Raw genomic sequence first — 115,343 nt, 5'->3', positions numbered from 1 at the left:
GAAGATAGAGTTATTTTAGGGCTTTCTGGCGGTGTTGATTCATCTGTTGTTGCTGCTATTTTAAATAAAGCTATTGGAAAGCAACTTACTTGTATATTTGTTGATACTGGGTTACTTCGCTTAAATGAAGGTGATCAAGTAATGAAAATCTTCTCAGATAATAGAGATATGAACGTTATTAGAGTTAATGCTAAAGATAGATTTTTAGATCAACTTGAAGGTGTTTCAGACCCTGAACAGAAAAGAAAAATTATAGGTAGACTTTTTATTGAAATATTTGATGAAGAAGCTGCAAAAATAGAAAATGCTAAATGGTTAGCTCAAGGTACAATTTATAGTGATGTAATAGAATCAGCGGGTAATAATAAAAGTAAAGCCCATGTTATAAAATCACATCATAATGTTGGCGGTTTACCAGAGAATATGAAGCTTCAGCTTTTAGAACCTTTAAGAGAGCTATTTAAAGATGAAGTAAGAAAACTTGGTTTAGGATTAGGTCTACCTCATGATATGTTATATAGACATCCTTTTCCTGGACCAGGGCTTGGTGTTAGAATTCTTGGTGAAGTTAAAAGAGAGTATGTTGAGATTTTACAAAAAGCAGACTCAATCTTTATAGAAGAGCTTTATAATCAGGGTTTATATCATGATATATCTCAGGCATTTGGAGTATTTCTTCCTATTAAATCTGTTGGAGTTGTTGGGGACCAAAGAAGATATGAATATGTTATTGCTCTAAGAGCTGTAGTTAGTATTGACTTCATGACAGCTACTTGGGCAAACTTGCCTTATGACTTCTTATCATTAGTTTCAAATAGAATAGTTAATGAAGTCAAAAAAGTCTCACGTGTTGTATACGATGTAACAGGTAAGCCACCAGGAACCATAGAGTGGGAATGATTTTATCTGTATACACATTTTAGTCTGGTATAAATATGCAAAATAAATATAGAATTTTAGACAAACTAAATACACCAGAAGACCTTAAGCTTGTTCCAGAAACTGAGCTTGTACCTTTATCTAAAGAGCTAAGGGAATTTTTAGTTGAGAAGTTAGATGTCAGTGGTGGTCACTTTGCTAGCAGTTTAGGAGCTTTAGAGCTTACAGTAGCTTTACACTATGTTTATAGTGCTCCTAAAGATAGTATTGTCTGGGATGTTGGTCATCAAACATATATTCATAAAATACTAACTGGAAGAAAAGATAAGCTAGTTACTATTAAAAAAGATGGTGGAATATCTGGTTTTCCTAAAAGGGCTGAAAGTGAGTATGATGCTTTTGGAGTCGGACATTCAAGTACATCAATAAGTGCAGCACTTGGTATGGCTGTAGCTAATAGAATTACAAAAAATGGAGCTAAGTCAGTAGCTGTAATTGGTGATGGTGCTATAACTGGTGGTATGGCTTTTGAAGCTTTAAATCATGCTGGTGGGATCAAAGAAGATTTATTAGTAGTTTTAAATGATAATGAAATGTCTATTTCTGATAATGTCGGTGGCTTAACTACTCATTTTAGTAAAATAATTTCAGGTGGTTTTTATAACTCATTAAGAGAAAAAGGTAAGGAGGTATTAAAAAATATTCCTCCAATGTTTGATCTTGTAAAAAAAATTGAAACACAAACTAAAGGTATGTTTGTACCAGCTAATTTTTTTGAAGATCTTGGCTTTTATTATGTTGGTCCTGTTGATGGTCATGATGTAAATGAATTAGTTAAGACATTAAAAATTTTAAAGGATCATAAAGGCCCTAAGCTTTTGCATATTATAACTAGGAAAGGTAAAGGTTATATAAAAGCAGAGAATGATCCAATTAAATTTCATCATGTAGCTCCAAGTTTTCACACAGGCGTTGAAAAAAGTAAAAGTTTAAATATTCCTAAACCAACTTATTCTAATATATTTGGTCAATGGATATGTGATAAAGCAGCTAAAGATAAGAGATTAGTTGGTATAACTCCAGCAATGAAAGAAGGATCAGACCTTATAAGATTTGCTGAAGAATATCCTAATAGATATTTTGATGTAGCAATAGCAGAACAGCATGCAGTAACCTTTGCCGGTGGGCTTGCTTGTCAAGGTATGAAACCAGTAGTGGCAATATATTCTACATTTCTTCAAAGAGCATATGATCAAGTTATACATGATATAAGTATTCAGAATCTAGATGTTTTGTATGCAGTAGATAGAGCTGGATTAGTTGGTGCAGATGGATCAACACATGATGGCAGCTTTGATCTTAGTTTTATGAGATGTATTCCAAACAATATTATTATGACACCAAGTAATGAGAATGAGTGTTATCATATGTTAGAATTTGGCTATGATTATAATGGCCCAGCTATGGTTCGTTACCCAAGAGGAACAGGACCAGGTGTTACTATTACTGATTCTTTAAATTTAGAACTAGGTAAAGCTAAGTTGCTTAGAAAAGGTAGTAGTAAAATTGCTATTTTAAATTTTGGAACCTTGCTGTCATTAGCTGAAGAAGTAGCTAAAAAATATGATATTACTATAGTTGATATGCGCTTTGTAAAACCTTTAGATGAAAATCTACTTGTAGATATAGCTAAAACACATAATGTTATTTTTACTTTAGAGGAAAATGCTATAAAAGGTGGCGCAGGTTCTGCAGTTAATGAGTTTTTAATTAATAATAACCTTCATAGAAATCTTTATATTAAAAACTTTGGGTTAGAAGATAGATTTTTAACACATGGAACAAAAAAAATATTATTAGAAGATAGTAATATTTCTTCTGAAATTCTTATAAATGAAATAGAGAAAATTTTACCTAAAAAATAAAAGTTATCTTCAATAATATAATTCTTAGGAAAAAATCAGTTTTAATGTTACTCTTTGGATAATTATAAATATCTTAAGTAAGAAGTTATGGCTTGGTTTTTTCTTATTATTGCTGGAGTATTTGAAGTTGTATGGGCAGTAGCACTTAAATATTCTAATGGATTTACAAATATAATAGCATCTATAATTGTAGTTATAGGTATGATAGCGAGCATTTATCTTTTAGCATTATCTATGAGGACTATACCAATATCATTAGCTTATCCTATTTGGACAGCAGTAGGAGCATTAGGTACAGCAATCTTCGGAATGATGTTTGCAGGAGATACCATTTCAACTTTAAAGATAGTTTGCTTATTTTTAATAATAGCAGGAGTTATAGGGTTAAAAATTAGTTCGTGATTCTATAGATTAGTTCATCATTACTTTAGAAATACTAGCTACACCATCTTTTTGATGAGACAGATGAACTTCTAATCCTAATTTTCTTTTAATATAACTAAGAGCAAAGTATCCACGAATGAATGGGTTTCCATTTTCATCTTCTTCATATATTAATATTTGATGGCGATTATCTTTTAAAAGAGTTTTAATAATATGACCTATTTTTGCATCCTCTAACATATCGTAGTGGATCATTCTAACTTTAGTTATATCAAGCTTTATCTCTTCAGCTGTTAAATCTTTTATATTTGTTCCTGAATCTTGAGCTAGCTTTTGTAGAGCTACGCCTTCTAGATAATGAAGGTCAATAATGCCTGTAACACGATCTTCTGAATTTATAACTAGGATTACATCTTTATTAGCTAGTTTCATTTTTTTCTTTATATCAGATGCTACTGTATCTGAACTAGTTACTAAAGCTGCTGTAGTTTTATAATCTCTAAATACCTCAATAGCAGGGCTATCAAGGTATAAAAGTTTAGAAGCATCTTCATTTAAGTATTTAAATTTTTTAGTATCTGAAAATTTAATTGTTTCGATTGTTTTGAAATCTTTTAGATCCATTGAGTTTCTCCCAATTATGCTAAGAAATAAAATTATTTTATCTAGGATAGATTTTAGACAAAAAAGTTACCTTTTTCAAAGCTTATTAGATACTATAGGAAATATATATTTAAATAATTTTACTTTAGGAGTTTTATGAAAAATTATTTAATTACAGGTGGTTCAAAAGGAATAGGTAAAGCAGTTATAGAGCTTTTATTAAAATCAAAAGAAAACTTTATTATTAACCTTGATATAGTTGCTCCAGATATTGAAAATGATAATTTAAAATTTATTAAAACTAATTTAGAAGAAAAAGCTTCTATAATTCGTGCAATTGATCAAATAAAAACTATTCAGTTTAATGGCTTATTTTTAAATGCAGCTATATATAAAAGTGGAAGTTTATTTACCTCAAACTTAGATGATGTGCAGAAAGTTATTAATGTGAATGTAATGGCTAATATCTATTTATTAAAATATCTTCGTCCTAATTTAGAGCACGGTTGCTCAATAGTATTTAATGGTGCAGAACAAAGCTTTATCGCAAAAATGAATAACTTTGCTTATGGACTATCTAAAGGAGCTATAGCACAGATGACTAAATCATTAGCTTTAGATTTAGCTAAATATGATATCCGAGTGAATGCTGTTTGTCCTGGCCCTGTTGATACTGAGCTATATCATAATGCTATAAAGAACTATGCTGATAAGCTAAATATAAGTATTGAAAAAGCTAATGAATTAGAGGTTAATGAAACTTCTGTGAAAAGAGTAGCGAAACCTGAAGAAATAGCTAGTTTAGTTGAGTTTTTACTTGGTGATAAAAGTTCTTTTATGACAGGAAGTCTATTACCAATAGATGGTGGCTATACTGCTAAATAGTGTGATATTATTAACTTTGAAATTAGATATAAATAAACAAAAATGATAGAAACAGATAGAATAATTTCTGCTAATGCTCCAAATCATAAAGAAGAAAGTATTGTTGATAGAGCAATTCGACCTAAAACATTACAAGAATATGAGGGTCAACCAGTTGTTCGAGAGCAGATGGAAATCTTTATTCAAGCTGCAAAAAATAGAAAAGATGCTCTAGATCATACTTTAATTTTTGGACCACCAGGATTAGGTAAAACTACATTATCAAATATAATAGCTAATGAAATGGGAGTTGAATTAAAACAAACTAGTGGACCCGTTTTAGAAAAAGCAGGAGATTTAGCTGCTTTATTAACTAATCTTGAAGAAAATGATGTTTTATTTATAGATGAAATCCACCGTTTAAGCCCTGTTATAGAAGAAATATTATATCCAGCAATGGAAGATTACCAATTAGATATAATGATAGGGGAAGGGCCCTCAGCTAGATCTATTAAGATTGATCTACCTCCATTTACATTAGTTGGAGCTACAACAAGAGCTGGACTTTTAACATCGCCTCTTCGAGATAGATTTGGTATTGTTCAGCGATTAGAATTCTATTCTATAGAAGATTTAACTAAGATAGTATACCGTTCAGCTAAGCTTTTAGAATTGGTTATAACTATGGATGGTGCTAAAGAAATAGCAAAAAGATCTAGAGGTACTCCTAGGATTGCTAATAGGCTTTTAAGAAGGGTTAGAGATTATGCTCAAGTTAAAGGTAATGGTGAAATAACTTTTGAAATAGCTGATAAAGCATTGAGCATGTTAAAAGTAGATCCTATTGGTTTTGATCATATGGACCATAAATATTTATTGACCTTAATAGAGAAGTTTTCTGGCGGCCCTGTAGGTTTAGATACGATAGCGGCGGCATTAAGTGAAGAAAAAGGTACTATAGAAGATGTAATAGAACCTTATTTAATACAGCAAGGTTATATCATGAGAACAGCTAGAGGTAGAGTAGCTACTCTAGCTGCTTATAATCATTTTAAATTAAAAATCCCTAAAAGCTTGAGTTCAGATCAGCAAGATTTATTGATTTAGAAATAATTTTAGAAACAAGGTGTTCCTTGATGAAACTTAAGTAGCCATTTATTTCTTTTCAGGATCCATATTGAGTTTCTATTAGCACGTAATTTTTCTTTTCCTACTTCACTTATATAAGTTACTTGTTTCACGCTATGACTAATATTATGTACTTTGAAGTTTTCTAATGGGATTTTAGCTAAAATTTCTTGATACTCATGAGATAATACTTCGCTTCTTGAATAAATCTTACCAGATCTCCCAAATTCAAAAAAATCAGGATCAAGAATATTATTCATGTATGTATGATCAAATCTCGTTGTTTCTATCCATAGAGACTCTTCAAGCTCTTTTAACTCTTTAAATATTTCCATTTAGTTTTATATTTCTACCAATTAATTTTCTTTTTAGGTACCCACTTATCTAATAGAGCTTTGTATTTTTTCTCTAATACTTCTTTTGGAGGTAGTTCAGGTAATTTTGAATATAAGTCAGCTTTTTGAAAAGCCTTAAGAAGAGGTAGTAATAACCAATCTTTTTCATTTGCAAGCTCTTGGTAAGCTAGACCGCCTGTTTGAGGTGTATGCCATGGATAGAATGAATGATATCTTAAAAGATATAGACCTTCATAAGGAATATCACTACCTTGTTCAAAAACTTTATATATATATTCATCATGTCCAAAGCTCATTTCAACAGCATCAAAACCACAATTGTTTGGATAACTTCCATAATGTGTTTCATTAGTGTTTTTATATGTTTCATAGTCACTAGCTATTTTATAAAAGCCTTTATCAAAAAACACATTTGCACTGGCGAATGGGCAAGCTACAGGATACGTATCACCGACAGTTGACCATTGTGGTAATGCTCCATATTCTGGTAAAGTCATAATTTTTCCTAAATCATGAATAAAGCCTACTAAAGGAAACCAAGACCAGTCTTTTATATGTGAATATAACTCTTTTAAAGTTTCTTTTTCTGTATAAAAATTTTTCCATTTTTTAGGTAAACTTTGCCACTCATGATCACGAAATAATGATTTAATTAATGCATTGTCACGTATTTCAGTAGTATTTTCTAAAAATTTATTTTGAACAGCTTCTGCTGTTTGATATGCATGCTCAATTTGAGGTAAATCATTATCAGGATCACTTTCATCATGAACATTTTCTAGTAATTTAAATACTTCATAAACATCCATTTTCCCTAGAGATAATTTGAAGTATTTATCTTTCATTCTTTTTACATAATCAAGAGACTGATTTGTGTGCATTTCTCTATAAGTTCTCTCTACACGATCTTGAAATTTACTATCAGTATAGTTACGAAATTCACCAAAGCTATTATTTTCCAAGTTAGACATTTTCTTCTCCTCGATGAAAGTTAAATTCTATTATTTATTATACTCTTTAATACCTAAATACCTAGTAGGAATTTGGCGATTTAAGTTTGCTTCTATGACCTCTAAAGAAACTCCTTTTGTTTCAGGAATAAAGAAATAAGTCACAATAAAGGCTAAAGTCGCGACACAGGCATATAAACCAAATGTGAAGGTTACACCTAGGCTAGTTAATATAGTTAAAAATGTAGCAGCTACAATAAAATTTGCTAGCCACTGTATAGAGGCTACAAAACTCATAGCAGTACCTCTAACATTTAGTGGAAATATCTCTGAAATTATTAACCAGAATAATGATCCAACACTAATACAATAACCAACAACATATATAAGTAAACAAGTTAAAGCAGAATATGCAACTAATGTAGAAGAAGAGTTTTTAAGTAGATAGATCATACTAAATAAACTAATAGCTGCCATCGCTGAACCGATTAATAAGAATCTTCTTCTTCCTAATTTATCAATAAACATTATTGTAATAATAGTCGCAATAAAATTAACAATCCCTAAAACTAGAGTCATTAACATACGTGTTTCATTTCCATTAAATCCAATACTTTCCATAATATGAGGCCCATAATACATAACGGTATTAATTCCAAAAAATTGCTGAAAAATACCTAGAGCTAAACCAATATATAAAACAGGTCTAACTTTTTTATCAAAAATTTGTAAAAAACCAACTTTGCTAGGCTTCGCTAAGTTTTCCTGGATTGCTTTTAGTTCTAGTTTTACTACACTATTACAATCTCTTAATTTAGTTAAAGTTTCTTTAGCCTCTTCCTTTCTACCTTTAGATACTAACCATTTAGGAGAGTAAGGCATAAAGCACATTCCAATAAATAATAAAATTGCTGGAACGAGACCAGTTGCTATCATTAATCTCCAATCACCACTTGACGTAAGTAAATAATTAACGACAAATGCAATAACTTGCCCACCTGTTAAGAAAGCTCCATTCCATAATACTAAGCTACCTCTTTTAGAAGCAGGGGCTACTTCAGCAATAAATAGAGGTACAGCATAAGATGCTATTCCAATAGCAGAGCCTAACATAAATCTACCAACCACTAAACAAGCAATATTAGGTGCAAAAGTAGCAACAAGTGTTCCAACTATGAATAACAAGCTAGTTGCAATCATTACTCGTTTACGACCAAACCTATCTGTGAAGTAGCCACTTAGAAGAGCTCCAAAAAAGGCGCCAAGTACACAAAAGCTAACTACAATTTCAATCTGCCAATTAGAAGCAGTAAACTCATTTTGAATAAATGGGGTAGCTCCAGCTATTATTGAGGTATCAAAACCAAAAAGTAATCCACCTATAGCAGCTATAGCTACAATCATAGCAACATATAATGTTGTTGATCTATTTGTATCATCCATTAGTTAAGTTCTCCTGCTTTTATAGCTTATAAATTAAATATTTTTTTAGATTGTGTATATGTTAGATCATAAGCAACCTCTAATGCATCTGCTTTTGATAACCTTCCAATTTGCACCATTTCAGCAAGGTATGCAGCATCTACACGTCTTGCTATGTCATGTCTAACAGGTATAGAAAGTAAAGCACGAGTATCATCAATAAAACCTGAGCAGTTATAAAAACCAGCTGTTTCTGTGACGGCATGTCTAAATCTTTTCATACCTTCAGCAGAATCATTAAACCACCAAGGAGGCCCTAGGAAAACACTAGGATAATGTCCTGCTAAAGGAGCAAGTTCTCTAGTATAAGTAGTTTCATCCATTGTAAATAAAACTATTCTAAAGTTTCTATTATTTCCTACTTTATCTAATAAAGGATGAAGGCCATTAACATAATCACACTTAACAGGAATATCGCAGCCTTTATCATTACCAAATTTTCTTTGAATACGGCTATTGTGATTTCTAAATACACCAGCATGTAATTGCATTACAAGGCCATCATCTGTTGCCATCTTAGCCATTTCAGTTAGCATCTGACCACAGAAAACTCTTTTCTCTTTTGAAGAAGCTGTATTTGTTAGTACTTTCTTAAATAAATCTTTACACTCTGATTTCTCTAAATCGTAAGCTCTTGGTACAGTAACTCCATGATCAGAGGCTGTAGCGCCATTAGCTATAAAAAATTCTCTACGCTCTTTAAGTACTTTCAGAAATTTTTCATAAGAGTTTATTTCTGTATCTAGTTGTTTTGCTAAAGACTTAATATGTTTATGAACTGGATGAAGCTCAGGATTAGTAACTGTGTCTGGTCTAAAAGTAGGAACAACCTTACATTTGAAGTCAGAGTTAGCAATATTTCTATGATGTTCTAAAGTATCTCCTACATTATCTGTAGTAGCAATAACTTCAATATTAAACCTTTTACAGATTTCTCTAGGTAGAAATTCTTTTTTCTTTAAACAGTTATCAATATGATCATATAGCTCATCTGCTGTTTCTGGAGTAAAAGCTTTATTATATCCAAATACATTTTTAAGTTGAGCATCAAACCATAGTCCAACTTGTGTTCCTCTAAATATATACCAGTTTTCTGCTACTTTATGCCAAATCTTCTTTGGATCAGTTTCGACTTCTTTTCCATCTTTTCTAGATATACCAAAATCTTCTAATCTCAGTCCTTGAGAGTAAAACATTCTAAAAATATAATGATCAGGTTTAATTAAAAGTTCTACTGGGTTTTCAAAAGGCTTATTCTCATCAAACCACGCAGGATCTGTATGTCCATGAGGACTTACAATTGGTAAATCTTTAATATGATTATAGATCTCTAGAGCAATATCTCTAGTTGATTTATCAATAGGCATTAGTACATTATCACTAAACATGGTTCTCTCCTTTTTTGTGATTGACTATATTTTTGTTACTATTTTGTTTTAGTGGAATTGTTAATAATTCTTTAATAATTTGACCATTTTTATCTACTTCTCCTAAAGATATTGCTACTATTTTTGCTTTAATAGGCTTTGCTCTAAATTCAGCTATAGCATTTGACATATCTTTAATAAAGTTTTGTTTTTGTTGCTCATCATCAAGACTTATAGCCATTATACTAAAGTGTGGTGTAAATTCAGAGAAGGTATTAGGACTACCATATTTTGTAAATGATTCGTTTTTTTGAGGATAGTATTTTACCCATTTTGGTATAGAGTATTCACTATTTCTATATTGGGATAATGAAGAAACTATAGTATCTGAAAATAACTTTAATTCATTACTATTCTCTACATCTAACATTATAAAGCCACTATTATTTACATTTATATTTGTTAGCTCAATATTAAACTCTGAAATATTTTGAGTAATATTTTCAATATTCTCTTCTATGAATGGAATTTTTTCTGGTGAGAATCCTGTTAAGTATAAAGTGATGTGAGCAGGGTGGTTTACAATAAAAGGAGTTATATTATATTTTTTTAATAACCCTTTACTATCTAAAAACTCATTAAAATCTTTAATATATAAAGTTACTTCTTTAGATGGTATAAGGTGGATGTCATATTCTTTAAATGAAGACGAGAAAGATACTGATATAAAAGATACTGTAATTAATAATATTACTATGACCTTTTTAAACATATATATTGAGAAGTCTTAAAAAAGTCTTTGTTAACTTGATTATAATATTTCTTTTTAAGAAAAGGAATCATATTAAAGAGGAACTTCCGATAGCTATTATATTTTTTTGAGCAAGATATTCATCTTGGTTTGAGGAGTTGATCCCACCAGTTGCACAGAATACTACTTCTGGAAATACAGCTTGGTAATTTTTTAGAAGTTTAATTCCTCCCATAGCTTCTGCTGGGAAAAATTTTAAAATTTTAAAGCCAAAACTTAATATAGTCATAATTTCAAAAGGAGTTACTCCACCTGGAAGGTAAGGAAGTTTTTTCTTTTTTGCAAATTTTAACATTTTAACAGTAGCGCCAGGAGAAACTAAAAAGTCTACTTTTAGTTTAGAGCACTCTTTTAATTGCTCTAGAGTACGAATTGTTCCTATGCCTATAATAAAATTATCATTATTTTTAATAACTTCTTTTATTACCTCTAAAGCATTGGGAGTTCTAAGCGTAAATTCAACTATTTTAATATTTTTATTACGTAGTTTTTCTAAAGTAGATGTTGCCTCTTCTAGCGTGTTAACAGCAACTACAGGTATTAGAGGATTGTCTTCTAAAATCTTTTTTAATGACATTTATAATTCCTTAAGAATTTTAAGATATTTATCTGTATGTTCTCTAGCAATAATTGCTCCATGGTGTTGTATTATTTCAGCAGCAAATTTTTGAGCAAAACTGACACAATCTGTAAGGTTATAATCTTTATTAAAAGCTGCTAAGAAGGCAGCATTAAAACTATCTCCAGCAGCAGTAGTATCAACTGGTATATCAACTCTTTGAGGTATGATCTCTTCAACTTTACCTTGGTTATATATTACAGTTGGGTTTGCACCATGTTTTATAATAATAGTAGGTATATTAAAATTATTATATCTATCTAAAGTCTGTTGGCTATTAATATCATCAAACAGCATTTGCTCATCGTCAAAAGTTGTAATAACCATGGTTACTAAAGGTAATATTTTTTCTAAATACTTTTTAGTTTGACTAATGTTTTTCCAACATTTAGGACGATAATTTAAGTCAAAAATAATTTGTTTATCTGGAGAACTCGCTTTAAAGGCATTAATCCAGTCACAAAAGATATTCAACTGTGCTTCATCCCATCTAGATAAAGATATTCCAGAGAAATATATATATTGATAAGTTTTTGTATATTGGTTTAATTCTTGACTAGATATGTTATGGAAAAGCTCTTTGATTGGTGCTTGTTCACGCCAATAATAAAAGCTTCTTTCTCCTAAATTATCTGTCTTAATAGCATATAGACCTGGAACTTTATCAGCTAATCTTATGATAGTGGAAGTATCTATATTTTCATTTTTCCAAGAATTTATCATTTGAGAGGAGAAAGTATCATTCCCTAAGACGGTTAAGAAAGATGTGTTTCCACCTAGACGAGCATAATATAAAGCAGTGTTCAAAACATCACCGCCAAAACTTAACTTCACTTGCTGACCTAGTTGCATTTGTCCACTAAGTTCAAGCATACATTCGCCAATAGCTAGTAACTTATTATCTATTTTCATTCTCTAACTCTTGTTTTACTGCATAAGCAACGCCACGGATTTCAGCTAGTCCTTTCATTCTACCTATACATGAGTATCCTGGATTAGTTTTTTTATCCAAATCACTAAGCATTTGTTGTCCATGATCAGGTCTCATATAAATAGGATGAGAAGATTTTTCTATTTTTAGGATTTCTTTAACTAAAGCATACATATTTGTATTTCCACATAAATGTTCTGCTTCATAGAAACTACGACTATCTTTATCTAAAGCCACATTTCTTAAGTGAGTGAAATATATTCTTCTACCAATTTTTTTAGCCATAAGAGGTAGGTCATTATCCCATCTTGAACCTAATGAGCCTGCACAGAAAGTAATACCATTAGCCATTGATGGTACATTTTCAAATAACCAATCATAATCTTCAATAGTACTAATGATTCTTGGTAAACCAAATAGCTCAAAAGGAGGATCATCTGGATGTATTGCTAATTTAGCTCCAACTTCTTCAGCTACAGGAATAACTTTCTCTAGGAAATATATAAGATTCTCACGTAATTTTGCCTTATCAATCCCCTTATATTCATCTAGAGCTGCTTGGAATTGCTTTAAGGTAAAGCTTTCTTCAGCGCCTGGAAGACCAGCTATTATATTATTAATAAGTATTTCTTTTTTATCATTAGACATAATTTTAAAGTACGTAGTAGCTTTTTTAACTATATCTTCTCTGTATGAGCTCTCAGCTCCTGGTCTTTTTAAAATATGAATGTCAAAAGCAGCAAAAGCTATTTCATCAAAAGATAAAGTTTTTGCACCTGTAAGAGTTTTCATAGCTAGATCAGTACGAGTCCAGTCAAGCACAGGCATAAAATTATAAATAATAAGATTAATTCCACATTTAGCAAGGTTTCTAATACTTTCACAGTAGTTAGCTATATACTCATCACGAGTTGCTTTACCTCTTTTGATATCCTCATGAACGGGAATACTTTCTACGACAGACCATGTAAGGTGTGTTTTACCTTGTTTTGGAGAGTTTTCTACTTCAGACTGTCTTTTCTTAATTTCTGCTACAGGCCAAACTTCACCATTAGGTATATGATGTAAAGCAGTTACTATATCAGTAACACCTGTTTGCATAATATCTTCTATACATACAGGATCATTTGGTCCAAACCATCTCCAAGATTCAATCATTTCTTTTACCTCTATATATTTTTTATTACTTCAAGCACACCTTTTGAACGAATGGCTTCTATATATTTACTAATTATTTGTTTTAACTCAAAATTATCAGCAAACTCTTTTGAGAAAATTTCCTCAAGAGCCAAAAATCTATCTACTAATATTTTAGCATCATTTGTTTCATTCCAGATAGCTTTGTAATTAGCTTGTAATGGATCACTAATTTCAAGGGAATGATTATTCTGATCCTTACCAGAACAGAATAATATCCAACCAGCTAATCCTATAGCTAGGATATTATAATTTTTCTTTTCTTTAATAAGAGATTTTAAAGAACCAAGCCATCGTTGAGGGATTTTCTTAGAACCATCCATAGCTATTTGTTCTGTGCGGTGCTTCAAATATGGATTAGCAAAACGAGTTAGTAATTTATCAGCATAGGTATTAGTTGAAACACTAGCTGGCAAACCTTTAACTAATGGAGCTGCTATTTCTAACATATATTTTTTAATAAAGTTATAAAACTCTTTTGTCGAGATAACTTTATCTACAGTTTTAAGCCCAGCATAAGCTCCTAGATAAGCTATTAAACTATGACTACCATTAAGCATAGTAAGCTTTAATTTTTCAAAAGGTTCTATATCACTTACAAACTCAACACTAACCTCTTCAAGAGCAGGGCGACCATTTGCAAAATTATCCTCTATTACCCATTGAGCAAATTCTTCAGTTGCTACTAGAGAGCTATCATATTGTCCAATAGCATTTTCTATATTTTTAATAGTTTCATCTGTCACAGCTGGAACTATTCTATCAACCATAGCAGAAGGAAAAGTACAATTTTCATCTATCCATTTAGCTAAGTTTTTATCTATTTTATTTGCAAATTCAATAACAGCTGCTTTAAGTATTTTTCCATTGTTTGGCATATTGTCACAACTGAGTAAAGTTAATGCTTCTTTATGGGTTTCATATCTTTTTTTAAGAGAGACTACAGTTATGCCAATAGCTGTTCTTGGAGCACTGATGTTATTTAAATCTGCAATAATATCAGGGTGAGATATGTTTAATTTCTGAGTAGATAGATCTACATAGTATCCTTTTTCTGTAACTGTATAAGTAACTATACGAATACTATGGTTAGAGATAGTATTTATTAGCTCTTGAGTTTGCCCATTACCTGCAAAATAAACATCTTTCAATGCTCCAATAATTCTATAGTTATATCCAGATTCATCATTAGTTGAAAGAGTATATAAGCAATCATTATTCTTTAGATCATCAATTAGTTTAGAATTGCTTCTAATAGTTCCACTTATATAGCCCCAGTTAAAAGCATCAGTGTTATTAGAGTTTAATAGTTTATCTATGTAATAAATTTGATGAGCTCTATGGAAAGCGCCTATTCCAATATGTAAAATTCCTGCGTTTAACTTATTTCTGTCATAATTAGGAAGTTGGCAGTTTTTTAATGTCTGTAGATTTAACATTATTTTAAATCTCCTGCATATTAATAATATTTATGTTAGTAACTTTGAACTCATCATCTCCTTGATAATCCCATTTTATATTCAAGTCTGACTTAGAGTTATCTAGTGTAATATTAACAAAACCAAATTTACCTTTTAAATAATTATTTGTTTTTCCATCATCCATATAAATAGAATGAGTACTTGTAATGGTTTTTAGAGGAGGAAATATTTTATAACTAATATCTATGTCGAATTTATTAAAGCCAGCTCTAGCTATATTTACAGGAATTACTGTATTTTCTCTGACAAATATAGGAATACTAGTTTCATCAACATCAAGACATATTGTTTGACCACCTTGATATATTTCACCAGTATAATAATCATACCAGCTAGAACCTTTTGGTAAATAAATTTGACGCTTTGTCTGTCCTTGCTCAAGTATATTAGCTATAAGCATTCTACCCAGTAAAAATTCTTGATTATCTTTAAATGTATTTGCATCATTTTCAAAATCATAGAAAGTAGGTTTTATAATAGGTTTTGCCTGACTATGAGCTTCATAACAAAGTTGATAAATATAAGGTAAAACCTCATTTCTCAATGAAAAAGCTTTTTGAATATTGTCAAATACACTTGGATACATCCAAGGAGTGTTTACAGTTTTATCTTCATTCCACGAATGTATTGTAAATCTTGGATAAAAAATACCATGCTGAATCCATCTTAGAAGCATTTCTGGAGTTGGAGCAGGACCTGAAAAGCCTCCTATATCATGTCCAAAATTATATATTCCTGATAATGACAATCCTTTAGCCATTTCTAAATTAAAAGGTAAAGTTTTCCAGTCAGTATTATTATCACCAGTCCAAGTTTGAGCATATCTTTGTAAGCCTGCACAACCTGATCTAGTTATTAAATAAGGTCTTTCATTAGGAGCAAAGTTAATTTGAGCCTCGTAACTAGCTTTAGTCATTAATAAACCTTGTACAGGTTTTACATGTTTAATTTCAATTTCTTCACCAAAGCCATTACAAACTGCTAAACCATTATAAACTTCATATTCATTATTATCATTCCATGTAGAGCTGATACCTTTCTTTAGAAGTTGTTCAGTAACGTTACTTTGCCACCAGTTTATAGTCTGAGGGTTTGTAAAATCTAGATAATATCCAAGTTCATCCCAATATTGTACAAGCTCTGGTTTATTATATTCTTTGTTATTTATATAACCATTAAAAGCTTCTATTTCACTACGTTTTGGGTGATCTTGTAATAAACATGGTTTTATATTTGCACATAGCTTTATGCCATTGTCTTGGTATTTTTTTGTGAATTTTTCAACATCAGGAAACTTAGTATAATTCCAGTTAAAAACATATCTTTTATTACCAATAGATGTATATCCTGAACTTAATTGAAATGAACCACATTGAATATCATATTTCTTACAATCATTAATAAAATTATTCATTTGCTCTTGAGCATCTGGCAAATCAGTATATGTCATTGTTGAACCAGAATAGTATAGGCTCCAATATGGAGGTAGGGCAGTTTTACCAGTTATTTGACTAAATGTCTCAGTAATATCAGAGATTTTTTCTCCAGATATAAAGTAATAATCTAAATCACCAGCTTTCGCATCATAATGAATATATGGGCCATGATAGTTATCTATTTCTTTACCGAAGTTGAAAACACTATCACTTAAATTATCATAAAAAATACCAAAATTAGTTTTACTAATAGGATTGTGGCTAATAAAAAAAGGAATATGCTTATATAGAGGATCAGATGTTTCAGCATCATAGCCCATAGGATCAGTAGATCTCATTATAAATCTACGTTTATCTCTATTTAAAGCCCCAGATTTTTCACCTAATCCAAAAAACATAGCTTTAGGTTCTTTAGCAAGAGCGTGGTATGCACCTCTATCCGACCAGTAATCAAAATTATACGCTTGTGTATGTAAATCTTGGGCTACCTTTAACCATTTATTATTTCTTTTCTCAAACCAAGTTATATGGAAACCATCAAGTTTAATTTCAGCTAGCAAATTTTCTGTATATATAGAAATAATACCTTCTTCATCATCATTAACCGTAAAGTTAGGACATGTCCATTGAGAGATATCTAGCTTATCGATTCCTTCAAATGAGATTTCAGAGTTTTTGGCAAAACTCCAAGTTTTAGGAGTTATGGTATTTAAACCTTTTGTTATTAAAATACGAAATATATTTTCTTCTAAAATTAAAACTCTAGCGTAAATATTTTTTTCTTCTAATTTAAAAGTGACTGTCGTATCAGAGATTTCTTCTAGCTTAAATTTTCGAATATCTAACATATATTTGTGTCCGTTAATTAATTTCTAAATTATTTTGGAACAACTGAGTTATTGCCCCATGTTTTTTGATGTTCCCATCCTGTAAGTTCTTCAACTATTTTAATAGCATGAGGAGGAGCATCGCTTAAATTACCTCCTGCACGAAGTCTTTCTAATTCTTCTATTAATATTGAGTGTTTTTTTGTGTTTAATCTAAATCTTGTAGAGGCAATAGCTCCTATAATACAAAAGAATATAGTTCCACCTATAAAGCATATATTTATTCCGACTAGAGCTGTTTCAGATTGAGCTGTTGCACTAGGAACAAATTCAAACAAAGACAAAGTGAAGCCTACTATAGCAAATGCTAATGCTTGTACTAATTTACGAGAAACGGTCATTGTACTAGCAAATGTGCCTTCTCTACGGTTTTTAGTTAAAGCTTCATCTACATCAGCCATAAAATTATATAAATTCCAAGGAGTGAAGTAACAACCAGCTCGAGCAAAACCAAGTATGAAGATCATAAATATAAATAGAATTAAAGATAACACGCCACTTATTAAAGGTAAGATACCAAAGATAATCATACTTATAATTAATATTACGATAGCTACACGGTAGCTCATAACACTCCCGATTCTTATACAAAGATATGCAAATATTGGTACAGATAAAACCTGAATAATGGAGAAAGATGTATAAACCCAAGAAGCAGAGCTTACATCATAATCTAACATGAATTTAAAATAGTAAGCAAAGCTAGCACCAAAAACATCTAGGGCAACAAATGCTCCTATATACATTAGTAAATTTAATCTAAAAGCACGAACTTTAAGTGTTGAAAGCATATTTATAAATATGCGCATCATTTCTTTTAAAAAACCAACTTTAACTCTTTTTTCAATTTCAACATCTCTTTCCCAAGTCCAGTTATAGACAAAGAACCAAGGTAGCATAAATAATATTGCACAAATACTTCCCATTACTACAAAAGATACTTTTTCATCAGAGAAAAAATATAAAATAGCAGCAGGTAAAACCCCAGCAACAATATTAGAGCTTTGGGAGAATATCATTCTCACGCCAGTCATTTTTGAACGTATTCCATAATTATCAGTCATTTCTGCAGCTAACGTTTCATATGGAACTTGGATCATAGTAAATATAAAATTAAATGCTACATAAGTTACTAAGTAGTACCAAAAAGGAAAATTAGGTAGCCAGAGTAATGCGAAAACTAGAACAAGAGGTGCACCAATAACAAAGAAAAATCTTCTTCTACCAAGAGGGCCTCTCCAGTTATCAGAGATGTAACCCATTATTGGGTCTGCAAATAAATCTAAACCTCGACCTATTGCAACAATCATGCCAGCTTCAGCTGCTGATAAACCTGCGACTTGAGTATAAAAGTACATTAACCATAAACCAAGGATTGTGAATGCACCGCCACCAAAAAAATCACCAGAACCATAGGCGATCATATTAGATAACTTTACTTGTTTTTTTTCCATAAAATAATAAGTTTATAGCCTCTAGATTTACTATAAATTATTTCTAACTTATTTGGAATTAAAATAAATAAAATTTATAAATGGTAGGATTAAACAATTTTAAAAAAAATAGAAATATTATATTCTTGAAAAATGTGGATTTCATTTTAGGAATATGAATGGTTGCTTTAAGAAAGCAAAACTCTTTCTTTTTACTTTGTTTCTTTGAGTTTTTTGAAAGATTTGGGTATTACGGATTTAGCTATACAGCTATATTATTTTTCATGAGTAAGTATGGTTTTGATTTTACAGAAAAAGATGCTGTATTACTATTTGGAGGTTTTGCCTCATTAACGTATGTTTTTAATGCTATTGGTGGATATGTTGCTGACAAAGTCTTTGGTATTAAAAAGACTATGTTTTTGGGAGCAATTTTTTTATTGATTGGATATTTTAGTCTAGCATTAAGTCCTTATTTTATAAGTATAGATAATTATGTATATGTAAGTTTAGCCTGCATTATAGTTGGTTCTTCTTTATTCAAACCAGCGCCTACAAATTTAATATCTAGAATATATACAGATAAAGGAAAGTTAGATTCTGTTTATACATATTTCTATATGTCTATAAATATGGGGTCATTATCTGCATCCCTCTTGATTCCTATTTTAGCTACAAAATATGGTTATACGGCTGCTTATGGAGTTTGTTCAGTTGGTTTTGCAATTGGTATTTTGAATAGTTTAATAAGTTATTCAAGTATAAAAGATATTGATAATGAAGTGGGGTTAAAAGGCGTAAGTAAATTGAAAACAGCGTCTATAATATCAGTTTTTATTCTTGCAATTGTTGGACTTAGCTTTATTTTGCAAACTAATAATACTATTAATTATATTTTATGGTTTGGAGCAGGAGTTATTTTTGGAGTATTTGCATTTCAAATTTATGTAGAAAAGGACCCTAAATCAAGAAAGAAAATAGTAGCAGCTATTATTTTATTGGTTTATGCTGTGCTTTTTTTTGTTATTTATCAACAAAAAGCAACATCATTCTTTTTGTTCAATGTCCATCACGTTAATCTAAATTTATTTGGATATATTATTAATCCTCAGACAATACCAGGAGTTTTAAATACAGCTGGTATTATCATATTATCTCCAATATTAGCATTTGTTTATACTAGGTTAGGAGATAAGGATTTAAAGTTACCATTCAAATTTGCACTAGGTATATTATTTTGCGGCTTTGCATATGGAAGCATGTTTTTAGCTTGTCTATTAAATGACCCAACTGCAAAAGTTAGTATACTTTGGGAAGTGCTAGCAATAACTATATTTTTCTCTTCTGGAGAGTTATTGATATCAGCATTAGGACTTTCATTAATGGCAAAATTATTACCGGAAAGAATTACTGGTTTTGCAATGGGGACATGGTTTATTACCTCAGCTATAGGTATCAAGATAGGAACTACAGTAGCACAAGTTGTTACAAGTGGTATTCAATATGATGAATCAAAAGGTTTTGATATTCAGATGACTATAGATAGTTTTCATAAATATCAGGAACTATTTGGTTATGTTTCTTTAGTAGCTATAGTCTTTGCAATAGTCGCTTTTTTAATAGGCAAAAAATTAAATAGAATGATTCAGGATTAGTAAAAAATATTTTTGCAAAGTATATAAATAAAGCTCATTCTAGAACTAAAAGCTTTGTCACATAGACCTTTTGTATTATTTATCATAAAGGAGTTAAAGAATAGATATATAGTTAAGCAATATTTAATAAGTAATTGCTAGATAATTAACTTTGTTACAAAAATTAAGTATCATATAAATATATTTGTATTTTTATGTTTTTATGAAAAAAATTATATTCTTAGGATCTTGTATACTTTTTATTAGTGGTTGTGCTTCTACTAAAGTAAATATAGTGAAATCACCAGAGAAGATAGATTCTATTTGTGTTGTCAATAATAAAGAAGTTACTATTCCTAATTTTCAAGAAACAATCCTGGATCAGTTACAAAAACGAGATATAAAAGCATATGTTGTCCCTTCTTTTGATAAAAAGAATAAATGCCAAGCATCTCTTAAATATTCAGCATCTGAGTCTTGGGGACTTACGACAAATATAGACTATACTGAGCTTGTATTATATAGAACGGCAAATGATGAACATCTTGGGTTAGTAAGATGGAAAATGCCAGATAGTATTACTTTAAAGAACTATAATAATGATATAGATAATGTAATACCAACAATGCTTAATGAATTATTACCTCTTAATAATCAGATGGAAACAGATCTCGACGTTAGTGATTCTGAAGAATATGAGCAGGATACTAAACAATATAAAACTGGTTTTGATCTTTTGCCTTATGCTTTTCGAAGACCTAGTGTAGCACCAGAAAAAGGGTTCGGTAATTCAGCTTTCTTGAAAAATTTTTTTAATATATAAAATTAACTTTGCTCTTTATATTGATTAAATAAACCTTCTGTATTCATATTTTGTTTATTTGTTGAGTTTTCTTTTGTGTTATTAGCATCATCTTGCTGAGTATTAGCGTTTTGGATATTTGATTTCATTAGATCTAGGTTTATTGCATAAAGAGGGTTAAATGATAAATATACTAAGATGATTAATGTGAAACTTATACACTTTTTCATTATAAGAACATTTGCAGTATTTTTAAAATTAAAACTATTATCTCTTTAAATAGATGATATATCAAATTAGTTATTCAGCTTTTGGTGTATAGCATTAATTGTAAAAAATATTCAGCTAGTTATACTTTAACGATCGGCTTGATGAGGTGGAGAGAGCTATTTATGATTTTTGTATCTTATGTTTTGATTTTTATTCAGTTATTTATAAGAATATATTTTGTTTATAAACTTTCTAAGTTTAAGTTGTCAGCTTGGTATATATATTTATTAAACCCTTTGATAGATATTTTATATATGCTGATAGCATCTGCATTAAAAGATATACCATATGACTATGTTACTTTAATGTTGCTAAACTCTTTACCTGATATATTTATGGCATGTTTTGGATATATTATGTTTAAAAAGCATTTGGATGATTATCCTAAGAAACTGGTTTTATTTAGCAATAATGGCGTATGGTTAATATTAACATTAGTAGTGTTTGCTACGTTGTATATCTTATATTCGTTATTTCTTCACTTTGTTCCAGTATATGATGTTAGCTGGGATTTTGATATATATCTGTTATTTTGGATGGTCGCTTTATATTCAGGATTAGTTATGGTTGCCAGAGGTTATTTCTTAGGGTTATTAGTTTTAGGTGTTTATACTATTTGCTCAACTTTTGCGATATTCTATTATAATGAGGCAGACTTATTAGAACTTTCAATAAAGAATCTTAGTACTTTAACAGGAATTTGTAATTTATTAGCCTATATACTATGTTGTTTCATTTTTATAAATTCATATGTGAAATATTTAAAACTTAAACCTTAGTAAAATCTAATTTTATAAATATATTCAAAATATATGTATACATAGTGATTTATTGTGTTACAATCATTCAGTCGCAAGTGAGTTTTTGCGTAAATTATAAATTTATCAAGAATAGTTTTAGTTTTGTCTCTTATTATTTTAGTTATCTTTAATTTTTTATAATACTTTTACTTACTTAGTCATTAACTAAATAACAATAAACAAGAGAGAAAAACATGAGTGAAAAACTTAAAGGAAAAGTAAAATTTTTCAATGATTCAAAAGGCTTCGGATTTATTACTCCAGAAAATGGTAGCAAAGATGTATTTGTACACGTATCAGCTTTATGGAGTGCTGGTGGAACGCTAAGCGAAGGTCAAAATGTAGCTTATAAAACTCAAGCTGGAGACAAAGGTCCTCAAGCTATAAATATAGAAGTTTTATAATAAATATCTTTCCCCCTAAATTCTAAAATTTTTTTAATCAAAAACTATCTATCAAAAATTTACTAAATAAGAAATGAAAATGGATTATTAATTGTAAGTTTTTATATGCACTATTTTCAGAATAAATTCTTAAACTATCAAAATGAATTTTATATAAGTAAATTGTATGCTTAAATGATCTTATAAATTATTAATTTTTATAAAGGATTTATAAGTGAAGAAAGTATTAAAAGCAGGGTTATTGCTTTCAAGCGTATTAGTAAGCTCAGCGATCGCATGCACAGCTATAACTATAAAAGGTAATGATGGTGATGTAGTTGCAGGAAGAACAATGGAATGGGGTTTTGATTGGGATTGGAGCTTGACCTACATGCCAGCGGGAACGACTCATACTTTAACTGCACCAAAAGATTTAGACTTACCAAAAGAAAATTATTCTTCTAAATATTCTGTATTAGGTACTGGTATAGCTATATCTAAAGATGATTTCTTTATTGCAGATGGACAAAATAGTGAAGGGCTTAGTCTTAGTGCTAACTATTTACCTGGATTTACTCAATATCAGGAAGTTGAGAAAACTGATAAAAATTATGCATCTATCTTAGAAATAACAACTTATATTTTAAGTCAGTATGATAATGTTGATGATGTTAAAAAAGGACTAGAAAAATATAAAGTTTGGAATGATAGCTCTACAGATGTAAATGGAGTAGTACCAGAAGTTCATTTCTTAATATCTGATAAGAATGGTAATGCAATGGTTGTGGAATATGTAAAAGGAGAAGTTCACTTTTATAATCCAGAATTAGATGTGAAGGTTATGACAAACTCACCAACTTATGACTGGCACTTAATAAACTTAAGAAATTATTTAAATTTATCAAATAAAACAGTTTCTAATATAAAGTTATACGATGAAAATGGCTTAATTCCTCAAGGGGCTAAATATAAAACTATAGATGGTCTTGGACAAGGTAATGGATTGTTAGGTTTACCAGGTGATTATTCTCCATCATCTAGATTTATTAGAACCGCAGTATTAGGCTACTATTCTGATAATGAAAATATTGAAGGTGAAAGTACTCTAAATAAAGTCGCTCATGTTTTACATAATGCAGATATTCTTAAAGGAGTTGTTGCAGAAGAAGTTGATGGTAAAACATATTATGATCATACAGCATTTACAGCGATAAAAGATTTAACAAATAATACTCTTTATGTGAATGTGTATGATAATCCACTTAATTCTGTTTCTATAGATTTAAACTCTCTGGATAAGCAACACGCTAAGGAATTCACTAAGAATATTAAAGATTTACCATACCCTAAGTCTGATATAACAAGCTCATTAGTATAATTCATCTTTTCTAAAATATATTTCTCTACTTCTGTTTTGATAGAAATAATAATCTAAATAAAAGTGTAATTTGTTAAACTAATAAGTTAGATGATATTTTAAGTTTCAAATATGGCGTTATATACCTATCCATCAAATAAGTTAGAGTATCTAGTTAAGGTTTTATCAAAACTTTTTGATTATGAAAAGAAAGATATTTTTGCTCCGACACAACTAATAGTTGGTAGCCGTGGTATGCAGCATTGGTTAAGTATGCAACTAGCAGAATGTCGAAGTATAGCTATGAACTTAAACTATGATATGGTCAATGGATATATACTAGATATTTGCTATAAGTTAACAGGCAAACAAGATTATAAAAAATCTTATAGTAAAGATATTTTGACTTGGAGAATATATAAGCTTATTGATGAGATTGATTCTGAAAAACTAGGAAAATACTGTTTAGGAAGTAATCTAAAGAGATATCAATTATCAGCTAAAATTGCTGAAGTTTTTTCAAAATATATTTCTTATCGCACAGATTGGTTAGAGCTATGGGAGAAAGGACAGACCATAACTTCTGATTTACAAGATGATGAAGATTGGCAGATGCAATTATGGCAAAGCCTAGTCAAAGAGATTCCAGATACTCCATATAATGTGCAGAAAGAAGCTGTTAAAAAACTTAGCGCTAATACTCTAAAAAAGCATGACATACCTTCAAATATCTATATATTTGGGGTAAATACAATCTCGCCAAAAAACTTAAGCTTTTTATATCAGCTAGCTAATTTTATTGATATACATATTTTATATATAAATCCATGTAGTGAGTATTGGTATGATTTGAAAAAGACAAAAATATCTACATGGTTAAATCAGGATGATTACGAACTTCAACCACTTTTAGCAAACTTAGGTCAGCAAGGTAAAGAATTTTTCAATGAACTTTTAAATAATGAGAAGAAGCAAGAATTCAGCGTATTTGATAATTCTCAGTTAGATTTTGCAAAATTAGAACACCATGGACAAAGTCAGCTGGTAAGTGTTCAGAGAAATTTATTAGAGCTTAATTGTGAAAATTATTCAGAAGGTAAAGATAATACTATTTCAGTAAATTCTTGTCATAGCCCACTTAGGGAAGTACAAGTTTTGCATGATAGGCTTCTAGATATGATAAAGGCAGATAGTGCTATTAAGCCTAGAGATATATTGGTAATGTGTCCAAATATTGAGGATTATGCACCATATATTGATAGTGTTTTTTCTAGGTATGGTGATGATAAGAAATTACCTTGCTCAATTGCAGATAGAACTCTTTTAGATTCAGAAGCCTTAGCAGCTAGCTTTATAGATTTACTCCAGCTTCCAGAAAGCAATTTTGAGGTAAATAAAATCTTAGATTATTTAGAAGTACCAGCTATTCAGCAAAAGTTTAAGATATCTAATGAAGATTTAGAAGCTATCCGCTACTGGCTAAAAGAGGCTTGTATACATCATAGTAATGATGGAAAAACATTTTCTTGGTCATGGGGGTTGAGAAGACTTATATTGGGTTTTAGCTTTTCAGATAGTGGTGAGATAATAAATGATAGTTTACTAACAGTACCGATAATAGAAGGTAGTGAAATTAGCAAGCTTGGTGGTTTGTACGAGCTTTTAGAGCTATTGGCTGAATATTCTGAACAGTTGCAAGAATCACGAACTTTTGATGAATGGCATAGTTTTTTATTGGAGATGTTTACAAGTGTTTTTGAGATTACTAATGATGAAGAGTATATTGCTAAAAAAATAAAAGATCTGATCGCTAAAACTGTAGAGACTACTAAAACTATAATAAGTGATGAGAAGATTGATTTATATACAATCAGATACTGCCTAATATCACAGTTGTCTGAACCAATAATTAATAACCACTTTCTAAATGGCAAGGTGACTTTTTGCTCAATGACGCCAATGAGGAATGTACCATTTAAAGTTGTAGCGATGCTTGGTTTAAACAATGGTAGTTTTCCAAGAAGAGATATAGCTATTAGTTTTGATCTTATGGCTAAGCTAGGTAGAAGAGTAGGTGATAGAACTAAGAGAGATGATGATAGATATTTATTTTTGGAGTCGATATTATCGGCAAGGCAAAATTTGTATCTAAGTTATATTGGCAAGAGTGTGAAAACAAATGTCGATCAAGAAGCGAGCTTGATTCTCAAAGAATTTATTAGTTATTTAGGTGATAACTATAACTGGAAAAAAGATAATGTAAAAGAATATCCACTACATGCTTTTAGTCCAGAATGTTACTCAGACAAGTATAGAAGTTATGATGAGGCTTGGCTTAGATTGATAGAAAAACAGCCACAAGCATTTTATGAAAATACTGGTAAAGCTAATGTGAATTTCCCGGAGCATTTAACAATTAGTAAATTGGTAAATATTTTTGATAATCCTTTGAGAGCTTACGCTAATTATGGATTAGAATTAAAGTTAGAAGATAATTTTGAAGAGCTAGAAGATAGTGAACCGTTTGATATTGATGGTTTAGAAGAGCATAGTTTAAAACAGCAACTCTTCGAGAGTATTAGCCAAGGTCAAAATACTGATATTATCCAGAAATTGAATAAGCTAAGTGGGAAATTACCAGAGTCAGTGCTGACTGATGATGAGCTAAATACACAAGTTCAAAATATGCAAATACTTGTTGAGTCAGCGAATATCTCAAATTATGAAAAAAGGTACTTTGAAGCAAAACTAGAAAGTTGTGAACTAAGCACAAATTGTTATGTTAAAGAGAATCAGATAATGTTTATTACAACTTCTAATAATTTTGGTGTAAAACATAGGTTTGAGGCTTATTTAAGAGCATTGTTAGTAGCTTATGTAGAGCAACAAGATATTAGAGCAATTTATCATTTTTTAAAAGATGATAAACCAAGTGAATTTGTACTAGAGAAAATAGAATACTCAACTGCTAAAGAATTATTAGAGCATTATGTAAACCAAGCAAAAGAGCTAATCACTAAACCAAAATTAGTACATTTAGCTTTAGCAGAAGCTTTATTTGTAGATGGTGAAGCTTATGGTAAAAAGTACAAAAAATCCGATAAACAAAAGCAAGTTGCTTGGGATAATGCTATTTCAGATGAGAATAACTATAAAGCTCTAGATCAAGATAAGTATTTTAAGCTTTTTTATAGTGAGTTTCCTAGCATGAGTGATTTTGAGGGTGAGGAAACTTATAAAGGTTTTTTTGAGGTTTTGAATACCTATGAGAAATAATACGCTGAGATTATACAAAAACATCTATATAAGCTTTGAAATAGCAATAGCTGCTTGTTTATGTTTCTTACTTGGGTTTTATGTGTCAGGATGGATACATAAAGGGCAATCTATTATAGGTGGGTTTTGGTGTTTGATTACAGTTTCAACAATATTGCAATCAAGTATTAAAGATTCATATTCATCAGCATATCAAATCTTTATAGGTTCGATTATAGGTGGTGTGACAGCATTTATTTTTACCTCGGTTTTTGGATACTACTATTATGTTATGATTTTGGCAGTAGCAATAAGTGTATTTATCACAGCTAGTTTAGGGCTTGAGAATGCTATAAAGATGAGTAGTGCAAATGCTGGAGTAATTGTAGCTTTAGGTTTATATCAGCCGAACTATTCTCCATTTTTAAATACAGGTTTGCGATTGATTGAAACTTTTAGTGGGACAGTAATAGCATTGTTCTTTATATTCATTAGTAGAATATTTAAGGTAAGGTCTGATGATTAACAAATATAGTTTAATATTAAAGTTATAGATAAATGAAAAATCTAGATACAAAAACAATACCTTTAAATGGTCGACACATAATCGAAGCAAGTGCTGGTACTGGTAAGACTTATAATATTACAGAGCTATATGTTAGGCTTTTGCTTGAGAAGAAACTATTACCAAGTCAAATATTGGTAATGACATTTACTAAAGATGCAACACAAGAAATTATTGGTAGAGTCGAGTCTAAGTTAAGAGATGTAATCAGGAATCACAAATCGGGCAAAGAAGTTTTATCAGAAGAAAATTATAAATATCTTAAAAGAGCATTATTAGAGATTGATGAGGCTGCAATTTTTACTATTCATGGTTTCTGTAAGAAGGTTTTAAGTGAGCAAGCTTTTACTAGTGGTATAGAGATGGATGTCTCAATGGAAGTTGATACATCTGATATTTTGCAAAAAGTGGTAGAGGATTTTTTTAGGAATAATATAAATAATAATCAAGAGAATTATGAGTATCTAAAAGCCTTTAAATTGCATACCCCAGAGAAGTTTTTAGGCAGAAATGGTTTATGGAATGTTGTTAAGTCTAACTATGAGATTTTAACTAGTAAAGAAGTTTTTAAAAATGATATTGAGCATTATAAAAGAGAAATTAAAGTAAATATAACTAATGGCTTAAATACTGAAATAGACGAATATATCGATCAAAAAGGTTTTAGGCAAAGTTTTGAAAGAGTCTTAATGTGGCTAGATTCTAATGATATTGCTATTCCTAAAGATGCTTACTTGATTACTAAAGGTAATTTAAAAGCAATATATAAAGATCTTATATCAATTTCTTTAAAAAAAATGATTAGCTTAGCAGAGGATTATACAGAGTTTAAGCAAACTCAATTTATCCAACAATCATGTTCACAAATTCGTAAAAACTTTATCAAAGCTAAAGAACAGAAAGGCGTTTTAGATTTTAATGATCTGATTACAAAGCTATGTCAAAGTGTACAGACCTCTACTGACATAGTGAAAACTCTACAAACACAATATCCTGTAGCTCTTATAGATGAGTTTCAAGATACAGATGCTGAGCAATATCAAATACTAGATACAATTTATCCGACATCTAAAGAAGAGCTAATGTTGCTAATGATAGGTGATCCTAAGCAAGCTATCTATGGCTTCAGAGGTGGTGATATATTTACATACCTAAAAGCGAAGGCTAGTTGTCCAGCAGAAAATCACTGGAGTATGGATACTAACTGGCGCTCAACTAGCCAAATGATAAAAGCTTATAATAGGCTTTTTTATAAAGATGATTATGAGATTGATGGTGCTGTTGGTAAGGATATTTTTAGTGAGGGTATTGATTATCAAACTGTTAAGGCATCGCCAAATGCAGATAGTAAAAATAAAGTTTTTGATGATAATTTTCAGCCAATAAATTACTTCTATTATGATGTGGCAGAAGATGATAATAAAAATGATATTGATACCAAATTATCGGCTTGGACTGCTAATGAAATTGTTAGACTACTAAGTTCTAAAAAAGTAACAGAGAGTGATATTGCAATACTTGTTGAGAATGGTAAACAAGCAAAGGTTATACAACAGGCATTACAACAAAAAAATCTAAGTTCAGTTTATCTAAGTCAAAGAGATAATGTTTATAAAAGCCAAGAGGCTCAAGAAATCCTATTTTTAATGGAAGGAATAAATGAGCTTGAGAATAAGTATTTATTAAAGAAAGCTCTATCAACAAGCCTGTTAGGTGGAAGTGCTGAAAAGTTTTTAGCTTATTTTGATGAAGAAAAAATAGAGGAGTGGGGTAGACAAATTGACTATGCAAAAGGGCTAAGAGATAAATGGCATAAATATGGTTTTATGTCTTTCATTATGCAGATTTTACATGAGAGTTTTATTCAGCGAACAGAAAATAAACAAAGAGTAATTACAAATGTTTTACATTTAGCAGAGCTTATAAAAGTAGCTGAAAATAAATATAAACATCCCAATCAGCTTATCAAATGGTATCGCCAACAGATAAAAAGTGATACTGATTTAGAGGGTGAGTTAAGATTGGAAAGTAATGATAATTTGATAAAAATAATCACAATCCACGGATCGAAGGGGCTTGAGTATCCTATTGTATTTATACCATTTGCAAGTTATGTAAGTAGTAAGAAGTTTCTGCTAGATAAAGTAAATAAATACTATGATAAAGAATTAGCTCAAACAGTTTATAAGATTGGTAAAGATGATTCTATAAAAGACATTGTTGATAATGAAGCTGTAGAAGAGCTTATGAGACTTTTCTATGTGGCAGTTACTCGTGCTGAACATAGATGCTATATTGGAGTGGCTAAATACCAATCTAAAAAGGGCGCTGCTAAAATTCCAAGTGATGACTCATATAATAGTCCATTGGCACAATTCGTGAATTATAAAAAAGATGAAGACTGGCTAGAGAAGGTTCAAAAAATCACAAACAATCCAGCTAACCAAAGTTTGCTTTTAGAGATAAATAATTTTCAAAGCATAGAAATACAACATACTAGCTATAATGTGGCAAATCAAGAGCTAAAAGCTAGTCAAATACACAAGCTAGAAAATGATAATTGGGAAATGTTATCTTTTTCTAAAATATCTAAGTCAAAGCCTCAAAATATAATATTAGAAAAAGAAAATGATGAGTCAGAGGATGATAAAGCTCAAGAAATACAGCAAAAGTTAGAATTTAGATTTACAGCTACCAAAGGAGCAGACATTGGTAATATTTTGCATAATGTTTTGGAACATACAGATTTTAGCACAGGTGAAATAGATGATACTCTTTTACAAGAGCAAATGAATAGATATAAGGTAGTTGCTGCAGAAGATTTTAATAATCTAAAAAGCTGGTTGGAAGAGTGTTTAACTGCACCAATTAGTGAAATAGAGCAACAATCCTCTTTAGTGCAAAAAGAAAGTAATTTTCAAGGCGAACTTTTTGATGATAATAAGAGTGTTTTACATACGTCTAGCTTTTGCTTAAAAGACATTCTAAATTCAAAAACATTGAAAGAAGCAGAATTCTACTTCCCAGTTACAAATAAGAAGCTTTATAAAACCAATATTATAAAAGCTTTAGGAGAGTATAGAGGGAGAGAAATAGATTACGATAAGCTTAGTAATCAGAAAGTTTTTGGTATGTTGCATGGTTTTATAGATTTAATATTTGAATATAACGGTAAATATTATGTTGCAGATTATAAGTCTAATTATTTGGGAGATTCTTTAGAGGATTATTCTCAAGAAAAAATGAGGCAGAAAAATCAGGATAGCTTCTACGATTTGCAATACCTTATCTATAGTGTGGCACTGCACAGATACCTTTCAAGTAATCTACCAAGCTACAGTTTTGATAAGCATTTTGGTGGAGTTTATTATTTTTATCTTAGAGGCTTTAAGGATGGTTTTGGTGTTTATAAAACTAAGATAGAGAGAAGTACTTTAGAAAAAATGGATAGTATTTTTACAGGAGCTAATGATGTATAGAAATTTATTAGAATGTAAAAATAATTTAGCAGATATTGAGCCAATAGATTTTTTCTTTGCAAAAGAGACATCTCATTTTTTTAAGTTAACCGATCAAAATAGTAAGAGCTTATTATTTCATTTACTAGTTGCATTGATGTCATCTTATAGAGAGGGGCGTAGTTGTTTAGATATTAGAAGTATCGCTAATAAAAACCTATGGCAACAGCTTGAAGATGATAACTTAGAAAAGATCGAGGGTTACAGCTTTCCAGATGAAAGTGAAATAGAAAATCTACTTAAAACATTAGATTTCAAAAATAGTCCAATTCACTATGCTTTTGGTTGTTTATATATTAAAAGAATATGGCAATTTGAAAATGAAATAGCAGCTTTTCTAAAAGAAAAAATAAAAGCAAATTTAGACTATGTTGATATAGATAAGTTTACCGAAACCTTGAATAAACTATTTCCTAGAGAAAATGAGTCTAAGAATTACCAAGACTGGCAGGAAATAGCAGTTATAAATAGCTTGGTTCGTGAGTTTAGTATAATATCAGGCGGTCCAGGAACTGGTAAAACTACAACAGTCACTAAGTTGCTTCTAGCTTTTCAGATGTTAAATGGCGCAGATCAAAAGATAGCATTATTAGCTCCAACAGGTAAAGCAGCTCAGAGACTTACAGAATCTATTCTAAATACAAAATTAAAGTTAAAAGAGAATTTGAGTTTAGAGGAAGACTTATATAATTCAATCCCAGAGGAAGCTAGCACGATACATAGATTTTTAGGAATTGTGCCCAACTCAAAACGACTAAAGTATAGCGCTGATTTTAGGGCGTCTTTTGATGTGGTTGTAATTGATGAGGCATCTATGTTGGATATTAATATTTTCATAAAGCTTATAAGAGTATTAAAAGATAATACAAAACTTATTCTTATAGGTGATATCAACCAGCTACCTTCAGTTGAAGTGGGAAGTATACTAAGTAATCTAACTGAAGGAGTATCAAACAATATATTTTCAAATAAGGTTGCAAAATTAATACAGCAAATATGCAATGAAGAGGTTAAGTTTGGAAATAGCTTCGATTATGTTACAAAGCTAGAGAAAAACTATCGTTCTAATAAAGCTATAAATAATTTAGCAAATAAAGTTCTAGCTGGAGATACTTCTCAAGAATTAGATGAAAGTATAAGTTTTTATAATTTAAGTAGGCTTGATGAATATCTAAATAGTTTTGTGAAAGCTTACTATAAAGAGCTTTACAAAAAAGAGACACCAGAAGAAGCATTAGAATATCTAAAGAGATTTAGAATATTAGTCGCAAATAGAGAACTGAATGTGGGTACGATAAATCTTAATGATAAGATAGCAAAGATCTTGGGCAAAAATAATAAAGATATTTATCATGGTAAGCCAATAATGATAGTTGAGAATAGTTATTCTCAGAATTTATTTAATGGCGATGTAGGTGTGATTTGGAATAATATGGCTTATTTTGAAAATAAGGATGTTAGCTTTATGATAAATACTTTACCAAAGTTTGAAACTGTCTATGCTATGACAATACATAAAACTCAAGGTTCAGAATTTGAAAGAGTTTGTATTATTTTACCAAATGAATCTAATAAGGTGCTTTCACGAGAATTACTATATACAGGGATTACTAGAGCAAAAGACAAGTTAGATATTATTTCTAATAAGGATTTGTGGACAATAGTAATAAATAAAAAGAATAATAAACGGTATAATTTTACGCAAATATTAAAGGCCGAAGTTTGTCAGAAATAAAGATCTTTTATGAAAAGTTATGCCACTTTGTAAATCTTTGCAATAGAGTTGCGATTTTAGTATAGTGATATATATTTAATAAGTAAATTTATATATGGAAGTTAATAAAAACTGGCTTATAAAAAGGTTAAATCAATCAGATAAGAACTTAGAGATTAGTTACGATTGCGCACGTAATACATATATAAAAAGTGAAAAAAAAAGAATTACACTAACTGATAATAAAGAATATCTAGAGTTTATTTCTTGCTCTTACCTCGGATTACATAATAATAAAAGGCTAACTAATGCAATTAAGAAAAGTAAATCCATAGACTCTCAAGGATTTCTATTTTCAAGCTCTAGAACAAGATGTATATCTAAAGAGGAAAAAAAAGTATTAAAAAAGTTTTCAAATATTTTTTATCCATATCATCCAGTATTATTCCAAAATTTACATACAGCACATTTAGGAATTATTCCTTTATTATTTTCTAAGTCATTTCCAAAAATTACAGCAAAAACTAAATTAACTTGTTTAATAGATAAATACTCACATCAATCTTTAAAAATCCTTATAGGAATTATAAAACAGTTTTGCGAAGTTGAGCTTATAGATGCATTAGATACAGATAAATTATCATTAATCTTAGAAAAGAAATATAAGGAAAATGAAACTCCTTTTATAATTATGGACAGTGTTGGTTCTATGGGTAAAATCTATCCTATAAAAGAAATAATAAATTTAATCAATAAGTTTAAAGGTTACGTTTATTTTGATGATGCACACAGTATGTCGATATTAGGAAATCATGGAAGTGGGTATGTTTTACAAGAGCTTAATTATAAAATGAATAAAAGGGTATTTATATCTACGTCACTAACTAAGGGATTTGGAGGACAGGGTGGGGTTGTGCTAATGCCTTATCAAGAACAAGTTGATTTTATTATAACATATTGTACTACTTATACATTTTCAGGGCCTTTATCAATTCCCACACTGGAGATACTTAATAAAGCTTGTGATATCCATTTATCTAAAAAAATACAAAAATTACAGCAAAAATTAAAGTCAAATTTAGCTTTTTTTGATAAAAAAATAGATAATTTCGTTTTCAATAAATATTCTAATAGTTTTTTACCTTTCCGTATTATATTTGTTGGAAATGAGGATAAAGCTATAAAATATTATAAATTATTAAAAGCAGAAGGAATACTTGTAACATGTGCAGTATATCCGGTTGTTGAAAAATCTAAAGCAATATTAAGAATCACTTTTTCAGCTAGCCATAAATTTAGTGATATAAATTTGTTAATATCTAAGTTAAAAGAAATTATAAGGACATAATATGCAAAAGTATTTAGATTCTCCAATATTCAATTCTATCAGGAATATAAGTAGTAATGATGTTTATGTTTTCGTAAAAGACTTAAATTCAAAATATATATTTTTAAGTAATAATCTTTGTGATTTAAGTAAATTAAAACACAACGAGGCTGTTGGTAAGAAAGATGATGAGTTTGAGTGGGGTAAAGCACAAGCTGAGGCATTTAAAAGCGATGATCTATATGTTTTAAATACAGGAAGATCTCACTTATCTGAGTATCTTCTTCCATTTCATCAATTATTATGGATAAAAACTGAAAAAATTCCAATTTTTGATGAAAAAAATAAAATTATTGGTATTTTAGGAATAGCTCAAGATATTACGTATAAAAAAGTCTTATATGGAAAAAGCCAACAGATTAACTTAGTGAATCATGGAATTCAAACTATTATGATAAAAATACTGAGAAGATTTATAAATAGTTTTCTTGTTAACGGAAGAAATTCTTATTTTAAAGAATATATATCTGCTGTTATATCAAAAAATATGAACTTTAATATTCCAGTTAATCTTGAAAATAAATTAAAAGAGGACTTATCTACATTCATTAATAATGGAACTTTGCTAATTACTAGTTCAGGAATAACTGAAATCTATTATTACAATTATTTAGTAATTTTTTTAAGTTTTGCTGAATTGTATCAAAATACAACCCTTGATGAAAAAATTTTTTTAAATATTGATGAAAATATAGTCAAATTAGTTATTAATAGACCAGGTAAAAGAGAAAAAATAATTTGTAATGAATATTCTGATAAGAAGTTGATATTAAATACCTTTACAAAAGATATAATGAATATTTTTAAATTAAATATAGACATTTTCACTGTTAATAATTTGTTATCAACAATTATAATAAAACTAGAGCCTGAAGGAATATTAGGTTGTGATATTTGAGTTATTTGTGAAATTCCTAGAGAACATTTAATTAGACATTGAGTTAGAGAAAATCTAAAATAAAATTAACTAAGGCAGCTCCTTAATAATTATAAAAGCCTAATTATGAAATAATTTCGAACTGAGGTTAAATAGAACTCACTCCTTACATATGATACAATTTTTGTTATATAAACTTAGTGTAGAATTTAAATAGATTAATGGTATATCTTAACGATTTGGGTATTATTAATGCTTTAGGAGATGATAAAAACTCAGTTATTGAAGCATTACATAAAAATCAAACAGGAGTTACTGAATCTAAAAATCTCATTTCAGGACGTAAAACTCTTGTCGGAAGTGTGAAATCAAATCTACCTCTGATACCTTCTAACTTATCTGAATATGATTGTCGAAATAATAGAATGTTATTACATGCTTGTTTACAAATTCAATCAACTATAGAGCAAATAATTACTAAATACGGTCAAAATAGAGTAGGAATTGTTTTAGGAACAAGTACTTCAGGAATAGATAATGGAGAGAAAGCTTTTATTTATAATGAAGAGAATGGGCACTTTCCAGAAGAATATAGTTACAAACAACAAGAGACTGGTGGTATAAGTAATTTTTTAAAAGCATATTTAGGTTTAAACAGTATTGCTTATACAATTTCAACAGCTTGTTCATCAAGTGGTAAAGCATTCGCTAGTGCAAAAAGATTAATAGAGCAGGGTATGTGTGATGCAGTAATTGTTGGGGGATGTGATACTTTATGTCAGCTGACCCTAAATGGTTTTGATTGCTTAGAATCTGTATCTGAAAATGTATGTAAGCCATTTAATGTTAATAGAGACGGAATAAATATTGGCGAAGGTGCAGCATTATTTATACTATCAAAAGAACCTAGTGAAATTAGTTTGATGGGAGTTGGAGAATCCTCTGATGGCTATCATATTACAGCACCAGATCCAACTGGTAAGGGTGCGCGATTAGCTATGGTACAAGCTTTAGAAATGGCTGGGCTTTTTTCTAAAGATATTGGTTATTTAAATTTACATGGAACCGCAACTATTAAAAATGATGAAATGGAAAGAGAAGCTGTTTTAAATATTTTTAATGACAATTTACCTTGTTCTTCAACAAAGAATTTAACAGGGCATACTTTAGGTGCTGCAGGGGCTACGGAATTGGGATTATGTTGGCTTTTGTTGTCTAGTAAATATAATCCTACTAGAATATTGCCAAAACAATATAATACAGCAGAAAATTTAATTTCTGATATAGGAATTATTACTACTGAAATTACCTGGATTTCTCCATACTTTATGAGTAACTCTTTTGCTTTTGGAGGTAGTAATGTTAGCGTTATAATTGGGAGTAGCAAGTATGTATGATTTAGATATATTAATCCCTCAAAAACCTCCAATGAGAATGATTGATAAATGTTTAGATTTTAATAACAATATTATTCATTGTCAGGCCAAAATCACATCTGATCACTTATTTTTTTGTGATAAAAGAAAAAGTGTCCCTCACTGGATAGCTGTTGAAATTATGGCTCAAACTTCAGCAACTTTTGCAAAGTTAGATGCTTTAGAAAAACAATCTTCTATAAATAAAGAACCTCAAGTTGCATTTTTAATGAGTATTAGACAATATAAAACTGAGGTTTTAGAATACCTTGAAAATGAATCATTAGATATTTATTCTGAATCTCTATTAATTGAGGATGGAGTTGGAGTCTTTAAAGCTAAGATAGAAGTTAATGGTAAAGTTACAGCAAGTATAACTATTAGTGCATATCAGCCACGAGATAACGCTGAAGTAGCAAAAATATTAACAAGGGATTAGATATGAAAAAGGTTTTAGTTACAGGTGCTAGTAAGGGTATAGGAAAAGCAATAGCTTTAAGGCTTGCGAATAGTAATACTCATATAACTTTACATTATAACAATGATTATCATGGAGCTTTAGATACTCAAGAGCAGATAAAGTCTTTAGGTGGACAGTCGGATATACTTCAATTTGATATATTAAATACTGAACAATGTGAAAATATATTAGAATCATATATTTCTCAGAATGGTGCTTTTTATGGCGTAGTAAATAATGCAGGTATATGTAAAGATGTTGCATTTCCTGCAATGGAAGAGAATGATTGGAAAAATGTTGTACATACTAATTTAGATGGATTTTATAATGTTCTAAAGCCTTGTGTAATGCCGATGGTTCAGCTACGTAAAGGAGGCAGAATCATAACTATTGCCTCTGTTTCAGGAATTATTGGAAATCGAGGACAAGTTAACTATAGTGCAGCTAAAGCTGGAGTTATTGGAGCAACTAAAGCTTTAGCTTTAGAATTAGCTAAACGTAAAATTACAGTCAACTGTATTGCTCCAGGTTTAATAGAAACAGATATGACTGAAGATTTAGAACACTACAATGAAATAATAAAACATATACCTATGAAAAGAGCAGGAAAAGTTGATGAGGTTGCAAGCTTAGTAGAATACCTAATGTCTGATTCAGCAGCGTATATCACTCGTCAAGTTATTTCAGTTAATGGAGGACTTATATAGTGCGTAGAGTGGTTGTTACAGGTATGGCTGGGGTAACTGCATTAGGAAATACAGCAGATGATATTTTTACAGCTATACAACAAGGTAAAACGGCTACTAGAAATATTGCTCAATGGCATAATATTAAAGGGTTAAATACTCAGCTTGGAGCACCTATTGAGGATTTTCAAATTCCAGAACATTATAAAAGAAAGCAAACTCGAGGAATGGGTAGAGTAGCTAAATTTGCTACTGTAGCAACAGAGAATGCCTTGAAAGATGCTAATTTATTAGGTCAAGAAGATTTATTAAGTAGTGGTAGTGTTGGCGTGGCTTATGGTTCATGTTCTGGCAGTACTAAGCCATTAGCAGAGTTAACATCTATCCTTACTGATAATAGCGTAAATAATGTTAATGCGACAACATATATTAAGGGTATGAGTCATACTTGTGCTGTCAATATAGCTTTATTTTTTGGGCTGACTGGTCGCTTAATTCCAACTTCAAGTGCTTGTACATCAAGTAGTCAAGCTATAGGCTATGCTTATGAAGCTATTAAGTATGGTCTTCAAGATATTATGATAGCTGGTGGTGCTGAAGAGTTGTGCCCAAGTCAGGTAGCTGTTTTTGATACATTGTATGCTACTAGTCAAATGAATGAACACCCAGAGTTTACACCTAGACCTTTTGATAGAGATCGTGATGGATTAGTCTTAGGAGAGGGTGGAGTGACTTTAATATTAGAGTCTTTAGAACACGCAGAGCAAAGAGGAGCAAAAATCTATGCTGAGATTGTTGGTTTTGGGACTAATTGTGATGCAGTCCATGTTACACAGCCAACAGCAGAAAAAATGCAAAAAGCTTTAGAGTTAGCTTTAAAAAATGCAAATCTAAATGCTAATGATATTGGTTATATTAATGCTCATGGCACAGCTACTGAACGAGGAGATATTGCTGAGAGTCAGGCAACAGCTAATATTTTTGGACCAAATACTCCTATTAGTTCTTTGAAGGGATATTTTGGACATACTCTTGGAGCTTGTGGAGCTTTAGAGTCTTGGTTAAGTATAGAAATGATGAGAAAAAGTATGCTTTTAGCAAATGCAAACCTTCAGAATATTGATCCAAAATGCTCACCTCTTAATTATCTACAATCATCTGTAAATTTAGATGTAGATTATATTATGTCAAATAACTTTGCTTTTGGTGGTGTCAACACTTCATTAATATTTAAAAAATGGAAATAATAGAGCTTTATTTTTATCACTTACCAAGCGTGGATATTGAAGAAGTAAAAAATTATTTTATTTTAAATAAAGTTTTTAATTCTAATAAAATAGAAAATTTTTCAAGAACTAAATTATGCTCATTATGGTTTCGTTATGATAGCTTATCATCTAAGCTAAGTCTTTCTCCAAAGAACCTTGAATTTGATATAGAGACTTCACAAAGGCCTACACTTAAAAATGCTAATTTAGATTTTAATATTAGCCATAGTGGAGACTGGTTAGTTGGAGCCATATCCTCTTCAAGAGTGGGTGTAGATATTGAAAAAATAAACTCAAATCGAGATGTAAAAAGTATAGCAAAAAACTTTTATTCATTAGAAGAAAATAGCTTGCTAGAAAATGACAGTAACTCATATATAGAAAACTTTTATAAGTTATGGACTATAAAAGAGGCCTCTGCTAAATATTTTGGTGTAAGTATTTTAGAGTATCTTAGTAAAGGAAATCAAACTCCAGAAAAATTAAATTTATTACAATATAAGTTTCAAGATGAATATTTTATAACTATTTCAACTAGTTTAGAAAAAGAGGTTAAGTTAATAAATTTAAATAAAGAAATAAAACTAGATATTAAGAGAGTTAATTAAGAATTTTTAACTTTAGCTTCTTCAATGAGTAGTTTCCTTTGAATATCTTGGTTAAGAAGGATAACCCAATTATTATAATGCCTATCAATTTTATTTTCGACTTTATCATAATCTAAACCTACTGAGTCTGCATACTCAATTGAATAGCCTTTTTCTGAATATGGAATATCTACAGTTACAGAATATTTGCCTTTGTATAAAAGTCTTCCAATAAGTTGATCTGGCTTATCACTTTGAATAATAATCCAACCACGATTCTTACCACCATCAATAATAGCTTTTTTTATCTGCTCTTGACTAAAATCAGCAGGTATGGGTTGATCATTCAAGTTACTTACAGTTTGAGCACAACCTATTAATAAAACTGAAAGTAATATAGTAGAGATAACACTAAATATAGATTTTAATTTCATTTTATCTCCTTAGATTTATTAAGCGTGTCTAATTTGAGCAGCTTCTAATTGAAGTTGTATTTGTATATCTTGATTTAAATATCCTACCCAACTATTGTAATCACGATCAATTTTATTCTCTACATTATCATAATCTAAACCAACAGAGTCTTTATATTGAATAGAGTATCCTTGCTCTGAATATGGAATATTGACAACAACAAAATCACCATTATATAGAAGCTTTCCTGTAAGCTCATCTGGTTTGTTACTATTACCTATTACCCAGCCACGTTGCTTTCCGGCAACTATAATAGCTTGTTTTATCTGATCTTTAGAAAGCTCAGAAGGTATAGGTTGATCATTTAAATTGTTTACAGTTTGAGCACAGCCTATCAATAAAACTGAAAGTAATACTGTACTTATGATAATGAATATAGATTTGATTTTCATTTTAGTTATACCTCTTCAAAAGTTATTTAATTAAACTAAATTCGATTATCACACAATTAAATTTAAAAATCACTACTTTAGTTGAGCTTATGAGAGTTTGAAGTATTTTTTATGAACTATTAGAATTATAAAAATATTAAGATATTAACATATTAAGAATTTTTTGCTTTTAATTGAAGTTGAGTTTGAATATCTTTATTTAATATTTCAACCCATTTATTGTAGCTTCTATCAATTTTGTTTTCTACTTTATCATAACTTAAACCGACAGAGTCTTTGTATTGGATAGAATAACCTTGCTCTGAATATGGAATATTAACTACAACAAAGTGTCCTTTGTACAATAGTTTACCAGTAAGCTCATCTGATTGATCACCATTTCCTATAATCCAACCACGTTGTTTTCCAGCAGCAATTATTGATTCTTTTATCTGCTCTTTATTAAGTTGAGCAGGAATTGGTTGATCACTCAAATTATGAACTGATTGAGCACAACTTACTAAAAAAATAGCTAGAATCATTGTACCTATGACTGAAAACATTGATTTTAATTTCATATTAATTTCCTTCTAAATTATAATTTTTAAACAAATTCTTTTGCCCCATTATTACATATTTATCAATAAAAATCATTATGATTTAAGCCCTCATAAAATATATTATAGTTGATATGATTATTATATTAGTCATAATAAATCTAAATATTTTTTTTTTAGAAATTATGAGATTATATTTAAATGCTTGGAAAGCAGTTTCAAACGATTTAAATACTACAGACGAGTGGAAAGAATGGTCAATTGTTTTAAATAAGCCCCAAGGAGATTTAGTTTTAAAGGTTAATGATATTCCTCCAATGCTTCGCCGTCGTTGTAGTACAGCTAGCAAGATAGCTTTATCATTAGCTTTAGGGTTTCTAGAAGAAAAGAATATTAATGCCGGTGTTTTTTGTTCTCAGCATGGAGAATTACATAATACAGTAGATTTATTTAAGCAAATTAAAGCTAAAGAAGTTTTATCACCAAATAAGTTTTCACAATGTGTGCATAATACTTCTTCAGGCTTATTATCCATTCAAAAAAACTTAAATATCCCTTTTAATTCTATTTCAGCAGGTTGTGAAACTTTTCAGATGGGATTAATAGATGCAATAGCTCAATTGAAGGATAAAAAAAACATATTATTTATCACTTTTGATGAAAAAAATCCAGAGTTATATAGTAAACTTAATGTTAAGTATGATTTAGATTATGGTTTAGCGCTATATATTAGTAGTGAATATAAAGAAACTAGTATTGTTTTAGATATTGAGTTTGATACAAATCACATTAGTAAAACTGCGATACCGCCAGCTTTAATTTTTATAGCTTGGTTGCTTGGAGATAGAAAAGGAACATTAGTTTTACCGATGCTTAAAATAAAGGAGTTAAGTTCTTGATTACTAAGATAAGTAAATTATGGAGAATATTTGGCACTGGATTTTGCATAGTACTTTTTAGTATGGGGGCGTTTGTCTTAAGCTATATATATTTACCTTTAATTTCTTTAATAATTAAAAACAAAGAAAAACAAAAGACAGTAGCGCAACATGCTGTTTATGTTACTTTTAGAATATTTATTTTTATAGTTCATAATCTAGGTGTTATACGCTTTAAATTTGAAAATATGAATTTATTAAAAGAAGATAAGGGTTGTCTATTTATAGCTAATCATCCAACTTTAATTGATTATGTAGCAATAGTTTCTAAGCTTCCTCGTTGTGATAATATGGTAAAAAAAGAGCTTTGGGAGAATTTTTTTTATAAAAATTTAATAGATATTGCTGGGTATATTCCAAATATTGATGCAGAGCAAACATTTGATCAAATAAAAGATACTTTTTCTAAAGGTAACAATTTACTAATGTTTCCAGAAGGAACTCGCACAGTCCCGGGTCAACCAATTACGTTTAAAAGAGGAGCTGCTCAAATAGCTTTAAGAGCTAAAGCTAAAATACGTTTAATTCATCTAGATTGTCAACCGGTGACTTTGACAAAACAAAAAAAATGGTATAGCCTTCCCGACAAACAGCCAAAGTTTAAGATAACTGTAGGAGAAAAAATAGATCCTACAGATTTTCTAAATAAAGCTGATGGCTTACCATCACTTGCAGCAAGGCAGCTTACTCGTTATTTACAGGAACAATTTATACAGGATAGTATTTAAAATGTCTATGATGGAACAAGAAATTAAAGAGATGATAATCGAGGTATTAAATCTTGAAGATATTTCTCCTGAGGAAATAAAATCCGATGAGCCCCTTTTTGGAGAAGGTTTAGGATTAGATTCTATTGATGCACTTGAATTAGGTGTGGCTATTAAAAAAAGATATAATATTACTTTAGACTCTAGTAATAATGAGATACGTAATCACTTTAGCTCAGTATCAGCACTTGCTAAATTTATTGAGTCTCAAAAGAAATAGGAGTGTGTATGCAAATTTCTCATGAAGGTATCTTTGAAGAGCTTCAACAAATTTTACATAAACTTTTTGAGTTAGATATAGATGATATTACTTTAGACTCACGCTTATATGAAGATCTAGATCTTGATAGCATAGATGCGGTTGATTTGATTGTTCAACTACAATCAATTACTAAGCATAAATTTAAACCAGAAGAATTTAAAGCTGTTAGAACAGTATCAGATGTTGTAGAAGTAATTTATCAAGAGCTTAAGAATCAAGCAAATTAAAACTCCATATGAGATCATTAATAAAGTTATTAGTTATAACCTTGATCATTGTTTATCCATTTGTCGTATTTTTTAGTTTAGAATGGTTTTCAATACGTTATCTTAGTTTATTAATTGTTTTTATATTTTTTCTACGCCTTTTGACAATAAAATCATTTAAAAAAAATAACATAACATGGATTATATTAACTTTATTGGGTATGTTTTTAGCTTTTATTGGTATGATCAGCAATAATGTGATATTTATTCAATTGTATCCTGTGCTTGTAAGTTTGTCTCTACTTGGAGTATTTACATTTTCCTTATTTCAGCCATATAGCTTTATTACGCATATAGCTATGCAAATTAGTAAAGAACCTTTGCCTAGTTATGTTGTAAAATATACGAGAAAAGTGACTTTAGTTTGGTGTATTTTCTTTGGGTTTAATGCGACTATCTCTATTATAACTATTCTCACTGGATCAATAACTCTATGGACTCTATATAACGGTCTTTTAAGTTATATGTTGATAGGTATTTTAATTTCTGGAGAGTGGATTCTTCGATGGTATGTAAAACGAAGTTATGAACAAAAATAAAAACTTAACTTTTGTTAGTCAATTTGAATATCTATATCTGAATTTAGATCAAATTATTTTTTTAGATGAAGAAGTAAAAATAGACTCTAAAACTTTTATAAAAAATGTAACAACGCTATCTGTTATATGGGAAAAGAAATTTTATGAAAAAGATAGAGTTGCACTAGTAATTGATAATTTTTATTTATTTATATGTGCTTGGTTTGCTTGTCAAATACTTAGAAAAACAGTGGTTATATTACCTAATAATCAAACTGGGACATTAGAACTATTATCAAAATATTATGATATTGTTATCTATGATGAAGATGTAAAATTTAATTCTAAATTTATTAATAAGTATAAAACATTAGATATAAGCTTATGTACAGAAACAATATTTTTTACTTCTGGATCTAGTGGAGACTATCAGGCTTATTCTCGTACTATTAAGGAGCTTGAAAATGAAAGCTCAGCTATAGATAAATGCTTAAATAATTATATTTCAAAAAAAGCTATAGTTTATGCTACTGTATCTCATCAACACTTATATGGTTTTAGCTTTTATTTTTTATGGGCTTTTTTAAGTGGACATTTAATACAAACGCAACGTTTAATTTCTCCGGAAGGTATACTTAATAGATTGGTTAAAAACGACGCTCTAATAGTCACTACTCCTATAATGATTTCACATTTAGATAAACCTAGTATTATAGGCGATGATACTTTAGTACTTTCATCTGCAAGCACTTTAAGTAGAGAAGATGCCTTATCTTTCTTTAATAAATATAAAAAAGAAGTATTAGAAGTATATGGAAGTACTGAAACTGGTGTTATTGCTTACAGAAAACAGTTAGAGCAGCCAGACTGGAAATGTTTCTATGGAGTAGATATTAGCACCGATATAAATTCACAATTAATAGTGAAATCTAATTTCTTTTCTAATAGTGAGCAACTTATGGCTGATAAAGTTGAACTAAAAGAAAACAATAGCTTTACTTTAATAGGAAGAGTAGACCGTATAGTAAAATTAGCTGGGAAAAGGCTATCTTTATCGGCAATGGAAACTTATTTAAAACTTCATCCATGGATAAAAGATAGTAGTTGTATTTTATGTAAATCCTACCGTGAATATGTTGGGACTTTATTAGTTCTATCGGAGGAGGGAATGTTATCTTTTAATAGTCTGGGAAAAGCCCTATTTACTCGACAATTAAAAAGCTACTTGTTAGACTATTATAGTTTAGAAATACTGCCAAAAAAATGGCGAATTGTATCTAGAATTCCTGTGAATACACAAGGAAAGAGAGTATTAGCTAATATTTTAAAAGAATTTGAGTAAAACTATGATAAAACATTATCCAGAGATAATAAGTGTTGAAAAATATAGTGCTAAAGAGGTTACATTAAAGTTTATGGTTTTACCTGAATATGAAGGGTTTCAGGGACATTTTGTTGAGCAACCAATCTTTCCTGGAGTTGGACAAATAGATTTAGTAATTAAAAGTTCATGTGAACAATTTCAATTAGATCCATATCAATTTTGTGATATTCCACAAATTAAATTTATGAAAATCATTCTTCCAAATGATTGTTTGGCTTTAAATTTAATACAAGAAAATAATGCTATTAGTTTTAAGTTTTATATAAAAGAACAAATAGTTTCTCAAGGAAAAATTAAATATGTCTGAAAATAAATTATGTATAGTTATACCAGTTTATAGACATGGTAAACAGTTAGGTAAAACTTTAGAAAATCTTTCTATATACGACTTAGATATAATATTAGTTGATGATGGAAATGACTCTGAAACAAAAAATATAATAGCTAAGCTACATCAAAAATTTTCTCAAATTATAGCTGTAGAGACTTTAGAGGAAAATCAAGGAAAAGGCATAGCTGTAACATTAGGAGCAAAAAAAGCTCAAGAATTAGGCTATACTCATATGTTACAAATAGATGCAGATGGACAGCATAATAGTAAAGATATTCCCAAGTTTATTGAGGAGATGAATAAATATCCTGAAGATATGATTTCAGGACTACCTCAATATGATGGAAGTATACCTAAAAGCCGTTTACATGGGCGTAAAATCACTAATTTTTGGGTAGCAATAGAGACATGGTCTTTAAATATTCCAGAAGCAATGTGTGGCTTTAGAATCTATCCTTTAAAATCATTTTTGAAATTATCAGAATTTAAGAAATTTGCTAGTCGTATGAGTTTTGATATAGATGTACTTGTTCGATTATATTGGTTTGGAGTAGATATTCGCTTTATCCCGACTAAAGTTATTTATCCCAAAGATGGATATTCAAATTTTGCAATGTTAAAAGATAATGTAAGAATCTCTTTAACACATACTCGTTTATTTTTTGGAATGTTATTACGTATTCCTATGTTATTACTTAGGAAACTTAGGAAATGAATAAGCATTGGTCTCAAATAAAAGAAGCTGGGGGATTAATAGGTTTAAAATTTACTTTATGGAGTTATAGAATTTTAGGCAGACAAATTACTTATCTTATAATGTATTTTGTAATGGTTTATTATTTCTTAATTTTTTCTAATGCAAGGAAAGCTTCTTTTGATTATATAAGACATATTAAGCCAAACATTTCTAAATTTAATTTATGGCTATATAGTTTTCGTCATTTTCTTAGCTTTGGAAGAATGTTAATTGACAAATTTGCAGTTTGGAATAAAAGAATTACATCAGAAGATTTAATTTTTTCAAAAAGTTCTAAAGAAAATCTAGAGCAAGCTATAAATAGAAAAAAAGGTGGAATTATTTTTACTGCACATCTAGGAAATCTAGAGGTCGCAAGAGCCTTATCTAAGTACAATTTAGACATTAAAATTAGTGCTTTAGTTTTTAGTAAGAATGCTCAGAAATTAAATAAACTTTTGACTAAAGTAAACCCTGAGTTTCAAATTGGAATGATCTCTTTACAGCAACCTATGCCAGATTTGGCTATTCAATTACATGATAAGATAGAAGCAGGTGAGTTTATTGTAATTGCTGGTGATAGAACATCAGTAACAAAGCATGAAAGAAATTTAGAAGTAAATTTTCTTGGAGATAATGCACCTGTTCCAGAGGGAGCTTTTGTTTTAGCTAGCTTATTAAAATGCCCATGCTATTTTATGATTTGCCCTAAAAATGATAAAAATAAATTTGATTTTATTTTTGAAAATTTTGCATTAGAAGGAATTGTTTTTGAGCGTGAAAATAGAAAAGAACAATTAATAAAATATGCGCAAGAATATGCAAATAGATTAAGTCATTTTTGTAATATATACCCTTTAGAATGGTTTAATTTTTTTGATTTCTGGAATAAGGAGAAAAAGAGTGTCTAAAAATACAACTTATTTCTCTCATAGTACCTTGATAGAAGTACCTTTTTTCGATGTGGATAGCCTTCAAATAGTGTGGCATGGCCATTATATTAAATATTTTGAGATAGCTCGCTGTGCGATGTTGGATAAATTAGAATATAATTATATTCATATGAAAGATGATGGCTATGCGTGGCCAATCGTTGATTTACAATTAAAATATATTAAGTCAGCATATTTTGGTCAAAAGATAAGAGTATTTTGTGATCTTGTTGAATATGAAAATAGGCTAAAGATAGTTTATTGTGTAAAGGATGAAAAGAGTAAAGAGATTCTTACTAAGGGATATACTATACAATTAGCAGTGGATTTAAATACACAAAAAGCTTGTTTTATCACACCTCAAAACTGGCAAAAAAGGATAAAGGAATTTTGTAATGTTTAGAATATTAACAACAATAATAAGTTTTTTAATAATAATTACTTCTTGGGCGACACCAATTGCAGAACAGCCAAACTTTGTAGCTGTTGAAAAACAATTAACTAAAAATTCTAATATTACTGGTAAGTTTGAGCAGATAAGACATATAGATGGGCTAGAAAACCCTTTAATATCATCAGGGACATTTAAACTATCTCCAGATTCAGGACTATATTGGGATCAAGATAAACCTTTTAAATCAGTACTTAAAGTAACTAAAGATCGTCTTGAACAAACTGTTATGGATAATCCTCCTACAGTTATTACTAGAGATCAGCAACCAGTTGTTTTTAGTTTTACTCAAGTTTTTATGTCAATATTACAAGGAAATACAGATTCTATAGAACAATACTTTAATGCTTCATTTAAAGGAGATACTAAAGATTGGGAAATTACTTTAACTCCGAAAGCTAATCTTATAGGTAAAGCTATAAAAAGTATTTATTTGAAAGGATCTAATACTATAACTTTTGTTAAAGTTATTGATACTGAAGATAATATTGTAGATATTAAATTTAGTGATGTGGTTGTTAAATAATGGATTACAAGTTTAGGCTACGTTTTCTAGCGTGGCTAGTTATTATAATTAGCTCATCTATTGTATTTGGCACATTAATTTTTAAAGGTTTTCCTCTTAATACTAATGTGCTTTCTCTCTTGCCTCAAAAGCAAGTTAATCCAGCTTTTTCTGCGGCATCAGAAGCATTCTCATCACGTATGGGGAATAAAGTTATATTTTTGATTAGCGCACCAGATGAAGATCAAGCAATTAAAGCGACTGAAGAATTTAGTGATAAATTAAAGCAAAGTCAGCTATTTAAACATATTTTTAAAGGAGTAAATGAGGCAGAACAACAATCTTGGGGAACTTTTTACTTTCCTTATAGATTACAGCTTTTAAAACCAAGTGATGAAAAATTATTAGTCAATAATAATGAAAATAAAATTGTTGAAAATGCTTTAGTATCTTTATATAGTCCAATGGGAATAGCTAATCGTAAATTATTAGATAATGATCCATTCTTTTTATATCAAAATTATTTATTAAGCTTACCACGACCATCATCAGCTTTAGATTTACATAAAGGCTATTTGACCACTAAATATGGTGAACGTTGGTATGTAATGTTACAAACCCAAATATCAGGTAATAGTTTCTCACTGACAACTCAAGAGGCTATTATTAAAGCTATAGATAGTGCAACAGCAGAAATATCCCAAAATGGGGTAAAAGTTTTAAGAACTGGAATGCTATTTTATGCTCAAAATGGCTCAGATACAGCCCAGCATGAAGTAAGTACTATAGGTGTTGGCTCTCTAGTAGGAATTATTTTACTTGTTTTATTTACATTTAGATCATTACGTCCTCTCGTATTTACTCTAGTATCAGTTGCTAGTGGTTTTATAGTGGCTTTTGTCGTTACTTATCTATGGTTTGGAAGTGTTTTTCTATTTACTCTAGTATTTGGAGCTAGTTTAATAGGTATCTCTGTAGATTATGCATTTTTCTATTACTCTGAAAGGTTATTGGGAGATGAAAAATGGACACCAGCATTAGGATTTAAACGAATATTTTGGGGTATTACGTTAGGTTTACTAAATGTAATTATTTCTTTTATAGTAATATCAATAGCACCATTTCCGGGGCTGCATCAGTTAGCAGTATTTGCGATAACAGGATTATCTATTTCTTATTTAACTGTTATATGTTTATTTCCATATGTAATACAAAAAACACCAACTCCTAATAAAAAGCCTATTTTATTAATTTGCTCAGATAAATATCTAGAAATTTGGAAAAATATATCTAAAGTATCAATTGTAATAATTTTAACAATAATAGCTCTTGTTATAATTGCAGGAAACTTTCAAGTTAAAGCAAATGATGATATCCATATTCTAGAGTCAGCCTCTCAAGAACTCAAAAATACAGAAAATACCGTAAAGAAAATTACTGGTAGTAATATGGGAATGAGTTATTTGATAGTTTTAGCTGATAATAATGAGATTCTTTTACAGCGAGCTAATAACATTAGTGAAAAAATTTATAAAGAATTTTCTAATATAAATAATCCTTTAATAAGTATTAGTGACTATATACCAAATGTTTATAAGCAGAAAAATAATTATGACTTAGTCAAAAAATTAATTTCTACACAGCTTATTAATTATCTAGAAAAAATTGGCTATGATAATAGTCAAGCACAAAAAGTAAAAAAGAATCTTGATAATATAAGTTTTAAACAATTGACACTAGATTCTTGGCTTGATGCTCCAGTATCTCAACAATTAAAATTTTTATGGCTTGGAGATCAAGAAGGGCAAAAAGCAATGGCTATAACTCTTTCTGAACGTATAAATTTAGATCAGCTAGAGTCAATAGTAAAAAATCAAGAAGGGGTATACTTAGTTAATAAAGCTGATGAAATTAGTGATATTTTTGCGCATTATCGTGTAATGATAAATAACTTATTATTTTTAGTTGCAGCTTTACTATGGATATTATTATCTTTTCGTTATTCTTTTAAGAAAGCCTTTATTTACCTGATAACTCCAGTATTGGCATGCTCAGGAGCGCTAGGCATATTAGGTTGGTTTGATATTCCATTAACATTATTTAGTTTATTAGCGTTAATCTTAGTTTTGGGCATATCTATGGATTACGTTATTTTCTTGGCCGAAAGTAAAAAGCAGTATCAAAGTACTATGTTAGCTTTACTATTATCAGCTATCACAACCGTATTATCATTTGGTTTATTATCGTTAAGCTCAACACCAGCTATTCATTATTTTGGATTAACTGTATTAGTCGGAATAGTTTTAGCATTTTTATTAGCTCCTTTAGCGTTAAGGCTAACAGAATATGAAAATTAAGAGTTTATTTTTAGTTTTATTTATTTTATTAACTGGTTGTGCAATTTTTGAAAACAAAGAAAATACAGATACTAAACTAGAATTTTTGCCAGGTACTATAATTACTTTACCTAAGCCTAGCTCTTTAGATTTAGATATGAATATTTCTCAAATAGTATCAGCTACTTATCATGTGAATGAGAAAACTTCTAATTTCAGTACTCAAGTTGAAATCATATTAGATTCTAAACATATAGTGATGATAGCACTTTCTGGTTGGGGAGGCTCTTTATTTAAGCTAGATTACAATGGTAATAAAATTGAAAGTAGCAGTTTACCTATGCCAAATCAAAATATGGGCGTTAAAGAAAGTTTATTAGAATTTATTATTAGTTATGCACCTTCTCAAGTAGTTGAAAAAATGTTTAATGGAACAGGGATAATTTTAGAAGAAAAACTAAAAGAACGTTGTTTAATTAAAGATGATCAGAAAATAATGTGTATACAATATAAAGCAGATAAACCTTGGCTAGGGCAAATTTTAATACATAATTATCATTATAATTACACTGTGGAAATTGATACATTGTCTTACAAACTTAATAAATAACTTTTATGCAAAATAATTTAAATATAAAAGCTTTTTTTGCATTACTAATATGTATATTTTTCTGGTCTTCTGCTTTTGTTTGTATCAGACATTTTATGACTCATAACTATAACTCAGGATCTTTATCACTAGTAAGATATCTTATTGCTTCTTTGGCAATGCTATTTATATTTATTCCTTTAAAAAATAAGATTAAACCAACATTTAAAGATTTAGTTTATTTTGCAGTATTAGGTTTTTTAGGCTTTTTTATTTATAACGTTTTCTTAAATGAAGGAGAAAAATTTGTTAGTGCAGGAGTTGCTAATTTTATTATTTTCCAAGTTCCTATAGTAGAAATAGTTTTAGCTATCTTATTTTTAAATGAAAGAATTAATAAAACTGGCGTATTCGGCTTAACTATTTGTATGTTAGGAGCAGGAGCTATTTTAGTTGCGAGTAATAGTGAAATACGTTTTTTAGGAGTACTATACGTATATATAGCCGCATTTGCAGGAGCTATATATACAGCCTTTCAGAAGAAAATTTTAGTAAAATTTCATCCTATTGAAGCTGTAGCTTACTTTATATGGTTTGGAACATTATTCTTATTGATTTTTTCTAACCAAGCAATTAAAGACTTTTCTCATACCTCTTTATTAGATGTTAGTATGATCATATATATGGGAATATTTCCTGGAGCTTTATCATATCTTTTATGGGGATATGCTTTTAAACATCTAAAAGTCTCTATTGCTGCTAGCTCATTATATGTAATGCCTTTATTTACAATATTTTTAGGGTGGGTATTTTTAGATGAGGTACCAAAAGCTTTAAGTATTATTGGTGGAATTATTGCAGTGTTCGGAGCCGTTGTTATTACAAGGTATGGAGTAAAAAAATAACTAGTTTTAAAAAACTCTTAAAAGGTCTATAATTATGAATTTATAATTATAATAAAACTATAAAATAGATATCTGCAAATTATAAATTGTAATAGGATTTTGTATGCAAATAGTCAATGAAATGAAAGACAAAGCTCTACATGAAGTTGTAGAAGCAAATGATAGAAAAATTTTAGAAGATATAAGAGTAAAATACTTAGGTAAAAAAGGTGAATTAACTGGCATGATGAAGCTAATAGCTACATTGCCAAATGAAGAAAAGCCAATGCTTGGACAAGCTGTTAATATAGCTAAACAAGCTCTACAAGATGCTTTAAATGAGAAGCTATCTATTCTTGAGCAGAAAGAAATAAATGAAAAACTCGCTAAAGAAAAAATAGATATTACTTTACCTGGAGTGGGTCAATCTCAAGGAAATCTTCATCCTATTACAAATACATTAAATAGAATCGAATCTTTTTTTAAACAAAATGGGTTTGATATTGAGTTTGGGCCTGAGATTGAAAGTGATTATTACAATTTTGAAACATTAAATATTCCATCTCATCATCCTGCTAGAGCAATGCATGATACTTTTTATGTTGATGGTACACATGTTCTAAGAACGCATACTTCAGGTGTACAAATTCGTACAATGGAGAAAAGAAATCCACCTATTAGAATTATTGCACCTGGAAGAGTTTATCGTTGTGATTCTGATATTACTCACACACCGATGTTTCATCAAGTGGAAGGGTTATTGGTAGATAAAGAAGTTTCATTTGCAGATTTAAAAGGCTTGTTACACGCATTTTTAAGTTCATTTTTTGAGAAAGATTTAAAAGTAAGGTTTAGACCATCATATTTTCCATTTACAGAACCTTCTGCTGAAGCAGATATTGAATGTGTGATGTGTAATGGTAAAGGCTGTAGAGTTTGTAAACAAACAGGTTGGCTAGAAGTACTTGGTTGTGGAATGGTACATCCTAAAGTTCTAAAAGCAGGAAATATAGATTCTAAAGAATACCAAGGTTTCGCTTTTGGTATGGGAGTAGAAAGATTATCTATGTTGAGATATGGAATAGATGATCTAAGAATGTTTTTTGAAAACGATTTAAGATTTTTAAAACAATTTTAATATTTTTGAGGTTATAGATGAAGTTTAGTCATAAGTGGTTAAATGAATATTTAGCAGATACACAAAGTTCACAAGATTTAGCAGATACACTTACATTAGCTGGATTAGAAGTTGATGCAATAGAGCCAGTAGTTAAAGATAAAGTAACTAATGTTGTTGTTGGTCAGATTAAAGCTATTGCTAAGCATCCTGATGCAGATAAGCTTAATGTTTGTACAGTAGATGTTGCAGAACCAGAGCTTTTAACAATTGTTTGTGGTGCGAGCAATATATATGAAGGTATGAAAGCTCCTGTTGCTAAGATAGGTGCGGTATTGCCAGGTGATTTTAAAATTAAAAAATCTAAGTTAAGAGGACAAGAATCATTTGGAATGATGTGCTCAGAAGAGGAGCTTGGACTTTTAGAAAAAGCAGATGGTTTAATGGATTTACCTTCAGATGCTCCTAGAGGTACAGATATAAATGAATATCTAGGTTTAAATGATAATACGCTAGAAGTAGATTTGACTCCTAATAGAGCAGATTGTCTAAGTGTTTATGGTATTGCTCGTGAAGTTGCTGCTTTGAGAAATATCAAATTAAAGCCCTTACATATAAAAAATCCAGTTGTTGAAATAGCAGAGACTAAAGAAGTATCTATAACAGCTATGGATGCATGTAAAGCTTATTATGGCTGTATAATTAGAGATGTAGATAATTCTGTAGAAACTCCATTATGGATGGTAGAGAAGCTTAGAAGAAGTGGTATTGGGTCTATTTCATTCTTAGTTGATGTAACTAATTATGTGCTTCTTTTAACAGGGCAGCCTATGCACGCCTTTGATTTAGATAAATTAGAAGGTGGAATTAATGTTCGATATGCTGAAGTTAAAGAGAGACTAACTCTACTTGATGAAACAGAAGTTGAATTAGAGAGTGATACTCTAGTTATTGCAGATGAGAAAAAAGCTTTAGCTATGGCTGGAGTTATGGGTGGACTTGATTCAGCAATTTCAGATTCAACTAAAAATATCTTTTTAGAAAGTGCTTTCTTTGTTCCTGAAAAAATAGCTGGAAAAGCTCGTAAATATAATCTACATACAGATTCTTCTCATAGATTTGAAAGAGGTGTTGATCCACAATTAGCTCAGCAAGCCATGAAATTAGCTATACAGTTAATTACAGAAATAGCTGGGGGTAAGGTAGCTCCTATACATGGTAGTGAGGATGCAGATTTTTTAAACTCTAAGAGAACTATAAAACTTTCTATAGTTAAATTAAATAAAGTTTTAGGAACTCAGTTTGATTTTGATTACATTGCTAATGTATTAAAGTCATTACATATGACAGTTAATAAAATAGATAATACAACTTTAGAAGTTATAGCTCCTTCATATCGTTTTGATATGGAAATTCAGGAAGATTTAATAGAAGAAATAGCTAGAATTTATGGTTATAGTAAGCTTCCAGAGACTATGCCTCAATATAAAGCACAAAAAGTTAATATATCGGAAGAAAAAGAATCTCTTCAGTCATTAAAATCAAAGCTAGTTGATAGAGGTTATTATGAAACTATTAACTATAGCTTTATAGATCCTAAGCATGATGAGTATTTTTTTTATGATAAGGGTATTTCTTTACAAAACCCTATTTCTCAAGATTTATCAGTGATGAGACAGTCACTTATTCCAGGACTTTTAAATACTTTTAAAGCTAATATTAATAGACAGCAAAATCGTGTAAGAATTTTTGAAGAAGGTGTTTGTTTCTGTAAAAATGCTGAGCAAAGAATTGAGAGTCCAAAATTTGCTGGCCTTGTATTTGGAGATGTTAATCCAACAACATGGAGTAGTAATAAAGTAGTTGATTTTTTTGATGTAAAAAATGATATTGAAGCATTATGTTCTCATATTAAAAATTTATCATTTAAAGTTTGTGATGATATACATTGGCTGCATCCGGGACAATCTGCCTATATTTATTCTGATAATAAGAAAATTGGTATAATAGGAGTTTTACATCCAACGGCTCTAAAAGCATTACAAATAAAGTCAAAGCCTCCTATAGTTTTTGAATTAGACTTAGTAGAGCTAACTAAAAAAGATATAGTTAAATTTGAAAAGTTTTCAAAATTCCCATCTGTTTCTAGAGATATTTCATTCTTAGTTGCTAATGATTCAAATATCAGTGATATTTTAGAGCCAATAAAAAGTCTAAATATATTTTCTTTAAAAGGAATTGATATATCTAGTATGTTTGCTGTTTCTCAAGGGTTTAATGTTTCAGTTAGATTTTTATTTAGTGATTTAAATAAAACACTTGAAGATGAAGCTATTAATAAATTTATGAGTAAAATAATTAATTGTTTAGATGTTAATAGCGCTGTAACTATTAATGATGATGTTAAGAATGCATATAGATAAAATTAACTGTCCAACTTAAGGAAAGCTTATGTTTATAATTGTTGCTGGGGCTATATTGTTACTTTGTGTTTTAGCTGTAGCTTTTAGTGTAAAAGTAGTTCCACAAGCTAATGAATATATAGTAGAAAGGTTTGGAAAATATCAGCAAACTTTACACCCTGGTTTAGCTTTCATAATTCCTTTTGTAGATAGAGTAGCAAGTAAAGTTTCTATGAAAGAAACTGTTCTTAACATTAGAAAACAAGAAATAATTAGTAAAGATAATGCTAGTGTTGAAGTTGATGGAGTTGCTTTTTTCCAAATAATGGACTCTAAAAAAGTTTCTTATGTAGTTAATAATTTAGAGTGGGCATTAGAAAATATTATTATGACTAATATAAGGACTGTTTTAGGTTCTAAGGATCTTGATGAAATGCTTTCTGAGAGAGAAGATATGAATAGAAAACTATTACAAGTTTTAGATGAAGCAACAGATCCATGGGGTGTAAAAGTTATTCGTGTAGAGATTAAGGATATCACTCCTCCTAGAGACCTTTTAGACTCTATGGCTAAGCAGATGAAAGCTGAAAGAGAAAAAAGAGCTAGAATCTTAGATGCTCAAGGTAAAAGAGAGGCTGCTATTTTAGAGGCTAGTGGTAAAAAAGAAGCGGCTATTTTAGATGCTGAAGGTGAAAAGCAAGCAGCTATTTTAGAGGCTGAAGCTCAAAGACAAAAACAAATTGTAGAGGCAGAAGGATATAAAGAAGCACAGTTTAGAGAAGCTGAAGCTAGAGAGAGATTAGCACAAGCTGAAGCATTTAAATTAGATGCTATTTCAAAATCAATTGCAGAAGGGAAATTAGAATCAGTGCATTACTCTGTTGCTAAAGAATATATTGAATCTCTTGGTAAGCTCACTGCATCAGGTAATTCAAAAACCATAATGCTCCCAGTAGAAGCTACAAGTATGTTAGGTTCATTAAGTGGGGTTTCTGAAATCTTAAAAAATGTAAAGGTAGATAAATAATGGAAGAATACCTATATTGGCTACTAATAGCTATTATATGTTTTATTATTGAAATTTTTTCATTTACTACATTTTTTCTTTTTATAGGTATAGCAACTTTAATTATGTCTATATTTCTTTATTTTATTCCTAATATGGATATTATGCTTCAAGCAGTAATATTTTTAATATTATCTTTATTAGTTGTCATTGCTTTTTATAAATTTGGAAAGAAACTTAAAATTAAGAAAGTAGGGCACTTAGATGTTAATGATAGAATGTCTATTTATGTGGGAAGAGTTGTAGAAGCATTATCAGATTCTGAAAATGGAATAGTTAAAGTCCAATTAGGAGATACTGTCTGGCGAGCTAAAGTTAATGATGTAAGCAAAGGTAGTAAATTAAAAATTACTGGATTTGAATCAACAACTTTTATCTGTGAGAAAGTTTAAAGTATTACATTAATGGTGTAAGTATCTTAATTATACTTTCTATAATCAAACGAGACTTTTTATTAGAAATATGATCATTATCTTGAGATGATTGTAATAACATATTTTTAGCCCATTTATCTACTTTAGCAACAGAAGATTCACTATATACAAAAGTAGCTATTTCATAGTTCAGAAATAAGCTTCTATTATCTAAATTTACAGAGCCAAGCATTGCTAAATTTTTGTCTATAAGAATAGCTTTTGCATGCATCATTTTCTCTGTAAAATGAACCTCTATGTTATTTGCTAATAACTCTCTAAAATATGTAGTCCTAGCTCTGTCAATAAAGGTATGATTAGATTTTTTAGGTGTGATAATCTTTACATCAATACCTCTATGCTTAGCTAAAACTATAGCCTGTAATAAGTCTTGTGATGGAATAAGATACGGTGTTATTATCCATAGCTTTTCTTTTGCTGAATTTATAGCTGTTATAAGCCCTGAATATAATTGATTTGCATCCATATCAGGACCAGAAGGTACTACTTGTATAAAGTTTTCTTTGCTATTATTTGTATTTGCACTATAACATGAGAAATTAGGATTTAGTTCTTTTTTTGTAGAAAAGCGCCAGTCTGACTGAAATATTGTTAAAAAATAATTTACAGATTCTCCCTCTATTTTAAATAGTAAATCTTCCCACATTCCCTCATGTTCCATAGGACTCATATATTCATCACCTATATTCATCCCACCACTAAATACAGTTCTATTATCAATAAGATAGATTTTTCTATGGTTTCTATAGTTTATATAATTACGAAAAGGATTTGATAAAACTGGCATAAAGAATACAACTTTTGCACCTAATGCTCGAAGATTTTTAAATATTCTTTTTTGGTGCCTATAAGTATAAAAAGATCCTAAAGAGTCTATTAATACTTTAATTTCTAAGCCCTCTGATGCTTTTTCCTCTAAAAGCCTTAAAATTAGTTTAGAAGTCGTATCATGCTTGAAAACATAAGTTTGAACATAAATACTAGACTTAGCATTTTTTATAGCTTCATAAAAATGCTTATAGGATTCAACTCCATCAGTATATATCTCAAAAGTATTATTAGAGGTTAATGTTGGAACATGTAAGCTAGAGAAAACATTTATAACATCTATTGGTAAATTATTTTTTCCATACTTATTTATATCAATAGGGCATTTCTGATTGATACTCATAGAGTCTTTTTGCCAAGAGCTCTTTTCGTTATCCTTTCTTCCAAAAATAAAGAAGAAAGGAATAGCTATGTAAGGAACAAACAATATTGCTAAAAGCCAAGCAATAATATTAGATGCTGATTTTTTATCAACTATTAGTTTTAAAACTACAAATATAGTAAAAACTTGGCAAACAAATAAAACAATATTCGCCTCTAAAATATAGAGTAATTTTAATAAGAAATCTTCCATTTAACTTTTATATTCTTAACGAAAACTTTGTAAATTCTAACATATCAAAAATTTACTAGATAGTTTACTTAGGTTGTTTTACTAAAGATAAAATTATTATTGCAGTAATAACAACCATAATACTTAAAAATAAAGGCATCAACATAAAACCTTTAGCTATACCAAAACTAGCAACGACAAGAAATAGTCCATTAAAAATAGCAAAGGTTACATTATAGCTTAACCCTAGACCACTTGCTCTAACACTTGGACTAAACAACATACTAGCGTAATTTGAAGCAACTCCAACTATCATACCCATAAAAATATTATTCATTAACATAATTGGGAGTAAATATTTTGAGTGATTTACCATAGCTATATAAAAAGCACTACCAAAAATAAGTAATCCAAAAGCACCTATTATTAATATAACTAATGCTCCAAACTTATCCGCTAAAAAACCTGCGGGAATACTGACAATAGAAAAAACAAATAAATTAATAAGTATAAGATTTGAACTATTAGATATTTTATTTAGTGTAAAATAAGTCGGCAAAAATAATGAGAAAAATCCTATTACCATTGCAAAAATAGAGATGGCTGCAATTGCTCTTATAAGAGCAATTTTCTCAGAAACTATAAGTTTCAAAACAGGTACTTTATGTTCATCTTTTTTATTAAGAAAGGCAGCGGTTTCATGAATTTCTTTTCTAAAGAAATAACTTATAATTGCAGCAATTCCACCAAAGATAAATGCTATACGCCAAGCATAATCATCACTAAAGAAATGAGTAGAAATCGTTTTTGTAATTTCAGCAAAAAATATTCCAAAATTAATAAAACAAAAAATTATTCCACAAGCTAAACCACCATGTTTTATTAAAGATTCTTTTACAAAAACTACAGCACTAGGTATTTCTCCTCCAATAGCAGCACCTTGAATAATTCTCAATGTGACGAATAATAGTGTAGCTACTATGCCAGCTTCCTTATAAGAAGGTAGTAAAGCTATTAAGAAAGATGCTAAACCCATTAGAAGGATAGTTAAAAGAAATGATTTTTTACGTCCATATTTATCACCGATATGTCCAAATATCACTCCACCAATAGGTCTAGCAAAATAGCCAACTGCAAATACTGTAAAAGCTGATAAAGCTTGTAATGCTTGAGATTCTTCTGCAGGAAAGAAAGTTTTACCTAAAACGATAGCAAAAAGACTAAAAATAACAAAATCGTAAAATTCAAGCATTCCACCAATACTAGTTAAAAAAATAGTTTTAAAATCATTTTTTTTAAGCATATATATTTTATAAAATTTAATATCTTTAAAATATTATATAAGACTTATAATTAAAAAAGGTATAAGACAAGATTTAATTAGAGGTATTTTTATTAACTAATAGCTCCTTACTATTTATGTTAATTGGAAATCCATTGAATCGACGCCATAATTCATATCCTAAAGTCACATTTTTCAATAATACCCATCCATTAGTTTTTGTGCCCAATCTTAAAAGCTCTGCATTTGGCCAATCTCTTTTGTTTTCAGGTTTAACGAAAATTTTAACTTCACCAACAGGATTTGTTTGTGGAGAAACAAATGAAACTTCTCCTTCAAAAGTCCCTACAGCAACTTCTGGCCAACCACTGAACTGAACAGCAGGCCAACCCTCAAACTGAAGCATTACTTTATCTCCGACACTAACTAAAGGAGCATCCATACCTCTTACCCATAGGGCAACAATTCTTGATTTGCCATCAGGAACAATATTAGCTAAAAACTCAGTTGGATTAACTGTAATACCACCTTCACCATGTCTTCTTTCAACAATAGTTCCATCTATTGGAGCCTTAACTAATCTACTATCTTGTCTAGCAATTTTTACTTTAATCTTTGCTAAATCAACTTTTGCCTTTGCTAGATCTGTACTATATTTTACTAACTCTAGTTGAGCTTCTTCATAAATCCTTTGTGTACTGGCACCTGTTTTTTTTAAGCGATCATGTCTGTCGATATTATTTTCAGCATTTTTTATAGCTAACTCTACAGAACTAATACCAAGCTCAATAGCTTTTTTTTCTTCTTCTAATCGAGATAAAACATCAGGATCTAAATCTAATATTTCAACTATTGGATCACCTTTTTTTACTTTCTGTCCTTCAACTACATACCACTTACCTAGTCGACCTTCCATTGGTGCGGTTATCCTTTGTTCTCTATCTGAGGGAGATACTGTAGTTACTTCTCCATTACCATCTATTGTTTGCTGCCAAGGAATCAATGTTAATAAAACAAATATTATGATAGTAGTTACTAAAATCCATAAACAAACTTTTTTAAAACTAGGATTTTTCTTTAATAATTGTTGTGATTTAAAATTCATATTAATAAAGTCCTAATTAGTTATTTCATTATAATCGTTGGTATATTATATTTTTGTATACATTTAATAATTTTATTCTGGATTTCATCATCAAATATAGAAAATAAATCTAATAGAATTAAAAGCTTAGGTTTTTGTAATATAGCTCTAATTATAGTTATTTTTGCTAAAGTGATATCATTAAAATTAAAGTCATACTTTACTTTCTGAGAATCTATTTCTTTATAAAAGACTGTTTTAAGAGATTCTAAGTTAAAATCCTTCAACATATCATTTAACTCATTAAGATTATCTATATTGGAGTCTAAAAGTAATAGATTATCTAATACATTACCTTTAAATATCTCAATATTTCTGACAAAAATTATATTCTTTAACAAAGATTCTGATTCGTATAAGTAACTATTAATATCATTAATTAAAAAGTTCACTTCTTTATTATCATTGTTTTCATCAAAAAATTGAGAAAACAACGCACTATATATTTCATTATTAAAGCTATAATTTACTATATTATTTTCATTGAAGTTAAAAATATAGATAGTTTTATCTTTATTAATTATTTCAAATTTTGTTACTTTATTTAGTAGCTCAACTTTAGAGTTTTGTTTATTATTTAAAATTTTTACTTGTGGTAAATCCAAGATTTCAGATAGCTTAATTATCGCAACTAAAAAATTATAAAAATCTTCTAAATAATAACTAACCCTTAATAAACCTATTAGAACTATATTTACTAGTAATTCAGCAGCAATAAGTTGCCCTAAAGAAAGTTGTGACTGTATTATTAAATAACCACCTAAACTTAATAAAATAGTATTTATTAATATATATATTATTCCAATATATATATAATGTTTAGCTAACCATTTAAAATGCTCTTTTCTATTTTCAAGATAGCCACATAGATGATTATCAACGTTCTCTAATCCTATAAACCCATTTCCTTGTCTAAAAAATAGAGGACAATTTGCCTGTTCTTCAATCCATGCAATAGTACTATATTTGGAACTTGATTCTTTAATTGCAGCATTATAAGCTTTTTTGAAAGGTAGACAAATTGATAATAATATACAAATTATTAAGACAATATCAAAAACAAGAAATAAAGGATGATAAAAAGCTAAAATAAGTATACAAAAAACCGCTTGTAGTGCTATATCAAATAAAATTATAAAAATAACATATATAGCCTTCTGTATTATTCCAATTTCAAAAGTACGATTAACTTTTTCTACAATATTCTGCTTAGCGAAACTAGATAATTTAACAAGATTGATATGTTTAGCTATTTTCAAACAAAGATTAACAAATGTTTTTCGTTTAATGTGTTCGACTAAATAAATTTGTAATAGTTTTATTAAAAATGAAGTAACCAATAAAATAAATAAAATAACGGTGATACTAATTAAGGGTCTAGCTGATAGCGTTGTTCCAACCGTATTAACTAAAGTTTGAACGGATATTGGTATAGTTAAAGATAAAATACCCAAAAGAATACTGTAAACAATTAATATATATACTGTTCCTCTTGGAATTCGTATTATAGATTTAATTTCTTTATAAAGCATTTTTTAAAAATATCTAAACTAAAAATAAAGTATTCAAATAATATATTTAAAACAAAATAAAATAAAGCTCTGTAATAGCTAACTTATATCTATTTAATTTATATAATCCTTAGGTATTTAAAAAAATCTGTTAAAATGACACCATTAATTTATAAATAGAGTTTGGTATGAAAAAAATAGACAAAGTCTTTAAAAGAAAAGTCCAAGAAGGGCAAAAACTTCTACCAAATATTAAAAATATAATATTAGTTGCATCTGGGAAAGGTGGTGTTGGTAAATCAACAGTAACTACTAATTTAGCATCAGTTTTTTCTAAAATGGGAGCTAAAGTAGGAATATTAGACGCTGATATATATGGGCCAAGTCAACCGACCTTATTAGGATTAAAAGACAACCCCAAAACTACAGATAAGAAAAAGATTATTCCTTTAGAAAATTATGGAATAAAAATGATTTCCATAGGTAATCTTATAGATTCTGATTCAGCTATAATTTGGAGAGGACCTATTGTATCAAGAGCATTGATGCAATTGTTAAATGATACAGATTGGGGCGAGTTAGATTATTTATTCTTAGATCTACCTCCTGGAACTGGAGATATACAATTAACTATATCAAAAAATATTCCTGTTACTGGAGTTGTTATTGTTACTACTCCTCAAGATTTATCTTTAATTGATGCAAAAAGAGCTATAGCTATGTTTAATAAAGTTAATATCAAAACTTTAGGTATCGTTGAAAATATGAGCTATTATATTTGTCCTAAATGTGGAAATAGTGAGCATATTTTTGGTGAGGACGGAGCTTTCTCTTTATGCGGAAAATACAATGTGGAGTTTTTAGGTAGCTTACCACTTCATAAAGATATAAGGTTAAATGCTGATAATGGCAAACCATATGTAACTCTTGACAAAAATGACACTATAAATGATAGTTATGTTTCAGTTGCAGAGAATTTATTAAATGAAATAGATAAATTACCTAAAGCGAGTAGTTTAGATTCAATTGGTATTAAATTAGAAAATTAAATAAGGAATATAAATGGCTATTAAATCTGATAAGTGGATAAAGAAAATGTCTCAAGAACATAAGATGATTGAGCCTTTTGAAGCAGGGCAAGTTAAAGTAGCAAATGGTGAAAAGATAGTTTCTTATGGTACATCTAGTTATGGATATGATGTTAGATGTGCTGATGAATTCAAAATATTTACTAATATTAACTCTTCTATAGTTGACCCAAAACATTTCGATGATAAAAATTTTGTAGACTTTAAAGGAGATGTTTGTATTATTCCGCCGAATTCATTTGCTTTAGCTCGTACTGTTGAAAGATTTAAAATCCCAAGAGATACCTTGGTTGTTTGTTTAGGGAAATCTACTTATGCAAGATGTGGAATTATTGTAAATGTAACCCCTCTTGAACCAGAGTGGGAAGGTTATGTAACTTTAGAATTCTCAAATACAACACCTCTTCCGGCAAGAATATATGCAAATGAAGGAGTAGCACAAATGCTGTTTTTCCAATCAGATGAAGAATGTGAAACTTCATATGCAGACAAAGGAGGAAAATACCAAGGTCAAGTTGGAGTAACACTTCCTAAATGTTAATAAAATATTAATTTATATACAAAATCATATTCTTTTAATATAAAATTAAAAAACTTTTCTCTTATACAAATGTTCCTTATAAAAATGCAAAAAAATTATAAAGATTATTTTTCTCTTATATTTTTAGTAGTAATAGCTTTTTTTCTATATGGTTTACCGGCTTTATATGCCCCTGATGAAACAAGATATGCCGAAGTAGCTAGAAATATGCTTGCTACACATAATTATGTAGTCCCATATATTAATGGAATAGTTTTTTTCCATAAACCTGCACTTATTTATTGGTTAACAGCTTTTTTTATGAATATCTTTGGTGAGAATACTTGGGGAGCCCGCTTAGTTAATCCAGTATTAATAATGATTTGTCTATTATTTGTTTACTATACGGTAAAAAAGGTTTTAGAATCTAGAATTTTAGCTTGGCTATCTGTAATAGTTAGTATTACTACAGTTCTATTATTATTTGTAGGTAGGTATTTAAACATAGATACTGGAATAGCAGTCTTTCTTAACATGACCATGTTGTGTTATTGGGTTAGTTTAAAGTATGATGATAACTATTTTAAAAGTTCTTTTTGGCTATTTTTAGCATTTATTTTTTCTGGCATAGCTTTTATGACAAAAGGACTTGTTGCTATAGTTTTTCCTATATGTATAGTTGGATTATATAGTTTAATAATGCTTGAGTGGAAAAGACTTTTAGATATTCGCCTTTATTTAGGGCTTATAATTGTTGCTATTATTGGTACTCCTTGGATCTTAGCTGTAAATAATAAATATCCTGATTTTGCTTATTATTATATAGTTGTTCAACAGATTTTAAGGTACTCAACAAATGAGCAAAATAGACAAATATCAAAATTAGTATATGTCCTTATTTTTATTGGTATCTTTTTTCCATGGTCTGCTTTTTTACCACAAGCTCTAAAAGATTTCTTTACTAAAGAAGGGTTTAAGAATAGAAAACAAAACTCTTTTTTATGGTTTTTATTTATTTGGGGATCTTTCATTTTTATTTTTTTTGGAATCTCTAAATCATTTTTAATAGGTTATTTAGCTCCAGCTATAGTACCTTTTTGTATACTTATAGCAGTGTATCTAGAAAAACTCTTTAAAAAAGATTTTTCATTAATGGATAAAATAAGTATTGGGTTGCCAATTTTTGTTTTTCTATTATTACCAATAGCAACTGTAATAGTATTATATTTTTCTAAAGAATTTCTTATACCTTTATTTTTTTTACTACTTCCAATATTCATAATATCTATATTTGTATCATATGGAGCAATCAGAGCTTTTAAGAGAAGGGATCTTAAAAAAATTATAATCTATTTTTCTCTAATGATGTTTACAGTAGGAAATTTTGGATATGCTGCAGGTGAATATTTAGATAAAAAAAATAATAAAGAATTTGCTGGTGATATTAACCTTATTTATAAAGAGTATCCAAATGCTAAAGTTTATACTAGTCATAGATTCTATAAAGTTCCTTTCTATACAAAAAAAGAAGTAGTAATAATAAATGATGAAAATGAATTATCAGATGTGTCACATATTCCTAATTCAGGAACTGACCAATATCTAATGAAATATTCAAAATTTATAAAAAATTGGAATAGTTCAGATGAGCTTAATATATTAATAGTAAGAAATAAACCTAACTTAAAACTTAAAAAAGATTACGTTTTTAGTAACTATAAAAAAGATATAAATCCAAATAAATTCTTCATTCTTGATAAAACAGATTATGCAACTTTAGTTGCTAGTAAAAATATAAGATTATAGCCAATCTTTAGGTTTTAAATATTCATATATTTTTTGTTCCTCAGAATTTTCCTCTGGATGCCAATTATATTTCCAACTAGCTAATGGAGGCATAGATGAAAGAATTGATTCTGTACGCCCACCACTTTGTAATCCAAATATGGTTCCTCTATCAAACACAAGATTAAACTCAACGTATCTACCTCTTCGATATAGTTGAAATTCTTTATGTTTATCTAAATATTGGGTATTTTTTCTTTTTTCCATTATTGGTATATAAGCTTTTATATAAGAGTTAGCACAATCCTTTACAAACTCAAAACATTCATCAAAAGAAAATCTATTAAAATCATCAAAAAAAAGTCCTCCTACACCTCGGCACTCATCACGATGTTTTAAATAAAAATATTCATCACACCATTTTTTAAATTCTGGATAAAGATCTTTATTATGCTTATCACAAACATTCTTAGCTGTTTGATGCCAGTGGATAATATCTTCCTCATAAGGATAGTATGGAGTTAAATCAAAACCACCACCAAACCACCATATCGGCTTATCTGTATCAGCACCAGCTACAAATAGTCTAAAATTTGCATGTGAAGTTGGAATAAATGGATTTCTAGGGTGAATAACAAGAGAAACTCCTGTAGCGATAAAGGATTTTCCAGCTAAATCTTTTCTTTTTTCTGTAGCAGAGAGAGGTAGAGCATCTCCATATACTTTAGAAAAAGCAACCACACCTTTTTCAATGATGTCACCATTTTCTATAATCATAGAATTTCCATAGCCTTTTAATTTTTGCTCAGAAATATTTGGTTTTTTCCATTTATCATGAATAAATCTAGCAGAAGAAGTTTCTTCAGCTTCTAAAGCAGTCACTATGTTTTGTTGCAATTCCTTAAGAAAGGATTCAACTATATTTATTTTACTTTCCATACAATTTACAAAAAACTATTACCATTTATTATTATTTATTATAACGATTTTTTTGTTATAATAGTTTCAGTTTTATAAAAAGGCTTATTAAAGTTGAAAAAGCTAAAGACAGCAGGTTTTTCGCTGACTGAGATATTACTTATTGTTTCTGCTTTAATTGTCTTTGTCGGAATATTGCTTCCCGTATATTTAAATTATAGCTATAGAAGTAGGTTCTCAGCTAAATTAATTATTTTCCAAATTGCTAAAGCTGAAGTAAGTACTCAATTAAATTATGGTGATGCAAGTGTAATGAAAAAGCGCGGCGATAATAATTTATATTCTTTAAAAGGATTTACTAATAGTGCAGATGAAATTAAAAAAGTTTCTGGAACAGATGTTCAAATAAATTATAATGGTGTTTTAAGCCAATCTTTTTCTGATTCTAGCCTAGGTACAGGAGAAATAATTTTAACACCTTATTTAAAGACAAAACACCAAATACAAGATTATTATATAATCTGGGATTGTAAGATTAAATCAAATGAAAGTTTTTCTGAATCTGCTATGCCTGGAGACTGTATTTTCCAAAAGATTAATTAATATTAAATCTTGATTTAATCGTATTTTATGCGTAGAATATCGTTTGCTCTTTGCTATGAGTATAACTATTTAATTCATAGCTTATCAGTGTGATAATTAATGATAAACCGTAAGGAGTTTATAAATGAAACATTATGAAGTTGTAATTATGATTCATCCAGATCAATCTGATCAATTAGAAGCTATGCTTTCTAAATATCGTCAGATAATAGAAGAAAAGGGTGGAAAAATCCATAGACTAGAAGATTGGGGACGTCGTCAATTAGCTTACCCTATAGAAAAGCTTCACAAAGCACACTATATTTTGATGAATATAGAATGTTCTGCTGATTCTTTAAATAAATTGCAAGAATCTTTAAGATATAATGATGCGATTCTTCGTCGTTTAGTTATTGCTACACCTGAAGCTATAACTGAGCCATCTATTATGATGGATGCTAATAAGAAAGAAGTAATCTAATTAGATAGGAGAAGAATATGAGTCGTCGTAAAGTTTGCCGTTTTAAAGTAGAAGGCGTAAAAGAAATTGATTATAAAGATGTTAATACTTTAAAAGGGTATGTAACAGAAACAGGTAAAATTGTTCCAAGTCGTGTAACAGGAACATCTGCTAAATATCAAAGACAATTATCTACAGCTATTAAAAGAGCAAGATTTTTAGCTTTATTACCATATTGTGACCGTCACTTTAATTAAAATCGGAGGTTAATACTATGAGAATTATTTTAAAAGAAAGAGTAGAAAACCTTGGTGTATTAGGTGACATAGTTAATGTTAAACCAGGTTATGCTAGAAACTTCCTTATTCCTTTTGGAAAGGCTGTTCAAGCAACTGATGCAAATGTTGTTGCTTTTGAAAAACAAAAAGTTGAGTTAGAAAAAGCTGAACACGCGAGATTTGAGGCTGCTCAAGTTATTGCTGAAGCAATTAAAGAAAAGCAATATGACATAGCAGCTCAAGCTGGTGAAGGTGGTAAACTTTTTGGATCAGTAGGTACGAAAGAAGTTGCTGATGCTATTGCTGCTGCAAGTGGACATGAAATAGAAAAAAGCCATGTTCGTATGCCAGAAGGTGTTATTAGGAGTATAGGTGAATATGAGTTATCTATTCATTTATATACAGACTTAGATGTTGTTGTTAAGGTTAATGTTGTAGCTGCTGCTGAGTAGTTTATAATAATAAAACTAACACATAGAATCTAAACAATTAAAACCATGTGTTAGCATGGTTTTTTTGTATTATAAATAAAGGTTTTCATAAAATGTCTGTTAATAATCAGTTTAAAGTGGCTGAAACAACTTATTCTTTAGATGCTGAAAGAGCAGTTCTTGGAAATATTCTTTTATACAATCAGAATATTGAGCATATAGTGGATACACTATTAATTGATGATTTTTTTGATAATAGACATAAACTTATTTATAAAAAAATATGTGAATTAAATGAGCAAAATACTCCTTTTGATATTGTTATTTTAAGTGAATATTTAGCTACAGAAGGTGAATTGAATAATGCTGGTGGTGAATCCTATATTATTGATTTAATTGCTAATACTCCTTCAATATCTAATATAAGAGCGTATGCAGATATTATTAAAGATAAAGCTAAATTAAGAAGCTTACAAAATAGCGTTAATGATATTATTCAGAAAATTTATTCTGCAGATTCGAAAAACCCTGATGAAGTTATTGATTATGCAGAAAGTCGAATTTTAGATGTATCAAAAGAAAGAGATATTACATCTAAGGGACCTACTTCAGTTAAAGAAGTTATACCTAGACTTGTAGATAGAATGAGTGCGATAGTAGATTCAGGTACTGGTCTTACTGGTGTTTCTACTGGTTTTATTGATTTAGATGAGAAAACCTCAGGGTTACAAAAAGCTAATTTATGTGTTATTGCTGGTAGACCATCAATGGGTAAAACAGTCTTAGGAATTAATATTGCTGAAAATGTTGCTAAAAGTTCAGATAAACCTGTGTTAGTTTTTAGCTTAGAAATGCCTTCTGAAGATATTGTAACAAGAATTTTAGCATCTATGTCTAGAGTTGAAATGAACCTTTTAAGAGAATGTAATCGCTTAAATGATTCACATTGGATAAAAATTACATCTTCTATGAAAATGCTTAGTGAGATGAACCTATATATAGATGATACATCTACTTTGACGCCTGCTGAAATGCGCTCAAGAGCTAGAAGACTTTATAATGAACATGGAGGATTATCTCTTATTCTAATTGATTATCTTCAACTAATGAAAATTCCTGGTTATGAAAGCAATAGAACTTTAGAAGTTTCAGAAATCTCTAGATCATTAAAAGCATTAGCTAAAGAATTAAATGTTCCTGTAATTGCGTTATCACAACTTAATAGAGCTGTTGATGATAGAAAAGATAAAAGACCTATGATGTCAGACTTAAGAGAATCAGGAGCTATTGAACAAGACGCTGATGTAATTATGTTTATATACCGCGATGAAGTTTATAATAAAGAAAAAGAAGAAGTTAAAAATCTTGGTGAAATTATAATAGGTAAGCAAAGAAATGGACCTATAGGAACTGTACATGTTAGGTTTGATGGTCAATATGCAAGATTTGCAAATTTAACTAATGAAAATGATTATATTGTTCCTGGAGATATGGGTTACAATGAGTAAGGTGAATATATGTCACAAAATAAAATAAATTTACTTGGTTTAAATCAACAACAAATTGAAGACTTTTTTTTATCGATTAACGAAAAAAAATTTCATGCCAGACAAGTCTTTAAATGGATACACAAAAAAGGTGTCATAGATCTAAATTCCATGACAGATCTTGGAAAAAATTTAAGAGAAAAATTAAAAGAAGTTTCAGAAATTATAGTTCCTGAAGTTTTATTTAGTAAAGCCTCTAAAGATGGTACTCACAAGTGGCTTATTGATATTGGTGGAAGTGCTGTTGAAACAGTTTTTATACCGGAAGAAGGAAGAGGAACTTTATGTGTTTCTTCACAAGTTGGATGTACATTAAACTGCAGCTTTTGTTCTACTGCAAAACAAGGTTTTTATAGAAATTTGACATCTGCAGAAGTAATTGCTCAACTTTGGATAGCCGCTAGAACTTTATCAAAAAATAATGGGGAACATGATTTTACAGTTACAAATATTGTAATGATGGGTATGGGTGAACCATTAATGAATTTTGATAATGTCGTTCCAGCGATGGATATTATGATGGATGATCTAGCCTATGGATTATCTAGGAGAAAAGTAACTTTAAGTACCTCAGGAGTTGTTCCTAGAATATATGATTTATTAGAGCAATCTGGTGTTTCTTTGGCTGTTTCATTACATGCTCCAACTGATGAGCTTAGAAATGAAATAGTACCTATAAATAAGAAATATAATATAGAAGCTCTTCTAGAAGCTTGTAAGCTGTATGCAGAGAAAGGTCCACATAAGCATATTACTTTTGAATATACTTTGATGGAAGGTATAAATGATGATCTTGATACTGCTGATAAGCTAGCAAATTTACTGCGAGCTAAAGAAGTTCCTAGTAAAATAAACCTTATCCCTTTTAACCCATATCCAGGCACTATTTATAAAAGACCTAGTAATAATAGAATTCATAAATTTAAAGAGTTTTTACAAAAAGAAGGATTTGTAACAACTATTCGAAAAACAAGAGGCGATGATATTGATGCAGCATGTGGTCAACTTGCTGGTAATGTGATGGATAAAACTAATAGAAAAGAAAGATATTTGAAAAAATTAGGAGAAAATAATGAGATATAAATTAGTTTTACTAATAATCTTTTTATCTACATTTTTTATTTGTTCTTATGCAGCTGATACAAAAGCAAATACAAACTCTAATGGACAATCTAAAAGTTCAAATCAAAGTCAAAACCAGGCCTCATTTACTTTAAATAAAGGGAGTCTAAGAGATAATCTTAATTATAAAGAAGCTACTAAAATAAATGCTGAATTAGCTATTATTTACACAAGCAATAGTCTATTAGATAGAGCAAAGGCTAAATTAATTAAAGCTCAAGACTTAGCTAAAGAACATGGGTATGATTTAGCTATAGTAGACTATGCTGCAGGATTTTATTATCAAGCAATAGGTTCAAATTCTAGAGCCGAAGATAAATATAAAGAAGCTCTAAGCGACCATAGAAATAATTATGAAGCAATAAACTTTTATGCTCAATTTTTATGTGTTTCAAAAGATGAATATTCTAAAGCAATAAAATTATTTGAAGAATCTCTAACACTTCGAACAAATAATAATATGGCTCAAACATTATATTTATATGCAGAATGTTTAAATAAAGAAGGTAAAAAACAGGATGCTATTGAGAAAATGATTAGAGCAACTAAATTTAATCAGGATTATGGTATTGCTAAATTAAGATTAGCAGAAATGTATTATGACGAAAAAGATTATAAAAATGCATATAAAATTTTATATGCGATGAAAAATAATAAAGAATTTTTTATTAATCTTAGAGTCTTACAATTAAGACTTAAATTAGCAGAAATAATGAATAATAAAAATGAAGCTGCAACAGTTAGATTAATTATTTCATCTAAAGATGATAATGATGATGATAATATGATAGATTTCTATTTACCATCATCTGCAGATATGGAGTTATAAGTGATAAAAGATATAAATAAAAATAATGAAGAGCGCCTACAAAAAATATTAGCTAAATATGGACTTGGCTCTAGAAGAAAAGTAGAAGAATATATAGCAGAAGGGCGAGTTCGAGTTAATGGTAAAGTTGCTTCTCTAGGAGATAAAGCTTCTGATAATGATAAGATAAGTTTTGATGGTAAAGCTTTACATCTTTATGGAACACCTATGACACGACCTAGGGTTGTTTTATACCATAAAAGAGAAGGCGAAGTTTGCACGCGAAATGATGAAAAAGATAGAAAAACAGTTTTTGATTCATTGCCTAAACTTTCTAAATCTAACTGGATTATGATAGGAAGATTAGATATTAGTACTACAGGTCTTTTACTTTTTACTACTGATGGAGACTTAGCAAATAGATTAATGCATCCATCTTATGAAATTGAGAGAGAATATGCAGTAAGAGTTTTTGGAGAGCAACTTTCTCAAGAAAACTTGAATAAATTAAGAGCTGGTATCATGCTAGATGATGGTTTAGCTAAATTTAATAGTATAAGATTTTCTGGGGGAGAAGGTGCTAATATTTGGTATTATGTGACCTTATCTGAAGGTAGAAATAGAGAAGTAAGAAGAATGTTTGATGCTGTAGGCGTTACTGTAAGTAGACTTACAAGAGTTAGATTTGGTGATATTGTGTTACCTAAGTTTTTATCTAGAGGAAAGACTTTAGAATTAGAGCCTGATGAGGTTAATAAATTAAGAAAATCTGTAAAACTTTCTGCTTTTAAATATCCTAAAAGTTTATTAGAAAAATTTAAAAGGTAATATAAATGTCTTTTGATAAAGAGTTCAGTGAAATTCTAGGACTAACTCTTTGGGAGTTAAAGCCTAATTTTAAGCCTCTTGAAGAACAACAGTCCCCTAAGAAAACAGATATTGAATCTGATGAATTGAACTTATTATTCTCTAATAATACAGAGTCTGATAAAAACATTAATTTTTTTATATCTAATAAAAATCATTTAGGTTTTTTTAAATCTGTTTCATTTAGTTTATTTTTTAATTCAAAAATAAATATCTATCACCATAACTGTGACTCAACTCAAAACACATTAGAAAATTCTATAAATATATATGATAAAGATATATTAAAAGATTTTTCAAATATTAATTCATCTATAAATAAAAAGTATATTTTTAGTAAACTTTATGAATCTTCAGACTTTATCTCTAAGTGAAATTTATTATGAGGATACTCTTAATTTAATTAGAGAGTCTAATTATGATTTTTCTTGGTCAGATAAACAGATATTTGAAACTTTTAAAAAAAAAAATAATATAGCTTTTGGATTATTTAATAATGAAGAATTAATAGGAATATCTTTTTATTTGCTTGCTTTAGATGAAGCTGAACTTTTATATATAACTTTAAGAAAAGATTTTAGAAATAAAGGATTAGCTTATTATTTCTTAGAAGATAATATAAGATCTTTGACTAAAAAAGATATTAAATCTATATTTTTAGAAGTTGATTTAACAAATTTATTTGCTATTAAATTATATGAGAAACTTCATTTTAAAAATATTTCTATGAGAAAAAACTACTATAAGTATCCTAATGGTAAAACTAGTGATGCCTTAATATATCAATTAAGAATTGAAGATTAATATATTAATCTATAATATTCTATATAGAAGACAGCGGGGGAGCTTTAGCTGAGATAGTTTTAGAACTAGACCCTTTGTACCTGATCTAATTAATATTAGCGTAGGGAGTTTGTTTGATTTTAAATCTATCATTCAAAACTTTCTATTATTTATAAACTTTAATAAATAGTAGGACCTCTTATGGAAACAATAGGGAATATCACTTTAAATATATCATTTATACTTTATTTAGTTCTTTTTTTACCACAGACTATACATAATCAACTTAAGCATACCACTAGAGAGATAAGCTTATGGACTCATAGTTTGATGATAATAGCTAACTCTCTAGATTTGATATATGCTATTGGCTTTAATATGCCATGGCAATATATAACAGTAAGTGTAGTTCTATTAACATTTTTAACAATTCAGCAACTTCAAATTCTAAATGATAAATTATCAAATAAAATTTTTTTACATAGTTTTTTTATATTTTCTTTTTTATTAATTGCTATTTATTTTGCTCTTAATAATTCTTTTACAGAGAAAAACTTATTAATATTTGGTTCGATAAGTAATATTATTTATAACATATATTGGTTTCCTCAAATTTGGAAAAACTTTAGAACAAAGCAAGCAGCAGGATTTAGTATCATTTATTTATATTTATCTATTATTACCTGTAGTTGCGATATAGTAAGTGGCCTAACTTTAAATTGGCCTATACCAACTATAATTGGTAGCTTGTTTTTATTTTGTTTAATTAATATTCAAATTTTTCAATATTTATACTATAAAAAAGGAAATTATAAAGTTCTATTAGCATAAATTATGCTAGAATCAAAAAGTTATAATTAAAAAATAAACTTATAAATGATATATTTTTTAGCTAAAAATCAAAATTGGGCAAAAGCTGCTCCATGGTTAGGAATAATTTCACTTTTTTTATTATTTTTAAACTTTTCTGTTATAGATCCTCACTTCTGGGCATTAATAAATATACCATTATACTTTTTTCATCAAACTGAAGAGCACTATATTCCTGGTGGTTTTAAATCCTTTATGAATGAAAAAGTTTTAAAATCTGTTGATGGGAAAGAAACCTTAACAGATGTGAAGATTTTTTGGATTAATATAATAATGGTTTGGTTAGCTTTTGCTATTTTTGGGGTATTAAGCTTTATTAATCTTGGTTTTGGATTACTAATTATTATTTTTAGTATTATGAACTGCCTAACTCATATTCATGAAGGAATTAAGTTAAAAGCTTGGAATCCAGGATTAGTTATGGCGAGTATACAGTTTATAATATCTATTTTTGCAGCTATGTATGTTTCTATTCATGGGCTTGATAATGTATTAGCATGGTGGATAGGAACTATAGTTTTTTCAATTTTAGCTCATGTTTTATTATTTAAACTAGTAATGAGTAAATAGGTAATATAAATATAGGAAATTTTAAGATGTCTAATCGTTACCAAATAACTAAAAAAGTAACTATAGTTGGCATGATAATAAATTGTCTTTTAGCTATGATTAAAATGTTAATAGGAGCTATAGGAAGATCGCCAGCATTATTTGCAGATGGAGTACACTCATTTTCAGACTTGATTAGTGATATTATGGTTCTTTTTGCAGCTAAATATGCAAATATCGGTGAAGATAAAAATCACCCATATGGTCATGAAAGAATTGAAACTTTAGCAACTTTAGTATTATCTGCAATTTTAATAACAGTAGGTTTTACTATTGTTTATCATTCACTGTCTAATCTTATTATAGGAAGCTATAGTACACCAGATAAATTTACAATTTTTGCAGCTATATTTTCAATTTTAGGAAATGAGTTTATTTATCAATATACAATGAAAGCCGCTAATGAAATTGATTCTGATTTACTTAGAGCTAATGCATGGCATAGTAGATCAGATATGTGGTCATCTGTTGTGGTATTAATAGGTCTTATTGGAGCATTTATAGGCTTTGTCTGGATGGATGCTATAGCTGCTCTAGTAGTTTGTTATATGGTTGTTAAAATGGGTATTAAATGGGGATATTCAGCAGTATCTGAACTTATTGATGAAGGTGTTGATGAAGAAACTAGAGTGTCTATAAAAAAAATAATTAGAGATACTGAAGGTGTTCTTGATTTTCATTGCCTAAGATCAAGAAAAATGGCTGGTAAAATTATAATAGATGTTCATATTCTGGTTGATAAATATATAACTGCTTCAGAAGGTCATTATATTGCTGAAAAAGTTAGAAGTAATATTTATTATAATATTGAAAATATAAAAGATATAACTGTTCATGTTGATGTTACAGATCATTACGATGTGTTTGTAAAATTAGATAAGGCTGAACCTTCTAGAAAAGAAATAATTGAACAATTAAAACATTATTGTTCATCAACCTACTTAAATATAGATCTTCTTTTAGAAAAGAAAATGTTTCTATACTATTTAGAAAGTCATATAGAAATTTATTTATTTCTAAAAGATGAAAAATTATTAGAAGAATATCAACATAAATTATCAAATTTCAAAATAAAAAATCATAATATAGAAGTTACTGTATTTGCATATGTTTAATCTATTTCTAATTAATCTCTAAAAAGAGTATAATCTTAGTATCTAAATTTATTTTGATATTCTATGAAAATAAAAAAAGCTGTCTTTCCTGTAGCTGGGTGGGGAACCAGGTTTCTGCCTGCAACTAAATCTTGTCCGAAAGAAATGTTAACAGTAGTAGATAAACCTCTTATACAGTATGCTGTTGAAGAAGCTATAGAAGCTGGGTGTAAAGAATTAATTTTTGTAACAAGCTCAAATAAAAAATCTTTAGAAGATCATTTTGATAGAAACTTTGAATTAGAATACTCATTAGAAAAAAAAGGTAAATTTGACCTCTTACAGACAGTTAGAAGTATTATTCCTAAAGATGTAAGCTTTTTCTTTGTAAGACAGCCCGAAGCTTTAGGTTTGGGACATGCCGTTTTATGCGCAAGACCTCTTGTTGGCATTGAAGATTTTGCAGTACTTTTACCTGATGATTTAATATATAATTCTGGCGGTAAAGGTGCATTAGCTCAAATGGTCGAAAGAGTTGATGGTACAGATATAAGAGGATGTTTAGCAACTCAAGTAATACCAAAAGATAAAACTGATTCTTATGGTATAGTTGCAAAAGATGAAGAAAATTTTATAAAAGCTATTGTAGAAAAACCATCTCCCTCAAAAGCTCCTTCAAATACTGCTGTAGTTGGTAGATATTTATTACCAAATAAAATATTTAGATGCCTTGAGTCTACCTCAGAAGGTGCTGGAGGAGAGATTCAACTTACAGATGCTATTGCTAGGCTTATTGATCTAGATGAAAAAGTTTTGGCTTATGATTTTCAAGGCACTCGATATGATTGTGGAAGTAAATTAGATTTTCTTATAGCTAATTATGAGTTAGCACACGTTCATCCTGAACTTGGAGAAAAATTTAAAGGATATTTAAGAGAAAGAAACAATAAATAGTTATTTTAGATAATCAAAAACAACTTCTCCAAAGCCTAATGTTACATCAGCAATAAAATGTGAACCCTTAACGATTTCTTTTACTGGTAAATGATGAAGTGCTGCTTGAACATGATTGAAAACTTGTAAATCAACAGGACCAGTCCAAGCTCCTTTTACAGTTACATCTTTTACATAATATTTAACAAGTTCACATATACTTACATCTTTACCGTTTACATGCGGAATTGTTTTAAGTAAGAAGTTTGGAGTTTCTTCTAAAGATTTTTTAATAACTTCTTTATCAAGTTCTTCATACTTATAACCCATAGTACCAAAGGCTACATCTATACTATTATATTTGACTGTACCTAGTAGAGTATCAGAGTCTACCGTTAGAGTAGGATGAGCATATTTTTTTGGAAATCCCCAAATTTCACGACCAGCTGCGATAGATGGTAAATTATCTAATAGCATAATATGAGAATACAGACCTTTTTTACCTTCATATTCAACTTCTATAAGCTGTCCAGCCTCGTTAAAGCTACCAAAACCATTAGCATCATGCATTTTCATAAATTCAAATTTTACAAGTCCAGTTGGTTTGAGAGGCTCAGGAACATATTTCTTTAAAACTTCTAAATCAGCTTTATAATCAATAATAAAGTATTCTCTATTTGTAAATTTATAAGCAATCCTATTTGCTGTAGGCGACACTAGAGGCATTGAGAAAACATTTTTTCTAACATCTTCTATTTTCATAAAATTTCTCCAATATTTTGAATAGCACATTTTTATTATATAATTAAACTTAAATATAAAGTACTACCTCTTATAGAAAACGATTTATTTATGAATAAAACTCAACAATTAATATTTAATTTTTTAGATGATCAAAAATATATAAGTGGTACAGATATAGGCAATAAGCTAGGTATTAGTAGAGCAGCTGTTTCTAAGAATATAAAAAAATTAAAAGATACATATAAAATAAACATATTATCTAATCCTAGAGTTGGATATTTATTAGAAGAAAAACTAGATATTATAGATAAAGATAAATTAAATAAAAAATTTAAAAATATTGAGTACTTTTATACTATTGATTCTACTTCTAATTATGCGATAAGAAAGCAGAATAACTTTCTTGAGAATACAGTTTTTATATCTGAGCATCAGACACAGGGTTTCGGAAGATTTAATAGAGAGTGGGTTTCTCCTTTTGGTAAAAATATATATTGTACTCTTCTTGAGTTTGTAGATTTGGATATATCTAAATTACCGGGTTTATCTTTAGTTATTTCCATAAGTATTTCTAGAACTTTAGAAAAAATAGGTTTGAATCCTAAATTAAAATGGCCTAATGATATTTTTATCAATAACAAAAAAATAGCTGGTGTAATAATAAATGTTTCTGCTGAAGTTAATGATAAAGCTAAATTATTTATTGGTTTTGGCTTAAATGTTAATATGCAAAAAGATAATAAAATAAAAACAGAATGGACATCTTTGAAACTAGAATTACAAACTCATATAGATAGAACAAAATTATTATCAGAAATAATAAAAAATATACAAAACGATATAAAAATCTTTACTAATGAAGGTTTCTCTTATTTCAAAGAAGAATATGAGAAGATTAATTACTTAAAAGATAAACTATTTACATTAAAGCTAGGAAATAAAGAGTTTAATGATTGTAAATATATAGGCTTATCAGATATAGGTGAAATAATTATATCTAGTGAAGAAAAAACTTACTCTTTCTCATCTGGCGAAATTAGTATTTTGGATAATTCTATAAAGTCTAAATAACCACTATATCTTTTAATTTTAGCTAAACATTTCATTTTTGAGAAAGCTTTTATAGTCTGTATTTGTTCATCTATATAAGCTACATTTTTATCACAATTAGCTACCCAGCCTAAACATTTAATATTATTATTTTCTAACTCATTTAAAGTTAGCAAAGTATGATTTATACAACCAATCTTTATACTAGAGACTAGGAGTACTGGTATATTTAATGATTTTATTAAGTCTAATTGCGTAACTATATTAGAATATGGAGTCAAAAGTCCACCAGCTCCTTCTATTAATAAAATATCATAATCTTTACTATAGTTAATTTCTATAAACCTCTTTAAAGACTCTAATTTAATATCTATTCCTAATTTTTTAGCCGCAATATGAGGTGCTACTGCTTCATCAAAAGAAATACAATTAATTTGTTTTGGAGAGTATTTTTGGTTATACGCATTATAAATGCTTTCAACATCTTCAGCTAAGTCATAGCCTTCATTTTTTCCTGAAGCAACAGGTTTAAGACATAAGGATTTTATATTTTGATGCTCATATGCTTTTATTAAGTTAGTTGATATATATGTTTTACCAACTTCAGTATCTGTACCTATTATAAAAACTTTTTTCATAATCACTCCTTATAACAAATAAACAAACCAACATGATACGTTAATTTATAGCTATAATTTTTATTTAAAAGCTTTCTTATTTGTCTGAAATTAATCTCAGAAGATTCACCAGTATATGTATGTACTCCAGTCTTTCTTAAATGATCTATAAGAGAGCTAAAATTATCAAACTCTAAAGTGTAGTAAAAAGTTTCTGTATATAATACTGTCAAATTATGATTATTAATAACTCTAAGTATGCTATCTTTAGTTGGCATTTCATTAACTCTTAATACTTTTGAAATTTCATAAAAGTTATCTGATAATAAAGTAGTAAAAGAGAGTACTGATTTTTCATTTAGTTTAGCTTCAAGCTTTTTTATGAGCTCATTTAAATCTTTACTCCATTGGAAAGACATATTAGAGAAGATTAAATCATATTTTGAATTTAGTAAATGTAGATCTTTATCAAAATTTAATTCAAAAAAATTAATGTTTTGTTCTGAAAATTTTTCTGTAGATAGATTTGTTAAGGTTAAGTCTGCTATATCTAATTTTTTAGGATTAAATTTATTATATAACTCTAATGGTTCAGATATATCTCTAATACCAAGGTTTAGAATGTTACTTATTTTTATGTTCTCAACTAACTTCGAACTTATATCTAAAAGTTGCTCTTTAACATTATTTTGAACTATTGAATTTGTATTATAATCTTTAGTTGAAGAAAACTTATGTTTAACTTTCTTATATACATTATTCATTATATTTGCCTTTATTCAAAATATTCATGACCATATCTATTTCACTAAAAGAGTTATTTGCATGTATAGAAAATCTTAATATTGGTTGATTCTTAGGGACTGTTGGGTATCTAAAACAAGAAACAGATATATTATTTTTATCTAAAATATTTTTTAATTTTATGGCTAAACTATTATCATTAATTAAAATACTTCTAATCGGAGAAACATCTCTAGAAACTAGATTTAAATTATTATCCTCACAAAGTTTATTAAAGTATAAAATATTTTCTTTTAATTTTTGCCTTTGTAAATTTGCTTGTGTTAAATTTTCTAATTGAGTTATAGAAGCTTCTAAAATCAATGGTGGTAATGCTGTGGTATAAATATAATTTCTGGCAAATTGTAATAGATATTCAGCTATTTCATTAGTTGTACAAACTATAGCACCTACACCTCCAAAAGCTTTGCCAAGAGGAAATATAGCTATAGGACAGTTTTTATAATTTAGATTATAGTGATTTATAGATCCAGCTCCATTCTCCCCAAGAATACCAAAACTATGAGCTTCATCTACAATTAGCCTATTATTTTGGAAAGGAGCTAATTCAATTAAACTTGTAATAGTACCTGTAGTGCTAAATATACCTTCTGTAACAATAAAATTATTATTATCATAGATTTTTGCTAAATGGTTGAAATCTTGGTGTTTATACCTTTTAAGCTTTGCTTCTGAAAGCTTAATCCCATCAATTGTAGAGGCATGAATATTTTTATCAGCAAATAAAGTATCCTCTTTTGTGAAAAGAGTAGAATATATAGCTAAATTAGCCATAAAACCTGAATTAAAGAATATAGCTTTAGGATAATTTACAAATTTAGCAAAGATTTCTTCAAACTCTTTAGTACTAGAGTTATAACCACATACTACAGATGAACCTTTACTTCCAAATCCATATTTTCTAAACCCTTCTAAAATCGACTTTTCTAGATTTTCTGATGAAGAGATATTTAAATAATCACTAGTTGTAAAATCTATAGTCTTTTTAGAATCAAATGTATTAAGTTTTCTTAATAAGTGATGCTCTTTGTATTCAAGATATTTCTTTTCCAAATGTTTCATAACTAAGCCATAGCATTAGAAGATAATCTAAGTTTTGATAGCAAATATTGATCTGAATTTATTGAAGCATTATTTTCAGTAAGAAGTTTATCACCATAAAATATTGAATTTATCCCGGCAATAAAACAAAGAGTTTGTGTTTCTAATGACATATATTCTCTACCTGCAGAAAGTCTAAGTCTTGCTTTAGGAAATAAAATTCTTGTAGTTGCGATAAATCTAACTAGATCAAGATTATCAACCTGTGCTTTAGAATATTTATCACCTAAAGGCGTACCTTTCACTGGAATTAAAGTATTAATAGGAATACTTTTAGGTTCTGCCGGTAAGTTTAAAAGCTCCAGTAATAAATTTAATCTGTCATCTAAAGACTCTCCCATACCTAAAATTCCACCACAACAAACATTGATGTTTGCATTAGCAACATTTCTAATAGTTTCTAATCTTTCTTCAAATTTACGTGTTGAGATAATTTCTGGATAAAATTCCCTAGATGTATCTAAGTTATGGTTGTAATAATCTAAACCAGCTTCTTTTAATATATGTGCTTCATCACTATTTATAGTTCCTAAAGTTACACATGTTTCTAAACCTAAACTTTTAACGTCAGAGATAATTTCAGCTACTTTATCTAAGTCTTTTTTAGGGATACTTCTCCAAGCAGCTCCCATACAAAATCTTTTAGAGCCATTATCTTTTGCTCTTTGAGCTTCAGCTAATATATTTTCTTTATCAAGTAATCTATGCTTCTCTATATTCGTGTTATAGTGACCGCTTTGTGGACAATATTTACAATCTTCTGGGCACGCTCCTGTCTTTATACTTTTTAAAGAACATAGCTCAATATCATCATCAAAATGCTTTTTATGTATTGATAGTGCTAGGAAAACTAATTCAGTTAATGGTTTGTTATATATCTCTTTTATTTCTTCTAAAGTCATAATTAGTTACAGTTAATTTTATTGTAAATAATCTTATCCTTTGTTTATAATTTATGTCAACCATATTTTATACAAAAGGTTTACATAATGTACAGCACAAATATTTGGCATCCATGTACACAAATGAAAGATTATGAAAAAACACCGCCCTTAAATGTTATCAAAACAGAAGGGCGATATATTTATACTAAAGATAATAGAAAGCTTTTTGATGCTACTTCTAGCTGGTGGTGTAAGTCCTTAGGTCATAGGCATCCATATATAATAGATAAACTAAAAGAGCAACTTAATAAATATGAACATACAATATTTGCTAATACAACTAATGATGAGATAGATAGATTTAGCCAAAGAATTTGTAGCTTAACAGGTATGGATAAAACCTTATATACTGGTGATGGTTCTTGTGCTGTGGAAATAGCTCTTAAAATGACTATACACCTTAGAAGCTTTAGAAATGAAACTAAAAAAACTAAATTTGTTTGCTTAGAAAACTCATATCACGGTGAGACTTTAGCAACCATGAGTGTTAGTGATTGCGGTTTATATTCTAATCCATATAAATCATTATTATTTGATAGTTTCATACTTAAAAACATTCCTTATGTAACTGGTAAGAATGATCCTCTATGGCCAAATGCGGAAAGCCATTGGCTAGAATCAAAAAAATACTTAGAACAACATAAAGATTCTATAAATGCTTTAATAGTTGAGCCAATATGCCAAGGGGCTGGGGGTATGCTACTTTATAGCAAAGACTACTTAAATAGACTCTGTAAATGGTGTAAAGAGAATGATATTTATATTATCTTTGATGAAATCATGACTGGAGTGGGGCGCTTAGGTAAGTTATTCGCTTATGAGTATCTAGATATAAAGCCAGATTTTCTATGTTTATCAAAAGGTTTAACATCTGGAATTATTCCTTTTAGTGTTGTTTTAACAAAAGATGAATATTATAAAATGTTTTATGCTGATGAGTTAAGTAAAGCTTTTCTACATTCACATACTCATAGTGGTAACGTGTTAGGCGCAGTTGTAGCAAATGCAGTATTAGATATATTTGAGAAAGAAGATATATTGAAAAATGTAAATCATTTAGAAAAACAATTTTTAGAAGCTTTTAATCAATTACAGAAAAAAATACCTATTTTAACGAATATAAGAAATATTGGCGCAATGATAGCTGCTGATTTAGATGTAAATAAACAAAGAGCTGGGTTAGATGTTTATCGAGAATCTATAAAGCTAGGAGCCTTATTAAGACCTTTAGGAAATACTATCTATTGGTTACCACCTTTAAATTCAAACTTTGATGAAATAAAAAATTTAGAAGATATTACAAGACAATCACTAGAGATATTTGAAAGCTAATAAAATAAATATATTTCTTATAAAAATTAATTATTTTTTTTAATTAGTTTTTGAGCAGAGTAGAAATTATTAATTTCTGAAAAAGAAAATAATAAATTTAGTAAACGCTTATTATCTAAATTATTTAATTTTAACCAACTATTATTCCTCATCTTTTCAGCAATATTTATATCAAAGTAGTTACTAAACACTGATGATTTTTCATATACTCTTATCAGAGCGCTTAGGTCATTTTCATCTAGCTTTATATAATTTTTTATTTTATTTTCTAGTTTCTTATATTTTTCATGTGAGAAGCTATTAAAAAATTTTTTACTATCTTCTATAAATACATCTTTTAGACAATCCGTAGTCATACATCTATAGCTTTCCAAAATCATTATTATTTGTATAAACTCGTTAATACTATTATGTGTAGTTTTAAATATTTCTACTAAATTATTTTCTAATGAAGCATCCGCAGTTTGATCAAAAAATGATCCAGCCGCATCGGTATCTATAAAATAGGTATTTTTATTTTTTCCAAGAAAATGATTATATTCCTTAGAAGTAAAGGTATTTAAAAAGATCATAAACTCAGTTAATAATTTAGATAAGTCACCATCAACTGGTTTACCATTATATGTTATTTCTTTAACTGAATTATGTGCATCATAATCTTCTAATAAACTATCCTTCCAAAATTCTGTAATAAATGATTTATTGTTAACTGTATTTAGAGCCATTATATACCTAAATTCTTCTCTTGTTGTAAGTATCATTTCTTCAACCACAAAATAATCATCATCATTATAAGTTTCTAAAAATTCAAGTATCTGTTCTTTTGCTTCTAAAATATTTTCTATAAAACAATTACCTCCTCCACGGGCTCCAGTAACATGTTTTACTACGACCTTTGACTTATGATTAAACTTTAAACAAACTTCTATAAATCTATCTATAAATAATTTTTTATTTACAAAAATAAATATAGGATTTTCAATGTTACTATTAAAACCTGGGTTTTTTTCTAAAAAAAATGATAGTAAAATTCTCTGTAAACCTTTATGTCCTAAAGCTTTCTTTATTAGCTGCCCTCTAAAAGTACTTGATACATTTAAACTATATTCATGAAGCTTACTAAGAATACTGATGTAACTTTGAGGAAGAGAATTTAAATAATAATCTGATGATAGAGGCTCATTAGTCTCAAAGCGTTGAAAGAATTTAAAAAAAGTATTTATAATACTATTTATATCATATTGACTATCATTAGAGAGTTTGTTCAAAACATTTGCAGCTACAGTTAATTTAGCTGCACTCCCTAAGAAAGTTCTATAAAAAAATAGATGACCTAAATTACCTTCTTTTTTTTCATTAATATAACCTATGCTCCCAACTTCATTAAGATCATTAGAAAGTATTGTTTTATCATAAAAAAAGAGAACACTCTCAAAAAAATTTTGAATTTCAAAAATTATAGGCTTTTTTGATTCTTTAGAAAAACCTATATCGATAATATAAATCATGTAATTATATATTTATATATTAAGAATAATAAAATCTAACATTAAAATTTAAAAATTCCATCATTTCTTCTTATTCATAAAATAAACTTTATCTGCTATATAAATAGTTTTGGTTGCTTTTGCATAGATATTATTATCTAGATCTCTATATTCAACAGGAAGCTCAACAACAGCTTTATTTTTTACTCTTATCTTTTCTTTTATTTCATCAATGTGTTCTAAAGTTAGTAAAAATTTAGCGTATACATTTTTATCAATTGGTTTTAGATACTGAATATTAGCAGCTAAATCCCAAACACTATAATCATCCCCCAATATATGACATAGCTGAAGAGGATATATAGGGTCTAATGATGAATATATAGCTCCACCAAAACCAGTACCATGATAATTCTTAGTAGTTTCTGTAAGATGAAATTCTAAATGTACTTCCAAAAAATCATCAGAAATAAATATAATTTCACCACCAGTAGCCATAAAAGCAGGAAATTTATTAAATGTATTTTTTAAAATTATTGCCTCTTTATTAGAATTTTTTTCAGTTGGAAAAATAGGTTTCATTATTCCTCCTATTAGAATTTTTATCTTTCATTAATAAACTTTATAGCTTTATCTAAAGCTATTTTAGGATTTTCAAAAGGAACCATTCCTATCATACTTATAAAGCCATGATACATCTCATTATCATAATGAGTCTCTACATATACATCTTCGTCTTTAAGTTTTTTCTCATAAGCATATATGCCATCTATTAACATATCATGTGTTGCCGCAATGATTAAAGTATCTGGTTGTTTTGTATTTTTGTAAAAGATCGGCGAACAAGTTGGCTCTTTTAACTGTCTTTTATTTTCTAAATATGCATCTAAAAAAAGCTCACACCATTCTGATGTTAAATGATATTTGTGTTCACCAAATCTTTTAATGCTTTCATATTGAGTATACATATCAGCTGCAGGGTAAACTAATATTTGGGCTTTTGGCATATTATCTTGTCTTTCATGACAAATGATTGTTGCAAGATTACCACCAGCACTATCTCCCATGACAAAAATATTTTCTTTCGCAAAGCTAAATTTTTTAGCATTTTCATATAGCCAATCATATGCATAAAGTGATTGATTTACGGCTGTTGGGTATTTATATTCAGGAGCTAATCCGTATTCTAAAGAGAATATATCAAAATCACCTTGGTCACATAAATATCTACATATGTGATCGTATGTATCTATTGAATTTAATGACCAACCACCTCCGTGAATAAAAAGTAGAGCTTTATTACTAGGCTTTTTTGACTGATAATGTCTTAATATTGTTTCATTTTCTAATTTTAAATCTTGTTCTTTAATATTTGGCTTTTTAAGATTTTCCATAGCTGCTAATGAAAGTTTCTTAAATTCTTCTCTTTGAATTCGTAAGTCTAACTTTTTTAAACGACGCATTTCTGGATTATCAAATAATTCAGCAAGGGCTGGATGATACGACATTACTACCACCAATAATTGAAAATATTTTTTATGAAATAATTATAACCTAAATTTTATGTACTCTAACTATATTTATTGATTGTTGTTCTAGTATAGCTGTAAGCTTTTTAGTTGCTTGATCTAAGTCCTCTATACTAGAGCTTTTAGGTAAATTTAAAATAGAAGGTTTTCTAGAGTGGCCAATCAAACTTTTAAGCTTAAGGATTTTCTGTATTTCATTAATACTATTTAAGAGTAATTGAGCAACTTCAGCTTTTTTACTAAAACCAAATCCAAGATCAAAATAAATATTTTCTTCTCTTACTCCAGCTTTTATTAAGCTCTGCTTTTTAGTTAGAAAGAAATCTATAACCTGAGTAATTGCATTATCTTTATCTAAATATTTATCTCTATTTATAATTCCTAAATTATGAGTCATTACATACTTTTTATCATATTTAGCAATTAATTTTGCTTTTCCATCAATATCATCACATTCAACATCATTAATCATCCAAATAATGTCATGATGTTTTTCTAGGATTTTTCTAATAACCTCTGTTTTTCTAGTATCTATACTAATTAAAGGGCGATATTTAAGATTTCTAATATTTTGCTTTATAAGGCTTAAAAATTCATCTAACTTATCAAACTCATTATCAATATTTACTTCCGTAGCTTCTAACTTTGTAGATTCAGCACCAAAATCAATAATTTCGGCTCCATCATCAATTAGCTGATAGAAATTTTCTAATCTTTGGCTATCTGTAAGGTGACCATCTGAGAATGATTGAGATGAGAGATTGCATATACCCATTCTTATAGTTCCAGATATTCTTTGTTTTAATTTTTCTAATCTAGATAATGTTAAAATATGCTTATTCAAATCTAGCTCTAAATATTCTAGATGTTGCCAATCATTTTTAATTTCTAATAATGGTAATAGAGCAAAACTTCTATTTAAAAGTTCTTTATGGGGAATAGTAAGCCTATGAGTTTTTAAAACAAAATCATCAGCTGCTAATATATCTAAGTCTATAACTCTTGGTGACCATACTGGAGCATTTAGATTTCTACCTATAATTTGCTCAACTTGCTTTAAATAATCTAATAACTCTAAGGGTTCTAAATCAGTTTCTATCTCTATTGCAGCATTTAAATACTTAATATCCCAATCTTCTGGAGCATCATCTTTTAATAGTGCATCACTACTATACAGGCTAGATTTTTTAAATATCTTTATATTTTGAGATTGTTCTATGGTTTCTATGGCTGTACGAATATTTATAAGTGTGTCACCTATATTTGCACCTATACCAATAATATATTGCATAGTAGCTTACTTCCTAATAACAAAAGATGCTGTGGTTATTTGTGAAACAGGAGGGCGCTTTATTAACTTTAGGTATTCAACTTCTACATTAGGGTAGCTTTTAGCTATAAAATCATAAATTTGTTGAGCTAAATATTCTATAAGATCATATCTAAAACCATCACAGAATTCCTGAATCTTATTACGAAGAGTATAGTAACAAATAGTGTCATGTAAATTGTCATTATCACAAGCTTTAAAGTCTTTTGGAAAAACTAGCTCAAGATCTAATTCAATTTTTTGTTTGAATGCTTTTTCTTCTTCTGAACAACCTAGTGATACATATATTTCTAAACCATTTAATAATAAAGATTTTTTCATTGTTATATAAAAGCAAATGTAAGTTTATGTCACTTAATATATCATATTAGCAAAATAGATAATATTTTAGTTAAATGCTTTCTTATATAGATACTTTCTTTAAGAAAATAGCTTCTCATCTAGAAGATAGAAAAATAACTTTTAAGAATGAAGAATATAGTTATAAAGAGATCTTAGATAGAGGTTATATATTAGCTAGTTGGATAAATGGAAAAGCTCATAAAAAAGTATTCTTTAATTTTAAAAATTCTCATAATACTATTTCTTTATATTTAGCTGGAATGATAGCTGATATTGAATACTTAATCCCTATAAATCCCAGACTTGTTACTCATGAATTAGAAAATATCTTGGAAGAGAAATCTCTCTTTATAACAGATAAAATTGATAATGACTTAAAACTTTTCTGTAAGAAAAATAATATAGAAATTATTAATGCTGACTTTTTAAACAATCTATTAGATAGCAAGTCAAATACTGATTATGTTGAAGTAAAAGGTAAAGCCATATTTAGTCATATAAGCTCTGGTACTACAGGGAGATATTGTCAGCATCCTCATAGGATTAAACAAATCATAAACTATGCTTATGAGCGAGTGAATGACCTAGGCTTAAAAGCTGATGATAAAATTCTAATAGCTCTATCATTAAATCATGCATTTGCTTTTTCATATCAACTTTTACCAGCCCTAGTAATGGGTTTAGATATAGTAATAATTAGAGAGTTTAATCCTAAAATAGTAGCTGAGCAAATATTAAAAAATAAAGTTACTGCTATAGCATTACTTCCGACCATGTATCATTTCCTTTTTAAGGAAAATCTAGATAAAAATATGCTCAGATACTTAGGTGTAGCGGGTGACCAGCCAAGTGAAGATTTATTTCTACAAGCAAAAAATATTCTAAAGCTTCCTCTACTAAATGGTATAGGAATGACAGAGGTTTTTGGATATGGTCAAAATATTATCCAAGCTCAAAGCACTAATCAGGTAAAAATTTTTGATGATACGCAAGTAAAAATCTCTAAGTTTAAAAATAGTGACTATGGAAAAATCTTTATCAAAAACTCTATGATACCAATAAATAATAATTCTGAATGGCTAGATACTGGTGATATAGGTAGTTTTAACTCTAATACAAGAACATTACATTTTTATGGTCGTAAGAAGGATATCATTATAAAAGGTGGATCAAATATTGCACCTATAGAAATAGAAGAAGCTATAAAAAAATATCCCAAGATTACAGATGCTATAGTAGTAGGTAAAAAAGATGATATTTGGGGAGAACTAGTTTGTGCTTTTATAGTTAGTAAAAGCGAGATTTCTTTAGAAGAATTAAATACACATTTAGATCACTATATAGCCAAATATAAAAAACTAGATAAAGTTATTGAAATAAAAGAGATCCCGGTTACAAAAACTGGTAAAACAGATAGAGAAAAATTGAAGAAATTAGCTACTAACTAAGCTTAACTTTCGGAGCTATCCCAAATAAATCTATTTTAATCTCTCTAAACCACTTTGTCACTTCGTTAAAATCACTGTTATAAATCGTTACTCATACGCCTTCAAAAAATCTTTAGGGATATGACTAAATTTCTTTAAGTATCTCTCTTGTTTAATTCAGATAAATACTGCATATAGTGATGAATGATGAAACTAGAAAACCAACTACGTCAAACTTATAATCTACTTATATAACGCTGTGTTAATTTGATAAAAAATGTTAAAATTCATTAAAGATAAACTTAAAGTCAAAGTCTCTCTAGTCTGTAAAACTTGAGTCTAAATTGAAAAGCAATTTTCAACTATAAAATATTATAACTATAAGTCTAAATGAAGTTAATTACTATCCCAAATTAGCGATATAATCAAATTTAACTTATACTTATAAAAGTATAAATTCAGATCTATCATTGTTTAAAAAAATACTAAAGCCTTGGAAAAACTAGTTCTTGAATTATTATTATGGCTTGATAGCTGGGGTGTTTCTTAATGAATCTCAATATAAAGTATTAAAATCAGTTGCGATCGTCCGGATATTAAACATACTTAAAAAGGGATCATAGAAGTCTATAGCAACCCAGAAATAGATAAAAAATAAATAAAAAACTAGCAGATATTTTAACATCAGGAATAGCGCTTGACTGTATAAATTTTTTTATTACATTTTTTGTAAACAATTCAGTCTTTTGAAAAAGAACAAGCTTACTAAATTCTTCATATCTTTCTTCATTTAAAGCGAGATGACCCAAGTCTAGAGGATATATGGATTTTTGGTGTAATCCTAATAAACATACAATATCAGAGTTTTTAACAAAAACAGATTGGAATAGAGATGAATATAGTACACCTGAAGGCCGTTTTTATTATAATCATTTTAAGAAAAATAAACACAAATAGTGACGATAGGAGATAAATTGTTGTAAATAAGGAAATTATGAAATGAGCGCAATTTAAAGTTCATATTAATATTATGCCTCTAAATCATATAGCACATTTTATGTACTTCACTGAAAAATCAGAGGAACTTATTTATTTTTTTAAAGAACAAAACAATAAATCCGATATTACTGGTGCTAAATTTCATGATATTAAACTTGAGTGCTTAGTTTCTAACGAAGATGTTGGCAAAAATCTTGATCAAATAGTTACTATATATTTTATTAATCAATTTCATAAAAAATTGGGGCTGTCCTAGATAACTAAGTTATGTTAGGATAGTTTTATTATTTGGAAGATATTGAAAATAAATAATTCAGCTAATAGTTAATATTTTTTTAGAAATATTTTGAAATTAGGTTAGGGACATTTAAGGATATTTAATAGTATTCCTAGATAACATTTTGATCCGTTTTTGAAAGAGTGTGAGTGGCGATTTAATAACAATGATTCTAAGGAACAGTTAAAGTTAATGGGCATTGGATTAAATAAAGTAAATACAAATTTAATTAGAAAAGTGCTTACTATCAACACTAAATAGCATTTTTTGCTTTAAACAATATTGTTTTATATTTTTCAAGGGTATAAAATTGATATTTTTTTTAAGAAAGCTTTAAAAAAGGCGATAAATGATTATATAATAGCTATATTCCATTACAAATAGCTTTTCATGATTTATTTTTCAGCAATTTTGTTTTTATTTTGCTTTTTCTTTTTAGTAAGCCTATTTTTTTTTAGAAAAAGGATTAACCGTTTCTTTAAAAGAAAAAAAATATTAAAGCAACGTAAAAAACAATTTTCTGTTATAAGTGTGTCAAATCGTCGATTTGTATCGACATTTAAGAAAATTGACATTATCTCTTTAATGTTCGTTAATAAAGCTTTTATAAAGTCTAGAAAGAATATATTGATAGAGAGAAAAGGGATATATTTCTTTGAAGAAAATAATGTAGGCTTTATTATTCTTTGTGGTGATTTTAGTCAAAAATATTTACGTAAATGTATTACTAAAATATTAAGAAGAAGGATTATATTAATAGATAGTATTACTATTTTATCGGAGTTGCCCAAGCAAAAATTACTAAAGAAAATTTGCAAATTTAAAATTTTTTCAAAAAGGGAATTTTATATTATTTTAGATAAAAAAGTAATTGGGGGTGCATATGCCTTTCGAGATAGTAATAATTTATCTCATGCATTGTTAAAGATATCTGCAGAATATGGAAGTAAAGAGGTCGAAAAATTTTATTTAATTAAAGATAAATTAGGCTCCTTTATAAATGGAAAGTTTTCTATTCTATATGATTCTTTGCCTACATATATAGAAAATATAAAAAAAATATCAATTAATAGACCAATAAAGAAAAGAAGAATTATAGAATTATTTTATATAATCCTTTTAGTAGCTAATATTATTTTACTGCCTTTTATGTTTTATAGTGCATATGTATCTTCTAAATATGATTTTGTTTATGGAAGGGATGTTTTATATCCTGATTCTATTTATCCAAGATACTTAATTGTGACATTTAAACAATCTGTCGTTAGAGACTATCTTAATGACTTTTTTTTAACGGATGATGATAATAATATAAAATTAATTTTCCTGCTTGATACCATTGCGAGAAAATATCATAGCAGTTTGTTTAAAGAGCTTGAAACTAATTATCATATTCCTAATTATGCTCTTAGTTATATATATAATAATGGACTAAGTGAAACAATAATTCCTTTTCTTAAGAAAAATAATTATCATTTTAATAAAATTAAAAGCAACTTTGATGTCAATAGCTTATTCTTCTTATTTAAAAATCTAGATCTAATCAATATTAATGATTTAGAAAAGATCACACAGGCTCAAATTAATAACTTAAACTATTATTGTGAAAATTATAGGATTATAAAGAATAAAGATTTATATGGAAAAGATATATTTGTTCAAAGCTTATTTAAAACTAGGCCTATCAGCAAAAATATTTCAGATAAAGATTTGGAATACTTTTGTACATCAGGAACTCGTGATTTTTTTTATGAAATGATAGAGTCTCTATCAAATATAAACGGTAGTTTTTTTGATTATATATCATTTTTTAATAAACAGATATCTATTAAACTGAAGAACGCTAAAGAAGTAAATGACAGTGTATACATTTTAAATGCAATATTAAGGAAAAAAATTCTTAATACAGATATTGTTTTATTTAAAGATGGCGCACATATTGATCTTTCAACAGATTTAAATACACTAAAAACGTCTCTTTTACAAGAATTTACAAAAGAATTTGCCGTAGAAAATATAAATGAGCTTAGCATTCAATTAAGGAGGCTATATCCATTAATAGATGGAAAAAATAGAGAAATTATTAATAGTTTTTATGAGTCTTTATTAGAGGATTATACAGATAAATATGTTAGTGCATATATGGAAATATATTATAGTCTTTCTAAGAATAAGTTTAATAATATAACTCCTGAAAATGTAGATGATGTAATCAAAAGATTAGACTTGTTTTTTGTAAATAAAAGAATTAAAACATTTGATGTGCTTGAGTATATAAAAGAAAATACATTTTTTAATGAGCACGAAATTATAGGTAAATTAGAAAGAGATATTTTTGTAGATAAAATTAATTTCATATTTAAAGAAGATAATACACAAATAAATCAGAAAAATTTCGAAGAAGCTATTAAAGACTTTAGAAGTTTTGACATCAATAATGAAGAAAATAGAAAGTTAAATTTTTGTGAGACAAGAGAATCTCAATCAAACGTTTGTAATGTTTTAATTTCAATAAATGATTATTTATATGATTTAAATCAGTTTAGTAGATTTAAAAAAAATGTGAGTATTTTTAATCAATATATTATAACTAATTTTCATGGTGACTTTGGGAAAAAACAACTAGAAAACTTATCCTCTTTTGATATAGATATTTTTAATAAAATCAATATTAACAAATATGAAAATAATGAACTTATTGAAAAATACTATCAATCTAATATAGAACTTTATAATAAACTTTCTCTTTTGAAGAATTTGATTTATAAAGATGGGATACCTAAACCTATTGATGTTGAAGTTTCTATGAATAATAGCTTGCCTGAAGACGTATTATTTATTGGCTTAGTCATTGATGGTGAAGAATATAATATATTTAATCGAACAGTAGATAGTTTTACTATTGCTATTCCTTGGAATAAAAATATTGTTATAAAAATGATTATAAAATTAAATAATGGAGAATATCTAACTAAGTCTTTTGATGGAGATATTTCAATAATGCAACTTTTAAGTATGTCTAAAGATGATGGTGATAATAATTATATTTGGGAGTTTTCAAGAAGCAGAAAAGAGGATGTAAATGTAAGATTGAACATTAAGTCTAAGGCTCTAGAACTTATATCGAATATAAAAAATATGGTAAGAAATAGTATATGAAACTGAAATATCTTTCTCTAATATTTTTATTTTTATTAATAGGCTGTTCATCTGTTAAAACTATTACTATAAAAAATAGTTCTGATGATGATATTTCTATTTTATTGGTACCTGTAAAGAAGATAAGAAATTATTCACAACTAATTACTAGTATAAAGCAAAATGAAATTATTAGTATTTATGAACTTAAAAGCAATAGCAATCAACATAAAATAGAAATTCCTTTTGATACTCTAAATTATGATGAGTTTAGTATCCTCTTCATTCGAGATAGCTTTGAGCTAACAGATTGGAACCAAATTATTGAAGAAAGAAAATTTAAGAATTGTAATTATACTATAAATAATGAAAGAGTTACTAAAGAATGTGATAACTAAAGTCATTAAATTGTGTGAGTAAGTATGGAAGTAAAAATAGTAGACCTTATTAGACAAATATTAAGATCTAAAAAAAATATTAGAGATATTGAAGATATTTCAAACATAAGAAAAGAATTAATAGAGAGCTTAAATCAACTTGACTCTTTACTTTATCTTAATTTTATGGATGAACGAGATTATATCATGCTAGCCATGACTTCAGTTATTGATGAATTTTACTCTATTGAAACAAATAAAAAAAATATTTATTGGGATAGAGTTAGCTTGTTGTTTATAAATGAGCATAGTTTAGGAGAAAAGTTTTATGAAATTATTGATAACGTTTTTTTAAACAAAAGGATGCCATACTTTGTTATTTTAACTTATTATATGTGCCTTTCACATGGCTTTGTTGGTAAGTATTACTCCGAAGAAAAAAAATATATGTTATCTGTATATAAAGATAAATTATTGAATATTTTAAATGAGCAATATCCTATAGAAACAGTTCCTATTACTAGTATTTTATTGAAAAAAAATTTAAAAAAAAGATTGTTCTTCACAGGAGCAATTATCTGTATAAATGTATGTTTATATATGTTTATATTTTATCAATTGTTAACTTAAAATAAAAAAGGAGAAATAAAGTCATATGGCAATAGAAAAAATAAAAACCAAAGGAGAGTTAGAACGAATAAATATCTCTCATGAAACTACAGTAGATGGAGTACGTAAAAAGAAAGAACTCCCTTTTAGAACGTTAGTTATGGCTGAGTTAAGTCAGAGAAGCGACGAGTATGATATAGAAAGATTTTATAAAATAGATAACTATAATATAGACAAAGCAATAAAATCTTTTGATATATCAATACCTGTAAAAATATTAGATAAAAAGGATGGCGCATATTATTCAAAAGATACTGAATATAAGATAAATACTATTCGTGATTTTGATGAAGATCGTATAGTAGAGAATGTTCCTGAGATAAAAAATTTATTAATTCTAAAAGAGCGCGTTATTGAGTTTAAAAAGCAAGTTGATATGAATAAAAAATTAAGAAAAAGCCTAGAAGAAATTTCTAAAGATAAGAATGCTATTATAGAGCTTAAGGAATTTTTAGGAATTACTAATGAGTATATTATGACTCCTATAGAAAATAAAAATGAAGAAGGTAATAAAAACAAAGATGGAGAGGATAACAAATAATGAAAGATCAGTTTGAACATATTAAAACAGAACTTTTGTATAATGAATCACACTCAGACTTATCAAATTTGCAAAAGGGTAAAGACATTTTTGAAAATTTGAGTAATTTAAATGATGTTTTATCTGATTATAATGTTGCAACATTATCTACTATGATGCTTGTGTTACTTAATAATGAAGATTCTGAATTGGGAATTTCTGAAGTGACATATAATAAAGTTTTGGCTTTTATTGATGAGCTCGTGGCAATACAAATTGAAAGTATTACAGATAATGAATTATTTAGAAAACTTAAAGCAAACTGGAAACAAATATTTGAACTTAATTCAGAAATGCATAAAAATACTAATATAACATTATTTGATGTTAGTAAAAAAGCATTGAAAGAAGAGTTAGCTGAAGATAGATACACATTAACTAAAAGTTCTTTATATAATAAAATTTATACTGAAGAATACGGAACATATGGTGGAGAACCATATGGTTTATTATGTGGTCTATATGATATGGAAAATACAGCTGATGATATAAGCTTTTTAGTATCTATGGGCAATATTGCAAAATTAGCACATAGCCCATTTATTGCATCTATTGATAATAATTTCTTTGGAATTAATAAAGAACAATTTTCAGAGATTAGAAATTTTGAAGACTTTATGCAACATCCAAAATTTAACGATTGGAATTCTTTTCGTGAAATGGAAATAGCATCATATATTGGACTAACTTTTGGAAAATATATATTAGATCTTCCTAAAGATCCAACAAATAATCCTTGTCAACATCCTTTAATAAAAAACTTTAAAAGTAGTCATGATTACCTTGATTCAGAAAATTTTTTATGGGGATATAGCTCAATTCTTTTTGCAAAGAATGTTATGAGATCATTTGAAAAATCAGGTTGGTTTCAACATATTAGAGGACCTGAAAATGGCGGTCTAGTTACGGGTTTAAATTATCCTAAAGTTATAGGAGATAACTTCGTTGAAACAAGAAATTCTGTAGATGTTTTAATACCTGACTATTTAGAATTGTCTTTATCAAAAGTAGGGTTTATGAGTTTAGTTATGAATAAATCGCTTGATAAAGCATGTTTTTTTAATGTTCAATCTGCTAAAAAAGTAATTGATGATTTTGAAGATGATTTTGACAGTGCAAACTCTGCTCTTGTAGCCAATTTAAGCTATGTAATGTGTGTTTCTAAAATAGCTCATTATATTAAATGTGTTATTAGAGAAAAAATTGGATCAGTTGTTAGTAAAGATATTATCTCTGACATTATTACTTCATGGATTAATAATTATGTCACAATAATAGAAAGTCCAAACATTATGGAAATGGCAAGATTTCCATTTAAATATGTTAATGTAGATATTAATCCAGTGCCAGGAAAGCCTGGATGGTACTCTTCATCTATAGAAATATTGCCACATATTCAGTTTGAAGGATTAAATGTAAAAATGAAACTAGAGTCGAGATTAGATCCTCAACTTTTTAATAAATAAAAAAGAAAGAAAAACCTAAAAAAGGAGTATTTTATGGAGATTAATATACCATTAATAACACAGACAAATATGATGCCAGTTGGAGCAGTTAATCCTGATCACATCAGTTTATATGTTGGCGAAGATTCTGGAAATAAACCTAAAGATGAAAGACCTAGATTTTGTCTTACTGGCTTTAAAATAGCAGGTACAGATTTATCAAAAAATATGGTTTTATATCCTTTATCAGATAAGCCAGAAAAATTTGCAGGTAAAATGCTAGCTTTAAATATTGCTCATGACTATACAGCAATGTTTGTTATTCAAACGATAGTTCTAAATGACAAAGAATTAAAAACTTTACGTGATGCTATACAAAAACTTGTTAACCCCAATACAGATGGAGAAAAAACAGTAGAGTTAACTTTTCATAAAGATCAAGAATCTATAAATGGTCAAAAAAAGCAGATTATAGTCGATAGTACTTATAAATTTAAACTAAAAAATACTAGCGCCTCAGCAAAAAATAAAAATGATCATGTTTCATTAGATGTCCGCCTTTTAGATGGAAGCCGAAATGATGGACCTAGAAAATGCACATTACATTTTAGTGAAATGTTTTTTATGGAAGACAGTAAAGGATCTTTTGTAGAAAATTATCCTCAAGAAAAAGTACAAGTTTTATATGAAAATACTATGGCTTTAGCATAAATAGATAGAATATAGGACATAAAAATGAAATATTCTGAAAGTCTTAATAAATATATACATAAAATAACAACCAGTATAAATAATATAGACTTTCATGATATTCCTAATTTCAAGTTAGCTAAGAATTATCCAAATTTTCATTTTATTTTACCTAAGACATGTTTATTAGAGTGTTCTTTTATAAAAAAAGACACTCCTTTTTACACCATTTTAGAAGATCAGGAGCATATGTATCTTATAGATGCTTACACTCAAAATAAACAGAGCTTATGTATACCACTTTCAGAAGATAATATTTTATTTAATGTCATTTCCTCAGAAGTTATATTTATACCTAGCATAATGATATTAAAAGCAGTTTTTGATATTGTTCCAACAACTATTGAAAAATTGAAGTTCTCCTTTTATTTAAATAATGAAGAAGAGGATTATTATTTTTTACATAATATTAAAAGTAAAATATTAGATTTATGTACTTGCAAGATTATTCTTCATTATAAAGATGGCTGTATTTCTCAGCATAAAGGAACTGTTAGAAATCCTTTATATTCTATTCCAGAAAATGTAAAAAGAGTAATTTTTCTAAATGCTCCTGAATTAAACCTGGGATTAGTTTTTGAAGCTGTGGAGATTATGGGATTTAATTCTAACTTAGAAGTGCATAAAGTTGAAATTATTTTACAAGACTTAGCAATAAAGGAAAATCTTAATAAAGTTAACTTGTTACCAAATAGATTTTTAGTTTTTAATTTATTTCGAGAAGGACTATCTCAGTTTATTTCAGATGGAGAAACTAACTTTAAACTACCTACTAATAATATTCCTTGTTATATTAACTATATAGAAGGGACAAAAGAAAAGCTTATCGAAAATTATTATTCTTTAGTTGATAAACTTATTCATTTAGAATCACCAAGTATATCTAAACAACATATTACAACATATTGTACTCTAACAGATGAAGAAAAAGAGTTTCGTGAACCTATTATAGAGGCTAACATTACAAGAGGGATGAATATTAGTGTCAAAGCTCTTTATGAAGGAAAAACAGAGGTAAAAAAAGAAGACATCAATTATCTTATTTGGTTAACAACATCGGTAACTAAATATAATTTTATTGAAAAAATTGATAAGTTGTTTTGTTTTTTGACTAAACAAAAAGAGAGCCTTTTAGAATATATATTTGACTACAAATATGAACATAATAATCTTTTGATTTATCTTAAGAAAGAATATTCTGCACCAAAATATATGTATATGATAAATTATATATTTAAAGAAATGCTGAGTTTTCTACTATACAATATGTCTGGAGTTATTTTAGATATTAAATGTATAATTTTAAGACATGATGAAAAATACAATTGAGGTTTACCTTGAGTTGTTCTCTTTAGAAAGTGAACAACCTATTAAAAATATAGTGAAATTATCTCATTTATGCATAGATATATACCCATGGGGATTTAAAGGTGAAATTGATGCTATAATTTTTCTATCCTTAGATGAAAATATTTTTAATAAAATACTTAAACATAATTTTTCTATAAAATTAACTATAAAGATCTACAATGGTAATGGCAATATAAAAAAATATAGTTTTATAGGATTCACATATAAAAAAATTAGGAAAGTTCAGCTTAAAAAAAATAAAGACTATTTAGAATTTAAAATAAAAATACAATTTAAAGATTTTTTGCAAGCAGTATGGCAAAACCATAGAATACTTAAAGCATATAAAGATAAAAGTATATATAAAATAATTTCGGATAATCTGTTTAGTTATAATAAATGTAATATAAATGATGATGATAATCTTTTACAGGATGTTAATAAACAAATTTTTGTTGTTACTAGCAAAAAAAGGAGTTTTTATGACTTTTTTGTTGAAGAACTAAAAAAATCAAATTTGACTTTTATTTATAATTATGATGACTTTGCTAGTGAATATAATTTAAAAGAGGGTGATAAAGAAGATGATGATAAAAAAATAGAATATACAATAAAAAGAACATTAGATCGGGATTTTATAAAAAATGAAGATTATATTCTAAATAAAAAAGATAAATATTTATATAATGGTCCAAATTTTAAGAGATTTATGCTAAACCTAACATCTGATGATACTAACAAATTAGATCTATGTGATAAGGTAGAATCTTTTTATAAAGATATCTATTCTGACATACCATTTATAGCAAAAAATATAAATTTTTCTCAGAATAATAAAAAATATTTTGAAAAGAAAATGATATTAAAGAATCAAATCAATTATCAAACAAACTTTTTTTTTAATACGTCATTAGCTATAAAAGAAGATTTTATGCATAGTGATAAGATAGACTATTTTTTTCCGATAAAGGATAAAATTTTTATTAATTTTGATCCTTATGAATATGTGAAGTTTAGTAAACGAAATTTGACAGTTAATAATAAAGAAAAAGAAATTGTTGATACAATTTGTGACTCATATCTTCCTCAAAAAGCTAAAGAAGCATATATATTTAAAAAAGTAGTAAATAATAAGAGTTATGCACAGGATGTAATACCAAAATATAAGAAGCATAAGCCATTAAAAGTAACGGCAGAAATTATAGCTAGTAATAATAAAAACGAAAGTATAAGAGATTATTGTTTTTTTGATTCTAATGGGAAAAAAACAGAATTTATTGAACAAGTTATTTTACTTAAAACAAATAAAAAAATTAATTTTGATGAAGATAGTATTTCAACATCACTATATCAAGTCCTACTTCCAAAAGTAGTTTTAGACAATGAAAATAGTAGTTTTTTTGCAATAGCTGACTCTACTAAAATGTTAGCAAATAGCTTTAAACCACTAAGAGAGAATGATCTTGTCTATGTAGAAATCATATCTCCTAAAGTATTAAGAATAACTAAATTATTACATACTAAAGTTAATAAACAAGATAATAAAAACAATTATACTCAATATGAAGTTTTTGGTGAGAAAAATAATAATTATTTAGAATATTTCTCTAATGAAACTGAATCTTTTGGTCTTAGAACTGAAAGAGAAAATAATGATATTCGTGAACTCAAAGCAGATAGTGAAGAATTTGTAATGAGATTTATTGATTTAGAATAGTAGAGGAATTTTATGACAATAATGGTTGTTAATGGATCAGTTTTGAAATGTAGTTTTGGAATGACTCCATCAAAAATACTAGTAACTTCTCAAGGGCGAACTATTAGTGGAGATAGTATTGCTACAATAAGTGATTATCTTCCTATGAAAAATATTCAATCTTTCGGTATGTGTACCACTCAGTCAAATCCTGCAGTTGCATCAGCAACAGCAGCAGCTCTAGGAACACCAACACCAGCACCATGTATTCCAAATATTGCAGCTACATGGACCCCAGGATCAAAGAATACAAAAATTGATAATAAACCTATATTAATTAAAAACGATATGTGTACATGTATCTATGGTGGAGTTATTACAATAAATTCTATTCCCCAATTTAAAAGTAAAACGTTATAACTTTATACGTAGAGAGAAAAGTAATTATGATTTTATATGAAGATATAAATATAAGTTTTGAGAATAATGATGAAATGTTTTTACGACATATATTAAGTTTATTTGAAAATCTCCAATTTACTATAATTATTAATAAAATAGAACTTTTTCTAGAAAAGGAAGATTCTATCTATTATAAGTGTATGCTGATTTACTTTTTATCAAAACTTATAACTCTTTCTGATGTTGATAAAAGTTTTGAACAGTTAATCCTATTTGAAAGTTATTTGATAAGCAATAATATAGAAAATGCTTCAATAAAAGAAAATCTTGATGAAATTAATATAACTTTAGAATATGTTTGTAAAGATTTGAATAAATATTTTTCAATAGAAAATAAAAAAAATATATCAATATTATTAGATTTTTATCCATTTCTTATAAATTGGATTTCTTTTAAAAAAAATTCTAATCTTACCCAAATAGAAGAAATAGAAGAAATAGAAGAAATAGAAGAAATAGAAGAAGAAAAGAACTTTATATCAAATAGTGATGAAGATGAAGTTAATTTCTCTTATATTAAAAAAAGTATTATTTTAGAATTAATTGAAAAAGTGGAAATATTTAGAAATAATAGTCATAGTAATGATATTGATAAATTATCAATTTTATATGAAGATATATATAGAATGTTGAATGAAGTTCGTTTAAAAGATATTGTTCCTTCTATTTCACACTCTTTTTTCAAAATACTAATTGATAATGATATATTTGAAGAAATAGATATGAATACACAAGAAAAAAATGGCTCTAACAAGTATGAGCTTTTAAAGTCATTCTTAGCTTTAGATTATAAAAATTTTTTTACTAACTAAAGGTTATATAAAGTGCCGGCGACAAATAAATATAGACAAATAATCATATCAAAGAAAGATTTATGTTTAGAAAATATAAATAAGGATAATCTTGCAAAAATTAACTTCGGTAATGATGGAAAAATAAAGCTTAATGTATCTAAAAATTGTTCTTTAAATATTATTGATAAAGATATCAGTCTAGAATTAGATGAGGATGAAAAAATAACTCTAAAAGTTTATAATTCAATAATAGAATTACAAAAAGAAAAAATAGTGTTCAAATCTAAAAATATTGTCTTTGATGCTACCAATGTAGAAATAAAATCAGGAAATGTAGAAATAAAGTAGGTAATATGTTAAAAAAAAAATGGTTTGATGGTGGTATTCTTACTGCTAAAGATTTAAATGAACAAAATAACGTAAATATATCAAATATATATCGAAATACTCTAATCCCATTTGGCTTAAATGAAGCTATTTTTTCTTTAAAAATAAATAAACAGAAATTAAAAAATAATATTTTTGAAATAGAATCAGCTTGTATTTATAGTTCTGAAAACGAGTTAATACAAATAAAACAACCTATTCAGTTGAATTTAGCTAAACTTGAAACTAAAGTAGACGATTTTATTGATATATTTATTAATACTCGTTATATTGATGAAAATGGGGGATATAGCTTTAGTGAGTATTTCCTTAGCAATATTAGAGAAAAATTTGGAATAAGAATTGCAAGAATTAGAATAGTAGATGAACATGTTTTTTTAGAAAAAATAGATATTCCATTATTGTCATTAGATGCACATGTTTTTGATGAGTTTCTAGATAATCTTGCATCAGATTTAATGAATATAAAGAAATTATTAAATATTTTACAAAATGTATCTATGAAAGATATATATATAATAAATAAGATATCTTATTTATTATATATATTATCGCAAAGAGATAATATTAAATCATTAATATCACCTTTTGAAATTTATAAAGAATTAATACAAATAATTTTATATATTGAAAATTTTTTTATGTTCCATAATAAGGAAAAATTGTACTTTCAAATAAATAAACCGGTTTCTTCTCTGGAACAAATAGGAAAGTTTTTTTCTAAATTTAATACATTTCTTTTAGATAAAAAAAATGTTGATAAATTTGAATATGATAATAATAAACATTTCATTGTGAATGTAAATCAACTAGAGAAAAATAAAAAGATATATATTATTGTTACTAAGAATTTTAGTAATGGAGAAATAGATATCAATAATATTGACTATTTAAAGATTTCAAGTTTAGATAGAATGGATATAGTAAAGAATTTATCTTTAGAAGGAATAAAAAAAAGGAAGTCTATACTTGAAGAATTACCTAAAAGTTTACAAGAAAAATATCCTTCTAATGGTTATATTCTAGAGTTATTTGAATGTGATGAGTTAAGTCATTGTTTTTCGACAAAAAGCATGGTTATTTTTCATGTATCAAAGAGTTTAAAAGATTATAGCTTTTTTATTCATTTTTCATAACTTTTAGACTAAAGTAAGATGCTAACTTTATTACAAAAAAAGATTGAATCTAGTTTTAATCATTTTGAAGTTCTATTCTATTTTTTGAAAATAGAAAGTATAAATTTAAATCAAATATCTTTTATACCATTATTTTCTATTTTTCAATCTAATAAACTATTTAATAGAATATATGAAATTAGAGAAAAAATTATAATAGAAGTCAATATAATTAATATTCCTAATTTTGTAGAACTTATAAAATTGTATTATGAGCAAGAAAATAGTTTAGACTCAAATAATATATGTTTTTTAACGGAGAGACTTTTAAACCTTTTTTTAAAAAAAATACTTAAGAAAAAACTCATGCATATTCCAGAATATAAAAGTTTAACTAAAATTCAACATGAGCTAACTAAAAAAAATATAGTTTCTAATTTAGTGAAAAATAAATGTTATTTTATTGAATGTAATACTTATATTAAACCTCATAATATAATCGGATTTAATACATATATTGGTTACAATCTTCAAAAGAAAATAGATATTATAAGTGTTAATTATAAATATAGAAAAACGAATCAAAAAATTATAGAAATCTATGAAGATTATTTGAATAGTTGCATAAGCAATATTAATCTTTCCTTAAAAAATGTCGATCTTATTCCCAGCTACAATATAGGTAAGTATGTAATAGGTAAAATAGGCTCTGTTGAATAGTTATTATTAAATAGATTTATAAGTTTGACGTATTTGATTATATAAATTCTTATAATAAGGCACATTTATAACTTTAGAAAAAAAATACTATTTCTAATAGAAATATGTCTTAGTATTTAAAGCAATATTATAAAGGTTTTTTATTAGAATAGTTTCAAAATTTTTAATGCATTAATAAATGTATCAACATCAGCATCTTTTTTAGTGGCATTCTCACTTAAGTATCTTCTAAATAGTTTAGCATTTGGTAAGCCATTAAAAAGGTTTAAGGTATGCTTGGTCATATTGTTTAACTTTATAGATGAATCATTACGCATTTGATCTTCAATGTATTCTATAAACTGTTCAGCTACCTTGTATGGAGTTAACTCATTTTTTTTATCGTTATAGAAAACATCATCAACATCTTTAAAAATCATAGGGTTATGATAAGCTTCTCTTCCAATCATTACGCTATCAACATGCATTAAATGATTATTTATATCATCCAATGTTTTTATCCCACCATTAATACCAATTTGAATATTAGAAAAATCTCTTTTGACATTATAAACAGTATCATAATTTAGTTCTGGAATAGTTCTATTTTCTTTAGGAGATAAGCCCCTTAACCAACCTTTACGAGCATGAATACAAATATAGTCAACATCAGCCTTAATTTGCAGTTGTAAAAAATTACATAACTCTAAATAACTATCATTGTTGTCATAACCAATACGACATTTTATAGATATTGGAATATCTAAGTTGTCTTTCATTGCTTTTACACAATCAGCTACTGTTTCTGGTTCAGCCATTAAAGATAAACCAAAGTTCCCTTTTTGTACTCTTTCGCTAGGGCAGCCTACATTTATATTTATTTCATTATACCCTAAGTCTTGAGCTAACTTGCCACAAGTGACAAAATCTTTTGGTACACAACCACCTAATTGTAAAGTTACTGGATGTTCTATGTCAGAGTATTTTAGTAAGATATCTTTATTTCCATGCAAAATGGCATTTAGTGTTACCATCTCTGTATAAAGCATAGTCTTTTTTGTGATTAGTCGCATCATATAGCGATAATGCCTATCTGTCCAATCTAGCATAGGCGCTATACAAATTTTACGAGAAAGATTAGAGTTGATCATCATTGATGCCCATTCTTGAAATGATGCTATCTATTTGATTTGTATATTTTCTAGTAGTGTCTGAGTATCTTTCATATTTAGGATTGGACCTATCATTCATCCAGTTTGCCAAATCCCAATTATATGTTGTTGTAAAGCAAAGCTTTCCAAACTCGGTTAAGTTAAATTCTCCCTGAGTTTGCAAACAGCCAGTTAAAAATACATCAGCATACGATTGAAGTATCGGGAAATCTTTCGTAGGAAATTCAGCATCACTGAAGCTTTTGACATACATCCAGTAATCTCCCTTAGGTAAACTTTTAATACCCAAAGGAAGAATATCTTTTCTTAAGACTTTTACTCTGCAATATGAAGCTTCTCTTAAGTCTGTAGCCTGTATATCTTCAGCTGATGATGGATAGTAAATGGCATTCATTAAATAACCATCATTAGGAATAGCTAATAAATAAGTAGCGTTAGATTTAGTTCCTCTTGATGCCCATATTCTTTCAAAATTACTTACTAAAATCGGTGCAGCAAACTTAGCATCTGGAACTGTTATCATTCTTGAATCTTTATTCATCAAGCTTCCATATCCTATAACGTAATTATCTCTAGAGTTTTTGACTGCAGGTCTACAGTTTTGAGTTGTTTCAGGGGTTTTTGTTGTTTCATTAAATGCTACATCATTTTCAATGGCTATTTTCATTTCATTCTTTTCACTTTCTTTACCTGCAAAAAAAGCCCCTGCAATTAAAGAGATAAAAAGTATTATGAATAATAACTTATGAGACAGTTTCAAAACCTAACCTTTAACATTATTAACCTATAAAATTACTATATTCTAGCATTTTAGATTAGATTTAATAAGGTCTTAAAATGACTTTTTATCATATCTAAAACAATTTGGCTTTATTTATGTTATAATTTCACTAATTGTTTTTAGTTTATTCTTAAATAAATTGGAGTTTCTTAATGTCTGAAAATAAAGCTTACGACTCGTCTAGTATTAAAGTATTAAAAGGGCTTGATGCCGTAAGAAAAAGACCAGGAATGTATATTGGTGATACAGATGATGGAAGTGGTCTTCACCATATGGTTTTTGAAGTTGTTGATAATGCAATAGATGAAGCACTGGCTGGTCATTGTGATGACATAAAAGTAATAATAAATACTGATGGTTCTGTTTCTGTAAGTGATAATGGTAGGGGTATACCAACAGATATACATAAAGAAGAGGGAAGATCTGCTGCTGAAGTTATTATGACTGTATTACATGCGGGCGGTAAGTTTGATGACAATTCATATAAAGTATCAGGTGGTTTGCACGGTGTAGGTGTTTCTGTGGTAAACGCACTATCAGAATGGCTTTCTTTAGATATAAGTCGTAATGGCTATAGATACTATCAAGAATATGTACACGGAGTACCTCAATATCCTCTAAAACAAATGGAAGCTACTGACAAAACTGGTTCAACAATCAGATTCAAACCTAGTAAAGAAACATTCTCTTTTGTAGATTTTGATTATGACATCTTAATGAAAAGAATTAGAGAATTATCTTTTTTAAACTCAGGTGTAAAAATAGAGTTAATTGATAAAATAAATGATAGATCAGAAATTTTCAAATACGATGGTGGAATAACTGCTTTTGTCAATTATTTAAATAAAAGTAAAAAACCAATCCATGAAAACGTTGTTGCAGTTGGCGGCGAAAAAGATAATATTCAAGTTGAACTAGCTTTACAATGGAATGACTCTTATAAGGAATCGATTTTTTGCTTTACTAACAATATACCTCAAAGAGATGGTGGCACTCACTTATCTGGGCTTAAAGCAGCAGTAACAAGAACCATGAACACTTATATTGAAGCTGAAGGCTTTAATAAAAAACTAAAAGTTACTATAACCGGTGAAGATACTCGAGAGGGCTTAGCTGCTGTATTATCTGTAAAAGTTCCTGACCCTAAATTTTCATCTCAAACAAAAGATAAGTTAGTATCTTCTGATGTTAAGTCTGCAGTAGAATCTTTAGTGAATGAAAAACTCGGAGAGTTTTTACAAGAAAATCCTAAAGAAGCTAAAATAATCTGTGAAAAAATCTTAGATTCTGCGAAAGCTAGAGAAGCAGCGCGTAAAGCTCGCGATATGACTCGTCGTAAAGGTGCTTTAGATATAGCTGGATTGCCTGGGAAACTTGCAGATTGCCAAGAAAAGGATCCAGCTTTTTCAGAATTATATTTAGTTGAGGGAGATTCTGCAGGAGGTTCTGCTAAACAAGCAAGGGATAGAAAAACACAAGCTATACTTCCTCTTAAAGGTAAAATATTAAACGTTGAAAAAGCTCGTTTTGATAAGATGCTTGCTTCACAAGAGGTTGGTACCTTAATAAAAGCTCTTGGATGTGGAATAGGTGCTGAAGATTATAATCCTGAAAAGACTAGATATCATAAAATAATATTGATGACGGATGCTGATGTCGATGGTTCTCATATTCGCACATTGCTTTTAACATTTTTCTATAGACAAATGCCTGAATTAGTTGAAAGAGGATATTTATATATTGCTCAACCTCCTTTATATAAAATTAAAAGAGGAAAGCAAGAAACGTATCTTAAAGATGAAGATGCTTTAGCAGTATATTTAGGAAATATTGGTCTAGAAGGAACTATAATTGTAGCTGGAGATACTACTATTTCAGGTGTTGCTCTATCTAATTACTATAGCTTGTATCAACAATATGAAAAAGTTATAAAAAAATATGCAAAAATATATCCTGAAAAGCTTTTAAGAACATTTGCATATAGTCCTAGATATACTGATGAAAATGCTTATGAATGGTGGCAAGACATAGTAACTAAGTGTAATGAAAAAGCTTTAGCATATGAAAAGTTTAAGTTCATAAAGCAAACATATACTGATGATAATGAGCAACAACACTTAGCATATGGTGTAAATCATTATCAAAATGGTCACAATACAGATTATATTGTTAAGCATGGATTCTTCTCAACTAAAGATTATGAAAATTTAATCACTTATGGAGAAGTAATTGCTGATATCTCTTTTAAAGGAGCTTATGTTGAAAGAGGAGCTCGTAAAGAATATATTGATGATTTTGAGTCAGCTATTGATTGGGTTTTAAAAGAAGCTAAAAAGGGACAGGATGTTCAAAGATATAAAGGTCTTGGAGAAATGAACCCTGAACAGCTTTGGGAAACTACAATGGATCCAGAGAATAGAGTCTTACTCCAAGTATCTGTATCAGATGCTGTAGAGGCTGATGCTTTATTTACAACTTTGATGGGAGATGAAGTAGAGCCAAGAAGAGACTTTATAGAATCTAATGCTCTAAATGTTGTAAACCTTGACGTATAATACTTAATTCTCCTTATTTCTGACATTTTGTACAGAAATAAGTATTTCTTTGACCTATAACTTCGCTTTTAATCTCACTTTTACAAATGTAACAAGGTTGCTTAGCTCTGCCATAAACATTTAATTTTTGAGAAAAATAACCGGGCTTACCTTCTGTATTTTTATAATCTTTTAGAGTGGTTCCACCTTGCTCTATCGCTATTTTTAATATTTCTTTTATAGCATGGACTAGTTTGGTTATTTCTTTTTTTGATAAAGTCTTAGATATTCTTGTTGGTAAAATATTACTTTTAAATAAAGCCTCTGAGGCATATATATTGCCTACACCAACTACAGTACTATTATCCATAATAGCTTGTTTTATTTTCTTTGAGCTATGCTTAAGCTTAGTTTCTAAATACTTAACATCAAAATCTTCAGTTAAAGGCTCAACACCGTGATTAATCAAGACTTTATGTTCAAAAGGAATGTTGTTGTTATTAACTAACCAATATCCAAATCTTCTTGGATCATTGTAAATTAAAATATCTTTCTCAAATTCTATTAATATATGATCATGTTTTTTAGAACTATAAGTTTTTTTATTTTCGACTTTAATAACTCCAGACATTCCTAAATGCACTATTAGTTGTAAGTCATCATTTAAGAAGATTATTAAATGTTTTCCTCTGCGTTGAATTTCTCTAACTTTTAGATTAACAATTTCTGAAAACTTATCTTTATTAATAGGATATCTTAATTTATCTGCATTTATTTTAATAGAGAATATTTTTTTATTTATAATATGTCTTATTAGTCCATTTTTAACAGTTTCTACTTCTGGTAATTCTGGCATAAGTATTGAATTTATAAAAAATTAAGTTGTTATATGATAACATAATATCTTGTGGTTATAGTTAGGTATAAATAGGAGAACCAATGTTTTTTAATTCGCTTAAATCATCGATACATAAAGCCTTGAATCAAACTTATCTTTATCAATATAATGAGAATCTAAATTTAGATAATTTAAAAAGCGGTTCTATTTTAATATCTAATGATACATCTATCATATCTATACTTGCTATAAAAGAAATTAAAAAAGATCTTAAAATTACTGTATTAGGAAGAGTAAGTCCTAAAATTAAAAAATTAAGAAAAAAACTGATTGCTAATGGAATTATCTATACAGATCATATTTCTTTTTGGAAAAAAGACAGCCTACTTTTAATAAATATTGAAGATATATCTCATGTTGAACATAGCGAAAATAGATATTTAATGTTTATTTGTGGTCCTGAGATGCCTAGCTTTTCAGATAGAAAAAATTTAAGAAAACAAATATTTTTTGATATAGAAAAATTAAATAGTCTAAAAACAGTTAAAGAAGAGCTAGATGACTTATCCATTAAAACATGGGATAAATATTTAGCTTGTCTAAAACCATTGACTGAAATTTGGTTTAGACAAATGTTAAATGCTGGTAAAAATGAGGTTATAACTGATACCTTGGGAACAACTCTTGATGGAAATAAATTTACAATTGCATCAATTCTTATGTCTCAAAAGCTAGAAAAAATGACAAAAGGTGAGGCTAATGTTGGTATTTGTTTGCCTACTAGTAGTGGTGGATACTTAGCATTACTTTCTTTGTTGATGAGAGGAAAAGGTATAGTGAACTTAAATTATACAGCCTCTCCAGATGCTCTTAGATATGCAATTAGTAGTGCTGAGATAGAAACCATCATTACCTCAAAAGCCTTTGTAGAGAAATTAGCAAATAAGGGATTTTTTGTCCAAGAAATATTTTCGGCTTGTAAAATAATTTACTTAGAAGATATTAAGAAGCAGATTAAAAAACCTGAAGCGATCAAGGTTCTTCTTGAAACTAAGCTTTTACCTGTAAATTTCTTAGTTAAAAAATATGTTAAAGCGGCCAAGCTTGATGATTTAGCTTTCATAATATTTAGTAGTGGAAGTGAAGGTATTCCAAAGGGTATTGTCATAAAACATAAAAATCTTTTAGCTAATGTTTATCAAAGTACTTTAGTTATTGAATGTAGAGAAGGTGATTCAGTTGCTGGGATCTTACCAATATTTCATGGATTTGGTCTAACAATATCTCTAGTTTCTTTACTTCAGGGTGGGTTTATTGCTTGTCATCCAGATCCTACTGATGCTAAAGGTGTTGCTAATTTAATTAGAAAATATAAATCAACTGTTCTTTGTGCAACTCCAACTTTTTTAAGGATTTATACAAAAAATAAATCAGTTGCAAAAGAAGATTTAGCTAGTTTAAGGCTTATTATTACAGGCGCTGAGAAGTTATCGACTGAAGTCAGGACTATGTTCGAAGCTAAATTTGATAAAGTCATTAATGAAGGGTATGGTACTACTGAACTATCACCAGTAGCAGCAGTAAATAGGCCAAGAAAAGAAAAAAATAAAATAGGGACTGTAGGACATACTGTTCCAGGTGGTCAGTTTAAAATAATTAACCCAGATACTCATGAAGAGTTACCTTTAGGTGAAGAGGGTATGATCATTTATAGAGGTGTCAATAAAATGGATTATTATCTTAATGACAAATCTAAAACTGATGAGGTTATGATAGAAAAGTATGGTTATACTTGGTACATAACAGGAGATAAAGGAAAAATAGATGGTGAGGGGTATCTTACTGTTGTTGATAGATACTCTAGATTTGCAAAAGTTGCTGGAGAAATGGTTAGTTTAGGACTATTAGAGCAAAAAGTGTATGATGCATTAAGAGAAAAAGGTCATGACTCCCATGAAATAGATTTCGAAATACTTGCTGTAGCTACTAACGATGCTAAAAGAGGTGAGATTATAAACTTACTGTACACTTTAAATATAGATGAGGCTGAGTTAAAAGATATAGTCAGACACTCTGGTATAGAAAATCTTTATAAACCAACAAACTACTTTAAAGTTAAGTCAATTCCCAAGTTGGGATCCGGTAAAACAGACTTTTCAAAGGCTAAAAAATTAGCTAATGAATTAGTTCATGGAGAATAGTTAAATAATGCATTTCTCTGTACTCTTAAAAGAGTCTATTGATGGCTTAGATATAAAGAAAGATGGTATATATATTGATGCCACATTTGGAAGAGGCGGGCATTCTAAAGCAATCTTAGATAAGCTTTCTAATACAGGAAAGCTAATAGCTTTTGACAAAGATCTTGAGGCAATAAATTATGCTAAAACTAATTTCTCTCAATATTTAAATTTTGAAATCATACATTCTAGTTTTACTGAAATTTATGATTACTGCTTAAAAGAAAATTTATTGGAAAGAATTGATGGAATAATTATGGATCTTGGTGTTTCATCTCCACAATTAGATGTTGCAGAAAGAGGCTTTAGCTTTATGCATGATGGACCTCTTGATATGAGGATGGATAATACAAAAGGAATAACTGCATCCGAAGCATTAGAGCAACTTGATATTAAAGAACTGTCATACATTTTTAAAGTCTATGGTGAAGAAAAATTTTCTTATAAAATAGCTATAAAAATAAAAGAATATTTAAAGCAAAACGGTAAAATAACAAATACTTTGACTTTAGCTAATTTAATTAGAGATACAATTGGGAAAAAAGAAAAAAAGAATCCTGCAACAAGGTGCTTTCAGGCTTTAAGAATATACGTTAATAATGAACTTGGTGATTTAGAACAACTTATAAACGATATTATGAAAGTTCTAAAGTCTAATGGAAGAGTTGCTGCTATTTCTTTTCATTCTTTAGAAGATAGAATAATTAAACAGAAATTCACAGAATTATCAAAACCAAAAACAATTAATACTAGAATTTCTAAGTTTTTGCCAGAAGATGATAACTCTATCGAAGTAAAGTGGATAAATAAAAAATGCCGAGCTCAGCTAGATGAGCTGGAACAGAACGCTCGATCAAGAAGCGCTATACTAAGAGTAGTAGAAAAACTATGATATTAAATAACAGACAAATTAGAATCAGACTATTTGAGTCATTAACAAATAGTTTTTATAAAAAAGGAGTAATTATTTCTTTTATATTATTATTTATCCTTTTATTGTCAGCTTTTTCATTAATTTATATTCGCTTTGAGTATAAATTACAACTTACTCAAGAAAAAGATTTGATAGTTGAGGATAGTAAACTTGATGAACAATGGAGCCAAATTGTTTTAGAATATAGCTCTCTTGCTACGCCAACAGCTGTAGAAGGGTTTGCGAAGGATGAGGGTATGATGCTACCAACTAAAAAAGACATTGTATTTATTGACGATGGGAAAAATACTAATGAAGCATTATAACCCTAAGTTAAGACACTTCATAATTACAATACTCATTGTAATAAGCTTTATTATATTAGCTCTTAAACTTGTTTATATGGATACTATACAGCATGATAAATTAAAACAAGAGGGTGATAATAGAAGTGATAGGAGTATAGATATAAAAGCATATCGAGGAATTATTCTTGATAGAAATAACAATCCTTTAGCAATAAGTACACCAGTAGATACCATATGGGTTGATCCATTCTATATTTCAGCAGATTCTGAAAAACTACAAAAAATTATGACTATATTGGGCTTATCAGAAGATAGTCAAGAAAAAATAAAAAGACAGATAAAAGCTAGGGAAGGGAGAAGTGGATTTGTATATATAAAAAGAAAAGTTCAGCCCTATCTATCTCAAGATGTAAAAGATTTAGACGTTCTTGGTGTTCATGTGATTAGAGAGTTTAAGAGATATTATCCAACAGCAGAAGTTTCTTCACATATTATAGGATTTACTAACGTTGATGGAAAAGGGCAAGAAGGTCTAGAACTTGAGTTCAATAATTTTCTAACAGGGAAAAATGGTTATTTTGAGTATAAAAAAGATCTAAAAGGTGGTGTGGCATCAAAAGATGAGTCGAGCTATGTAGAACCTCAAAATGGTCACAACCTAATGTTAAGTATAGATTCAAGGCTTCAATACATTGCATATAAATACTTGAAAAAAGGGATAATAGAATTTAATGCAGATGCAGGCTCTGTAATTATTGAAGATATTCATACGGGTGAGATATTAGCTATGGTTAATTATCCATCTTATAATCCAAATGATATGACCGATGCTTATCCAGATAAAAGAAGAAATAGAGCAGTAACTGATGTATATGAGTTGGGGTCAGTAATGAAAGTCTTTTCTGCTGCAACAGCTCTTACATATGGAGAAGATGTAACTCCTGATACGGAAGTTAATACATCCCCAGGATATTATAGAATAGGTAAAAATACGGTTAGAGACTTCAGAGACTATGGACTTCTAGATCTTAGACACATACTTATGAAATCTAGTAACGTCGGTATATCTAAGCTGATATTAGAAATAGAAGATCAATCTGTTTTAGGGACTTCATTATACAATTATGGATTTGGTATGAAAACAGGTATAGAGCTACCAGGAGAAAGAAGTGGCTTTGTCCCAGTTAAAGATAAATGGGGCGAGTTTCAGCTGGCTACATTATCATTTGGCTATGGTATGAATGCTACAGACATGCAACTAGTGTCAGCTTTATCAGCTATAGCTAATGATGGGAATTATATTAAACCGACAATTCTTAAAAGAAATCCTAATGAAGAAATAGATTCTAGACCAATAGCATCAAAAAAAGTTTCTGAGGAAATGATTAGTATGATGCAATCTGTAGTAGAAGATTCTGGAGGTACTGGCTCATTAGCTAAAACAGAACTTTACCATATTGCAGGTAAAACAGGAACAGCCCGTAAATTATCAGCAAGTGGTGGATATGGAGCTAGTTATTTAGCTAGTTTTGTTGGTGTGGCTCCAGCAACTAATCCGCAAATAGCTATTGCTGTTACTATCGATAACCCTAAAGGTGAAAAGTATGGTGGTGGTGCAGTCGCAGCACCTATCTTCTCAAATGTCGCAGCTAATGCTTTACAAGTTATGGGAATAACTCCTGACAAGCTAGACAAATAATCCTTTGTGTTTTATCCATATATAATATAAAATACTTGCGTTAGGCTGTTCCTTTGTGCGGTCTAAATAAAACTTAAATAACAAATGGAGTAAAATTAAATGATAAATACAGAAAATAAACAACAAATAATTAAAGATTATCAATTAGCTGAAGGTGATACAGGCTCACCAGAAGTTCAAGTAGCATTGTTAACAGCTAGAATTAATGATTTACAAGGTCATTTTGCTACACATAAAAAAGATAATCACTCAAGAAGAGGCCTTTTAAGATTAGTTAGTCAACGTCGCAAATTATTAGACTACCTTCATGATAAAGATGTAGAAAGATACCGTTCTTTAATAAAAAGACTAGAGTTACGTAAATAATTA

General features: G+C 28.5%; 113 protein-coding genes, 1 pseudogene and 1 riboswitch (1 of these 115 only partly in view). Of the genes and pseudogenes, 80 read left to right on the top strand and 34 right to left on the bottom strand.

Annotation, left to right across the window (positions count from 1 at the left end):
• From guaA to KX01_RS06875, 3 genes are all read left to right on the top strand, one after another.
• On the top strand, nucleotides 1-900 hold the 3' portion of the coding sequence (gene guaA, locus KX01_RS06885; RefSeq protein ID WP_071664286.1) for a glutamine-hydrolyzing GMP synthase. The gene continues 651 nt to the left of window position 1, outside the view; 900 of the gene's 1,551 nt are visible here — the last part of the coding sequence; its start codon lies beyond the left edge, outside the window; the stop codon is at nucleotides 898-900.
• 35 nt (nucleotides 901-935) lie between these two features.
• Complete coding sequence (gene dxs / locus KX01_RS06880; protein WP_071664285.1) at nucleotides 936-2,804, top strand: 1-deoxy-D-xylulose-5-phosphate synthase; 1,869 nt, start codon at nucleotides 936-938, stop codon at nucleotides 2,802-2,804.
• An 87-nt stretch (nucleotides 2,805-2,891) separates the two neighbouring features.
• Nucleotides 2,892-3,206, top strand: coding sequence for a DMT family transporter (locus tag KX01_RS06875; protein ID WP_071664284.1), 315 nt, complete (start codon nucleotides 2,892-2,894; stop codon nucleotides 3,204-3,206).
• A gap of 9 nt (nucleotides 3,207-3,215) precedes the next feature.
• On the opposite strand, the gene KX01_RS06870 is transcribed toward KX01_RS06875, so the two are convergent.
• Nucleotides 3,216-3,812, bottom strand: coding sequence for a CBS domain-containing protein (locus tag KX01_RS06870; RefSeq protein WP_071664283.1), 597 nt, complete (start codon nucleotides 3,810-3,812; stop codon nucleotides 3,216-3,218).
• 135 nt (nucleotides 3,813-3,947) lie between these two features.
• Here KX01_RS06870 and KX01_RS06865 point away from each other — a divergent pair, with 135 nt between their 5' ends.
• A complete protein-coding gene (locus KX01_RS06865; protein ID WP_071664282.1) occupies nucleotides 3,948-4,676 on the top strand; it encodes an SDR family NAD(P)-dependent oxidoreductase in 729 nt (242 codons plus the stop codon).
• A 42-nt stretch (nucleotides 4,677-4,718) separates the two neighbouring features.
• A complete protein-coding gene (gene ruvB, locus KX01_RS06860) occupies nucleotides 4,719-5,762 on the top strand; it encodes a Holliday junction branch migration DNA helicase RuvB (protein WP_071664281.1) in 1,044 nt (347 codons plus the stop codon).
• Between the two features lie 8 nt (nucleotides 5,763-5,770).
• On the opposite strand, the gene KX01_RS06855 is transcribed toward ruvB, so the two are convergent.
• The 11 genes from KX01_RS06855 to KX01_RS06805 form a co-directional block, all read right to left on the bottom strand.
• On the bottom strand, nucleotides 5,771-6,118 hold the full coding sequence (locus KX01_RS06855; RefSeq protein WP_071664280.1) for a nuclear transport factor 2 family protein: 348 nt from the start codon (nucleotides 6,116-6,118) through the stop codon (nucleotides 5,771-5,773).
• A gap of 14 nt (nucleotides 6,119-6,132) precedes the next feature.
• A complete protein-coding gene (locus tag KX01_RS06850; RefSeq protein ID WP_071664279.1) occupies nucleotides 6,133-7,110 on the bottom strand; it encodes an inositol oxygenase family protein in 978 nt (325 codons plus the stop codon).
• A 30-nt stretch (nucleotides 7,111-7,140) separates the two neighbouring features.
• Complete coding sequence (locus KX01_RS06845) at nucleotides 7,141-8,532, bottom strand: sugar porter family MFS transporter (protein WP_071664278.1); 1,392 nt, start codon at nucleotides 8,530-8,532, stop codon at nucleotides 7,141-7,143.
• A gap of 26 nt (nucleotides 8,533-8,558) precedes the next feature.
• Nucleotides 8,559-9,959 (bottom strand): glucuronate isomerase, encoded by a 1,401-nt coding sequence (gene uxaC / locus KX01_RS06840; protein WP_071664277.1) that lies wholly within the window; start codon nucleotides 9,957-9,959, stop codon nucleotides 8,559-8,561.
• Complete coding sequence (locus KX01_RS06835; RefSeq protein ID WP_071664276.1) at nucleotides 9,952-10,710, bottom strand: 2'-5' RNA ligase family protein; 759 nt, start codon at nucleotides 10,708-10,710, stop codon at nucleotides 9,952-9,954. The genes uxaC and KX01_RS06835 overlap by 8 nt, the downstream gene beginning before the upstream one ends.
• Nucleotides 10,711-10,777: 67 nt before the next feature.
• Nucleotides 10,778-11,326, bottom strand: coding sequence for a bifunctional 4-hydroxy-2-oxoglutarate aldolase/2-dehydro-3-deoxy-phosphogluconate aldolase (locus KX01_RS06830; RefSeq protein ID WP_071664275.1), 549 nt, complete (start codon nucleotides 11,324-11,326; stop codon nucleotides 10,778-10,780).
• A complete protein-coding gene (locus KX01_RS06825) occupies nucleotides 11,327-12,280 on the bottom strand; it encodes a sugar kinase (protein ID WP_071664274.1) in 954 nt (317 codons plus the stop codon).
• A complete protein-coding gene (uxuA, locus tag KX01_RS06820; RefSeq protein ID WP_071664273.1) occupies nucleotides 12,267-13,457 on the bottom strand; it encodes a mannonate dehydratase in 1,191 nt (396 codons plus the stop codon). The genes KX01_RS06825 and uxuA overlap by 14 nt, the downstream gene beginning before the upstream one ends.
• Nucleotides 13,458-13,468: 11 nt before the next feature.
• Nucleotides 13,469-14,935: a mannitol dehydrogenase family protein gene (locus KX01_RS06815; protein ID WP_071664272.1), complete on the bottom strand. Its 1,467-nt coding sequence runs from the start codon at nucleotides 14,933-14,935 to the stop codon at nucleotides 13,469-13,471.
• Nucleotides 14,936-14,939: 4 nt separating this feature from the next.
• Entirely contained in the window at nucleotides 14,940-17,261 is a 2,322-nt protein-coding gene (locus KX01_RS06810; RefSeq protein WP_071664271.1) for a glycoside hydrolase family 31 protein, read from the bottom strand.
• A 29-nt stretch (nucleotides 17,262-17,290) separates the two neighbouring features.
• Nucleotides 17,291-18,754 (bottom strand): MFS transporter, encoded by a 1,464-nt coding sequence (locus KX01_RS06805; RefSeq protein WP_071664270.1) that lies wholly within the window; start codon nucleotides 18,752-18,754, stop codon nucleotides 17,291-17,293.
• A 158-nt stretch (nucleotides 18,755-18,912) separates the two neighbouring features.
• Between KX01_RS06805 and KX01_RS06800 the strand changes: the two genes are divergently transcribed.
• Both KX01_RS06800 and KX01_RS06795 read left to right on the top strand, forming a co-directional pair.
• Nucleotides 18,913-20,388 (top strand): peptide MFS transporter, encoded by a 1,476-nt coding sequence (locus KX01_RS06800; protein ID WP_071664269.1) that lies wholly within the window; start codon nucleotides 18,913-18,915, stop codon nucleotides 20,386-20,388.
• A 202-nt stretch (nucleotides 20,389-20,590) separates the two neighbouring features.
• Nucleotides 20,591-21,190, top strand: coding sequence for a hypothetical protein (locus tag KX01_RS06795; RefSeq protein WP_071664268.1), 600 nt, complete (start codon nucleotides 20,591-20,593; stop codon nucleotides 21,188-21,190).
• Between the two features lie 2 nt (nucleotides 21,191-21,192).
• On the opposite strand, the gene KX01_RS06790 is transcribed toward KX01_RS06795, so the two are convergent.
• Nucleotides 21,193-21,399: a hypothetical protein gene (locus tag KX01_RS06790; protein ID WP_071664267.1), complete on the bottom strand. Its 207-nt coding sequence runs from the start codon at nucleotides 21,397-21,399 to the stop codon at nucleotides 21,193-21,195.
• A gap of 162 nt (nucleotides 21,400-21,561) precedes the next feature.
• On the opposite strand from KX01_RS06790, the gene KX01_RS06785 reads away from it, so the two are divergent.
• The 14 genes from KX01_RS06785 to KX01_RS06720 all read left to right on the top strand — a co-directional run bounded on the left by KX01_RS06785 (nucleotide 21,562) and on the right by KX01_RS06720 (nucleotide 39,732).
• Complete coding sequence (locus tag KX01_RS06785; protein ID WP_071664266.1) at nucleotides 21,562-22,218, top strand: hypothetical protein; 657 nt, start codon at nucleotides 21,562-21,564, stop codon at nucleotides 22,216-22,218.
• A 215-nt stretch (nucleotides 22,219-22,433) separates the two neighbouring features.
• The gene (locus KX01_RS06780; RefSeq protein WP_071664265.1) at nucleotides 22,434-22,643 is read left to right on the top strand and encodes a cold-shock protein; all 210 of its coding nucleotides are present in this window, start codon (nucleotides 22,434-22,436) and stop codon (nucleotides 22,641-22,643) included.
• 214 nt (nucleotides 22,644-22,857) lie between these two features.
• Nucleotides 22,858-24,000, top strand: coding sequence for a linear amide C-N hydrolase (locus tag KX01_RS06775; RefSeq protein WP_071664264.1), 1,143 nt, complete (start codon nucleotides 22,858-22,860; stop codon nucleotides 23,998-24,000).
• Between the two features lie 111 nt (nucleotides 24,001-24,111).
• Nucleotides 24,112-27,255, top strand: coding sequence for an exodeoxyribonuclease V subunit gamma (gene recC / locus KX01_RS06770; RefSeq protein ID WP_071664263.1), 3,144 nt, complete (start codon nucleotides 24,112-24,114; stop codon nucleotides 27,253-27,255).
• Nucleotides 27,245-27,760 carry an FUSC family protein gene (locus KX01_RS06765; protein WP_071664262.1) on the top strand — a complete coding sequence of 172 codons (516 nt, stop codon included), beginning with the start codon at nucleotides 27,245-27,247 and terminating at the stop codon, nucleotides 27,758-27,760. Before recC ends, KX01_RS06765 begins: the two co-directional genes overlap by 11 nt.
• A 32-nt stretch (nucleotides 27,761-27,792) precedes the next feature.
• Entirely contained in the window at nucleotides 27,793-31,278 is a 3,486-nt protein-coding gene (recB, locus tag KX01_RS06760; protein ID WP_071664261.1) for an exodeoxyribonuclease V subunit beta, read from the top strand.
• Nucleotides 31,271-33,052, top strand: a complete 1,782-nt coding sequence (gene recD, locus KX01_RS06755; protein WP_071664260.1) for an exodeoxyribonuclease V subunit alpha — start codon at nucleotides 31,271-31,273, stop codon at nucleotides 33,050-33,052. The genes recB and recD overlap by 8 nt, the downstream gene beginning before the upstream one ends.
• 94 nt (nucleotides 33,053-33,146) lie before the next feature.
• On the top strand, nucleotides 33,147-34,379 hold the full coding sequence (locus KX01_RS06750; RefSeq protein ID WP_071664259.1) for an aminotransferase class I/II-fold pyridoxal phosphate-dependent enzyme: 1,233 nt from the start codon (nucleotides 33,147-33,149) through the stop codon (nucleotides 34,377-34,379).
• A gap of 1 nt (nucleotide 34,380) precedes the next feature.
• Nucleotides 34,381-35,316 (top strand): PAS domain-containing protein, encoded by a 936-nt coding sequence (locus KX01_RS06745; RefSeq protein WP_071664258.1) that lies wholly within the window; start codon nucleotides 34,381-34,383, stop codon nucleotides 35,314-35,316.
• Nucleotides 35,317-35,516: 200 nt separating this feature from the next.
• Nucleotides 35,517-36,692, top strand: coding sequence for a beta-ketoacyl-[acyl-carrier-protein] synthase family protein (locus KX01_RS06740; RefSeq protein ID WP_071664257.1), 1,176 nt, complete (start codon nucleotides 35,517-35,519; stop codon nucleotides 36,690-36,692).
• Complete coding sequence (locus KX01_RS06735) at nucleotides 36,685-37,149, top strand: ApeP family dehydratase (protein WP_071664256.1); 465 nt, start codon at nucleotides 36,685-36,687, stop codon at nucleotides 37,147-37,149. Before KX01_RS06740 ends, KX01_RS06735 begins: the two co-directional genes overlap by 8 nt.
• A 2-nt stretch (nucleotides 37,150-37,151) precedes the next feature.
• The gene (gene fabG, locus KX01_RS06730; protein ID WP_071664255.1) at nucleotides 37,152-37,877 is read left to right on the top strand and encodes a 3-oxoacyl-ACP reductase FabG; all 726 of its coding nucleotides are present in this window, start codon (nucleotides 37,152-37,154) and stop codon (nucleotides 37,875-37,877) included.
• On the top strand, nucleotides 37,877-39,103 hold the full coding sequence (locus KX01_RS06725; RefSeq protein ID WP_083578912.1) for a beta-ketoacyl-ACP synthase: 1,227 nt from the start codon (nucleotides 37,877-37,879) through the stop codon (nucleotides 39,101-39,103). The genes fabG and KX01_RS06725 overlap by 1 nt, the downstream gene beginning before the upstream one ends.
• Complete coding sequence (locus tag KX01_RS06720; protein WP_071664253.1) at nucleotides 39,094-39,732, top strand: 4'-phosphopantetheinyl transferase family protein; 639 nt, start codon at nucleotides 39,094-39,096, stop codon at nucleotides 39,730-39,732. The genes KX01_RS06725 and KX01_RS06720 overlap by 10 nt, the downstream gene beginning before the upstream one ends.
• Here KX01_RS06720 and KX01_RS06715 read toward each other — a convergent pair.
• From KX01_RS06715 to KX01_RS06705, 3 genes are all read right to left on the bottom strand, one after another.
• Nucleotides 39,729-40,145: a hypothetical protein gene (locus tag KX01_RS06715; RefSeq protein WP_071664252.1), complete on the bottom strand. Its 417-nt coding sequence runs from the start codon at nucleotides 40,143-40,145 to the stop codon at nucleotides 39,729-39,731. The two genes, KX01_RS06720 and KX01_RS06715, sit on opposite strands and share 4 nt — an antisense overlap.
• An 18-nt stretch (nucleotides 40,146-40,163) precedes the next feature.
• Nucleotides 40,164-40,577, bottom strand: coding sequence for a hypothetical protein (locus KX01_RS06710; protein WP_071664251.1), 414 nt, complete (start codon nucleotides 40,575-40,577; stop codon nucleotides 40,164-40,166).
• 152 nt (nucleotides 40,578-40,729) lie between these two features.
• Nucleotides 40,730-41,134, bottom strand: coding sequence for a hypothetical protein (locus tag KX01_RS06705; protein ID WP_071664250.1), 405 nt, complete (start codon nucleotides 41,132-41,134; stop codon nucleotides 40,730-40,732).
• Between the two features lie 164 nt (nucleotides 41,135-41,298).
• Between KX01_RS06705 and KX01_RS06700 the strand changes: the two genes are divergently transcribed.
• The 18 genes from KX01_RS06700 (at nucleotide 41,299) to KX01_RS06615 (ending at nucleotide 56,989) form a co-directional block, all read left to right on the top strand.
• Nucleotides 41,299-42,012 (top strand): beta-ketoacyl synthase chain length factor, encoded by a 714-nt coding sequence (locus KX01_RS06700; protein WP_071664773.1) that lies wholly within the window; start codon nucleotides 41,299-41,301, stop codon nucleotides 42,010-42,012.
• 62 nt (nucleotides 42,013-42,074) lie between these two features.
• Nucleotides 42,075-42,779 (top strand): lysophospholipid acyltransferase family protein, encoded by a 705-nt coding sequence (locus tag KX01_RS06695; RefSeq protein WP_083578944.1) that lies wholly within the window; start codon nucleotides 42,075-42,077, stop codon nucleotides 42,777-42,779.
• 1 nt (nucleotide 42,780) lies between these two features.
• On the top strand, nucleotides 42,781-43,038 hold the full coding sequence (locus KX01_RS06690; RefSeq protein WP_071664248.1) for a phosphopantetheine-binding protein: 258 nt from the start codon (nucleotides 42,781-42,783) through the stop codon (nucleotides 43,036-43,038).
• Between the two features lie 8 nt (nucleotides 43,039-43,046).
• Nucleotides 43,047-43,307, top strand: a complete 261-nt coding sequence (locus tag KX01_RS06685) for an acyl carrier protein (protein WP_071664247.1) — start codon at nucleotides 43,047-43,049, stop codon at nucleotides 43,305-43,307.
• Nucleotides 43,308-43,315: 8 nt separating this feature from the next.
• On the top strand, nucleotides 43,316-43,885 hold the full coding sequence (locus tag KX01_RS06680) for a COG4648 family protein (RefSeq protein WP_071664246.1): 570 nt from the start codon (nucleotides 43,316-43,318) through the stop codon (nucleotides 43,883-43,885).
• Nucleotides 43,872-45,206: an acyl-CoA synthetase family protein gene (locus KX01_RS06675; RefSeq protein WP_083578910.1), complete on the top strand. Its 1,335-nt coding sequence runs from the start codon at nucleotides 43,872-43,874 to the stop codon at nucleotides 45,204-45,206. Before KX01_RS06680 ends, KX01_RS06675 begins: the two co-directional genes overlap by 14 nt.
• A gap of 4 nt (nucleotides 45,207-45,210) precedes the next feature.
• A complete protein-coding gene (locus tag KX01_RS06670) occupies nucleotides 45,211-45,555 on the top strand; it encodes an ApeI family dehydratase (RefSeq protein ID WP_156860387.1) in 345 nt (114 codons plus the stop codon).
• Nucleotides 45,548-46,294: a glycosyltransferase family 2 protein gene (locus KX01_RS06665; protein WP_071664244.1), complete on the top strand. Its 747-nt coding sequence runs from the start codon at nucleotides 45,548-45,550 to the stop codon at nucleotides 46,292-46,294. Before KX01_RS06670 ends, KX01_RS06665 begins: the two co-directional genes overlap by 8 nt.
• Nucleotides 46,291-47,226: an LpxL/LpxP family acyltransferase gene (locus tag KX01_RS06660; RefSeq protein WP_232223321.1), complete on the top strand. Its 936-nt coding sequence runs from the start codon at nucleotides 46,291-46,293 to the stop codon at nucleotides 47,224-47,226. The genes KX01_RS06665 and KX01_RS06660 overlap by 4 nt, the downstream gene beginning before the upstream one ends.
• Nucleotides 47,219-47,650 (top strand): acyl-CoA thioesterase, encoded by a 432-nt coding sequence (locus tag KX01_RS06655; protein WP_071664243.1) that lies wholly within the window; start codon nucleotides 47,219-47,221, stop codon nucleotides 47,648-47,650. Before KX01_RS06660 ends, KX01_RS06655 begins: the two co-directional genes overlap by 8 nt.
• Nucleotides 47,643-48,224 (top strand): outer membrane lipoprotein carrier protein LolA, encoded by a 582-nt coding sequence (locus KX01_RS06650; RefSeq protein WP_071664242.1) that lies wholly within the window; start codon nucleotides 47,643-47,645, stop codon nucleotides 48,222-48,224. The genes KX01_RS06655 and KX01_RS06650 overlap by 8 nt, the downstream gene beginning before the upstream one ends.
• The gene (locus KX01_RS06645) at nucleotides 48,224-50,560 is read left to right on the top strand and encodes an MMPL family transporter (RefSeq protein ID WP_071664241.1); all 2,337 of its coding nucleotides are present in this window, start codon (nucleotides 48,224-48,226) and stop codon (nucleotides 50,558-50,560) included. Before KX01_RS06650 ends, KX01_RS06645 begins: the two co-directional genes overlap by 1 nt.
• Nucleotides 50,550-51,149 (top strand): DUF3261 domain-containing protein, encoded by a 600-nt coding sequence (locus KX01_RS06640; protein ID WP_071664240.1) that lies wholly within the window; start codon nucleotides 50,550-50,552, stop codon nucleotides 51,147-51,149. Before KX01_RS06645 ends, KX01_RS06640 begins: the two co-directional genes overlap by 11 nt.
• 5 nt (nucleotides 51,150-51,154) lie before the next feature.
• Nucleotides 51,155-52,033 (top strand): DMT family transporter, encoded by an 879-nt coding sequence (locus KX01_RS06635; RefSeq protein WP_071664239.1) that lies wholly within the window; start codon nucleotides 51,155-51,157, stop codon nucleotides 52,031-52,033.
• Nucleotides 52,034-52,136: 103 nt separating this feature from the next.
• Complete coding sequence (pheS, locus tag KX01_RS06630; RefSeq protein ID WP_071664238.1) at nucleotides 52,137-53,150, top strand: phenylalanine--tRNA ligase subunit alpha; 1,014 nt, start codon at nucleotides 52,137-52,139, stop codon at nucleotides 53,148-53,150.
• Nucleotides 53,151-53,167: 17 nt separating this feature from the next.
• The gene (pheT, locus tag KX01_RS06625) at nucleotides 53,168-55,552 is read left to right on the top strand and encodes a phenylalanine--tRNA ligase subunit beta (RefSeq protein WP_071664237.1); all 2,385 of its coding nucleotides are present in this window, start codon (nucleotides 53,168-53,170) and stop codon (nucleotides 55,550-55,552) included.
• A gap of 28 nt (nucleotides 55,553-55,580) precedes the next feature.
• Nucleotides 55,581-56,558, top strand: a complete 978-nt coding sequence (locus KX01_RS06620) for an SPFH domain-containing protein (RefSeq protein WP_071664236.1) — start codon at nucleotides 55,581-55,583, stop codon at nucleotides 56,556-56,558.
• Entirely contained in the window at nucleotides 56,558-56,989 is a 432-nt protein-coding gene (locus tag KX01_RS06615; RefSeq protein ID WP_071664235.1) for an NfeD family protein, read from the top strand. The genes KX01_RS06620 and KX01_RS06615 overlap by 1 nt, the downstream gene beginning before the upstream one ends.
• A 4-nt stretch (nucleotides 56,990-56,993) precedes the next feature.
• On the opposite strand, the gene cls is transcribed toward KX01_RS06615, so the two are convergent.
• The 4 genes from cls to KX01_RS06595 all read right to left on the bottom strand — a co-directional run bounded on the left by cls (nucleotide 56,994) and on the right by KX01_RS06595 (nucleotide 62,370).
• Nucleotides 56,994-58,433 (bottom strand): cardiolipin synthase, encoded by a 1,440-nt coding sequence (cls, locus tag KX01_RS06610; RefSeq protein WP_071664234.1) that lies wholly within the window; start codon nucleotides 58,431-58,433, stop codon nucleotides 56,994-56,996.
• Between the two features lie 64 nt (nucleotides 58,434-58,497).
• Nucleotides 58,498-59,715: an MFS transporter gene (locus tag KX01_RS06605; protein WP_071664233.1), complete on the bottom strand. Its 1,218-nt coding sequence runs from the start codon at nucleotides 59,713-59,715 to the stop codon at nucleotides 58,498-58,500.
• 73 nt (nucleotides 59,716-59,788) lie between these two features.
• A complete protein-coding gene (locus KX01_RS06600; RefSeq protein ID WP_071664232.1) occupies nucleotides 59,789-60,799 on the bottom strand; it encodes an HlyD family secretion protein in 1,011 nt (336 codons plus the stop codon).
• Nucleotides 60,800-60,819: 20 nt separating this feature from the next.
• Nucleotides 60,820-62,370 (bottom strand): ATP-binding cassette domain-containing protein, encoded by a 1,551-nt coding sequence (locus KX01_RS06595; protein ID WP_071664231.1) that lies wholly within the window; start codon nucleotides 62,368-62,370, stop codon nucleotides 60,820-60,822.
• A 167-nt stretch (nucleotides 62,371-62,537) separates the two neighbouring features.
• Here KX01_RS06595 and KX01_RS06590 point away from each other — a divergent pair, with 167 nt between their 5' ends.
• The 3 genes from KX01_RS06590 to KX01_RS06580 all read left to right on the top strand — a co-directional run bounded on the left by KX01_RS06590 (nucleotide 62,538) and on the right by KX01_RS06580 (nucleotide 65,763).
• Nucleotides 62,538-63,398, top strand: coding sequence for an Mrp/NBP35 family ATP-binding protein (locus tag KX01_RS06590; protein WP_071664230.1), 861 nt, complete (start codon nucleotides 62,538-62,540; stop codon nucleotides 63,396-63,398).
• Nucleotides 63,399-63,411: 13 nt separating this feature from the next.
• Nucleotides 63,412-63,978, top strand: coding sequence for a dCTP deaminase (gene dcd / locus KX01_RS06585; RefSeq protein WP_071664229.1), 567 nt, complete (start codon nucleotides 63,412-63,414; stop codon nucleotides 63,976-63,978).
• An 84-nt stretch (nucleotides 63,979-64,062) separates the two neighbouring features.
• Nucleotides 64,063-65,763 carry a phospholipid carrier-dependent glycosyltransferase gene (locus KX01_RS06580; protein ID WP_071664770.1) on the top strand — a complete coding sequence of 567 codons (1,701 nt, stop codon included), beginning with the start codon at nucleotides 64,063-64,065 and terminating at the stop codon, nucleotides 65,761-65,763.
• On the opposite strand, the gene hemF is transcribed toward KX01_RS06580, so the two are convergent.
• Nucleotides 65,758-66,681 (bottom strand): oxygen-dependent coproporphyrinogen oxidase, encoded by a 924-nt coding sequence (hemF, locus tag KX01_RS06575; protein WP_071664228.1) that lies wholly within the window; start codon nucleotides 66,679-66,681, stop codon nucleotides 65,758-65,760. The two genes, KX01_RS06580 and hemF, sit on opposite strands and share 6 nt — an antisense overlap.
• Before the next feature lie 93 nt (nucleotides 66,682-66,774).
• Here hemF and KX01_RS06570 point away from each other — a divergent pair, with 93 nt between their 5' ends.
• From KX01_RS06570 to galU, 14 genes are all read left to right on the top strand, one after another.
• Nucleotides 66,775-67,263 (top strand): hypothetical protein, encoded by a 489-nt coding sequence (locus KX01_RS06570; RefSeq protein WP_083578909.1) that lies wholly within the window; start codon nucleotides 66,775-66,777, stop codon nucleotides 67,261-67,263.
• Nucleotides 67,264-67,387: 124 nt separating this feature from the next.
• Entirely contained in the window at nucleotides 67,388-67,723 is a 336-nt protein-coding gene (gene rpsF / locus KX01_RS06565; RefSeq protein WP_071664227.1) for a 30S ribosomal protein S6, read from the top strand.
• 17 nt (nucleotides 67,724-67,740) lie between these two features.
• A complete protein-coding gene (gene rpsR / locus KX01_RS06560; RefSeq protein WP_071664226.1) occupies nucleotides 67,741-67,959 on the top strand; it encodes a 30S ribosomal protein S18 in 219 nt (72 codons plus the stop codon).
• 17 nt (nucleotides 67,960-67,976) lie between these two features.
• Nucleotides 67,977-68,432 carry a 50S ribosomal protein L9 gene (gene rplI, locus KX01_RS06555; protein WP_071664225.1) on the top strand — a complete coding sequence of 152 codons (456 nt, stop codon included), beginning with the start codon at nucleotides 67,977-67,979 and terminating at the stop codon, nucleotides 68,430-68,432.
• Nucleotides 68,433-68,524: 92 nt separating this feature from the next.
• Nucleotides 68,525-69,919, top strand: a complete 1,395-nt coding sequence (gene dnaB / locus KX01_RS06550) for a replicative DNA helicase (RefSeq protein ID WP_071664224.1) — start codon at nucleotides 68,525-68,527, stop codon at nucleotides 69,917-69,919.
• A gap of 9 nt (nucleotides 69,920-69,928) precedes the next feature.
• On the top strand, nucleotides 69,929-71,041 hold the full coding sequence (gene rlmN / locus KX01_RS06545) for a 23S rRNA (adenine(2503)-C(2))-methyltransferase RlmN (protein ID WP_071664223.1): 1,113 nt from the start codon (nucleotides 69,929-69,931) through the stop codon (nucleotides 71,039-71,041).
• A complete protein-coding gene (locus KX01_RS06540) occupies nucleotides 71,031-71,909 on the top strand; it encodes a pilus assembly protein PilF (RefSeq protein WP_156860386.1) in 879 nt (292 codons plus the stop codon). The genes rlmN and KX01_RS06540 overlap by 11 nt, the downstream gene beginning before the upstream one ends.
• Entirely contained in the window at nucleotides 71,910-72,716 is an 807-nt protein-coding gene (gene rluB, locus KX01_RS06535; RefSeq protein ID WP_408606600.1) for a 23S rRNA pseudouridine(2605) synthase RluB, read from the top strand.
• Between the two features lie 5 nt (nucleotides 72,717-72,721).
• On the top strand, nucleotides 72,722-73,129 hold the full coding sequence (locus KX01_RS06530; RefSeq protein ID WP_071664222.1) for a hypothetical protein: 408 nt from the start codon (nucleotides 72,722-72,724) through the stop codon (nucleotides 73,127-73,129).
• The gene (locus KX01_RS06525) at nucleotides 73,101-73,559 is read left to right on the top strand and encodes a GNAT family N-acetyltransferase (protein WP_071664221.1); all 459 of its coding nucleotides are present in this window, start codon (nucleotides 73,101-73,103) and stop codon (nucleotides 73,557-73,559) included. Before KX01_RS06530 ends, KX01_RS06525 begins: the two co-directional genes overlap by 29 nt.
• 25 nt (nucleotides 73,560-73,584) lie before the next feature.
• A riboswitch (TPP riboswitch) is annotated at nucleotides 73,585-73,684 on the top strand.
• 55 nt (nucleotides 73,685-73,739) lie between these two features.
• Nucleotides 73,740-74,369: a PQ-loop repeat-containing protein gene (locus KX01_RS06520; RefSeq protein WP_071664220.1), complete on the top strand. Its 630-nt coding sequence runs from the start codon at nucleotides 73,740-73,742 to the stop codon at nucleotides 74,367-74,369.
• Between the two features lie 45 nt (nucleotides 74,370-74,414).
• Complete coding sequence (locus KX01_RS06515) at nucleotides 74,415-74,978, top strand: HXXEE domain-containing protein (protein WP_071664219.1); 564 nt, start codon at nucleotides 74,415-74,417, stop codon at nucleotides 74,976-74,978.
• 26 nt (nucleotides 74,979-75,004) lie between these two features.
• Complete coding sequence (locus KX01_RS06510) at nucleotides 75,005-76,132, top strand: cation diffusion facilitator family transporter (RefSeq protein WP_071664218.1); 1,128 nt, start codon at nucleotides 75,005-75,007, stop codon at nucleotides 76,130-76,132.
• Nucleotides 76,133-76,195: 63 nt separating this feature from the next.
• On the top strand, nucleotides 76,196-77,065 hold the full coding sequence (gene galU / locus KX01_RS06505) for a UTP--glucose-1-phosphate uridylyltransferase GalU (protein WP_071664217.1): 870 nt from the start codon (nucleotides 76,196-76,198) through the stop codon (nucleotides 77,063-77,065).
• On the opposite strand, the gene KX01_RS06500 is transcribed toward galU, so the two are convergent.
• Nucleotides 77,066-77,806: an acetoacetate decarboxylase gene (locus KX01_RS06500; protein ID WP_071664216.1), complete on the bottom strand. Its 741-nt coding sequence runs from the start codon at nucleotides 77,804-77,806 to the stop codon at nucleotides 77,066-77,068.
• 90 nt (nucleotides 77,807-77,896) lie between these two features.
• On the opposite strand from KX01_RS06500, the gene KX01_RS06495 reads away from it, so the two are divergent.
• Nucleotides 77,897-78,859, top strand: a complete 963-nt coding sequence (locus KX01_RS06495; RefSeq protein WP_071664215.1) for a biotin--[acetyl-CoA-carboxylase] ligase — start codon at nucleotides 77,897-77,899, stop codon at nucleotides 78,857-78,859.
• Here KX01_RS06495 and bioD read toward each other — a convergent pair.
• From bioD to bioB, 4 genes are read right to left on the bottom strand one after another with little or no spacing between them, the layout of a single operon-like run.
• Nucleotides 78,802-79,476 (bottom strand): dethiobiotin synthase, encoded by a 675-nt coding sequence (bioD, locus tag KX01_RS06490; RefSeq protein ID WP_071664214.1) that lies wholly within the window; start codon nucleotides 79,474-79,476, stop codon nucleotides 78,802-78,804. The two genes, KX01_RS06495 and bioD, sit on opposite strands and share 58 nt — an antisense overlap.
• A gap of 2 nt (nucleotides 79,477-79,478) precedes the next feature.
• Entirely contained in the window at nucleotides 79,479-80,219 is a 741-nt protein-coding gene (locus tag KX01_RS06485) for a methyltransferase domain-containing protein (protein ID WP_071664213.1), read from the bottom strand.
• Nucleotides 80,212-81,321 (bottom strand): aminotransferase class I/II-fold pyridoxal phosphate-dependent enzyme, encoded by a 1,110-nt coding sequence (locus KX01_RS06480; protein WP_071664212.1) that lies wholly within the window; start codon nucleotides 81,319-81,321, stop codon nucleotides 80,212-80,214. The genes KX01_RS06485 and KX01_RS06480 overlap by 8 nt, the downstream gene beginning before the upstream one ends.
• 2 nt (nucleotides 81,322-81,323) lie before the next feature.
• Nucleotides 81,324-82,262 (bottom strand): biotin synthase BioB, encoded by a 939-nt coding sequence (bioB, locus tag KX01_RS06475; RefSeq protein WP_071664211.1) that lies wholly within the window; start codon nucleotides 82,260-82,262, stop codon nucleotides 81,324-81,326.
• An 87-nt stretch (nucleotides 82,263-82,349) separates the two neighbouring features.
• Here bioB and bioA point away from each other — a divergent pair, with 87 nt between their 5' ends.
• On the top strand, nucleotides 82,350-83,636 hold the full coding sequence (bioA, locus tag KX01_RS06470) for an adenosylmethionine--8-amino-7-oxononanoate transaminase (protein ID WP_071664210.1): 1,287 nt from the start codon (nucleotides 82,350-82,352) through the stop codon (nucleotides 83,634-83,636).
• 26 nt (nucleotides 83,637-83,662) lie between these two features.
• Here the strand turns inward: bioA and KX01_RS06465 are convergent, their stop codons facing one another.
• From KX01_RS06465 to KX01_RS06445, 5 genes are read right to left on the bottom strand one after another with little or no spacing between them, the layout of a single operon-like run.
• A complete protein-coding gene (locus KX01_RS06465) occupies nucleotides 83,663-85,144 on the bottom strand; it encodes a hypothetical protein (RefSeq protein WP_071664209.1) in 1,482 nt (493 codons plus the stop codon).
• A 60-nt stretch (nucleotides 85,145-85,204) separates the two neighbouring features.
• Nucleotides 85,205-85,705: a PaaI family thioesterase gene (locus KX01_RS06460; protein ID WP_071664208.1), complete on the bottom strand. Its 501-nt coding sequence runs from the start codon at nucleotides 85,703-85,705 to the stop codon at nucleotides 85,205-85,207.
• Nucleotides 85,706-85,725: 20 nt separating this feature from the next.
• Nucleotides 85,726-86,631 carry an alpha/beta hydrolase gene (gene bioJ, locus KX01_RS06455; protein WP_071664207.1) on the bottom strand — a complete coding sequence of 302 codons (906 nt, stop codon included), beginning with the start codon at nucleotides 86,629-86,631 and terminating at the stop codon, nucleotides 85,726-85,728.
• Nucleotides 86,632-86,677: 46 nt separating this feature from the next.
• Complete coding sequence (folK, locus tag KX01_RS06450; protein ID WP_071664206.1) at nucleotides 86,678-87,943, bottom strand: 2-amino-4-hydroxy-6-hydroxymethyldihydropteridine diphosphokinase; 1,266 nt, start codon at nucleotides 87,941-87,943, stop codon at nucleotides 86,678-86,680.
• Between the two features lie 6 nt (nucleotides 87,944-87,949).
• On the bottom strand, nucleotides 87,950-88,303 hold the full coding sequence (locus KX01_RS06445) for a dihydroneopterin aldolase (RefSeq protein WP_071664205.1): 354 nt from the start codon (nucleotides 88,301-88,303) through the stop codon (nucleotides 87,950-87,952).
• Between the two features lie 74 nt (nucleotides 88,304-88,377).
• On the opposite strand from KX01_RS06445, the gene KX01_RS06440 reads away from it, so the two are divergent.
• From KX01_RS06440 to KX01_RS06360, 16 genes and pseudogenes are all read left to right on the top strand, one after another.
• Nucleotides 88,378-89,772: a class I adenylate-forming enzyme family protein gene (locus KX01_RS06440; protein WP_071664204.1), complete on the top strand. Its 1,395-nt coding sequence runs from the start codon at nucleotides 88,378-88,380 to the stop codon at nucleotides 89,770-89,772.
• Nucleotides 89,773-90,808: 1,036 nt separating this feature from the next.
• Nucleotides 90,809-91,006 (top strand): hypothetical protein, encoded by a 198-nt coding sequence (locus KX01_RS06430; protein ID WP_156860385.1) that lies wholly within the window; start codon nucleotides 90,809-90,811, stop codon nucleotides 91,004-91,006.
• A 108-nt stretch (nucleotides 91,007-91,114) separates the two neighbouring features.
• Nucleotides 91,115-91,239 (top strand): annotated as a pseudogene (locus tag KX01_RS09630) (IS1595 family transposase); the annotation flags it as partial.
• Between the two features lie 319 nt (nucleotides 91,240-91,558).
• On the top strand, nucleotides 91,559-94,186 hold the full coding sequence (locus KX01_RS06420) for a hypothetical protein (RefSeq protein ID WP_156860384.1): 2,628 nt from the start codon (nucleotides 91,559-91,561) through the stop codon (nucleotides 94,184-94,186).
• Nucleotides 94,183-94,563: a hypothetical protein gene (locus tag KX01_RS06415; protein WP_071664200.1), complete on the top strand. Its 381-nt coding sequence runs from the start codon at nucleotides 94,183-94,185 to the stop codon at nucleotides 94,561-94,563. The genes KX01_RS06420 and KX01_RS06415 overlap by 4 nt, the downstream gene beginning before the upstream one ends.
• A 24-nt stretch (nucleotides 94,564-94,587) precedes the next feature.
• On the top strand, nucleotides 94,588-95,172 hold the full coding sequence (locus tag KX01_RS06410) for a DotU family type IV/VI secretion system protein (protein ID WP_071664199.1): 585 nt from the start codon (nucleotides 94,588-94,590) through the stop codon (nucleotides 95,170-95,172).
• 25 nt (nucleotides 95,173-95,197) lie between these two features.
• Complete coding sequence (locus KX01_RS06405; protein ID WP_071664198.1) at nucleotides 95,198-95,752, top strand: type VI secretion system contractile sheath small subunit; 555 nt, start codon at nucleotides 95,198-95,200, stop codon at nucleotides 95,750-95,752.
• Complete coding sequence (gene tssC / locus KX01_RS06400; RefSeq protein WP_071664197.1) at nucleotides 95,752-97,257, top strand: type VI secretion system contractile sheath large subunit; 1,506 nt, start codon at nucleotides 95,752-95,754, stop codon at nucleotides 97,255-97,257. The genes KX01_RS06405 and tssC overlap by 1 nt, the downstream gene beginning before the upstream one ends.
• Before the next feature lie 33 nt (nucleotides 97,258-97,290).
• Nucleotides 97,291-97,947, top strand: a complete 657-nt coding sequence (locus tag KX01_RS06395; RefSeq protein ID WP_071664196.1) for a hypothetical protein — start codon at nucleotides 97,291-97,293, stop codon at nucleotides 97,945-97,947.
• 24 nt (nucleotides 97,948-97,971) lie between these two features.
• A complete protein-coding gene (locus KX01_RS06390) occupies nucleotides 97,972-99,315 on the top strand; it encodes a hypothetical protein (RefSeq protein WP_071664195.1) in 1,344 nt (447 codons plus the stop codon).
• Nucleotides 99,299-101,053: a hypothetical protein gene (locus KX01_RS06385; protein ID WP_071664194.1), complete on the top strand. Its 1,755-nt coding sequence runs from the start codon at nucleotides 99,299-99,301 to the stop codon at nucleotides 101,051-101,053. The genes KX01_RS06390 and KX01_RS06385 overlap by 17 nt, the downstream gene beginning before the upstream one ends.
• A gap of 12 nt (nucleotides 101,054-101,065) precedes the next feature.
• Nucleotides 101,066-101,452 (top strand): DUF4280 domain-containing protein, encoded by a 387-nt coding sequence (locus KX01_RS06380; RefSeq protein WP_071664193.1) that lies wholly within the window; start codon nucleotides 101,066-101,068, stop codon nucleotides 101,450-101,452.
• A gap of 26 nt (nucleotides 101,453-101,478) precedes the next feature.
• Nucleotides 101,479-102,306, top strand: coding sequence for a hypothetical protein (locus KX01_RS06375; RefSeq protein ID WP_071664192.1), 828 nt, complete (start codon nucleotides 101,479-101,481; stop codon nucleotides 102,304-102,306).
• A 12-nt stretch (nucleotides 102,307-102,318) separates the two neighbouring features.
• On the top strand, nucleotides 102,319-102,636 hold the full coding sequence (locus KX01_RS06370) for a hypothetical protein (protein WP_071664191.1): 318 nt from the start codon (nucleotides 102,319-102,321) through the stop codon (nucleotides 102,634-102,636).
• 5 nt (nucleotides 102,637-102,641) lie between these two features.
• Entirely contained in the window at nucleotides 102,642-103,811 is a 1,170-nt protein-coding gene (gene tssK / locus KX01_RS06365; protein WP_071664190.1) for a type VI secretion system baseplate subunit TssK, read from the top strand.
• Nucleotides 103,812-103,829: 18 nt separating this feature from the next.
• Nucleotides 103,830-104,510, top strand: a complete 681-nt coding sequence (locus tag KX01_RS06360) for a hypothetical protein (protein ID WP_071664189.1) — start codon at nucleotides 103,830-103,832, stop codon at nucleotides 104,508-104,510.
• A 143-nt stretch (nucleotides 104,511-104,653) separates the two neighbouring features.
• Here KX01_RS06360 and dusA read toward each other — a convergent pair whose 3' ends face one another.
• Both dusA and chaC read right to left on the bottom strand, forming a co-directional pair.
• The gene (gene dusA / locus KX01_RS06355) at nucleotides 104,654-105,640 is read right to left on the bottom strand and encodes a tRNA dihydrouridine(20/20a) synthase DusA (RefSeq protein WP_156860383.1); all 987 of its coding nucleotides are present in this window, start codon (nucleotides 105,638-105,640) and stop codon (nucleotides 104,654-104,656) included.
• Nucleotides 105,627-106,415, bottom strand: coding sequence for a gamma-glutamylcyclotransferase ChaC (chaC, locus tag KX01_RS06350; RefSeq protein WP_071664766.1), 789 nt, complete (start codon nucleotides 106,413-106,415; stop codon nucleotides 105,627-105,629). Before chaC ends, dusA begins: the two co-directional genes overlap by 14 nt.
• 179 nt (nucleotides 106,416-106,594) lie before the next feature.
• On the opposite strand from chaC, the gene gyrB reads away from it, so the two are divergent.
• Nucleotides 106,595-108,997, top strand: a complete 2,403-nt coding sequence (gene gyrB, locus KX01_RS06345) for a DNA topoisomerase (ATP-hydrolyzing) subunit B (RefSeq protein ID WP_071664187.1) — start codon at nucleotides 106,595-106,597, stop codon at nucleotides 108,995-108,997.
• Between the two features lie 13 nt (nucleotides 108,998-109,010).
• Here gyrB and mutM read toward each other — a convergent pair whose 3' ends face one another.
• Entirely contained in the window at nucleotides 109,011-109,832 is an 822-nt protein-coding gene (gene mutM, locus KX01_RS06340) for a bifunctional DNA-formamidopyrimidine glycosylase/DNA-(apurinic or apyrimidinic site) lyase (RefSeq protein ID WP_071664186.1), read from the bottom strand.
• A gap of 83 nt (nucleotides 109,833-109,915) precedes the next feature.
• On the opposite strand from mutM, the gene migR reads away from it, so the two are divergent.
• From migR to rpsO, 5 genes are all read left to right on the top strand, one after another.
• Complete coding sequence (migR, locus tag KX01_RS06335; protein ID WP_071664185.1) at nucleotides 109,916-112,015, top strand: iglABCD operon regulator MigR; 2,100 nt, start codon at nucleotides 109,916-109,918, stop codon at nucleotides 112,013-112,015.
• 7 nt (nucleotides 112,016-112,022) lie between these two features.
• A complete protein-coding gene (gene rsmH, locus KX01_RS06330) occupies nucleotides 112,023-112,946 on the top strand; it encodes a 16S rRNA (cytosine(1402)-N(4))-methyltransferase RsmH (protein ID WP_071664184.1) in 924 nt (307 codons plus the stop codon).
• Nucleotides 112,943-113,293 carry a cell division protein FtsL gene (gene ftsL / locus KX01_RS06325; protein ID WP_071664183.1) on the top strand — a complete coding sequence of 117 codons (351 nt, stop codon included), beginning with the start codon at nucleotides 112,943-112,945 and terminating at the stop codon, nucleotides 113,291-113,293. The genes rsmH and ftsL overlap by 4 nt, the downstream gene beginning before the upstream one ends.
• A complete protein-coding gene (locus KX01_RS06320; protein ID WP_071664182.1) occupies nucleotides 113,280-114,974 on the top strand; it encodes a peptidoglycan D,D-transpeptidase FtsI family protein in 1,695 nt (564 codons plus the stop codon). Before ftsL ends, KX01_RS06320 begins: the two co-directional genes overlap by 14 nt.
• 99 nt (nucleotides 114,975-115,073) lie before the next feature.
• On the top strand, nucleotides 115,074-115,340 hold the full coding sequence (gene rpsO, locus KX01_RS06315) for a 30S ribosomal protein S15 (RefSeq protein ID WP_071664181.1): 267 nt from the start codon (nucleotides 115,074-115,076) through the stop codon (nucleotides 115,338-115,340).
• Nucleotides 115,341-115,343: the final 3 nt, after the last annotated feature.

Source organism: Francisella frigiditurris, assembly GCF_001880225.1.
In the GTDB taxonomy this organism is placed as follows: domain Bacteria; phylum Pseudomonadota; class Gammaproteobacteria; order Francisellales; family Francisellaceae; genus Francisella; species Francisella frigiditurris.
This window is presented reverse-complemented; position numbering and strand designations above follow the sequence as displayed.

What these genes read in the sequence shown, in the direction of transcription:
- dxs (WP_071664285.1), top strand. Translation starts at nt 936, where the DNA reads ATGCAAAATAAATATAGAATTTTAGACAAACTAAATACACCAGAAGAC.
- KX01_RS06875 (WP_071664284.1), top strand. Translation starts at nt 2,892, where the DNA reads ATGGCTTGGTTTTTTCTTATTATTGCTGGAGTATTTGAAGTTGTATGG.
- KX01_RS06870 (WP_071664283.1), bottom strand. Translation starts at nt 3,812, where the DNA reads ATGGATCTAAAAGATTTCAAAACAATCGAAACAATTAAATTTTCAGAT.
- KX01_RS06865 (WP_071664282.1), top strand. Translation starts at nt 3,948, where the DNA reads ATGAAAAATTATTTAATTACAGGTGGTTCAAAAGGAATAGGTAAAGCA.
- ruvB (WP_071664281.1), top strand. Translation starts at nt 4,719, where the DNA reads ATGATAGAAACAGATAGAATAATTTCTGCTAATGCTCCAAATCATAAA.
- KX01_RS06855 (WP_071664280.1), bottom strand. Translation starts at nt 6,118, where the DNA reads ATGGAAATATTTAAAGAGTTAAAAGAGCTTGAAGAGTCTCTATGGATA.
- KX01_RS06850 (WP_071664279.1), bottom strand. Translation starts at nt 7,110, where the DNA reads ATGTCTAACTTGGAAAATAATAGCTTTGGTGAATTTCGTAACTATACT.
- KX01_RS06845 (WP_071664278.1), bottom strand. Translation starts at nt 8,532, where the DNA reads ATGGATGATACAAATAGATCAACAACATTATATGTTGCTATGATTGTA.
- uxaC (WP_071664277.1), bottom strand. Translation starts at nt 9,959, where the DNA reads ATGTTTAGTGATAATGTACTAATGCCTATTGATAAATCAACTAGAGAT.
- KX01_RS06835 (WP_071664276.1), bottom strand. Translation starts at nt 10,710, where the DNA reads ATGTTTAAAAAGGTCATAGTAATATTATTAATTACAGTATCTTTTATA.
- KX01_RS06830 (WP_071664275.1), bottom strand. Translation starts at nt 11,326, where the DNA reads ATGTCATTAAAAAAGATTTTAGAAGACAATCCTCTAATACCTGTAGTT.
- KX01_RS06825 (WP_071664274.1), bottom strand. Translation starts at nt 12,280, where the DNA reads ATGAAAATAGATAATAAGTTACTAGCTATTGGCGAATGTATGCTTGAA.
- uxuA (WP_071664273.1), bottom strand. Translation starts at nt 13,457, where the DNA reads ATGATTGAATCTTGGAGATGGTTTGGACCAAATGATCCTGTATGTATA.
- KX01_RS06815 (WP_071664272.1), bottom strand. Translation starts at nt 14,935, where the DNA reads ATGTTAAATCTACAGACATTAAAAAACTGCCAACTTCCTAATTATGAC.
- KX01_RS06810 (WP_071664271.1), bottom strand. Translation starts at nt 17,261, where the DNA reads ATGTTAGATATTCGAAAATTTAAGCTAGAAGAAATCTCTGATACGACA.
- KX01_RS06805 (WP_071664270.1), bottom strand. Translation starts at nt 18,754, where the DNA reads ATGGAAAAAAAACAAGTAAAGTTATCTAATATGATCGCCTATGGTTCT.
- KX01_RS06800 (WP_071664269.1), top strand. Translation starts at nt 18,913, where the DNA reads ATGGTTGCTTTAAGAAAGCAAAACTCTTTCTTTTTACTTTGTTTCTTT.
- KX01_RS06795 (WP_071664268.1), top strand. Translation starts at nt 20,591, where the DNA reads ATGAAAAAAATTATATTCTTAGGATCTTGTATACTTTTTATTAGTGGT.
- KX01_RS06790 (WP_071664267.1), bottom strand. Translation starts at nt 21,399, where the DNA reads ATGAAAAAGTGTATAAGTTTCACATTAATCATCTTAGTATATTTATCA.
- KX01_RS06785 (WP_071664266.1), top strand. Translation starts at nt 21,562, where the DNA reads ATGATTTTTGTATCTTATGTTTTGATTTTTATTCAGTTATTTATAAGA.
- KX01_RS06780 (WP_071664265.1), top strand. Translation starts at nt 22,434, where the DNA reads ATGAGTGAAAAACTTAAAGGAAAAGTAAAATTTTTCAATGATTCAAAA.
- recC (WP_071664263.1), top strand. Translation starts at nt 24,112, where the DNA reads ATGGCGTTATATACCTATCCATCAAATAAGTTAGAGTATCTAGTTAAG.
- KX01_RS06765 (WP_071664262.1), top strand. Translation starts at nt 27,245, where the DNA reads ATGAGAAATAATACGCTGAGATTATACAAAAACATCTATATAAGCTTT.
- recB (WP_071664261.1), top strand. Translation starts at nt 27,793, where the DNA reads ATGAAAAATCTAGATACAAAAACAATACCTTTAAATGGTCGACACATA.
- recD (WP_071664260.1), top strand. Translation starts at nt 31,271, where the DNA reads ATGTATAGAAATTTATTAGAATGTAAAAATAATTTAGCAGATATTGAG.
- KX01_RS06750 (WP_071664259.1), top strand. Translation starts at nt 33,147, where the DNA reads ATGGAAGTTAATAAAAACTGGCTTATAAAAAGGTTAAATCAATCAGAT.
- KX01_RS06745 (WP_071664258.1), top strand. Translation starts at nt 34,381, where the DNA reads ATGCAAAAGTATTTAGATTCTCCAATATTCAATTCTATCAGGAATATA.
- KX01_RS06740 (WP_071664257.1), top strand. Translation starts at nt 35,517, where the DNA reads ATGGTATATCTTAACGATTTGGGTATTATTAATGCTTTAGGAGATGAT.
- KX01_RS06735 (WP_071664256.1), top strand. Translation starts at nt 36,685, where the DNA reads ATGTATGATTTAGATATATTAATCCCTCAAAAACCTCCAATGAGAATG.
- fabG (WP_071664255.1), top strand. Translation starts at nt 37,152, where the DNA reads ATGAAAAAGGTTTTAGTTACAGGTGCTAGTAAGGGTATAGGAAAAGCA.
- KX01_RS06720 (WP_071664253.1), top strand. Translation starts at nt 39,094, where the DNA reads ATGGAAATAATAGAGCTTTATTTTTATCACTTACCAAGCGTGGATATT.
- KX01_RS06715 (WP_071664252.1), bottom strand. Translation starts at nt 40,145, where the DNA reads ATGAAATTAAAATCTATATTTAGTGTTATCTCTACTATATTACTTTCA.
- KX01_RS06710 (WP_071664251.1), bottom strand. Translation starts at nt 40,577, where the DNA reads ATGAAAATCAAATCTATATTCATTATCATAAGTACAGTATTACTTTCA.
- KX01_RS06705 (WP_071664250.1), bottom strand. Translation starts at nt 41,134, where the DNA reads ATGAAATTAAAATCAATGTTTTCAGTCATAGGTACAATGATTCTAGCT.
- KX01_RS06700 (WP_071664773.1), top strand. Translation starts at nt 41,299, where the DNA reads ATGAGATTATATTTAAATGCTTGGAAAGCAGTTTCAAACGATTTAAAT.
- KX01_RS06695 (WP_083578944.1), top strand. Translation starts at nt 42,075, where the DNA reads ATGGGGGCGTTTGTCTTAAGCTATATATATTTACCTTTAATTTCTTTA.
- KX01_RS06690 (WP_071664248.1), top strand. Translation starts at nt 42,781, where the DNA reads ATGTCTATGATGGAACAAGAAATTAAAGAGATGATAATCGAGGTATTA.
- KX01_RS06685 (WP_071664247.1), top strand. Translation starts at nt 43,047, where the DNA reads ATGCAAATTTCTCATGAAGGTATCTTTGAAGAGCTTCAACAAATTTTA.
- KX01_RS06680 (WP_071664246.1), top strand. Translation starts at nt 43,316, where the DNA reads ATGAGATCATTAATAAAGTTATTAGTTATAACCTTGATCATTGTTTAT.
- KX01_RS06675 (WP_083578910.1), top strand. Translation starts at nt 43,872, where the DNA reads ATGAACAAAAATAAAAACTTAACTTTTGTTAGTCAATTTGAATATCTA.
- KX01_RS06670 (WP_156860387.1), top strand. Translation starts at nt 45,211, where the DNA reads ATGATAAAACATTATCCAGAGATAATAAGTGTTGAAAAATATAGTGCT.
- KX01_RS06665 (WP_071664244.1), top strand. Translation starts at nt 45,548, where the DNA reads ATGTCTGAAAATAAATTATGTATAGTTATACCAGTTTATAGACATGGT.
- KX01_RS06660 (WP_232223321.1), top strand. Translation starts at nt 46,291, where the DNA reads ATGAATAAGCATTGGTCTCAAATAAAAGAAGCTGGGGGATTAATAGGT.
- KX01_RS06650 (WP_071664242.1), top strand. Translation starts at nt 47,643, where the DNA reads ATGTTTAGAATATTAACAACAATAATAAGTTTTTTAATAATAATTACT.
- KX01_RS06645 (WP_071664241.1), top strand. Translation starts at nt 48,224, where the DNA reads ATGGATTACAAGTTTAGGCTACGTTTTCTAGCGTGGCTAGTTATTATA.
- KX01_RS06640 (WP_071664240.1), top strand. Translation starts at nt 50,550, where the DNA reads ATGAAAATTAAGAGTTTATTTTTAGTTTTATTTATTTTATTAACTGGT.
- KX01_RS06635 (WP_071664239.1), top strand. Translation starts at nt 51,155, where the DNA reads ATGCAAAATAATTTAAATATAAAAGCTTTTTTTGCATTACTAATATGT.
- pheS (WP_071664238.1), top strand. Translation starts at nt 52,137, where the DNA reads ATGCAAATAGTCAATGAAATGAAAGACAAAGCTCTACATGAAGTTGTA.
- pheT (WP_071664237.1), top strand. Translation starts at nt 53,168, where the DNA reads ATGAAGTTTAGTCATAAGTGGTTAAATGAATATTTAGCAGATACACAA.
- KX01_RS06620 (WP_071664236.1), top strand. Translation starts at nt 55,581, where the DNA reads ATGTTTATAATTGTTGCTGGGGCTATATTGTTACTTTGTGTTTTAGCT.
- KX01_RS06615 (WP_071664235.1), top strand. Translation starts at nt 56,558, where the DNA reads ATGGAAGAATACCTATATTGGCTACTAATAGCTATTATATGTTTTATT.
- cls (WP_071664234.1), bottom strand. Translation starts at nt 58,433, where the DNA reads ATGGAAGATTTCTTATTAAAATTACTCTATATTTTAGAGGCGAATATT.
- KX01_RS06605 (WP_071664233.1), bottom strand. Translation starts at nt 59,715, where the DNA reads ATGCTTAAAAAAAATGATTTTAAAACTATTTTTTTAACTAGTATTGGT.
- KX01_RS06600 (WP_071664232.1), bottom strand. Translation starts at nt 60,799, where the DNA reads ATGAATTTTAAATCACAACAATTATTAAAGAAAAATCCTAGTTTTAAA.
- KX01_RS06595 (WP_071664231.1), bottom strand. Translation starts at nt 62,370, where the DNA reads ATGCTTTATAAAGAAATTAAATCTATAATACGAATTCCAAGAGGAACA.
- KX01_RS06590 (WP_071664230.1), top strand. Translation starts at nt 62,538, where the DNA reads ATGAAAAAAATAGACAAAGTCTTTAAAAGAAAAGTCCAAGAAGGGCAA.
- dcd (WP_071664229.1), top strand. Translation starts at nt 63,412, where the DNA reads ATGGCTATTAAATCTGATAAGTGGATAAAGAAAATGTCTCAAGAACAT.
- KX01_RS06580 (WP_071664770.1), top strand. Translation starts at nt 64,063, where the DNA reads ATGCAAAAAAATTATAAAGATTATTTTTCTCTTATATTTTTAGTAGTA.
- hemF (WP_071664228.1), bottom strand. Translation starts at nt 66,681, where the DNA reads ATGGAAAGTAAAATAAATATAGTTGAATCCTTTCTTAAGGAATTGCAA.
- rpsF (WP_071664227.1), top strand. Translation starts at nt 67,388, where the DNA reads ATGAAACATTATGAAGTTGTAATTATGATTCATCCAGATCAATCTGAT.
- rpsR (WP_071664226.1), top strand. Translation starts at nt 67,741, where the DNA reads ATGAGTCGTCGTAAAGTTTGCCGTTTTAAAGTAGAAGGCGTAAAAGAA.
- rplI (WP_071664225.1), top strand. Translation starts at nt 67,977, where the DNA reads ATGAGAATTATTTTAAAAGAAAGAGTAGAAAACCTTGGTGTATTAGGT.
- dnaB (WP_071664224.1), top strand. Translation starts at nt 68,525, where the DNA reads ATGTCTGTTAATAATCAGTTTAAAGTGGCTGAAACAACTTATTCTTTA.
- rlmN (WP_071664223.1), top strand. Translation starts at nt 69,929, where the DNA reads ATGTCACAAAATAAAATAAATTTACTTGGTTTAAATCAACAACAAATT.
- KX01_RS06540 (WP_156860386.1), top strand. Translation starts at nt 71,031, where the DNA reads ATGAGATATAAATTAGTTTTACTAATAATCTTTTTATCTACATTTTTT.
- KX01_RS06530 (WP_071664222.1), top strand. Translation starts at nt 72,722, where the DNA reads ATGTCTTTTGATAAAGAGTTCAGTGAAATTCTAGGACTAACTCTTTGG.
- KX01_RS06525 (WP_071664221.1), top strand. Translation starts at nt 73,101, where the DNA reads ATGAATCTTCAGACTTTATCTCTAAGTGAAATTTATTATGAGGATACT.
- KX01_RS06520 (WP_071664220.1), top strand. Translation starts at nt 73,740, where the DNA reads ATGGAAACAATAGGGAATATCACTTTAAATATATCATTTATACTTTAT.
- KX01_RS06515 (WP_071664219.1), top strand. Translation starts at nt 74,415, where the DNA reads ATGATATATTTTTTAGCTAAAAATCAAAATTGGGCAAAAGCTGCTCCA.
- KX01_RS06510 (WP_071664218.1), top strand. Translation starts at nt 75,005, where the DNA reads ATGTCTAATCGTTACCAAATAACTAAAAAAGTAACTATAGTTGGCATG.
- galU (WP_071664217.1), top strand. Translation starts at nt 76,196, where the DNA reads ATGAAAATAAAAAAAGCTGTCTTTCCTGTAGCTGGGTGGGGAACCAGG.
- KX01_RS06500 (WP_071664216.1), bottom strand. Translation starts at nt 77,806, where the DNA reads ATGAAAATAGAAGATGTTAGAAAAAATGTTTTCTCAATGCCTCTAGTG.
- KX01_RS06495 (WP_071664215.1), top strand. Translation starts at nt 77,897, where the DNA reads ATGAATAAAACTCAACAATTAATATTTAATTTTTTAGATGATCAAAAA.
- bioD (WP_071664214.1), bottom strand. Translation starts at nt 79,476, where the DNA reads ATGAAAAAAGTTTTTATAATAGGTACAGATACTGAAGTTGGTAAAACA.
- KX01_RS06485 (WP_071664213.1), bottom strand. Translation starts at nt 80,219, where the DNA reads ATGAATAATGTATATAAGAAAGTTAAACATAAGTTTTCTTCAACTAAA.
- KX01_RS06480 (WP_071664212.1), bottom strand. Translation starts at nt 81,321, where the DNA reads ATGAAACATTTGGAAAAGAAATATCTTGAATACAAAGAGCATCACTTA.
- bioB (WP_071664211.1), bottom strand. Translation starts at nt 82,262, where the DNA reads ATGACTTTAGAAGAAATAAAAGAGATATATAACAAACCATTAACTGAA.
- bioA (WP_071664210.1), top strand. Translation starts at nt 82,350, where the DNA reads ATGTACAGCACAAATATTTGGCATCCATGTACACAAATGAAAGATTAT.
- KX01_RS06465 (WP_071664209.1), bottom strand. Translation starts at nt 85,144, where the DNA reads ATGATTTATATTATCGATATAGGTTTTTCTAAAGAATCAAAAAAGCCT.
- KX01_RS06460 (WP_071664208.1), bottom strand. Translation starts at nt 85,705, where the DNA reads ATGAAACCTATTTTTCCAACTGAAAAAAATTCTAATAAAGAGGCAATA.
- bioJ (WP_071664207.1), bottom strand. Translation starts at nt 86,631, where the DNA reads ATGTCGTATCATCCAGCCCTTGCTGAATTATTTGATAATCCAGAAATG.
- folK (WP_071664206.1), bottom strand. Translation starts at nt 87,943, where the DNA reads ATGCAATATATTATTGGTATAGGTGCAAATATAGGTGACACACTTATA.
- KX01_RS06445 (WP_071664205.1), bottom strand. Translation starts at nt 88,303, where the DNA reads ATGAAAAAATCTTTATTATTAAATGGTTTAGAAATATATGTATCACTA.
- KX01_RS06440 (WP_071664204.1), top strand. Translation starts at nt 88,378, where the DNA reads ATGCTTTCTTATATAGATACTTTCTTTAAGAAAATAGCTTCTCATCTA.
- KX01_RS06430 (WP_156860385.1), top strand. Translation starts at nt 90,809, where the DNA reads ATGTACTTCACTGAAAAATCAGAGGAACTTATTTATTTTTTTAAAGAA.
- KX01_RS06415 (WP_071664200.1), top strand. Translation starts at nt 94,183, where the DNA reads ATGAAACTGAAATATCTTTCTCTAATATTTTTATTTTTATTAATAGGC.
- KX01_RS06410 (WP_071664199.1), top strand. Translation starts at nt 94,588, where the DNA reads ATGGAAGTAAAAATAGTAGACCTTATTAGACAAATATTAAGATCTAAA.
- KX01_RS06405 (WP_071664198.1), top strand. Translation starts at nt 95,198, where the DNA reads ATGGCAATAGAAAAAATAAAAACCAAAGGAGAGTTAGAACGAATAAAT.
- tssC (WP_071664197.1), top strand. Translation starts at nt 95,752, where the DNA reads ATGAAAGATCAGTTTGAACATATTAAAACAGAACTTTTGTATAATGAA.
- KX01_RS06395 (WP_071664196.1), top strand. Translation starts at nt 97,291, where the DNA reads ATGGAGATTAATATACCATTAATAACACAGACAAATATGATGCCAGTT.
- KX01_RS06390 (WP_071664195.1), top strand. Translation starts at nt 97,972, where the DNA reads ATGAAATATTCTGAAAGTCTTAATAAATATATACATAAAATAACAACC.
- KX01_RS06385 (WP_071664194.1), top strand. Translation starts at nt 99,299, where the DNA reads ATGAAAAATACAATTGAGGTTTACCTTGAGTTGTTCTCTTTAGAAAGT.
- KX01_RS06380 (WP_071664193.1), top strand. Translation starts at nt 101,066, where the DNA reads ATGACAATAATGGTTGTTAATGGATCAGTTTTGAAATGTAGTTTTGGA.
- KX01_RS06375 (WP_071664192.1), top strand. Translation starts at nt 101,479, where the DNA reads ATGATTTTATATGAAGATATAAATATAAGTTTTGAGAATAATGATGAA.
- tssK (WP_071664190.1), top strand. Translation starts at nt 102,642, where the DNA reads ATGTTAAAAAAAAAATGGTTTGATGGTGGTATTCTTACTGCTAAAGAT.
- KX01_RS06360 (WP_071664189.1), top strand. Translation starts at nt 103,830, where the DNA reads ATGCTAACTTTATTACAAAAAAAGATTGAATCTAGTTTTAATCATTTT.
- dusA (WP_156860383.1), bottom strand. Translation starts at nt 105,640, where the DNA reads ATGATCAACTCTAATCTTTCTCGTAAAATTTGTATAGCGCCTATGCTA.
- gyrB (WP_071664187.1), top strand. Translation starts at nt 106,595, where the DNA reads ATGTCTGAAAATAAAGCTTACGACTCGTCTAGTATTAAAGTATTAAAA.
- mutM (WP_071664186.1), bottom strand. Translation starts at nt 109,832, where the DNA reads ATGCCAGAATTACCAGAAGTAGAAACTGTTAAAAATGGACTAATAAGA.
- migR (WP_071664185.1), top strand. Translation starts at nt 109,916, where the DNA reads ATGTTTTTTAATTCGCTTAAATCATCGATACATAAAGCCTTGAATCAA.
- rsmH (WP_071664184.1), top strand. Translation starts at nt 112,023, where the DNA reads ATGCATTTCTCTGTACTCTTAAAAGAGTCTATTGATGGCTTAGATATA.
- ftsL (WP_071664183.1), top strand. Translation starts at nt 112,943, where the DNA reads ATGATATTAAATAACAGACAAATTAGAATCAGACTATTTGAGTCATTA.
- KX01_RS06320 (WP_071664182.1), top strand. Translation starts at nt 113,280, where the DNA reads ATGAAGCATTATAACCCTAAGTTAAGACACTTCATAATTACAATACTC.
- rpsO (WP_071664181.1), top strand. Translation starts at nt 115,074, where the DNA reads ATGATAAATACAGAAAATAAACAACAAATAATTAAAGATTATCAATTA.